Consider the following 111895-nt stretch of genomic DNA (forward strand, 5'->3'; position numbering starts at 1 on the left):
CCCAGCGCCCACATCCTGGAGCTGACCGGCAACAAGGCGCGCGCCGTGACCGCCGCCCGGGAGGCCGGCGTCCCCGTTCTCGGCTCCTCGGCGCCCTCCACCGACGTGGACGAACTGGTCCGGGCCGCCGACGAGGTCGGCTTCCCCGTCTTCGTGAAGGCGGTCGCGGGCGGCGGCGGGCGCGGCATGCGCCGGGTCGAGGCCCCCGCGCAGCTCCGGGAGGCCATCGAGGCGGCGTCGAGGGAGGCGGCCTCCGCCTTCGGCGACCCCACGGTCTTCCTGGAGAAGGCGGTGGTCGAACCCCGCCACATCGAGGTCCAGATCCTCGCCGACGGCCAGGGCGACGTCATCCACCTCTTCGAACGGGACTGCTCGGTGCAGCGCCGGCACCAGAAGGTGATCGAGCTGGCCCCCGCGCCCAACCTGGACCCGGCGCTGCGCGACCGGATCTGCGCCGACGCGGTCCGCTTCGCCCGCCGGATCGGCTACCGCAACGCCGGCACCGTGGAGTTCCTCCTCGACCGCGCGGGCAACCACGTCTTCATCGAGATGAACCCGCGCATCCAGGTCGAGCACACGGTCACCGAGGAGGTCACCGACGTCGACCTGGTGCAGGCGCAGATGCGCATCGCTGCGGGGCAGACGCTGGCCGACCTCGGCCTGTCCCAGGAGACGGTCACCCTGCACGGCGCCGCCCTCCAGTGCCGTATCACCACCGAGGACCCGGCCAACGGCTTCCGCCCGGACACCGGGCAGATCAGCGCCTACCGCTCGCCCGGCGGCTCCGGCATCCGCCTGGACGGCGGCACCACCCACGCCGGTACGGAGATCAGCGCCCACTTCGACTCCATGCTGGTCAAACTGACCTGCCGGGGACGCGACTTCGACACCGCCGTGGGCCGCGCCCGGCGTGCCGTCGCCGAGTTCCGTATCCGCGGTGTCGCCACCAACATCCCGTTCCTCCAGGCGGTGCTGGACGACCCCGACTTCCGGGCCGGACGGGTCACCACCTCGTTCATCGAGCAGCGCCCCCACCTGCTGACCCAGCGGCACTCCGCCGACCGCGGCACGAAGCTGCTGACCTACCTCGCCGACATCACCGTGAACAAGCCGCACGGCGAACGGCCGAATCTGATCGACCCGCTGACCAAACTGCCGCCCGTCCCCGCCGCCGCGCCCCCGGCCGGGTCCCGGCAACTGCTCACCGGCCTCGGCCCCGAGGGCTTCGCCCGCCGGCTGCGCGAGGCACCCACCCTCGGCGTCACCGACACCACCTTCCGCGACGCCCACCAGTCGCTGCTGGCCACCCGGGTACGCACCCGGGACCTCCTCGCGGTCGCCCCGGTGGTGGCGCACACCCTGCCCGGACTGCTCTCCCTGGAGTGCTGGGGCGGGGCCACCTACGACGTCGCCCTGCGCTTCCTCGCCGAGGACCCGTGGGAGCGGCTGGCGGCCCTGCGCGAGGCGGTGCCCAACATCTGTCTGCAGATGCTGCTGCGCGGCCGCAACACCGTGGGCTACACCCCGTACCCGACCGAGGTGACCGACGCGTTCGTGCAGGAGGCGGCGGCCACCGGCGTCGACATCTTCCGCATCTTCGACGCGCTCAACGACGTCGACCAGATGCGGCCCGCGATCGAGGCGGTCCGCGAGACCGGCACGGCCGTCGCGGAGGTCGCCCTCTGCTACACCTCCGACCTGTCCGACCCCGCCGAAAAGCTCTACACCCTCGACTACTACCTGCGGCTCGCCGAGCGGATCGTGGCCGCCGGCGCCCACGTCCTGGCGGTGAAGGACATGGCCGGCCTGCTGCGCGCCCCCGCCGCGGCCACCCTGGTCTCCGCCCTGCGCCGGGAGTTCGACCTGCCGGTGCACCTGCACACCCACGACACCGCGGGCGGTCAGCTCGCCACCTACCTCGCCGCCGTCGGCGCCGGGGCGGACGCGGTGGACGGGGCCGTGGCGTCCATGGCGGGCACCACCTCGCAGCCCTCCCTCTCCGCGATCGTCGCGGCGACCGACCACTCCGAGCGGCCCACCGGCCTGGACCTCAAGGCCGTCGGCGACCTGGAGCCGTACTGGGAGAGCGTCCGCAAGGTCTACGCGCCCTTCGAGGCGGGCCTGGCCTCCCCGACCGGCCGCGTCTACCACCACGAGATCCCCGGCGGCCAGCTCTCCAACCTGCGCACCCAGGCGATCGCCCTCGGCCTCGGCGACCGCTTCGAGGACATCGAGGCGATGTACGCCGCCGCCGACCGGATGCTCGGCCGCCTGGTGAAGGTCACCCCGTCCTCCAAGGTCGTCGGCGACCTGGCCCTGCACCTGGTGGGCGCCGGGGTCGCCCCCGCGGACTTCGAGGCGTCGCCGGACAGGTTCGACATCCCCGACTCCGTCATCGGCTTCCTCCGCGGCGAACTGGGCACCCCGCCGGGCGGCTGGCCCGAGCCGTTCCGCAGCAAGGCGCTGCGGGGCCGCGCCGAACCCCGGCCGGTCGCGGAACTCACCGCCGAGGACCGCGACGGCCTCGCCAAGGACCGCCGGCCCACCCTCAACCGGCTGCTCTTCCCCGGCCCGACCCGTGAGTTCGACACCCACCGGCAGACCTTCGGCGACACCGGGGTGCTGGACAGCAAGGACTTCTTCTACGGTCTGCGCCCCGGCGCGGAGTACACCGTCGACCTCGAACCCGGGGTGCGGCTCCTCATCGAACTGCAGGCCATCGGCGAGGCCGACGAACGCGGCATGCGCACCGTGATGTCGAGCCTCAACGGCCAGCTCCGCCCGATCCAGATCCGCGACCGGTCGGCGGCCAGTGAGATCCCCGTCACCGAGAAGGCCGACCGGTCCGACTCCGGCCATGTCGCGGCCCCCTTCGCCGGGGTGGTGACCCTGGCGGTCGCCGAGGGCGACACGGTGGCGGCGGGCGCCACGGTGGCCACCATCGAGGCGATGAAGATGGAGGCCACGATCACCGCCCCGAAGGCGGGCTCGGTGACCCGGCTCGCCATCACCCGCATCCAGCAGGTCGAGGGCGGGGACCTGTTGGTGGAGATCGGCTGAGCGCCGGCCGGGGCCCGTCGGCGGCGGTGGAGGGAATTCGCCTCGGAGCACACGGAGACGTCGTGCTTGCCGCCGATCGGGCGAAGCTCCCCCGAAAGCGGGCGAAGAGCCTGCCGCAGGGTGCGGCATCGGCGACGTTCCCCTGCGGCACATCCCGGGAGTTGGCTGGAAAGCGCCCGCTTGTTTGCCGACTCGACTTCCTGAAGAAACGATTAATCTTGCCCGACCTGTCGAACACATGGGCGCTCAGGTCGGCGAACAGGCTTGTCATGCCAGGGAAAAGCGTGCCACTCTCCATATCACGGAGTGATCGCGAGGCAACGGCTTCGGGCCGAAATCAGATGCCGGGCAGACTGAGTGCCCAGGCCGATCTCGGGGCCCACCACTGTGACTAGCATGAGCCCGTACCCGGCCCGGAAGATCCACGTCTCCTTGGCGTGCGCTTCCGGACCCGTGACCGTCGTATGCCGGTCGATCGATTCTCCTGCTGCCAAGACCGAGGGACCGCGGAATGTCAGTGCCTGCACCGTCCACTCAGCGCCGGTCGAGGAAGGCCACCAGAGCCGCTTCGGCCGTACCCCTGGCCGTGCTGGTGGTGAGCGCCGCGGCCGCGGGCGCCGCGGCGGCCACCGCACCGGACGGTGCCCGCACCTGGTCGCTGGGCCTGCTGCTGGGCGCCTGGCTCTGCCTCGCCGGCACCGTCCTCGTCAGCGCCCTGCTGGTGCGCCGCGCCCGCCGGTCGAGCACCCGCCAGGGCGGCGACGTCCGGCAGGCCAAGGCCCAGTTGGCGCAGCTCGCCGGGGAGAGCGCGCACCTGGTGACCGTCACCCTCCCCGCCCTGGGCAAGCGGCTGCGCGACGGGACGCCCGCGAACGACGCCCTGAGCCAGGTCACGCCCCCGTCCGACCCGCAACTGCGGCAGGTCGTGCACACCTTCGCCACCGTCGTCGAGGAGTCCGCGCGGTACGCCGCGGCCCTGGAGACCGAACGCGACGAACTGCGCCGGGAACTGCGCGTGACCGCCGCCGAACTCCAGCGGCTCGACGCCGAGACCCTGCCCGCCGCCGTGGCGCGGCTGCGCCAGGGACACTCGGCCGACACCGTCCTCGCCGACCTGGACGGACCGCGCTCCGCCGTGGTGCGGGCGCCCGCCGAATCGTTCGTCCGGGAACTGGCGTACAGCGAGCGGCGGGCCGCCGCCGCCGAGGCCGCCTCGGCGAAGGCGCTCAGCCGGGTGCAGGCCAAGGCCGTCAGCATGCTCGCGGACCTCAGGGACATGCAGGACCGGCACGGTGAGGAGGTCTTCGGCGACCTGCTGAAGCTCGATCACGCCACCTCCCAGCTCGGCCTGATGACCGACCGGCTGGCGCTCCTCATGGGCGGCCGCTCCAGCCGCGCCTGGAACAAGCCCATCGTGATGGAGAGCATCCTGCGCGGCGCGGTCGGCCGGATCGCCGCCTACCAGCGGGTCCGGCTGCACTGCTCCACGAGCGCCGCGATCACCGGGTTCGCGGCCGAGGGCGTGATGCACCTGCTCGCCGAACTGATGGACAACGCGGCCAACTTCTCGCCGCCCATCGACGAGGTCAACGTCTACGTCGAGGAACGCAGCGCCGGGATCGTCGTCACCATCGAGGACAGCGGCCTGAAGATGGCCGCCGCGGCCATGCGCCGCGCCGAGGAGGCGGTGAGCGGACGCATGACGGACCTCGCCTCCCTCCAGGGCACCCGGCTCGGACTCGCCGTCGTCGGCCGGCTGGCCGGGAAGTACGGCATCAGCGTCAACTACCGGCCCTCCTCGCGCGGCGGCACCGGCGTCGTGGTCCTGCTGCCGCGCCAGCTCCTGGCCCAGCAGCGCGAACCGGCACCCGGGCAGACCCCGCGCCGCCCCACCGCCCCGACGCCGCCCCCGCGTCCCGCCGCCCCCGCGCCCACGCCCACGCCCGCGCTCGACCCCGCACCCGTACCCGTACCCGCCCCCGCACCCGTGGAGCCGTTCGGGCGCGCCGCGGCCCCCGAGGAGCTGCCCGCTCCCCGGGCGGAACGGACCGAGCCGCCCCGGCCCGCGGCGGGCGCCACCCCGAACGGACTGCCCGTGCGTACGCCCGGCCACACCATGTCCGAGGCGGAGCGCGAGCGTGAGCAGCGCCGGGCCGCCGACGCCGCCGCCGGACAGAGCGGCGGGCCGGCGCGGCCCGCCGCCGACCGCGACGCCGGTTCCCGCTTCGGCGCCTTCCACCGCGGCCGCCGGTCCGGCCGGGAGACCGGCGGACCGGACGACCGCCCGGAGAGCGGGCCGCCCGCCGCCCCCTAGCCCCGCGCCCCCGGTGCCGCTCGGGGCCCTGGCGCCCCTTTTCCCCGCACGCGTACGTGAGATTGGAGGAACGGGCCGGTGACCGGTCATCCGGGCACCCACCGTCCCATCACCACCATGCAGACCACCGACAACAGCCTCACCTGGCTTCTGCAGAACCTTCTGGAGCGCACTCCCGGAACGCGGCACGCCCTCGTCCTGTCCCGTGACGGTCTGAAGCTCTGCTGGTCCGAGCACCTGACGCTGGACCGCGCGGACCAACTGGCGGCGATCTGCTCGGGCATCCAGGCGCTCGCCCAGGGCGCGTCCATGGAGTTCGGCGACGGCACCGGCGGTGTCCGCCACTCCATGACCGAGTTCCACGGCGGACTGCTCTTCATCGTGGAGGCCGGCGAGGGCGCGCACCTCGCCGTGGTCGCCGAGGAGAACGCCGACCCCGGGGTCGTGGGCCACCAGATGACCGAACTGGTCGAACAGATCGGTGAACACCTGCGGGCCGAGCCCCGGTCCGTCCCCGGAGGTGCCGGCTCGTGACACCCCGCAGGCCCGTGGACACCGGCGCCCCCGACCGGCTCTACACGGTCACCGGCGGCCGCAGCCGCGCCGACGACCACTTCGACCTGGTCACGCTGGTGGTCCGGGAGAGCGAACCGACGGCCGGGATGCAGTCGGAGCACGCCCGGATCCTCACGATGTGCCGGCACCCGACCGCCGTGGTCGAGGTCGCCGCCGAGCTGCGGCTGCCGATCACGGTGGTACGGATCCTGCTCGGCGACCTCCTCGACATGGGCCGTATCACCGCCCGGCACCCGCGTGCGGCGCGCTCCGTCGCCGAACTGCCCGACTCAGCGCTCCTCAAGGAGGTGCTCCATGGTCTCCGCAACCTCTGAACTCCCCGCCCACCGCACTCCGCTGGCCGACGCCGCCGAGACCGGCCTGAAGATAGTGATCGTGGGCGGCTTCGGGGTCGGCAAGACCACCCTGGTCCGCTCGGTGAGCGAGATCCGGCCGCTCAACACCGAGGAGGTGATGACGCAGGCCGGCGTCGGGGTCGACGAGACCAGCGGCGTCGCGGGGAAGACCACCACCACCGTGGCCTTCGACTTCGGCCGCATCAGCCTCAACGAACGCATGGTGCTCTACCTGTTCGGAGCGCCCGGGCAGGAACGATTCTGGTTCCTGTGGGACCGGCTGTTCTCCGGGACCCTGGGCGCGGTCGTCCTGGTGGACACCCGCCGCATGGACGACTCCTGGTACGCCATCGACCGGCTGGAGCACCACCGCACGCCGTTCGTGGTGGCGGTGAACCGGTTCGACAACGACAGCCGCACCTACTCCCTGGACGAGATACGCCAGGCGCTGGCCCTGCCGGAGCACGTGCCGCTCATCGACTGCGACGCACGGGTCAGGCAGTCCGGCAAGGACGTGCTCATCACCCTCGTGGACCACCTCTACACACTGGCCATGGCCCAGGAGACGACACCGTGACCGAGACCGGATTCCCCTCCGCCGACGCGGCCCCCGCGGGCTGCCCCGCCCACCCGGGCGCGGTCCGCCTCGGCGGTCTGGAGTACCAGCAGACCCCCTCGGAGCTGTACCGGGCCCTGCGCCGGGAGCACGGCGCGGTGGCCCCGGTGCTCCTCGACGGGGACGTCCCCGCCTGGCTGGTCCTCGGCTACTCCGAGGTCAGCTATGTGACCAGCCACGACGAGCTGTTCGCCCGGGACTCGCGGCGCTGGAGCCAGTGGTCCCAGATCCCGCCGGACTGGCCGCTGCTGCCGTTCGTCGGCTACCAGCCCTCGGTGCTGTTCACCGAGGGCGCCGAGCACCAGCGGCGGGCCGGGGTGATCACCGAGGCGCTGGAGGGCATCGACCAGTTCGAACTGGCCCGCCAGTGCCGGCAGATCGCCGACGGGCTGATCGCCTCCTTCGCGGGCAGCGGCCGGGCCGAGCTGATGAGCGCCTACGCGCACGCCCTGCCGGCCCGGGCCGTGGTCCAGGTCTGCGGGATGCCGCAGACCGGTGAGGACACCCAGCGGCTCGTGGAGGACCTGCGGATCTCCCTCGACGCGGCGGAGGGCGACGACCCGGTGGCCGCGTACACCCGCGTGGGCGAGCGGATCCACCAGCTCGTGAAGGAGAAGCGGGAGCGGCCCGGGGCGGACGTCACCTCGCGGATGCTGCTGCACCCGGCGGGGCTGACCGACGAGGAGATCGTGCAGGACCTGATCTCGGTCATCGCCGCGGCGCAGCAGCCCACCGCGAACTGGATCTGCAACACCCTCAGGCTGCTGCTGACCGACGAGCGGTTCGCCCTCAACGTCTCCGGCGGCCGGCTCAGCGTCGGCGAGGCCCTCAACGAGGTGCTGTGGCTGGACACCCCGACGCAGAACTTCATCGGCCGCTGGGCGGTGCGCGACACCCAGCTCGGCGGTCGTCTGATCCGGGCCGGCGACTGCCTGGTCCTCGGCCTCGCCGCGGCCAACACCGACCCCCAGATCTGGCCGGAGTCGCACGTCGGCGCCGAGAACTCCGCCCACCTGTCGTTCAGCAACGGCGAACACCGCTGCCCCTACCCGGCCCCGCTGCTCGCCGACGTCATGGCGCGCACCGCGGTGGAGACGCTGCTGGAGCGGCTGCCGGACCTGGTCCTGGCGGTCGAGCCGGAGGAGCTGTCCTGGCGCCCGTCGATCTGGATGCGGGGACTGGACTCCCTGCCGGTCGAGTTCACGCCCGTCGTGCAGTGACGCCCCGCACCGTGGTACGGGCCCCCGCCCGGGGGTCCGTACCACGGGGTCGGGAACCTGATCAGCCCGCGACCGGCGTGAAGCGCACCGGCAGCGACTGCGGTCCCCGGGTGAACACGCCCTGCTCCACCGGGTCGAAGCCGTCCGCGAACCGCAGGTCGGGCATGGCGTCCAGGAGCTGGTTCACACCGATCTCCACCTCGGCCTTGGCCAGCAGGGCGCCCACGCAGAAGTGGCGGCCGAGCGCGAAGGCGAGATGGTCGGCGGCGGCGGAGAACGCGGTCGTCGCCGTCAGGTCCTCGCGGAAGATGTCGAAGCGGTCCGGCTCCGCGTAGCGCCGCGCGTCGCGGTTGGCGGCGCCGATCAGGCAGGTGACGGTGGCGCCCGCCGGGATCGTGCCCGTGCTCAGCTCCACCTCGGTCGCCGACTGCCGCATGATCATGTGGACCGGCGGGGTGTGGCGCAGCGTCTCGGCGAAGGCCCGGGGGATCAGCGAGCGGTCCGCGCGGACGGCCGCGAGCTGCTCGGGGTGGAGCAGCAGGTTGGCGAAGATGCTGGCGATCGCCTTGTCGGTGGTCTCGCCGCCCGCGGCGAGCAGCAGGCTGCAGAACGCCTTGATGTCCTCGTCGCTCATCCGCACCCCGTCGACCTCGGCGGCGCACAGCGCGGAGAGCAGGTCGTCGCCGGGGTGGTCGCGGCGCTCCCGGATGATCGGCAGCATGTACGCGGCGAACTCCTCCCGGGTGCGCTCGCCGGCCGCGGTCACCTCCGCGTCGCCCGACAGGTTGCCGAGGAAGGCGATGACGGCGGTGTACCAGCGGTGGAACCGGGTGTGGTCGGCCTTGTCGAGGCCGAGCATGTCCGCGATCACGTTGACGGGGAAGCGGGTCGCGTAGTCGCTCACCAGGTCCGCGGAGCCGGTGCGCCGGAAGGTGTCGATGAGGTCGCGGGAGTTGCGCTCGATCACGGGCAGGAACTTGTCCTGGAGGTCCGAGCCGCGGAAGGCCGGGGCCACCAGCGCCCGCCGTACCGCGTGCTCCCGGCCGCTGAGCTGGAGGATGGTGCGGCCGTGCACCGGCTCGAGCTGCCAGTCGTAGTTGTCGGTCGTGAACTGACCGGCCTTGTCCTTGAAGACGCGCTCGACATCCTCGTAGCGGGAGACGATCCAGCTCCGCGTGGCCTCGTGCCAGAAGAGCGGAGCGCTCTCGCGCATCGCCGAGTACGCCGGATAGGGGTCCGCGGCGAACTCGGCCGAGAGGATGTCGGGGACCTGCTGCGCGGTGGACATGGGGCTCCCTGCGTGGGTGACGGACGGACCACACAAGGTTATTGATCAACCGTCGGGCAGGACAGAGGGTTCGGGCCACACAACGGCGGCCGACGGTCGTTGGCCGAAAATCGTCCCTGCCGCCGGGCACCGGCGGGCGGGCGCCGGCGGGCGGGCACGGGCCGGGTCAGGAGCGCGCCAGGACGAGGGAGGAGCCGCCGCTCCGGATGCCCTCGGCCGCCGCCCCGGTCAGGTCGGCGTCGGTGACGATGGTGTCGAAGGCGGTCAGCGCGGCCACGCGGTAGCGGCCGAACGTGCCGTACTTCGACGCGCCCGCCACGAGCACGCGGTGCGCCGCCGCGGCCATGGCCGCCTGCTTGACCTCGACCTTCGACTCGGAGGGAGTGGTGACGCCGCGCAGCAGGTCCCAGGAACTGGTGCTGACGAAGGCGATGTCGAGGGCGAGCTGGCGCAGGGTGTCGGCGGCGAGCCGGCCGACGCTGGACCGGTTGGAGACGTCGACGCGGCCCCCGACGTGCACCAGGTCGGGGTGGCCGGCGTCCATCAGCAGCCCGAGGGTGGTGAAGTCGTTGGTGACCACGGTCAGGTTCCGTACCTGGGCCAGCGCGGGCACCATGGCGAGCAGAGTGGTGCCCGCGTCGAGGTAGACGGTCATGCCGTCCCGCACCAGCCGGGCGGCCTCGCCGGCCATCGCCCGCTTCTGGGGCTGTTCCAGTCGCGACTTGTCGAGGAAGCCGGGTTCGCTGCTGAGGGGGCTGGCGATCCGGACACCGCCGGGGACGGAGAAGACCAGTCCCTTGCGCTCCAGTTCGGCGATGTCACGCCGCACCGTCATGTGCGAGACACCGAGCAGCCTGGTGATCTGCTGCACACTCAGCACCCCGTCGCGCCGCAGGTGCTTGAGGAGTTGCTCGCGGCGCTGATCGGGGATCAGCGGCGGGCGCTCGCCCTCCGAGGTCATGGTCCGGCTCTCCCTTCGACCGAGATGACGCGTGATGACGTTAGCCGATGATCATGCCGGTGACGGCCGGGACCGGCACCGGGACCGGAATCGGCCCCGGCGCCGGCCCCCGGGGTCAGCCGTGGACGACCGTACTGAGCAGCAGCACCCCGCCGAGGCTGATCAGGGACTGCAGCGACAGCATCAGCGTCCAGGTGCGGAACGTCTGCGCCACCGAGAGCTGGAAGTACTCCTTGAACAGCCAGAACCCGGAGTCGTTGACATGGGAGAGCATCACCGCGCCCGAGGCGGTGGCCAGCACCATCAGCTCCGGAGAGGTGCCGGGGGAGGCGGCGAGCAGCGGAGCGACGATGGCGGTGGCCGCGGCGGTGGCCACGGTCGCCGACCCGAGGCAGATCCGCAGCAGGGCCGCGACCAGCCAGCCGAGCAGCAGCGGGGGTATCGCCCAGTCCACGGCGTAGTCGGAGATGAGCTGGTCGATGCCGGTGGCCGTCAGCATCGCCTTGAAACCGCCGCCGGCGCCCAGGATGAGGATGATCGCGCCGACCGGGCCGAGCCCCTTGGCCGCCATCTTCTGGAGCTGTCCCAGGCCGAAGCCGGAGCGCACCCCCAGGGCGAAGAAGGCGAAGACGACCGCCGCGAGCAGGGACAGCACGGAGGAGTTGCAGGCGTCGAAGAAGGTGTGGGGCAGCGTGCCCTCGGTGGTCCGGGCGGTGCCGAGCGTGCCGATGAGCATCAGACCCGGCGGGAGCAGCACGGTGATCAGCGCGAGGGTGAAGGAGGCCGGCTTGCGGCGGTGCTCGGGCTCCGCGGTGGCGGACTGCACGGGACCGCGGTCCAGGTCGGGCGCGGGGCCGAACCAGCGGCTGACCAGCCGGGTCAGTACCGGACCGGTGAGCACGGCCATCGGGATGCCGATGACCAGGCCCCACAGAATCGTCAGGCCGGTGTTGGCGCCGTAGGCGGTGACGGCCAGGGTGGGGGAGGGGTGCGGCGGCAGCAGGCCGTGCGAGACGTAGAGACCGGCGGCCATCGGCAGGCCCACCCACAGCAGATGGGTGTTGCTGCGCTTGGCGACCGTGTACACCAGCGGCACCAGCATGACGAAACTGACGTCGAACAGGTGCGGCATGCCGATCAGCAGCGCCGCGGCGGTGATGGCGGCGGGGATCCACTTGACCGGCCGCGACCCGATGAAGACGGTGGCGATGCGGTCGGCGCCGCCGGAGCCGAGCAGGATGCCGCCCAGCAGGGTGCCCAGACCGATGGTGGGGCCGCTGCTGGAGAGCGCGTCGCCGAAGCCGCCCTGGAACGCCTCGACGGCGCGGACCGGGGCGATGCCCGCCGCGACGCCGAGGCCGAGGGCGGCCAGGGCGAGCGCGAGGAACGGGTGCAGTCTGGCCTTGGTGATCAGCAGGACGAGGACGACGACGGCGCCGACCCCGAGGAGGAGGTGCTGGAGGTCGGTGCTCACGAGGCGGCGTTCCCTTCCGCGGCGTTGTCGTCGGCGAGGGTGGCGCTGCCGCGCGCGGCGCGTCCCGACCGCCAGGCCCGCAGCAGGCCGGCGTCGGGGTCGGCGAGGTCCGCCACCCGGATCAGCTCTCCGGCGGCCACCGGCCGGGCCAGCGTCGCGTGGGCGGCGAGGTAGAGCGGCGCGACGTCCTCGGGGGCCTCCTCGCCGCGCAGCAGCACGGCCTGGACGCCGGTGACGTCGTGGTGGTGGCCGCCCATCGCCAGGGAGGTCCCGGCGGGCAGGGCGGTACGGGCCCGCCCGGCGAGCACCGCGTAGGAGCGGGGGTCGGTGCCGCCCGAGGGCCGGTGGTGCAGCACCGCCGACAGCAGGCTCACCGGCGTCTCCACACCCATCAGGTGGTACGGCAGGTAGACGGCCGCGTACCGGCCGTCCGCGCTGAGGACATGGCCCTTCTCGCGCAGCGTCTCCCAGGTCACCGGGTCGTCGGTGCGCACCACCACGAAGACGCCGCCCGCGAAGGACGCCTCGCCCGGCAGCCGCAGGGCGCTGAAGACGTCCACCGCGCCGGTGCGGGCGAGTACGCCGCCCTCCGCACGCGGCCGGTAGACGTCGGCGAGTTCGGCGATGCGGGCCACCGGGTAGTGCAGGCGCTCGGTGTCGGGACGGAAGCCGGTGTTGTTGGCGACGACGGCCATCTCGCAGTAGTCGGCGGTGGCGCCGGTGGGCAGCGCGGCCACCGCGGCGGCGCGGGCGTCCAGGGTGGCGCGCACGTCGTCGCCGAGGCCGAGCAGGCCGGACAGCTCCGGCGCGGGCACGGTGGTGTCGAGCTGCGTCACGGTGCCGGCCTCGGGGTCGTACACGAGGTCGTACTCGGTGGACTTGCCGATCGCCACGATGTCGAGGCCGAGCAGCTCGGCCCAGGTCACCAGGGAGATCAGGTTGGCGGGCTGGTCGCCGTCGGCGGTGGTGTAGACGAGGCCGCGCGCGGCGGCCAGCTCCGCCAGGTGCAGTCCGGCGACCGAGTCGACCTCCTTGCTGACCATCGCCACGTGCCGGCCCTCGGCGAGGGCCCGCTCGGCCATGGCGAGGCCGTCCGCCGGGCTGCCGGTCGCCTCCACCAGGATGTCCCAGGGGCCGGCGGTCAGCAGCGCCGCGTCGGAGACCAGCGCGATCCCGCCCCGGGCCGCGGTCTCGGCCACGGCGGCGGCGTCGGCGCAGTCGGTGAGCAGTTCGTCGGCGTAGGCCAGCTCTCCCAGCACGGCCCGCAGCCGGGGCAGGTCACGGTCGCAGAGCACGGCCGGGACGAGGCCGGGCAGCCGGCGGCTCTGGGCGAGGAGGGTCCGCGCGAATCCGCCTCCGGCGCCGGTCAGTGCGTACCGCACCGTCCGGTCGCCGCTGTCGGCGAACAAGTGATGCAGGTTCATGGGGCCCTCCTGGCTGAGCGCGCAAGGCAGTGACGTGGGGCTTCTCGCGCGGTCGGCGGGGCGACGGTGAGCTGTGGGACGCGCGTTCTAGAAGCAGCAGATGAACAACATGTATCACCAGATCCCATCTGCGTAAAGTCTGTTAACATAATTTCACAGAACCTCACGGTGGGCCGTCGGGCCACGCCGAGAACCGCACCAACGCAGGAGGCTTGATGCCGACCCTCGGGGCCCTCGCAGACGACTTCACCGGCGCGACCGACCTGGCCACCATGCTGGTCGCCCGCGGCTTCCGGACCGTGGTCGCCGTCGGGCCCGACGCGGTCGCGGCCGGCCCCGGGGCGGCCGGCGCCCTTGCCGAGGCGGACGCCGTCGTGGTGGCCCTGAAGTCGAGAACCGCCCCCGTGGCGGAAGCGGTGGAGGTGTCGTCGCGGGCGCTCGACGCCCTGCGCGCCCTCGGCTGCCGGCGCTTCTACTTCAAGTACTGCTCGACCTTCGACTCCACGCCGCGGGGCAACATCGGGCCGGTGGCCGACGCCCTGCTCCAGGCGCTCGGCGAGCGGCGCACGGTGGTGGTCCCGTCCTTCCCGGCGACCGGCCGCACCGTCTACCGGGGCCGGCTCTTCGTCCACGACGACCTGCTCGACGAGAGCCCCATGCGGAACCACCCCCTCACCCCGATGCGGGACTCCCGCGTCGAGCGGCTGCTCGCGCCGCAGACCGCCCACCCGGTCTCCCGCATCGGGCTCGACACCGTCCGCGCCGGCGCGGACGGGGTGCGGGCCGCGCTGGACGACCCCGCGCGGGCCGACGCGCTCACCGTCGTGGACGCCGTCGACGACGAGGACCTGCGGGTCATCGCCGCCGCCACCGAGGACTTCGGCCTGGTCACCGGCGCGGCCGGGCTCGCCGTGGGACTCACCGGCCCGCACCCCGACCAGGCCCGTGCCCGGCCCGCCTCGCGTCCCGGGGACCCGGGCGTCGTCCTCGCGGGCAGTGCCTCGGCGGCCACCCGGGCCCAGGTCGCCCACGCCCTCGGCAGGCTGCCGCACCGGCGGCTCGACCTGGCCGGGCTCCGCGCCGACTTCGACGCCACCGTGGCCGGCCTGACCGCGTTCGTGCGCGCCGAATGGGCCGCGGACCCCACCCGGCCACCCCTGATCTACGCCGTCGCCGCCCCCGAGGACGTGGAGAGCGCCACACCACCCGGCGCCGAACCGCCCGCCACGCTGGTCGAACGGGCCCTGGCCGCCTGCGCGGTCACCCTCGTGGACGCCGGGGCCCGGCGGCTGCAGGTGGCCGGCGGGGAGACCTCCGGCGCCGTCGTCACCGCGCTGCGGGCCCGCACCCTCGGCATCGGGGCACCCATCGCGCCCGGGGTCACCTGGGCCCGCGCCGAGGTGTGCCCGACCGGCACCGCCCACACCGTCGACCTCGCCCTGAAGTCGGGCAACTTCGGCGACCCGGACATCTTCACGCAGGCATGGGAGCAGCTCGTATGACCGCCCTGGGCGACGCACGCCACGAAGTCCGCGGACCCGGCGGGTCCACCGGCGGCGCCGAAGACGCCGGACACCTCGCAGACGCCGGACACACCGGAACCCCGAGCGGCGACGACGGGGGCGCCGAGCGTGCCGAGCGCGACGGGCTGGTCGCCGCGGCGGCCCATCTGGCGGGGCTCGGCCTCAGTCCGGGCTCGTCGGGCAACATCAGCGTCCGGGTGGCGGACCGCGTCCTCATCACCCCGACCGGCACCGACATGGCCGCGCTCGACCCCGCGCGCCTCTCGGTCCTCGACCTCGACGGCAACCACCTCGACGGCCCCGCCCCCTCCAAGGAGTTCCCGCTCCACCTGGCGTTCTACCGACGCGACCCGGCCCACCGCGCCGTCGTCCACCTGCACTCCCGGCACGCCGCCGCGGCCTCCTGCCGCACGCCCTGGTCCGCGCGCAGCGCACTGCCTCCGCTGACCCCCTACTTCGTCATGCGGGTGGGACAGACACCGCTGCTGCCCTACGCCCCGCCCGGCGACCCCGCCCAGGGCGCCGCACTGGAACTGCTCCCCTTCCCCTGCCGCGCCGCGCTCCTGCAGAACCACGGCCCGGTCGTCACCGGCACCTCCCTGCGCGCCGCCACCGAGGCCGCGGTGGAACTGGAGGAGACCTCCGCGCTCTGCCTGCTGCTGGGCGACCACCCGGTCCGGCTCCTCACGACGGACGAGGCGGTCGCCCTGGCGGACCGGTACGGGACGTACTGGACGGAAGACGCCGAGCGGCCCCCGGCGGAAGCCTGAGGCTCCCGCCGGGGGCTCGCGCTCCCGTCAGCCCTCGGCGAGGGCGACCACCTGGTCCAGGGAACCGTTGAACCGGTCGTGGTCGCCGACCGTCGGCCCCGTGGAGGTGTACTGCCACATCGTGTGGTACTCCCAGCCCGCCGGAAGCGGCCCCGGCGTGCTGGCGTACCGGGCGATCCACAGCGGGTTGGCGGCGCCGAACCCGGCGTGGTTGCCGGTGCACTGCGTCCACCAGTTGGTGGAGGTGTAGATCACCGCGTCCCGGCCGGTGCGCTCCCGGTACCGGTCGACGAAGGACCGGATCCAGGAGACCATCGCACTCTGCGACTTCCCGTAGCAGGTGGCCCCGTACGGGTTGTACTCGATGTCCAGCACGCCCGGCAGGGTCCGGCCGTCCTTGGACCAGCCGCCGCCGTTGTCGACGAAGTAGTCGGCCTGCGCGGCACCGCCCGAGCCGTCCGGCGTGGCGAAGTGGTACGCCCCCCGGATCATCCCCACGTCGTGGGCTCCGCCGAACTGCCCGGCGTAGTAGGGGTTCCGGTAGGACGTGCCCTCGGTGGCCTTCACATAGGCCCACTTGACGCCGCTGCGCCACAGGGCCGGCCAGTCGACGTCCTTCTGGTGGCTGGAGACGTCCACGCCCTCCGTCTGGGCCACTCGGACGCCGCTGGGCGCGCCGTCCACGCCGTCGTGGGCGAGGACGCCCATGCCCATGTGGGCGGAGCCGCGTACGGGTATGTCGCCCGGCGGGAGCGTGGCCTTCGTCGGCGGGGTGCCGTCCGCCGGCGGTGAAGTGCCGTCGGCCGGCGGTGAAGTGCCGTCGGCCGGNCGGCGGTGTGTCGCGCACCGCCGGTGTGTCGTCGGCCGCCGCCGGGGCGACGGAGAGCGGGGCCAGCAGGGTCAGCGCGGCGAGCAAACTGCCCGACGCGAACAGGCGGAAACGGCCGTCCGCCACGGCTATGGATCTGCGCACGGAACCCATCCGATCCGCTGCGCGGCCCGGCCGCATCCCACGGGCACCCAGACGGCTTGCACGGCGGACGCGGGCGGACGGGGCGGGTCGCAGCCCGCCCCGACAGACCCTAGTCACCGCTGGCGCCCGCCGTTCTGAACTCCACGGCGACCACCCCGTCGACCCCGCGGCACAGCTCCTCCAACGCGGGGACGGACACATGGTCCGGAAGCCGTCCGCTGAGGATGACATGGCCGTGGGTCACATCCACCTGCATCGCCGAGGGGGCCAGGTCCAGCGTCTTGAGCAGCGCCTCCTCGATGATCTCGGTGCGGATCTCCCGGTCCCCGCGCAGGAAGACCCGCAGCAGGTCGCTGCGGCTGACCACCCCGACCAGCCGCTCCTTGTCGTCCACCACCAGCAGCCGCTTGATGTTCTGACGCGCCATCACCCGGGCGGCGTCCACGACGCTCCAGTCCTCCCGCGCGCAGACGGCCGGTGACGTCATCAGCCCCGCCGCGTCGGTCGCCGACGCCTTGGTCCCCTCGGGGAGCGGAGCGGCGCCGGGCGCCGGGGCGCCGCTCTCCCCGCCCCAGATCTTCTGCAGGAGGTCCGCCTCCGACACCACCCCCACGGGCCGGTCGTCCGCGTCCACGACCGGGACGGCCGTGATGTCGTACTCCTGCAGCAGGTGGGCGATCTCCTTGAACGGCGTCCCGCGCTGGACACGGACGACGGCGTCGCTCATCAGGTCGCACACCTTCTGGTGGTTCATCCCAAAATCTTCTTCCTCTGTGCTGCCGGTCCACAGTGACCGGCATCCGGCCCTACTGCCAGTGGAAACGTCCGACGGGCCGCAGGGGTGCCCCGGTGCCACGCGCAAGAGGAGCAGCGGCCAGCACCCCGGGAACCCTGCCGCCGGTCGACGTGCACCCCTGCGCACCCTGGGACATACTCGGCATTCCGCGCGCCGTGTGCCCCGGAAGGAAATGCCCGTCATGGCAGAGCAGCGCAACATCACCGTGGCCGTCACCGGCGCGGGCGGCACCCGTATGGCCCGGCACGTCCTGGCCGCACTGGAGCGCGACGACCGGGTCGCCCACGTCGACCTGCTCGTCTCCCCGAACGGACGCCGGCTCCTCGCCCACGAGTTCGGCGGCACCGCCGACGCCGATGTCACACGGACCCTGCTGGGCGGCGACTCGGCGAAGGTTTCCGCCTGGGACGCGGACGCCTGGGAGGCCCCGCACACCTCCGGCAGCCACCCCGGTTGGGGCATGATCGTCGTGCCGTGTTCGCTCGGCACCGTCAGCCGGGTCGCCCAGGGGCAGGCCTCCTCGGTGATCGAACGGGCCGCCGACATCTGCCTCAAGGAACGCCGGCCGCTCGTCCTGTGCGTGCGCGAGACCCCGTTCAACCTGATCCACCTGCGCAACATGACCCAGGCCACGGAGGCCGGCGCGGTCGTCTACCCCATGATCCCGACCTACTACAACCTGCCCGGGACCGTGGCGGAGATGTTCGAGGAGTTCACCGCCCGGTTGCTGGGCTTCGTCGGCCTCGACCAGACCGACTACTACGCATGGAAGACGGGCGGCAGCACCGCCGCGCGGGAACGCTCCGCCGCGCGTGCCTCCGGCGCGCCGGACGGGTGAGGCTCCTCCGGCCGGGTCCGCGCCGTCCTCCCTCCGGCCCGTGTCGTCCTCCGCGCGGGCGTCCGTCGAAGAATCCGCTTCTGACCGACCCGGAGACCTGCCATGCCCGATCAGTCCCCGCCCGTCAACGACCTGCGCTCGGCCCTGGCCCTGCTGCGGGAACACCCCGGCCAGTTGCACACCACCGATCACCCCGTCGACCCGTACGGCGAACTGGCGGGCGTGTACAAGCGGGTCGGCGCGGGCGGCACCGTGCAGCGGCCGACCGGGGTGGGGCCCGCCATGCTCTTCGAGAGCGTCAAGGGCTACCCCGGCGCCCGCATTCTCGTGGGGATGCTGGCCAGCCGCGACCGGGTCGGACTCCTGATGGACTGCCCGCCGCGCGAGCTGACCCAGCGGATGACGCGGGCGGTGCGCAACCCCGTCGAGCCGGTGTTCGTCGGACCCGAGGACGCCCCCTGCCAGGAGGTCGTGCACCGGGCCGACGAGGACGGCTTCGACCTGCGCACACTCCTGCCCGCCCCCACCAACACCGACCAGGACGCCGGTCCCTACTTCTGTGAGGCCCTCGTCCTCGGCTCCGACCCGGACAACGGCCACACCGACGTCACGATCCACCGGCTCTGCGTCCAGAGCGAGGACGAGATCTCCATCTTCTTCGCCCCCGGCCGGCACATCGACGCCTTCCGCAAGAAGGCCGAGGCACGCGGGGAGGCGCTGCCCGTCTCCCTCAACATCGGCCTCGACCCGGCCGTCTACCTCGGCACCTCCTTCGAGGCGCCGACCACCCCCCTCGGGTTCGACGAGCTGACCATCGGCGGCGCGCTGCGCGGCGAGGGCGTCCACCTCGTCGACTGCCTCACCGTCGATCAGAAGTCCCTCGCCCGCGCCGAGATCGTCATCGAGGGCGAGATCCTGCCCGAGGTGCGGATCGCCGAGGACGAGCACACCCACAGCGGGCACGCCATGCCCGAGTTCCCGGGCTACGACGGCCCCGCCAACCCCTCCCTGCCGGTGATCAAGGTCAAGGCCGTCACCACCCGCCGGGACCCGATCGTGCAGACCCTGGTGGGCCCCGGCGAGGAGCACGTGTCGCTGGCCGGTATCCCCACGGAGGCGGCCGTGCTGCGGGTGTGCGAGGACGAGTACCCCGGCTTCGTGCGGCAGACGTACGCCCACTCCTCCGGCGGCGGGAAGTTCCTGCAGATCATCCAGGTCGCCAAGACGAACGAGTTCGACGACGGCCGCGCCCGCCAGTGCGGAGTCCTCGCGCTCGGGGTCTACACGGAACTCAAACACGTGGTCCTCGTCGACGAGGACGTCGACCCCTTCGACACCGAGGACGTGCTCTGGGCGATGACCACCCGCTTCCAGGCCGACCGGGACCTGCTGATCCTGCCCGGCGTCGCCGGCCACGTCCTGGACCCCTCCCAGACACCGCAGTACAACCCGTCCCTGGGCACCAAGGGCATCACCGCCAAGATGATCTACGACGCCACCCGCCCGTACGCCCTGCGCGAGATGTTCACCCGCTCCGCCTTCCGCGACGTGGACCCCACCCCGTGGTACCCCGACTACCGGGCCCCTTCCGGGTGATCCCGGTCGTGGTGCCGTTCCCCTGAACTCGGCGTCGTTCCGCGCCCCACGCCCCTCAACCACCACTCCGGAAGCGGGAGTTCCAGATCTTGTACGTGTTCCCGCCCGGGGCCGGGGCACCCGCCTCCGTGAGCGACGGGAAACGACTTGCGACTGGGAAGCGGACGATTCATGGCGGTAGCTGGTAGGGCGTTCCGGATCGGTACGGCCGGTGTGGCCGGTGTCCTCGCGGGCACCCTTCTGACGGCATGCGGGAGCGAGGGCGACGCGAGTGGCGGCAAGGCGGCCGGCGCGTCGGCCGGCGCGTCCTCCTCGGCGGCGTCGTCCTCCTCGGCGTCGTCCTCCTCGCCGAGTGCGCGGGAGGGCGGCCGGGGCGCGAGCGCGGTGCGCGGCGCGTACGAGCGGACCGCCGAGGCCGGAAGCGCCCGGCTGAAGCTGAAGGTGACGTCCGGCGCCGAGGGGCAGTCGTTCACCGCGCAGGGGCAGGGCGCCATCGACCTGGACGGGGGCGCCAGCACCATGACCGTCACCGCCGCGGGGCAGAGGATCGAGCAGCGCGTGGTGGAGCAGATCCTCTACCAGAAGCTCCCCGTGGACAGCGAGCAGAGCGGCGGCAAGCCGTGGATCAAGATCGATCTGAAGAGGGCCGCCGCGCAGGGACTCGGCGGCCAGGGGATCGGCGACCCCGCGCAGTCCGCCGCGTACGCGAAGGCGATCTCCGACAAGGACGTCACCGAAGCCGGCCCGGAGCGGATCGACGGGGTCAACACCACCCGCTACCACGTCACCGTGGACGTCGGCCGGCTGACCGCGGGCAAGGCGCTCGAACAGCAGCTCGGCTCGACCATGCCCATGGACGTGTGGCTGGACGACGAGGGCCGCATCCGGCGCCAGCGGACCGACATGACGGTCGAGGTGCCGGGCCAGGGCGGGCAGCCGAGCGCCAGCGCCTCCGCGCAGCCCCTGAAGGTCAGCACGCTGATGGAGTTCTCCGACTTCGGCACCGAGGTCCGGGCCGAGGCCCCGCCCGCCGGACAGGTGACCGACATGACCGACAAGGTGCTCCGGCAGCAGTAGCAGTAGCCCGGCCGGCAGCACGGCGTGCTCCGGTCAGCCGATCGACCCCGCCCCGCTGACCTCGTCGTCCGCCACGGCCCCCGCGCCCGCCCCCGCGCCCCCCGCGGCGGCGGGCGCGGTGAGGTGGTCCAGGACGTTGGTGAGGCGCAGCATGCGGTCCAGCACCGCGGGGCGGTGGTCCAGGCGGAGGGTGGCGCCGGCCGCGCTGGTGTGCCGGTGGATCATGAGCAGGGCCGACAGGCCCGAGGAGTCGATCCACTCCAGGTCGCGGAAGTCCAGGCGCACCTCTCGCAGCCGCGTCACCCCGGCGATGCGGGCGGTGACGGCGTCGACCAGGTCGTCGCAGGTGTCGTGGTCCAGTTCGCCGGACAGCCGCACGGTCAGCCGGGTCGGCTCGCTGGACAACGTCACGGTGAGTTCGGTGGGCGGTTGCTCGCTCATACGGAGGTGTGGGGTCCTGGGACGTCGGAGGCGGGGCGGCGGTCGAGAACGGCGGCCCCCGCCCGCAGGAGGTCCAGAGTACGGGGGAAGTCGCGCAACTGGTCGGCGAGGACGTCCAGACCGGTGACGACCGAGTGGGCGGGGACGTGCCGGGCGTCGAGAACGTCGGCGGTCCAGCTCAGGAACACGGTGAAGACCTCGGCGTCGTCCAGGTAGAGGGCGGTGGCGAGGAAGTCGACGATATGGGCGATGTCCTCGGCGGTGCGCTCGCGCTGGGCGTCGGTGTAGGCGCGCATGCCGGGGAAGCGGGTCTCCAGGTCCAGCACGGTCTGTTTGACCAGTTGGCCCCGTGACTGGACGACCATCGTGTACTCCTGGTCGGCCAGGTGCGGCAGGTCGTCCACCGGCTGCCGGGCCGCCGCCGGGTCCGGACGGCCGAGCCCGGCGTCGAGCGCGGCGGCGGCGCTCCGGGCGTCGGGAGCCCACTCGTCGGCGCCCAGCGACCGCGCGTACCGGCCGTCGGCGCCGAAGGCCCGGCCACCGGCCAGGACCGGGACCCCGATGGCCTGGCAGGCGGTGATGGCGGCGTGCGCGGCGGGCAGATGGGTGGCGATCGACCCGGACAGCAGCACCGCGTCGGGCACCGTGCGGTGCAGGTGGGCGACGAGGTGCGGGGTCGGGGTCTGTGCGCCGAGGTAGTCGACCCGCCAGCCGCGCAGCGACAGCACCTCCGCGACCAGCCGGGCGGGGAAGGCGTGCCATTCGCCGTCCACACAGCTCACCGTCACCCGCCCCCGGAGCGGGACGTCGTCCCCGTCGCCGGTCCGGCGACCGGGGACCAGGGTGGCGATGACACGTTCGTTGATGGCGGTGGCGGCGTGCTCCTGTGCCACCGTGATGCGGTCGGCGGCCCATTCGACGCCCACCTTCTCCTGCACCGCCGCGATGACGTCCAGCAGCAGCGTCTCCCGGCTCGCGCCGCCGGACAGCCCGCCGTGGACGACGTCCACCGCCCGCTGTTCGTCGCCGTCGGCCACCGCGGCCCACAGCCGGTCGCGCAGCTCGGCTGTCGTGGCGGGCGGACTCACGCGTACCTCCTGCTGTTCCCGCGGTCATGAAGTCCGCCGAGGCCGGTCCGCCCCGCGGTGTCCGAAGGTCCGTCGACGAGCGACAGCGGGCCGTTCCTCGGGGCGCTGACGGCGATGACGGCCATGTCGTCGTGGCGGCCGGCCCGCAGCCACTGCGCGGCCAGCATCTGGATCCGCTCGACCACCGCCTCCGACGGCAGCCCGGCGCACTCGGCCAGGGCCCGCTTCAGGCGGTGCTCCCCGAAGAACTGGTCGCCCATCGGCCCGCCGCGCGCCTCCGTGATGCCGTCGGTGTACAGCACGCACGTCTCGCCCGGCTGGAGGACCGTTTCCACCGTGGCCGCGCTGACCTGCGGCAGGGCACCCACCAGCGTCCCGCGTGTGGGAACCTCCTCGACGCTGCCGTCACGGCGGACGATCAGTGGCGGCAGGTGGCCGGCACTGGTGAGACGCAGGCGGACCCGGCCGGCCCGGCGCCGCACGGAGGCCAGTACCAGGGTGGCGAAGCGGGTGTGATGAGAGGTCAGCAGCGCCCCGTTGAGCAGGTGCAGCACCCGTTCGTGGTCGCCGGACAGCGGCAGCAGCGCGTGCAGCGTGTTCCGGATCTTGCCGGTCAGCACCGCCGCCTCCAGGCCCTTGCCCGCCACGTCCCCGAGGACGACCAGGGTCTCCTGCGTGGGATCGTCACCGGGGTGCACGTCGTAGAAGTCGCCGCCGACCCGCTCGTGGTCCTTCGAGGAGCGGTAGCTGCCGGCGAACTCGACCCCGTGCACGGTGCGCAGGGTGGGCGGCAGCAGCTCCCGCATCAGCGTGGCGGTGATGCCGGCCTGTTCGGTGTAGAGCTGGGCCGCCGAGAGCGCGGCGCCCGCGCGGGCGGCGAAGAGGCGGGCGAAGACCTCCTCGCCCTCGGTGAAGACCCCTTCGGTGCCGGAGCGCAGCAGGATCAGCGCGCCGGCCGGCACGCCGTGTCCCGGCAGCGGGGTGACGAGCACCGAACCGACCGGTCCGGCGAAGTCCTCCGGGATCACCCAGTCGGGGATGTCGGCGGGATTGATCCAGCGGGCCGGTACCGGCGGGAACCCCTGGAGCGCCTCGGTCAGTCCGGGCACGGTCAGGGTGTCGACCTGGCGGATGACCTGGGTGACGGACCCGCCGCGCCGGGCGTGGGTCAGCGGTGTGCGGCGCCCCTGCCCGGGTGCGACGAGCACGGCGGCCTCGGCGAAGTGCTTCGCGGCGAGGGACGCGGCGACCTCCATGCAGCGCCGGATGTTCAGCGTGGAGAGCAGCGCGCTGGAGACCTCGGAGAGGATCTCGGATCGTTCCTGCGCGCCGCGCAGGGCGGCCTCGGCCTGGCGCCGGTCGGTCTCGTCGATCAGCCACCACACCACGTCGCCGCCGGGGGAGGTGGCCGGGTGCGCCTCGTAGAGACGGTCGTTGATGCTCCCGGCGGACGGGCCGCGGGAGGGGCCGGGGGGCGGGGTGGCGGCCGGGTTCGCGGCCGGACCGCCCCGCCGGGCGCCGGGGAGCACCGGGGCCGGACACGAGAGGCGCCGGTGGGCGTCGGACAGCCAGGCCGGTACGGCGTCGTCCAGCGGCGTGCCGCCGGTCACGCCCGGCAGGAGCAGTCTGGCGGCCTCGTTCAGCTCCACGAGGCCGCCGTGCCGGTCGACGACCAGCACGGGGCAGGGGGCGTCACCCCACGTCGCGCCGACGGCCGTGTCGGCGTCGCGCGGGCTTGCAGAAGTAGCGCGAGCAGCACTCACAAGCGGGGGCACGCACGGCGTACCCCACCACCTTCCTGTCCCTGGACAATAGATGTCTTCCGGCAACCGTCCCGCATTCACCGCCCAGGTGCAACCCGCCCCCGGCGCCCCGGCCCGCCCTGGGGTTCCCCCGTCCGGCGCCGGACGGGGGAATGACGGGTCGGCGGGGATCGTGCCGCCCCGAGCGGGGTAGCAGGAGGAGAACCGAGGGAGGAGTGCCATGACGACGTACGTCATCTCGGTGCCGGGGACGTTCACCAAGGGCGCGCAGGAGGGGACGCGGGCAGAGCTGGCCCGTGCCCTGCGCCCGGCGGACCCGCACCACACCCAGTTGGGCGACGAAGAGGACCTGGACGTCCTCACGGTCAACGACGACAGCACGTTCACCGTGCGGCTCACCGTGGACGCGGACAGCGGCCCGCAGGCGGAGCAGAAGGCCCGGGAGCTGGCCGAGTCGGCGCTGGCGGACATCGGCCTCGACGGGGGCAGCGCCCCGCTGGGACCCCCCGTGGTCACCGGCATCGACTCCGACCTCTGACCGGGTCCGACGGGACCCGGCGAAGGCTGCCGGTTCCCCTGCGCCGGGAGGCCTGAACGGGCCGTGCGCGCCGTGCGCGCCTACCGTGGTCAGCACAGGAGGCCCGAAGGGGCCGACGGTCACGAGGAGGCGCCGCATGCCGGTGAAAGCGAGCCCGCTGCGCGGCCGGACGGCCGTGGTGACCGGCGCCGCGCGGGGCCTCGGCGCGGCGCTGGCCCACGAACTGTCCGGGCGGGGCATGAAGGTGGCCCTGCTCGGCCGGGAGGAGGCCACGCTCGCCCGGGTCCGGGACGCCCTGCCGGGGGAGTCCTGCTGCTGGGAGGCGGACATCACGGACGACGCGGGCATGGCCCGGGCCGCCGCCGGGATCCGGGAGCGGTTCGGCGCCCCGTCGGTGGTGGTCGCCAACGCGGGCGTCGCCGAGGGCGGGCCGTTCGCCGAGTCCGACCCCGCCACCTGGCGGCGCGTCGTGGAGGTGAACCTCATCGGCAGCGCCGTCACCGCCCGGACCTTCCTACCGGACCTGTTCGCCACCCGCGGCTACCTGCTCCAGGTCGCCTCGCTCGCCTCCATCGGGGCGGCACCGCTGATGAGCGCCTACTGCGCGTCGAAGGCCGGCGTCGAGTCGTTCGCCCACGCGCTGCGCGCCGAGGTCGCCCACCGGGGCGTGAACGTCGCCCTCGCCTACATCAACTGGACCGACACCGACATGATCCGCGACGCGGACCAGCACGCCGTACTGCGCGAGCTGCGCGGCCACATGCCGCCGCCCGCCCGGAAGGTGTACCCGGTCGCTCATGTGGCCGGCCGGCTGGCCCGGGCGGTCGAGCGGCGCCGCCCGACCGTGTACGTGCCCGGCTGGCTGCGCTCGACCCAGCTCGTGCGCGCGGCCATGCCGCCCGTCGTCACCGCCCTGTCGCGGCGCGAACTGCCCCGCATCGCCGCCGACCGGCGGTTCGAGGCGACGGGGTTGCTGGGCGAGGGCGGCCGCGCCGCCCGCCTGCGCGAAAGCTGACCGGCCGCTCCCGCACACCGGTCACCGCCCCCCTGGGCACGGAGCCCGCCGCTCAGCGTCCCGCCGGGCCGGCGAGCACCTCGCGCGCGGCCCGGGTGCCCGAGGCGAGCGCGCCCTGCACCGAGCCGGTGGCCCGGTGGTCTCCGCAGACGTACCGGCCGGGCGTGTGGCGGGTCGTGCGGATCAGCGGCCACGGCGGTGTCATCGCGGGCAGCGCCCCCTCGACGGTGTACGTGGCGAGGGACCGCCAGCCGCCCGTGTCCGTGCCGTACAGCTCGGCCAGCCGGCCGCGGACGGCCTCCTCGCCGCCGGGGCGGTCGCCGCCGAGCACGGAGGTGGAGACGAGCGCGGTGCCGGGCGGGGCGCAGGTGGGGGAGACCTCGCTGAGCACGACGGTGTTCAGGACGGTGAGAGTGCTGTCCACCACCAGCGTCGGTTCGGCCAGCGGCGACGCGGGCGCGGCGTGGTAGTACGTCGTCACCGTACGGGTCTCCGGCACGCTCAGGCCGGGCAGCAGCCGGGCCGCCGCGGCCGCCTCCGTCGCCACCACGACGGCCTCGGCGCCCAGCTCCCGGCCGTCCGCCAGCACCACGCCCTCGCCGGTCACCCCGGCGACCGGCGACTCCCGGCGCAGCACTCCCTCGGGCAGTTCCCCGGCGAGCTGCTCGGGGACCGCTCCGATCCCCTTGGCGGGCAGACACAGGGTGCCGCGCGCCATGCTCCGCCACACCAGGTGGAAGAAGCGGGCGGACGTCTCCAGCCGGTCCTCCAGGAAGACCCCGGCCAAAAAGGGCCGCAGGACGCGGTCGACGGCGGACGCCGACACCCCGGCCCGGGCCAGCGCGGCCGCCGTGGTGCGGTCCGCGCCACGCCGCAGGGCCGCGGCGGGCAGCAGGGTGTCGCGCGCGCTGAGCGCCCCGAGCGCGGCGAGGTCCCGGGCGGACAGGACCCGCCCGGGCAGCAGCGACCCGGCCGCCCCGGGCCGCCGGGTCGGATCGGCCAGCCGGAGCATCCCGTCCGGCGTGTGCGCGAGCAGCCCGGGCGTGAACGGCCGCAGCCACAGGTCCGGCAGCGCGAGGCGTCGCTTGACCTGCGGGTACGAGGTGTTGAACACCTGGAAGCCGCGGTCCAGCAGAAACCCGTCGAGGCGGTCCGTGCGCATCCGGCCGCCGACCCCGTCCGACGCTTCCAGCAGGGTCACGCGCCGGCCCGCCCGGCACAGGTCCAGCGCGCAGGCGAGGCCCGCGAGCCCGGCACCCACCACGAGGACGTCGGTGGCACGGCGGTGGTCGGCGGTCATGCTGCTCCTCCTCGGAGGCGGGGGCGGGGCGGGGCCGTGACGGGCACGGCCCACCGCCCAGCCGACCACGTTCCGGCCCCCGGCCGCCAGGCGCCGCCACGGCCGCGGGGCCGGGCGGGTGACGCCGGGTCAGGCCCGCCCGAGCAGCTCCAGCGTGTCGATCACGCGGTGCGAGAAGCCCCACTCGTTGTCGTACCAGGCGACCACCTTGACGTGCCGGCCGTCCACACGGGTGAGGGCCGAGTCGAAGATCGACGAGGCGGGGTTGCCCGTGATGTCGGAGGAGACCAGCGCCTCCTCCGAGTACTCCAGGACACCGGCGAGCGGCCCCTCGGCCGCGGTGCGGTACGCCGCCAGCACGTCCTCGCGCGTCACGTCGCGGGCGACGGTCGTGTTGAGTTCGACGATCGAGCCCACCGGCACCGGCACGCGGATCGAGTCGCCGGACAGCTTGCCTTCGAGGTCCGGCAGGACCAGGCCGATCGCCTTGGCGGCGCCCGTGGTGGTCGGCACGATGTTGACGGCGGCGGCGCGGGCCCGGCGGGCGTCGCGGTGCGGGCCGTCCTGGAGGTTCTGCTCCTGGGTGTAGGCGTGCACGGTCGTCATGAAGCCGTGCTCGATGCCGGCCAGCTCGTGCAGGACCGCGGCCAGCGGCGCGAGCGCGTTGGTCGTGCAGGAGGCGTTGGAGACGATCGTGTGCTGCCCGGCGTCGTAGGCGTCGGTGTTGACGCCGTAGGCGAGGGTGACGTCGGCGCCGTCCGAGGGGGCGCTGACGAGGACCTTCCGTGCGCCCGCGTCGAGGTGGGCGCGGGCCGCCTTCGCCGAGGTGAAACGGCCGGTGGCCTCCAGTACGACATCGACGCCCAGCTCGGCCCAGGGCAGCCGGGCCGGCTCCCGCTCGGCGAGCACCTTGATGCGGCGGCCGTCGACGACGAGGGTGTCCCCGTCGACGGTCACGGGGCGGCCGAGCCGGCCGGCCGTCGAGTCGTAGGCGAGCAGCCGGGCGAGGCCCGCGGGCTCGGTGAGGTCGTTGACGGCGACGACCTCCAGGGCACTGCCGCGCTCCAGGAGTGCGCGCAGTACGTTGCGTCCGATGCGGCCGAAGCCGTTGATGGCGATGCGGGTCATGAGTGACGTCCCTTCCGTGTCACCCCCAGGCTCGCGCGCGGCGACGCCCGGTGACAGCGGCGCGAACGCCAGGGTTCGAAAGTATCGCGCCACCTGCCGCCGGCCGTCCGCCACCCGGCTACTCGCCCCGGGAGAACGTGCGCCGGTAGTCGCTGGGCGTGGTGCCGAGGACCCGCTGGAAGTGCAGCCGCAGGTTGGTGCCGGTGCCCAGGCCGACGTCGGCGGCGATCTGTTCCACGCCGCGCTGCGAGCGCTCCAGCAGTTCGCGGGCCATGTCCAGGCGGGCCCGCATGACCCACTGCATCGGCGTGTACCCGGTGTCCTCGACGAAGCGCCGGGAGAACGTGCGCGGCGACACCGCCGCGTGCCGGGCGAGCATCTCCAGCGTCAGCGGCTCGCCGAGCCGGTGCAGCGCCCACTCGCGGGTGGCGGCGAACCGCTCGCCGAGCGGCTCGGGCACGCTGCGCGGCACGTACTGCGCCTGGCCGCCGCTGCGGTAGGGCGCGGCGACCAGGCGACGGGCCGCGTGATGGGAGGCGGCCACCCCGAGGTCGCCGCGGAGGATGTGCAGGCACAGGTCGATGCCGGAGGCGGCGCCCGCCGACGTGAGCAGGCTGCCCTCGTCCACGAAGAGGACGTTCTCGTCCACCCGCACGAGCGGGTGCCGCGCCGCGAGCGCCCGGGTGTAGTGCCAGTGCGTGGTGGCGCGCCTGCCGTCCAGCAGACCGGTGGCGGCGAGGGCGAAGGCGCCGGTGGAGATGGCGGCGAGCCGCGCGCCCCGCCCGTGGGCGGCGACCAGCGCCTCGACGACCGGCCGCGGCGGGTCCTCCCGGTCCGGGAACCGGTAGCCCGGGACGAAGACGATGTCGGCCCGGGCGAGCGCGTCGAGCCCGTCGGCCACGTGGTACGACAGGCCGTCACCGCCGGTCACCAGACCCGGCGCCGCACCGCAGACCCGCACCTCGTACGGCATGCTCGCGCGGGTGCTGAACACCTGGGCGGGAATGCCGACATCGAGCGGTTTGGCGCCCTCCAGGACGAGGACGGCCACGCGACGCGGACGGCTGGCTGACACGGGAACAGGTTAAGCGGCGGGCCCGGCTGGTGCGCCCGGAGGTCGTGGGACGGAAAGGGCCGGTCACGCGGAGTGAGAGCGGTGAGGCGGCCGTGTCCCCCGGTCGTTGTGGTGCTCGCGTTCGTTCTGGAGCTGAAGTGGACCGAATTTGAGCGAGAGGAGACAGAAGGTGGCCGCCGTGCGGGCGAGGAAGCGCCGGTAATCGCAATCATGCCATTTACGCACGGTAGTTGTAGGCATGGGTTTGGGTGAGCGGGTAGCGTCCCCCCACACACGAGTGGACCCCGGCACGGCGGCACACCAGACCGGGGTCCAACTCAACTCAGTTTCCGATCGAGGAGTGGCAATGTCTCCTGACCAGAACTCCGGCTTCGGCCGACGACTTGATCCGTACCGGCCCAAGCGGTTCGACCGTAACATCCCGCAAGTGGGCCCGGTTGAAACCCGCGTTCTGCGTGACAAGGAAGTCAACATGCAGGTAGGGGCGTTCATCGCGGCCCCCGTCCTGGGTGTCGTCCTGGTGTCGCGGCCCGAGGCGTACGAACTCGCCGCGGCGGCGGTCTGCCTCCTGCTGGCCGCCACCCGCCGCTCGTACCTGCGCTACCGGCGGCTCAGCACCACCTGAGGGGCCGTCGGCCGCCGGGCGCGCGAGTCCGTCCCGCCGCCCGGCGGCCGACCGGCCGGCTTCGCCTCCTTGTCACCCGCGCGGAAGCGACGGCTCGCCGGCGGACGGTTTCCGCCGGAATCCTCGATTTTCCGCGACCCGCCTCGCCGGCAGCACCTGCCCGAAAGGGACGCACACAGCCATGACACTCAAAGACCCGGGGCCCGCCCACTGCCTCAACCCCGACTGCGGACGGCCCATCGACCGCCCCGGCGGCTCGGGCCGCCCCCGCCACTACTGCAACGACGTCTGCGGCCGCGCCTACCGCCGGGCCCGCGAGAAGGACCCCACGCCCGACGCGATCGCCCACGACCGCTTCTCCGACGAGGTCGCCGACGACCTGGTCCGCACCGTCGAACGGCTCCGCGGCCTGACCCGCACCCGCACCCCCCTGGCCGCGCTGGCCCTGCTGCGGGTGGTGGAACAGGACCTGGAGGACCTGAAGGCCGGTCTGGTGCAGCAGGCCCGCGACCAGCGGTGGAAGAACGCCGAGATCGCCCGGGCACTCAGCCTGGCCCCCGACCAACTGACCCGGAAGTTCTCCGCGGAGGCCGTGCGCAGGCGCATGGCGAGCCGCCCGCTGCGCCCGCGCACCCGGCCCGTCCCGGCCCGGACGCCGCAGACCGGCGGCGGGCCCGCCGTCGTGCGCATCCCGCGCCAGCGCCGCTCCGACGCCCGCAAGGCGGGCGGCCCACCGTCGCGGGCGAGGGAGCCGGACGGCATACCGGCCGGCCCCGGCGAGGTCCTCGCCCGCGCCCTGACGCAGCTCCAGCGGCTGAGCGGCAAGTCCTACCGCCGGCTCGCCGAGGACACCGCGATCTCCACCTCCTACGTCTCCCGCGTCCTCAGCGGCGAACGCTGCCCGTCCTGGACGGTGGCACGCGCCCTCACCGAGGCGTGCGGGGGCGACCCCGCGGAGATCCAGCCGCTGTGGGCCGGCGCCCGCGGCCGGGTGCCCACGCCCCGCGCCGGACTCCCCGCCGCCCTGCGCGGTCTGCACCTGGCCGCCGCGCGTCCGGCCACCGGCGACCTGGGCGCGCGCACCCGGCTCAGCGCCGGTGTCATCACCGGCATGCTCAGCGGCGTCGCCCTGCCCGCCTGGGAGGACGTCGAGGAACTGGCCCACGCCCTGCACGCCCAAGCCCAGCCGCTGCGCCCGCTGTGGAACGCGGCCCGCGCCGCGGCCGCCGGACCGCCACCGCGGCCGGCCGACCTCACCGTCCACCGTCCGTTTGCCGAGGTTCCGCGATGAGCCCACCCGCCGTCAGGCAGGCCACCTGCGCCCCCACCGCCCGTCCCACCGCCGTCGCCCCGCGCCCCGCCGTCGTCCCGCAGCGCCGCGGCGCGGCCCGTCCGGCGTGGCCCCGGTCCCAGTCCCCGCTCACGCCCGCGCTGCCCCCGGCCTTCGAGGCGTTCTGCGCCCTGCACCGGGACCGCTGGCTGGACTACGCCCGCGCCCACCTCCCCGAGGGCCGGGCCCACCGGCTGGTCCGCGAGATGCTCGGCGAACTCGCCGTGACCTGGGCGCAGATCGTCGGCCATCCCAACCCGGCGGCCCGCGCGTGGTCGCTGCTGAGCACCCGCGTGCACGAGAGCCGCCCGCTGCCGCCGCCGCTGGCCGTCCGGGCCGCCGAGCAGCACGACGCGCTCGTCCTGCACTGCCTGCTCGGCTACAGCAGCGGTGACACCGCCGCGGTCATGGGACGGGACCCCAGCAAGATCCGCTATCTCGTCTGCTCCGCGCCCGCCGACTGCCGGCGCGCGGTCCGGCAGTTGCGGCCCGGCCTCGCGGGCGACGCCGGATGACCGGGACCGGCCGCACGCGCCCCTGGGCGCGTGCGGCCGGTCCGGTGGGCGGAGCCGCTCGGGGACGCGAGGTCAGCGGGGCTCGCGCCCCGCGGCCACCGTCTGGGGCGTACCGCTGACCGTGAACTGCGAGCCGGGTTCGATCAGCACGTCACCCTGCGCGGAGCCGGTGATGGTGACGTTCGTGAGGATGGCGCTGCCCCGGGCGCCGCTCATCGCGAGGATGCCGGAGCCGTTGTTCGACCTGTCGATGCGGACGTCGGTGATCCGCACGCCCGGCAGCGCGCCGCCGCCCGTCTTGAACTGGATGCCGTCGTACGTCGAGTCGAGGATCTCGGTGTCCCGGACGGTCACGCCCGGGATGTCCTGTCCCTGCGCGAACAGGGTGATGGCGCCGAACTCCTGGTCCTCGTTCCAGAACGCGCCGCCGGTGCGGTGCAGGGCGTTGTCGGAGATGAGGGTCTGCCCGGAGAAGGGGAGCGGGTCGTGGTCGGTGGCGAGCATGATGCCGGGGTAGTTCATCGTGTCGGAGACGATGTTGCTCTCGATGGTGTTGCCGTGACCGCCGTACACCGCGATGCCGTTGGCCCGCCAGGGCAGTTGGACGGTGTTGTTGCGGAAGTGGTTGTCGTGGCCGACGTCCACCGAGGGGTCCTTCACGTACTTGCTGGCCCACACCGCGAGCGCGTCGTCGCCGGTGTTGCGGAACGACGAGTTGTGGACGGTGGAGTTGCGGGTGCCGTTGGCGAAGTTGATCCCGTCGGCGTACGTGTCGCGGATGCGGACACCGGTGAACTCCAGGCCGTCGCCGGGGCCCCACAGCTCGGGGATGTTCGAGTAGTCCCGGCCGGCCCAGACGCCGACGTTGGCGTGCTCGATCCACACGTTGCTGATCTTCGTGTTCTTGCCGAAGCGGCCGTTGAGTCCCACGCCGCCCTCCTGGTTGCCGTCGCCGCCGCGCAGGGTGCCCGAGCCGAAGATGGCGATGTCCGAGATCTGGGTGTTGTCGTCGATGTCGAAGCCGAAGTTGCCCTCGTGCGGGTGGTTGATGCCGCCCGCCTCGTGCGGTGGGGTGAGGGTGTAGAGCTGGGAGTGCCACATGCCGGCGCCGCGCAGGGTGACGTCCCGGATGCCGACCTGGTTGAACTGGCCCCGGTTCTGCGGGTCGTCGGTGAGGATCTTCTGCTCCTGGCGCCACTGCCCGGCCGGTATCCACACACAGGAGATCTGGCCGTTCTGGTCGGCGGTGACGGCCCGCTGGATCGCGCCGGTGTCGTCGAGCCCGTCGCCGGGGACGGCCCCGTACTCGGTGATGGAGGTGCAGTTGGCCGGCTTGGCCGCCGGCGGCGCGACCTGCTCCAGGTCGATCAGGTCGATGACGTGGAACGCCGCCGAGTCACCCGCGTCACGCTGGAGCCGGAACCGGGTGCCCTGCGGGAAGGTCTTCGACAGCAGCGCGTGGGACTCGTCGAAGAGCCGGCGGGCGTCACCGCCGGGCCGGTTGGTCAGGCCCTCCGGGTCGTCGGTGCTGCCGTACAGCCAACTGTGCCTGGAGGACAGGGTCAGCTTCTGGACGAAGGCGCCGTCGGCGTAGAGGCTGATCGTGGCGTCCGCCCCGCCGCCGCTCGGGGCGTCGGGGACGGAGGCCCGCACCACGACGGAGTTGGCGGGCGTGGTGGAGGTGAACTCCACGTACTGACCGGTCGAGTCGAGCCGTACCGACTGGCGGCCCGAGGACTCGGTGCCGAAGTTGGTGTGCCCGAAGGTGCGCCGCGCGTCGGCGGAGAGCAGGGTGCCCTGGTAACGGCCGTCCTCCGCCTCGTACTCGGTGTAGGGCACCGCGGCGCCGCGTCCGACCACGACCGGCTTGGCGAGCACGTTGTTGTTCTCGTCGGTCTCGGCGACGGTGCCGGTGGCGTCGGCGGTGGCGGTGAGGGTGACGCCGCCGCTCGTCGCGGTCCAGGTGCCGCTGATCGGCACGTCGACCGTGGCACCGGCGGCGACCTGGCCGGTCGTGCCGTCCAGGGTGGTGGGGCCGGCCTGGACGCGGGTCACCGAACCGGCCGGGACCGCGGTGGTGCCGCCGTTGTGGACGGCGACGGTGAAGGAGACGGGCGCGCCCACCGCCGGGTCGGCGGGGCTGCTGGTGATCGAGCGGACCTCCAGGTCGGGGCCCGGCGCCCGGGTGACGACCAGCCGGTCCGTCGCCGTCCGGCTGTTGTTGGTGTCGTCCAGTTCGGGGACCGTGCCGCGCGGGTCGACCACCGCGGAGACGGAGTAGCTGCCGGCCGGGCGGCTGCCGGTGGCGACCGCGACCTGGGCGGAGGCGCCCGGTTCGAGGGCGGGCACGGCGGCGCTGCCGGCGGCCGTCCCCTCCACGGTGACGTCGGCCGTCGTCGCGGCGGACCGGGCGGTCCCCGAGTTGCGTACGGTGGCGTTCACGGTGACCGCGTCCCGTGCGGTGGGCGCGGCGGGCGACCAGGTCAGGCCGGTGACGGCCAGGTCGGGTGCGGGTGCGGCGGTGCCGACGACCTGGAACTCGGCCACCTGACCGCCGGGCGCGCCGGTGTTGGAGAAGAACCTGAGCCGCAGGTCCGCCCAGCGTCCGGCGACCGGGATCGTCACGGTGTTGCCGGTGGCGGGGGAGAAGGAGTAGTCGGTCCGGTCCCGGACCGAGGTGAAGCCGGTCGCCGAGGAGGCGCGGCCCAGCACCTGGACGGCCTGGGTGCGGGCGCCCCACGCCGGGTCCGGGTCGAGCTTGACCACGACACCGGTGACGTCCGCGTCGGCGCCCAGCTTCACGGTGAGGTCGGCGGGGTGCCCGGCCGCCTCCCAGTAGGTGGAGGTGGAGCCGTCGGTGGCGTGGGCCGCGACGAAGGTGTGCACGGACGAGGTGGCCTCGACCGGTTTGCCGCGGGCCAGGTCGGTGCCGGCGGGCGGCGGTTCCGAGGTGCCCTCCTCGCCGTACACCTCCAGTTCGGAGAGCTGGGCCGCGTTCCAGCCGGTGTTGCCGGTGACGTGGACGCGGACGTGGCGCACCTCGGCGGGGGAGGCCAGGTCCACGGCGACGCGGTTGCCCCCGGCCGGGTCGAAGACACGTCCCGCCGAGGCGTCGAGGGTGCGGAAGGCGGCACCGTCGGTGCTGCCCTGGAGGGACAGCGTCTCGGTGCGGCCCTCCCACGCGGAGGGCAGTTTCAGTACGACGCGTTCGACGTTCCGGGTGGCGCCCAGGTCGGTCTGGACCCACTGGGGGAGCGAGCCGGCGGGGCTCTCCCAGTAGGACGCCTGGGCGCCGTCGGTGACGTTGCGGGCCGGGTACTCGCCGTGCGAGGCGCCGGCCGTGGCCGGCCGGCCGAGCGCCAGGTTGACGTCGGCGGCGGCCTGCTCGGGCGCCGGGGCGGCCCCGGCGGGGGCGGCCAGGGTCAGCGGCACCAGGCCGGCGGTGACGAGCCCTGCGAGGACGGCGCCGATCGTGGACCGGCGGCCGAAGGGTCTCCATCTCATGGGGTCCTCTGTTCTGCCATGCACGCCAATTGAGCGGGACAGTCGAGTTTTTGCGGAAACCGCGTCATCAGGTTTCTAGCGCGTCACACGTTTGTCAACGGCTCGGAATGTACGGCGCCACGGCGCGCAAGTGGCTTGCGCGGCTTGCGAGTTGCTTACGCCGGCCCGGTCCCGGCGGGGATGCCGCCCTGGCCCGGTCGAATGCCGTGGAGCAGGCCGGGGCGCGCACTTTGGCGAGTCCCGGCTGCCGGGCCATGGACGTAACAGATTGACGTGCTCACGCAATTCGTCTGTGTACCGAACGTATCCGTGTACTCCACGTGGAAGACCACGCGGGGCCGGCCGGGACCCGGCCGGGACGCGACCGGGACGCGGCGCCCAGGCACCCGGGACCAGGGGCCGACTAGCTTGGCGGCATCCGGGGGACGGAGGGGGCGGATGGCTTCGGCGCAGACGCGGGTGGCCGTGGTGGGCGGGGGGATCGGCGGCTTGGCCGCCGCCCTCGCACTGAACCGCGCCGGCTGCCGGGTCACGGTCCACGAACAGAGCGCGCGCCCGTGCGAGGTGGGCGTCGGCATGCACCTCGGCCCCAACGGCGCCCGGCTGCTGCACCGACTCGGCCTCGGCGAGCGGCTGCGCGCCGTCGCCGACCGCCCCGACGCCCTCCAGGTGCGGGCCTGGAACACCGGCGCCACCCTGTTCACCCAGCCGATGGGGCGGTCCTGGGCCGCCAGGTTCGGCGCCCCGCACTACACCGTGCACCGCGCCGACCTGCACGACCTCCTGGCCCGCCAACTGCCCGACGGACAACTGCGACGGGGCCGCCGCCTCACCGGCTTCCGCCGCACCGGCCGGAACGGCGACGGCCCCGTACGGCTGGAGTTCGCCCACGGCCGCCCCGAGGAGACCGACATCCTGGTGGGCGCCGACGGCGTGCACTCGGTGGTGCGCCGGGCGCTGACCGGACCGGAGACGACACGCTTCTCCGGACGCGGCGCCTACCGCGGCGTACTGCCCGCCGAACCCTTCGACCGGCTGCCGCCCGGACACATCCTCGTCTGGGCCGGCGAGCGGGCCCGGCTGCTCTGCTACCCCGTCCGCCGGGGCCGGCTGCTGACCTGCGTCGCCGTGGTCCCCAGCCCGCATCCGCCCGACGAGTCGTGGACGGCACCCGGTGACCCGGCCGCGCTGGAGGAGGCGTTCCGCGGCTGGCACCCGGACGCCCGGCGGCTCGTCCACGCCCTCGCCGCGAACGGACCGCGCCGCTGGGCCCTGCACGACCGGGAGCCGCTGGCCCGCTGGGGAACCGGCCGGATCACCCTGCTCGGCGACGCCGCCCACCCCATGCTCCCGCACCACGGGCAGGGCGCCAGCCAGGCTCTGGAGGACGCCGTCGCCCTCGCCCACCACCTGCGGCACGCGCCCGGCACCGACCCGCGGCGGGCCCTGCGCCGGTACGAGGCGCTACGCGCACCCCACACCGCCCGCGTCCTGCTGGCGACCCGCGACGGCGGCACCGAACGGATGGACCCCCGGCGGCCGGACACCGCCTCGTCGCCGGTCGACGACGTGTCCTGGATCCAGAGCTACGACATCAGCGAGGAGTTGACCCGGTGAGCACGATCGGCAGAAGGCATGTGATGCGCGCGGCCCTGGCGGGAGGAGCGGTGGCGGCGGGAGTCGCCCGGGGCGGCGCCGGGGCGGTCGCCGCGGCCGGCCCCGCACTCCCGGACGTACCCGGCATGCTGGGCGACCGCCGGGCCAACGAGTTCTGGTACCGGTTCGACGAGGCCACCTTCTACCGCATCGCACCGGAACTGCGGACCGCCTACGAGGCGATCGCCCGCCACCTCGGGGACGACTACGAGGCGAGCTTCTACGAGACCTGGCGCACCCTGCGCGGGTCCGCCGGCTACCCGGAGAACTTCACCGCCCACGTGGCGCCGATCAGGGCGCCGCTCGCCGTGCTCTCCCGCGCCCAGCTCGACGTGGCCCACCGCTGCTACCGGCACGACACCCGCGGCCTGGCGGACGCCTTCGGCTACTTCGGCCAGGGCGTCCTGTACGACCCGCGCCGCAAGTCGAGGATCCACACCATGGGCGGGGACCCGCCCGGCGGCTACCACACCTGGTACGTCTTCATGCGGGCCATGATGCTGCTGGACATCGACCGCCTCCGCTGGAGCGTGCTCGCCCCGATGAACGCCTTCGCCTGGGCCGCGCAGACCGTGGCCCGGCCCCATCAGCAGGAGGCCAACCCGCCGCTGCCCGCGAGCACGGTACGGCGGCTGGAACGCCGGTGGCTGCCGCGCCCGGTGCGCCGCCTCGACCACGACTTCCGCTCCTTCCCCTACCCGCCCGGCACCGCCCCGCGCCCGGAAGCCGCCCCTGAGGGAACGGCACCGTGACCCGGCCGGTGCTGGTGCTCGAAATGGCCGGGCTGACCCGGCGGTCGGTCGCCCGGGTGCCCCGGCTCGCCGCGCTGCGGGCCACCGGGTTCGAGGCCCGCTGGGAGGCCGAGCCCGGCCCCAGACCCTGGTGGGAGGCGTCCGGGCGGCACGGCGGACGCTCCACCGTGTGGGTGGTCGGCCCCGGCACCACCGCGAGCGCGGCGGACCGCGCCGACCTGTCGGCGCGACACCCGGCCGGGGACGGCGCGGGCACCGGGGACGGCGCGGACACCGGGGAGAGCGCGGACCGCGTCCGCCGTGCCGTGACCGCGGCCCGGCAGCTCCTGCGCACCTGCCGCCCGGGCCTCGCCCTCGTACGGCTGCCGTTCCCCGCCGGCCGGCCCCTGGAGCTGGACCGGCTGATCGCGCCGCTGCTGGACGACGCGCGGGACCTCGCCGCCGCCGTGGTGGTGATCGGCGCGGGCCGGGGCGCCTTCGCGCTGTGCTCGGAGCGCCGGGCCACCCGTGACCTGGTGTCGCCGGCGGACGTACCGGACCTGCTCGCGGAACTGGCGAGGCCGGACCTGGCCCCGGACCGGCACCGCCGCACCCACCCCGAGCGGTACCGCTGCCCGTGGTGCACGGTCCGCCGCACCCCGGCCGACCTGCCGGGCCGCACCCTGCGCTGACCTCCCGCCGCCACCCCGCCGCCGCCTCCGTCCCTCCTTCCGGCGTCCGCTACCGGCTGCGGGCGAAGTGCCGGGCGGCGACGGTCACGGCGGCCAGGCCCAGCAGGGCGATCAGCCCCACCTCCAGCAGCACCGGCGGGGCCCAGCCGAAGGGCTCGGGGCCGGTGACCCTGTCGCCGTAGGTGACCACCCCGTCGCCGGGCATCGCGCGCCGTACCGCGTCGACGCCGTACGTCAGCGGATTGAGCAGCACCGCCGCCCCCAGCCAGCCGGGCAGCCCGCCCGCCGGGAACATGGCCCCGGACAGGAACAGCAGCGGCATCATGGCCAGGCCGATGACGATCTGGAAGGTCTCCGGCCGGCTGATGGTGACCGCCGCGACGACCCCGAAGGCCGTGAAGGCGAAGGCGATCAAAGCCAGTTCCAGCAGGACGAGCAGCAGACCGGGGCCGTAGGGCACGCCCACCACCGGGGCGGTGACCAGCACACAGGCCGCGTAGAGGGTCCCGCTGGTGGCGCCGCCCAGGCAGATGCCGACGAGGATGGAGCCCCGGCTCAGCGGCGCGGCCAGCACCTGCCGCAGGAACCCCGACTGCCGGTCCCAGACGATGGAGGCGCCCACGGCGATGGCCGGGGCCTGGAGGGCCATCAGCAGCACGCCGGGGAAGAGGAAGGCCCGGTACTGGTCGAAGCCGTCGGCGGCCGACTGCAGTCCGGTGCCGAGGATGAGCAGGAACATCAGCGGGGTCAGCAGCCCCATCGCGACGCGCAGCCGGTTGCGGGCGAACCGGATGGTCTCGCGCCGCCACATCAGCCGCACGGTCCGCGCCTCCCGGACCAGCCGGCCACCGCGCCGCCCGGCCGGGTCCGCCTCGGGCGCCCGGCCCGCGGCAGGCACGGCGGGCGAAACCGACGTACCGGTACGGGACATGCCCTCACCTCCTCGTGGCCAGGTCGCCCGGCGACACCGGCCCCCTGTCGGCCTCCCGGATGGAGCGGCCGGTGTAGTGCAGGAACACGTCGTCCAGCGTCGGGGGCGCGACGGTCACGGCGTGCACGGGCACGGTGAGCCGGGCGCAGAGCCGGGGCACGAACGCCGCGCCGTCCGGCACCCGCATCCGCACCCCCGAGGCACCGGCCTCGGCGGCCACCGCGAAGGAGGCCCGCACCGCCGCCGCGGCCGCCGCGTCGTCACCGGTGCGCAGCACCACCAGGTCGTCCCCGACGACCGCCTTCAGCTCCCGGGGAGTGCCCTCGGCGACCAGTTCGCCGTCGTCCATGATGGCGATGCGGTCGCAGTTCTCCGCCTCCTCCAGGTGATGGGTGGTCAGGAACACGGTCAGCTCGCGCTCTCGGCGCAGTCGGTGCAGGTGCTCCCAGATGGCGGCACGGGTCTGCGGGTCGAGCCCCGTGGTGGGTTCGTCCAGGAACAGCACCCGGGGGGCGTGCAGCAGCCCCCGCGCGATCTCCAGCCGGCGCCGCATGCCGCCGGAGAAGGTCCGCACGAGACCGTCCCGGCGCGCGGTGAGGTCCACCAGTTCCAGCAGCGCGGCGATCCGGCGGCGCGCCTCGGCGCGGGCCAGGCCGAACAGCTCGGCCTGGAAGCGCAGGTTCTCGGCCGCCGTCAGCTCCTCGTCCAGCGAGGGCTCCTGGAAGACCAGGCCGATCCTGCTCCGCACGGCGCGCGGGTCGCACAGCACGTCGTGCCCGGCGATCCACGCCCGCCCCAGGGTCGGACGCACCAAGGTCGACAGCATGCCGATCGTGGTCGACTTGCCCGCGCCGTTGGGGCCGAGGAAGCCGAAGATCTCCCCGTCGGCCACGTCCAGGTCCAGTCCCACCACCGCGGCCCGCTCCCCGTACAGCTTGCTCAGGCCCTCGGCCCGCACCGCGCTCACCGGCCGCTCCGGGCGCGCACGCTCAGCACCGTCCGGAACAGCGTGGTGTCCCCGCTCTCGCCCACCGCCCGGCCGTCGACCTCGACCCAGGCGTGGGCGCGGAACGGCTGGACCCGCACACCGGTGCACCAGTCCGGCCACCTCCCGTACAGCCGGCACAGCAGCGCCGTCGCGACCGACCGCTGCAGACAGCCCTGTCCGGCGCAGCGGGCGCTGACCGTGACGACGGCCTGCCGCGCGCGCAGCGCCCGGTCCGCGGAGGCCGGACGGGCACCCCGGCGGGCCAGTTCCAGCGCCCGCCGCAGCCTGCGCGGCGGCAGCCCGCTCAGCGGCCGGGCGAAGGCCACCGCGAGCCGGGCGGTGACCCGCTCGCGGCGGCGCAGCGGAACGGGCGACTCCGCGGCCACAGGCATGGTCATGACGCCCCCACCGGTCCGGGCCGGCGCGGCGCGCCGGCGAGTGCCTGCGCGCCGGCGGGTGCGAGTGCGGGGGCGGGTGCGAACGTCATCGTGGATCTCCTGCCGGCTGCCTGCGTGGCCGGTCCGCGCTCGGGGAGCGCAGCCACGCCTCGCAGGCGAGCGTGTTGATCAACGGGGAGAGGTGCCGGGTCTCGGGTTTCGGCGCGAGCAGGGCGCGGCGCAGGGCGTCCGCGTCGACCAGGCCGAGCCGGGCCAGCCGCAGGTCGTCGCAGAGCTCCAGCAGGGCTCCGCGCCCGCCGTGCAGCCCGGCGTAGATCTCCGCGCTGAACTCGCCCTTGGTGCGGCGGCCCAGCAGTTCGGCGGGCACGTCGGGGCGCATCGCCGCGGTGAGGACCGGTTTGTAGCGGTCGCGGGCGGCCCGGTCCTCGATCCGGACCGCCAGCGCGGCCTCGACCACCCGGTCGTCGAGGAACGGCGCCTCCCAGCTCACGTCGGCGCGCCGCATCGCCGGCCGCATCTGCCGCAGCGCGCCGCCGCTGAGCAGCACGCTCTCCAGCACCTGGTGCTGGAGGCGGTCCGGATGCAGTGGCTCCGCCCCGGCGGCGGCCCGCAGCAGTCGCCCGCGTACGGCGTCCGCCGCCCCCGGGGTGACCCACGCGGGCATCCTGGGGTGCCCGCTCCAGCCCATCGGCGGCTCGTGCGGTCCCGGAGCGGGCGCCTGCAGCCGTGCGGCCATCTGCGTCAGTGTCCTCGCGAACGACCGGCCGTCGGCCAGCGCCCGTACGGTGTCCCGCAGATGCCACCGGTTGAGCGCGCGGGCCCGCGCCGCCGTCGCCACCCCCCGCACCGGACGCCTGCGCACCAGCGACCACAGGTAGGTGGGGGTGGGGGAGAACAGCTCGTCCCCGCCCAGGCCGGTCAGATGCAGCCGGGAGCCCTCGGCGGCGACGCGCCGCGCGGTGTGCTCCATGCGGGAGCGGTTGCGGTGCCAGGGCAGCGGCCCCTCCAGGACGTCCTCGGGTCCGTACTGGCCGGGCAGCGGCTCGAGCCAGGCCGGCCCCTCGTCCGGGGCGAGCCGCAGATGCGCCGCGCCGGGCAGGAGCGCCGCGGCCCGGACCGCCCACCGGTCGTCGTCGTTGGCGGCGTCCAGCGGCAGCCAGTGGTGGGTGACCAGCCGCGTCCCGGTGGCGCCGGCGAGGAAACACAGGGTGGTGGAGTCCATCCCCCCCGACAGGTCGGCGCTGACCGTGTCGCGGCCCCGTGTGCGGGTCTCCACGCAGGCCCGCAGCGCCTGCCGTACCCGGACGGCGGCCTGGTGCGGCGGCAGGTGCGGCTCGGGCGCCCGCCACCAGCGGTGGATCCGGTGCCGCCCGTCCGGCCCGAGGCCGAGCCAGCTCCCGAGCGGCAGCGCGCGCACGCCCGGCCACACGCAGTCCTCGCTCAGCGGCCACGGGGCGAGCGGGGTCAGCAGCCGCGCGGCGAGTACGTCCGCGTCGGGTCCGCGGCCCAGGAGCGCGGCGAGCGGGTGGGGCGCGTCGGCCGCCACCGTCAGGCCGGCGACGTCGGTGTGGAAGACGTGCCGCGCGGTGGACAGCGAGCCCTGCACACGGCAGCGGCCGTCGAAGGAGGCCGCGAGGTGGAAGCAGCCGGGCAGGGAGGCCGCGAACCCGTCCAGGGCGTGCGGTGCGGCCGCCCGGGCCAGGGCGCGTTCGGCGGCGGTCACGTCGACGCGGACGGCGCCGAGCAGCACCAGTCGGCGGGTCCCGGCGGTGACCACCGTGCACTCGTCCGGCGCCCAGTCGCCCACCAGCCAGGGCCGGCCGGAGACATGGTCGACCGTCCGCGCACCGGCCGGCGCGGCGTCACCGAGCAGCGCGCGGGCGCCCTCGCGGTCGGGCAGGACCAGGAACGCCATCGCTCACCGGGTCCCGGTCGGGCGGCGCGCCGGGGCCGGGGCGCCGGGCTCGGTCGTGGCGGTCATCGCACACCCCTCCCAGGGCATCGTGGACGGCGGACGGCCCCCGCCCGCCATCCGGGACCCGCGGGCCCGGCGGGGAGACCGGGGGCGGGAAGGCGGAGACGAGAAGGCGGTGAGCGAAGGGGGACGAGGAAACGGAGAAGAGAAGGCGGGGAGCGAAGGAGGACGAGGAAACGGAGACGAGAAGGCGGGGAGCGAAAGCGGGGACGAGGAGGCGGCACCGGGAAGTCAGGGACGAGAAGGCGGTGACGGGAGGCCGCTCCGGCCTGCCGGGCGCCGAGGCACCGGCGTGCCGGGCTTGCCGCCCGTCACCGCCCAGACGCGTCATCTGTCGGGCGGCACCGGCCTCAGAGGGTCAGCAGGCCCACGGGGTGTTCCAGCCGGGGATGTCGCTCGGGCAGCCCCACGGCACACCCAGCGTCAGCTCCGCGAACTCCCCGACCTCGACCAGCTCCGGCGGTTCGTAGATCTCGTCGTACGTCTCCATGTCAGTCCCCTGTTCTGTTCTCTCTTGAGGAGACGGCGGTCCGCCGACCGGCCGGGTCGCGCCACCGTCTCCGTCGGACCTTCACCGTAGGCAGCCCCCGCGCCTGGGTTCCTGGGCACCATGTCCTGTTCCGGTCCCGGATCGGACGCGGGCACCTGTCCAGCGGCGCGCCCGGCAGGCCAGCATCTGTCCCGGGCGGGGCACCGACCGCCCCGCCCGGTGGGCACGACGAGCCGAAGGAGTGGTCAGGGATGGCCGAGTGGAACAGAAGGCGGGTGCTGCTGTCCGGCGCCGCCGCGGCCGTGGCGGCCGGCGCCGGAGCACAGGGAGCGGCCGCCGCGGCCCGGGAGGGCGGCGGCTACCCGCCGGTGCCCGGCATGCGCGGCGACCGGCGGGCCAACGAGTTCTGGTACGCCTACGAGCAGCGCTTCGCCTATGTGCTCACCCAAGAGGTCAAGGACGCCTACACCGCGCTGGACCAGGTGGCCGGCGGCTCCGACCTGACCGTCCTGGAGCGGTACGAGGAGAGCCGCGCCAACGGCACCTACCCCGGCGCCTACCGCTCCGTCATGGCCCCGGCGCGCGACGCGCTCGCCGTGCTCTCCCGCCTCCAGTTCGAACTCATCGACACCTACTACCGGGTCCGGCCGGCGCTGCTGCCCTGGGCGTTCGTCCGGCTCGGCGACGGCAGCCTGTACGACCCGCGCATGCCGGACCCGAACAAGGTGCACATGATGAACAACGGACCGGGCGGCGAACCCACCCGGTCCTGGCACTTCTGGCACGCCGTGATCCGGGCCGCCACCCTGCTGGACGTGTCCGCCCGCCGCTGGACGGAGCTTGACCCCCTGATCGGGCTGGGCTGGGCCACCCAGTCGCTGATGCGGCCCGCGGCCGACCGGAACAACCCGCCCACGCCCCGGCACGCCGGCGAACGCCTGGTCCGCTCCTGGCAGGCCCGCACCGCGCGCCAGATGGACGCGGCCTTCGACGCCTTCCCCTACCCCGCGCGGCTCCTGTAGGGCTCCGCGCCGCTCGCGCCCCGGCCGGGTCCCTACGCGTCCCGCACGCGCAGCACGGCATAGCCGCCGGCCAGCGCCAGCACCGTCCAGACCGCCAGGACGGCCACCGCGGTGGAGACGCTGTAGGCGGCCATGTCGTCCCGGTCGACGACCCTCATCAGCACGATGCCCGCCCGGTCGGGCAGGAAGCGGGCCACCGACTTCACCTTCGGGACCGCGTTCAGGATCGGCGAGACGATGAAGAACAGCGGGATCAGCACGGACAGCGACAGCGCCGAGCTGCGCAGCATGGCCGTCACCCCCATGGCGAACGCGCACATCGCCGTCATGTAGAACGCCGTCCCCCACACCGCCCGCGCCACCTCGGGGTCGCCCCACCCGGCCCCGTGCGCGCCGAGCGCCGCCTGCGCGGCGAAGAAGGTCACGAAGGAGGTGAGCAGCGCGACCGCGGCGGCCAGCAGCGTCCCCACGGCGATCTTGCCGGCGTAGAAAAGGCCGCGTCTCGGGGTGGCGGTCAGGGAGGGCTGGATGGTGCCGCTGGAGTACTCGCTCGCGACCACCAGCACACCGAAGACCAGCAGCACGATCTGGCTGATCACCATGCCCTGGAAGCCGGTGTACACCGGGTCGAAGGAAGCCCGCTCCTCGGCCGTGCGGCCGTCGAAGCTGTGGGCGACCGCCAGCCCCAGCGCGAGCCCGATACCGGCGGAGACCAGGAACGTCAGCACGAACGTCCACAGCGTGGAGCGCACCGTACGGATCTTGGTGAACTCGGCGGTGACCACCGCCCATGCCCGCGCCGTCATCGGTCGTCCTCCCCGCTCGCGCGCACGGCCGCCCCGGCCCCGCGGTACTCCACCGCCTGCGCGGTCAGCCGCATGAACGCCTGCTCCAGAGAGGCCGACTGGGTGGAGACCTCATGGACCGTCAGCCCGTGCCGCGCGGCCAGGTCGCCGACGGCGGCGGCCGAGGTGTTCTGGGCCTCCAGCGTGCCGTCCGTCGCCGCGACCACCTCGACGCCCTGCCGGGCCAGCACGTCGAGCATCGCCTCGGCCTGCGGAGTACGCACCCGGACGAAGCTGCGGGAGTGGCGTGCCACGAAGTCGGTCATCCCGGTGTCCGCCAGCAGCCGGCCGCGCCCGATCACGACGAGATGGTCGGCGGTGAGCGCCATCTCGCTCATCAGATGGCTGGAGACGAGCACCGTCCGGCCCTCGCGGGCCAGCCGCCGCATCAGCTCCCGGATCCAGACGATGCCTTCGGGATCGAGCCCGTTGACGGGTTCGTCGAACAGCAGGACCGGCGGGTCGCCCAGCATCGCCGCGGCGATGCCCAGCCGCTGGGCCATGCCGAGGGAGAACCCCCCGGCCCGCCGCCGGGCGGCGCCGGTGAGGCCGACCTCGTCCAGCACCTCGTCGACCCGGCGGGCCGGCAGGCGGTTGGTCTGCGCGAGCCACCGCAGGTGGTTGCGGGCCGTCCGGCCGCCGTGCACCGCCTTGGCCTCCAGCAGGGCCCCCACCCGGCGCAGCGGATACCCCAGTCGCGGATAGGCGTCCCCGTCGATCCGGGCCTCACCGCCGTCGGGCCGGTCCAGCCCGAGGATCATGCGCAGCGTGGTCGACTTGCCCGCCCCGTTCGGCCCCAGAAAGCCCGTCACCCGGCCCGGCCGCACGCTGAAGGACAGCCCGTCGACGGCGACGGTCTCCCCGTAACGCTTCGTCAGCTCCCGCAGTTCGATCATGTCTGCCATGGTGGCCCGCGGGCCGCCCCCGGCGCGTCGGCCCACGGGTTGGTTCGTGATCTCGACCCGTGGGTGGAGAACGGGTGGAGACCGGCGGGCGGGCCGAGACCCCGGTCTGACCACCTTCGGGGTGACGCGGGCGCCGCGGCGCCCGGTGTACGGTCGGCGCTGTGCACGCCGTCGGCCCGATTCCCGTGTTCCCCCGCCGAGCGAGCCGGAGCCAACTGGTCCTGCTGGACGCGCTGGCCGCCGTCGGTTACCTCGCGGTCCTCGGCATCGGCAGGGTCGCGCGGACCCCGGCCGCGGTGCCGGAGGCGGTGGTTCTGCCGCCCTGGGGGACCCTCCTCCTCGTCGCCGTGACCGGGCTGCCCCTGGCGGTGCGCCGGCTCGCCCCGGTGCCCGTGCTCGCCGTCGTCCTCACCGGCACGGTGACCTCCGTCCTCCTCGACCAGGTCCGCGACCCCTTCGTCGCCGTCGCCCTCGCCCTGTACACCGTCGCCGTGACCGGCCCCGAGCGCCGCTGGACGCCCTGGTGCGCGGCCGGTGTCCTCGGCCTGTCCGCGCTGGTCGGCACCGAGCTGTCGTCGGCGCCGTACTGGTGGCTCGACGGCCCCGGACTGGTCCTGTTCGGGTGGGCGGCCGTCGGCGGGGCCTGGGCGGTGGGGCGCGGCGTGCGGGAGCGGCGGGCCGCGGCGGCACTCCACGCCGAGCACCTCGCCCGGCACGCGGTGGACGAGGAACGGCTGCACATCGCACGGGAGTTGCACGACGTGGTCGCGCACAGCATGGGGGTGATCGCGGTCAGGGCGGCGGTCGCCAACCATGTGGCCGAGACCCGTCCGCAGGAGGCGCGCGAGGCGCTGCGGGTCATCGAGGGCACCAGCCGCGCGGCGCTCACCGAGATGCGCCGGATGCTGGGCGTGCTGCGCGCGGACACGGACGCGCCCGGCCCGCTGCTGCCGCCGCCGGGACTGACCCGGCTGCCCGAGCTGGCCCAGGCCGCCCGCACCGCCGGTGTCGACGTCGACCTGGAGGTACGCGACGCCGGCGACCTTCCCGAGGGCGTGGAGCTGTCGGTCTACCGCATCGTCCAGGAGGCACTGACCAACGTGATCAAACATGCCGGACCGGCGCGCTGCACGGTCCGTGTCACCACCGACGGACGCGGCACCTGCCGACGGGAGGTGCGGATGGAGGTGACGGACGACGGCGCGGGGTCCCCGCCGCCGGGCGGGGCGCCGGGCCGCGACGGCGGCCACGGACTGATCGGCATGCGTGAACGCGCCGCGCTCTACGGCGGCACCCTCACCGCGGGACCGGGGCCCTCGGGCGGCTACCGCGTGCGCGCCTGCCTCCCTTACCAGCCGGTGGGCGCGCGCCCCGGGGAAGGGGCGTCGTGAGCGGCGCGGTCCGGGTCGTCGTCGCCGACGACCAGGCGCTGCTGCGGGGCAGTTTCCGCGTCCTGGTGGACTCCGAACCCGGTCTTCAGGTGGTGGGGGAGGCGAGCGACGGCGAGGCGGCGGTGGAGGTCGCCCTGCGCACCCGGCCCGACGTGGTGCTGATGGACGTGCGGATGCCCCGGGTGGACGGCATCGAGGCCACCCGGCGGATCTGCGCCGGCGAGGCCACCCGGGACACCCGGGTCCTCATCCTCACCATGTTCGACGTGGACGACTACGTGTACGCGGCGCTGCGTTCCGGCGCCAGCGGCTTCCTGCTCAAGGACACCCCGCCCGGCGACCTGCTCGCCGCCATCCGGGTGGTGGCGGCGGGCGAGGCACTGCTCGCCCCCTCGGTGACCCGGCGGCTCATCGCCGAGTTCGCCCGGCGCCCCGGCCCGGTGCGGCCCGGCCCCACGCTGCTGCCGGAACTGACCGACCGGGAGCGCGAGGTGCTCGCCCTCATCGCCCGGGGCCTGTCCAACACCGAGATCGCGCAGACGCTCCACCTCGGTCTCGCCACGGTCAAGACGCACGTGAGCCACCTGCTGCGCAAGACCGCGGCCCGGGACCGGGCCCAACTGGTCATCGCCGCGTACGAGTCGGGGCTGGTGACCGCCGCCCCGCCCGGCCCGGGGTGAGCGGGCGGGGCGCGGCTTCGCCGGGCGGGCCCTGGGGCCCGGGTCACAGGCCGAGGCCCGCGTCCCGGGCCCGCACCACGGCGTCGTCCCGGTTCCCGACCTGCAGCTTGGCGAAGATGTGCGAGACGTGGTTGCGTACGGTCTTCTCCGAGAGCACCAGGTGACGGGCGATGCGACGGTTGGTCTGCCCGCGGGCGAGCAGGTCGAGGATCTCCCGTTCACGGTTGGTGAGCTGGGGGAAGGCGAGGCGGCCGGGGAAGTCGTGGATGGCCGAGAAGTAGGTGCCCAGCCGTTCGGCGATGGCGGGGCTGAAGACCGCGCCGCCCTCGGCCACCGTCCGTACCGCCCGCAGCAGTTCGTCCCGGAACGCCTCCTTGGCCACATAGCCGTGGGCTCCCGCGCGCAGCGCCGCGACGACCTCGTCGTCGTCCTCGTACATGGAGACCACGAGCACCCTCGGCCGGTGGCCGGCCGGCCCGCCGGGGCCTGTGGTGATGGCCCGGATCGCCTCCACGCCGGACATGCCGGGCATCCGCAGGTCCATGAGGACCACCTGCACGCTGCGGCCGAGTCTGGCGACCGCCGCCACCGCGTCCTTCCCGCTGAGCGCCTCCCCGACCACCGCGAAGTCGTCGCCGGCGCCCAGGGCGGCCCGTAGCCCCTGGAGATACAGGGGATGGTCGTCGACGAGGAAGACACCCACGGTCATGTGCGGCTCCGCGGAGACACGGCGTCCAGGACGGCGAGTACCTCGGCGTCCGGAAGACCATCGGTCACCCCGTGGGAGAGCGGCGCCCGCGTTGCCGCGTGGGACGGGCGCTCGAATAGGTTCGGAATTCTGTTCACCGCAGGCATGGCTTTACAGCCGTGTGTGCCCATCAGTCCCCCTTTTGAGCATGCTTCGAATAAGGTTAGATGTTTTGCCCGCTTATCTGCAGAGCCGTTTCCGGTCAGTCGAATGGCTTTTCCCGGCCCGCTTCGGTGAGTACGGAATTCGGAGGTGAAAGGCCCGAAGGGTGAAGAGGGCCTCCATCGCTATTCCGAACAGCCGTGCGGTATTCGGGGGTTTTCTTCGTGGGGCACGCTGTGATTGATTGCGTACGCGTGTTATTGCATCAGCGGGTATCTTCGAAGTGGTACTGTTGTCCACTACAGGTACCTAGGTGCCGTCCCCCTGGATCGACGGGAGTTTGTCCGTGAGTGCCCTTTTCGAGCCCTACACCCTGCGCTCGGTGACCGTGCCCAACCGGGTGTGGATGCCGCCGATGTGCCAGTACTCGGCGGCCCCCGAGGGCCTGTCCCGAGGCGTGGCCACGGACTGGCACTTCCAGCACTACGGCGCCCGTGCGGCGGGCGGCACCGGACTGATCGTCCTGGAAGCCACCGGCATCTCACCCGAGGGCCGCATCTCCCCCCAGGACCTGGGCCTGTGGAACGAGACGCAGGCCGGGGCGCTGCGCCGCGTCACCGGCTTCCTCAAGAGCCAGGGCACCGTAGCGGGCATCCAGCTCGCCCACGCCGGCCGCAAGGCGTCGACCGGACAGCCCTGGAACGGCGACCGTCCGGTCGGCCCCGAGGAGTACGGCTGGACGCCGGTCGGCCCCAGCGCCGTGCCCTACCCCGGCCTCAAGGCCCCGCACGAGCTGACCGTCGAGGAGATCCACGCGAGCCTCGACCGGTGGCGCGCCTCGGCCCGGCTGGCGCTCGCCGCCGGCTTCCAGGTCATCGAGATACACGGCGCCCACGGGTACCTGATCGGCAACTTCCTCTCCCCGCACAGCAACCGTCGCACCGACGCCTACGGCGGCGGCTTCGAGCACCGCATCCGTTACGCGGTCGAGGTCGTGGACGCCGTACGCGAGGTGTGGCCCGACGACCTCCCGCTGTTCTTCCGTGTCTCCGCCACCGACTGGCTGGACGAGGGCGGCTGGAACGCCGACGACACCGTCGCGCTCGCCCGCGTACTGACCGAGCACGGCGTGGACCTGATGGACGTCTCCACCGGCGGCAACGCGGCCGGCGTGACCATTCCGGTCGGCCCGGGCTACCAGGTGCCGTTCGCCGCCCGGATCCGGCGGGAGACGGAGATGCCGGTGGCCGCCGTCGGCGAGATCGACGACCCCGCCCAGGCGGAGAAGATCCTCGCCGCGGGCGAGGCCGACGCGGTACTGATCGGCCGCCAGCTCCTGCGCGAACCCACCTGGGCCCGGCGCGCGGCCCGCGAACTCGGCGGCGACGTGCGCATCCCCCCGCAGTACGGCTGGCGCCCCTGACCGGCACCCGGCGGCCCCGCGTGTGCGCCGTGAGGGAATGATCAGTCGCTTTATGGTGGCCCGATGCGAATCGTTCCCAGATGGGTGCTGCTCTCCTCGGGGTGCGCGCCCCTGGCGCTCATCGCGGGCTGGACCGTCGGGGGCGCGCTGGAAGGACCCGGCTACGACCCCGTGAGCGACACCATCAGCGTCCTGGGCGCGTACGGGACACCGGGTTACTGGGCGATGACCGGGGCGTTCCTCGTCCTGGGCGGCTGCCATCTGCTGACCGCCTGGGGGCTGCGCACGGCGTCGGCCGCCGGACGCGTGGCGCTGGGCGGCGGCGGGGTGGCGGCGTTCATGGTGGTCATGCTCCCCGCGCCGGCCAGCGGGGGCTCCCTGCGCCACGGCACGGCGGTCGTGATCGGTTTCACGCTCCTCGCGGTGTGGCCGGTGCTGGCCGCACGTGGCGCCGTCGCCGCCGCGCCGTGGGCCCTGCGACCGGCGCCCGCGCTCGCGGCGACCGCCGCGATGACCGTCGGCGGAGCCTGGTTCCTGTTCGAGATGCAGCGCCACGGTGCCGCGGGAGCGGCGGAACGCGTGGTGACCTTCGCCCAGTCCGTGTGGCCGTTCGTCGTGGTCGCCTCCGGCCCGCACGGCCCGGTGAGCGAACCGCTCAGCCGCGAGGACCAGCCGGCGATGCGCCCGTGAGCCACCGGGTGGCCCCAAGGGTCCGGGGACGGGCCGGGCGGGAGCGGCGTCCGGGGCGCCAGGTCGACACCAGAGCCGCGGCGAGCAGCAGTTCGGCGATGTCCCCGCCGTAGTACATGATCTCCGCGCCGCCCCGCACCTGGGCGACACGAGGTCCACTCCGGCGGGGGAAGGGGAAGGGGAAGGGTGCGGGTGCGAGTACGGGTGCGAGTACGGGTGCGGGTGCATCAGGTGTCCCGGGCCGGTCGCCGGGCGGCCGGGGTGTCGGGGCCGGGTCCGGGTCCGGGGTACGGACAGGGGCCGGTGGCGGTGTCGGTGTCGGTGGCGGTGTCGAAGGGTTTTCCGCCGCGCCGGAGCAGCCAGCCCCCGGCCGGCAGCAGGACGCCCAGTGCGAGGAACCCGAGGTCCCACCAGAGCTGGTCGGCGCCGGCGTACACATGGTGGATGCCCAGGACGTGATGGTCGAGCACGCCCTCGACCAGGTTGAAGAGGCCCCAGCCGGCCAGCATCCAGCCCCACAGCACCCGGGAGGTCCACACCGCGCGCCGCCGGCGGGTGACCCGGGAGTAGAGGATCGCCAGACCGAGGAGGACCGCGAGCCAGCACACGGTGTGGAAGATACCGTCCCACACGGTGTTCATCCGCAGACCGGAGACGGTACCGGGGTCGTAGTACCGGACGCCGACGCGGTCGTGGTCGGTACTCGTGAGCATGTGGTGCCACTGGAGGATCTGGTGGAGCAGGATGCCGTCGACGAACCCGCCCAGCCCCACACCCAGGACCACTCCCGGCAGTCGAAGACTCGCCGGTCCCGTCCCGGTGCCGGCCTCGGCCACCGTGGTTGCCATCGCCCTGTCCCTCCCGTCGCCCGTGCCCGTGCCGCTGCGGCCGCCTGGCCGCACGCGCGGGTATCCGGCCCGGCGCGGAGCGGTCCTCCGGCGCGCCTCTCACGGACTACCAGTGCGCGGGCGCGCCCGCCGCCGGGCGTTCGGCCGTTCGCACCCCTCGCCGCCGGTGTTCCCTCCGAGGGTGGGGAGACGCAGGTCACATGAGGGTGTGTCACAGGGGGCGGGGGCTGTCTCGTCTCGGGGGTGTAGACACGGACGACCGCAGAGGAGCACACCATGGACGCGCGACTGAACTACTTCGCCAGCCCCTTCGCCGGCAAGATCCTCAAGCACGTCATGCCGGCGGGCAAGGCGCTCAAGGAGTCGCCGGTGCCGGGCGAGACGCAGGAACTGGTGGCGCTGCGCGTCAGCCAGATCAACGGCTGCGCGTTCTGCGTCGACATGCACACCAAGGACGCCGCCGCCGCGGGTGAGAGCGCGGTACGGCTGAACCTGGTGGCGGCGTGGCGCGAGGCCACGGTCTTCACCGAGGCCGAGCGGGCCGCGCTGGAGCTGGCCGAGCAGGGGACCCGGACCGCGGACGCGGGCGGCGGGGTCTGCGACGAGGTGTGGAGGCGCGCCGCCAAGCACTACGACGAGGAGCAGCTCGCCGCCCTGGTGGTGCTGATCTCCTTCATGAACATGGCCAATCGGCTGAACATCATCACCCGACAGCCGGCCGGTGACTACGTGGCCGGCCAGTTCCACTGAGCGCTGCGGCAAGGACGTAACAGCACAAGCACAAGCAGGGGTACGGGCATGGGTGCGAGCCGGAGAGGACGGGGTCCGCGTGGGCAAGGTCGAGGAGTTCGAGGAGCTGCGGCCGCTGCTGTTCTCGATCGCCTACCGGATCCTGGGCAGCGTCGGCGAGGCCGAGGACGCGGTGCAGGAGACGTGGCTGCGCTACGACGGCTCGCCGGCCCGGCCCACGTCCGTCAAGGCGTTCCTGTCGGCGGTGGTGACCCGGATCTCGATCGACGTGCTGCGTTCGGCGCGGGTACGGCGGGAGGAGTACGTCGGCCCGTGGTTCCCCGAACCGCTGCTGAGCGACCCCTATGAGGATCCGGCCCGGTCGGTGGAGCTGGCCGACTCGGTGTCCATGGCGGCGCTGTTGCTGCTGGAGCGGCTCAGTCCCGCTGAGCGGGCGGTGTTCCTGCTGCGGGAGGTGTTCGCCTTCGGGTTCGACGACGTCGCCGAGGCGGTGGGGCGTTCGCAGGCGGCGTGCCGGCAGTTGCTGGTGCGGGCGCGCCGGCACATGGAGGAGGGTCGGCCCCGGTACGCGGCGGACCGCCGGGAGCGGCAGGAACTGGCGACGCGGTTCTTCGACGCGCTGCGGGACGGCGACATCGACGGGCTGCGCACACTGCTGGCCGCCGACGTCCAGATGATGGGGGACGGCGGGGGCAAGGCCCCGCAACTGGCCAGGGCCGTCGCGGGCGCGGAGAACGTGGCCCGGCTGCTGGGTACGGCGATCCCCTGGCTGCTGGGGATCGAGGTCACCTTCGAGCCGTGCGAGGTCAACGGGCAGAGCGGGGCGGTCTTCCGCGACCGGGACGGCAAGATCCTGCACGTCCTGGTCCTCGATGTGCTCGACGGGCGGATCCAGACCGTCCGTGCGGTCCTCAATCCCGAAAAACTCGGCCACCTGGGCCCGGTGGGCGACGCGTGGGCCGTGGACCGCGAGATCAAGAGGTACCGACGGGGAAAGGGCTGACGGCGCTCGCCGAGTCGCTTTGGAGCGGCCATCGGTAGGCCGGCCGCCGCGCCGCCGGCAGTCACCGTGCCGGTCGTCGCTGTCGGGTGCGCACGAACACCCCCGCGCGTGCCGCCGCCGCCGCGGCCTCGGCCGCTCGGTCGGCGGCGGTCTCGTCCGGCGGGTCGCCGCCGGTCAGCAGGCGGTAGTAGAGCGGCGCGGAGACCGCGCGGATCACCTCGTGGCTGTCGGTGTCCGCGGGCAGTTCGCCCCGGTCGACGGCCTGCTGGACGCAGGGGGCCCACTCCGCGACACGGATCTCGTAGAAGCGGCGCAGCGCCTCGGCCGTCCTCGGCTCGCCGGTGGCGGCCGCGATCACCGCCTTGAACAGCGCCCCCTGCCGGGCGTCGGCCAGGGTGCGCCGCACGAGCCGGGCGTTGGCCTGGAGATCGCCGAGCAGTGAGCCGGTCTCGGTGCGGGGGAGCGACTGTTCGGCCATGTCCGTGAGCAGGTCAGCCACCAGGCCGGTCACCGTGCCCCAGCGACGGTAGACAGTGGTGCGGCCCACTCCGGCACGGCGTGCGATCTCGGCCAGGTCCAGTCCGGCCAAGCCCTGCTCGGCCAGGGTGTCGCCGGCGGCGCGCAGCACCGCGGTGCGCACCCGCGCGGTGCGCCCCCCTGGCCGGACGGTTCCCGGCTCGACGTCCTCCGCGGTCATAACGGGACTCCCGTTCCATTAGATGCTCGGTTCTGTTACCTTGAGGCCACATCCTAACGGGACGGGAGTCCTGTTAGTGGCGCACCCCCCACGCGCGCACCCAAGCACGCGTGGCGTGCAGTGGCAGAGACTGAGGAGTGGTCCGCATGGTCATGGAATACAGGCGACTGGGTGCCTCCGGGCTGAAGGTGCCCGCGCTGAGCTTCGGCGCCGGCACCTTCGGCGGCCGGGGACCGCTGTTCGGGGCCTGGGGCACCACCGACGTCCGGGAGGCCCGCCGCCTGGTGGACATCTGCCTCGACGCCGGGATCACGATGTTCGACACCGCCGACGTGTACTCCGACGGCGCGTCCGAGGAGGTGCTCGGCCGGGCCCTCAAGGGCCGCCGGGACCAGGTGATCGTGTCCACCAAGACCGGCCTGCCGACGGGGGACGGTCCGGCCGACGCCGGCACGTCCAGGTCACGGCTGATCGCCGCGTGCGAGAGCGCGCTGCGCCGGCTCGGCACCGACCACATCGACCTGTTCCAGTTGCACGCCTTCGACGCCGGCACCCCCGTCGAGGAGGTCCTCTCCACCCTCGACGACCTGGTCCGCGCGGGCAAGGTCCGCTACGTCGGCGTCTCCAACTTCTCCGGCTGGCAGACGATGAAGTCCCTCGCGCTCGCCGAGAAGCACGGTCACCCGCGCTATGTCGCCCACCAGGTCTACTACTCCCTCGTCGGCCGCGACTACGAGTGGGAGCTGATGCCCCTGGGGCTCGACCAGGGCCTCGGGGCGGTCGTCTGGAGCCCCCTCGGCTGGGGCCGGCTGACCGGCAGGATACGGCGCGGACACCCCCTGCCGGCCGGCAGCCGCCTGCACGACACGGCCGACTACGGACCGCCGGTCGAGGACGAGCACCTCTACCGCGTGGTCGACGCCCTCGACGAGATCGCCGAGGAGACCGGCCGCGCCGTTCCGCAGATCGCCCTCAACTGGTTGCTCCGGCGGCCCACCGTCGCCTCCGTCCTCATCGGCGCCCGCAACGAGGAACAACTCCGGCAGAACCTCGGCGCGGTGGGCTGGGAGCTGACAACCGACCAGGTGGCCCGCCTCGACGCCGCGAGCAGTCGTACGGCGCCCTACCCGCACTTCCCCTACCAGCGCCAGGAGGGTTTCGCCCGCCTCAACCCGCCACTGGTCGCCCCGGCACCGGCGGTGGCCGCCTGACACCCGGCCGGCGTTCCCGGCGGACCGCCCACCGCCCGCGGCCGGCCACCGCCGGGGACGGACCGTCCGGTCACTGCTCCCACTCGTCGGGGCCGACGCCGCGCCACTCGATCAGCCGCGACCGGACCACATCCATCTCGTCCCAGCCCTGCAGGCCGGCCTCCTGGAGGAACCGGGCGACGTCCCGCACGCTGTGCGCGCGGCCGAGGATCTCGCCGTCCACGCGCACGCGCCGGGCGCCTTCGTCGTCGGGCGGGTAGACGATCACGGGCAGCGTTCCGGCCATGTCACCAGCGTGGGGGCGGGACCGGCGGCGCGCACGCGGAAGGCCCGGCTCTCGGCACGCGCGCCGCCCGGTCACCTCTTCAGGAACTCGATGAGGTCCCGGTTGAAGCGCTCCTTGTCACCGTCGACCATCGCGATGCCGTGCGAGCCGCCCTCGTACACCTTGAGCGTGGCGTCCGGGATGATCTCGGCGCTCTTGCGCGCGGTGGCGTCGATCGGGACGATCTGGTCGTCGTCGCCGTGCACGATCAGCGTCGGCACGTCGAACTTCCGGAGATCCTCGCGGAAGTCGGTGTAGCCGAACGCGTCCACGCAGTCGACGCCGCCCGTGATGGTCTGCTGCATGGCCATGTACCAGAACGCGTCCTTGTTGCCCTGGGTGACCTTGTTGCCCTCGCGGTTGGCGGAGAAGAAGCCGACCGCGGTGTCCTGCCAGAACTGCGACCGCTCCTTGACGATGCCGGCCTTGATGTCGTCGAACACCGGGCCCGGTACACCCTCGGGGTTGTCCGGCCCCTGCGCCATCAGTGGCGTCACGGCGGAGAGGAGGACGGCCGACGCGACCCGCGAGGTGCCGTGCCGTCCGATGTAGCGTGCCAGCTCGCCGCCGCCCATCGAGTGGGCGACCAGGGTGACGTCGTGCAGGTCGAGGTGGACGATGAGGTCGTTCAGGTCGTCCGCGAAGGTGTCGAAGTCGTAGCCGTCGTACACCGGGGTGGAGCGGCCGTGACCGCGACGGTCGTGGGCGATGCCGCGGAAGCCCGCGTCGGCGACCGCCCTGAGCTGGTCCTGCCAGGCGTCCCCGTTGAGCGGCCAGCCGTGGCTGAAGACGACGGGGCGTCCACTGCCCCAGTCCTTGTAGAAGATCTCGACTCCGTCGCGCGTCGTGCACAGGGGCATGGCCTGTTCTCCTCCGGGATGGGTGCGGCCGCGGACGCCGGCGTACCGGACCGGCGCGAGGCGCGGGCCTCCGGTTACCGGAAGCCGCCCTCTCATCAGAGTCCAGCCCGGCGGCTTCCGCAATTCGCACGCCCCCGGTACGCCCCCGCGCGCGTTAGGGTCGGGAGCGGACCAGGTGCGCCGAGGAGGGGGTCGTCAGACATGAGCGGCACAGTGACAGCGGTCAGCAGCAACGGCGTGTACTCGTTCACCAAGCCGAACCGGGAGAGCATCACGCTGCTCGCCGGGCTGGGCGTCGAGGGGGACGTGCACGCCGGCGTGACGGTCAGGCACCGCTCCCGCGTCGCGCAGGACCCCACCCGGCCCAACCTGCGCCAGGTCCACCTCATCGCCGAGGAACTCTTCGCCGAGTTGGGACGGGAGGGCTTCGAGGTGACGCCGGGGGACCTCGGTGAGAACGTCACCACCCGCGGTCTCGACCTGCTCGCTCTGCCGGTCGGCACGCTGCTGCGGCTGGGCGACGCGGCGGTGCTGGAGGTCACCGGCCTGCGCAACCCCTGCCTGCAGATCGACCGCTTCCGCAGCGGGCTGCTCAAGCAGGTCGTGGGCCGTGACGCGGCGGGCAACGTGGTGCGCAAGGCCGGGATCATGACCGTGGTGCAGGAGGGCGGCGTCGTGCGCCCCGGGGACCCGGTCACGCCGGAACTCCCGAGCGGGCCGCACCGCCCCCTCGACCGCGTCTGACAGGCGGGCGCACCCACTCCGCACGCCCGCTCCGCACACCGGTCAGGTCCACTCCGCTCCACTCCGCGCGCAGGTGTGCGCCCGAACGAGTTCCCGGCCATGTCCCCGACCGTGCCCGATTGTGTCCACGAACGCATCCGCATGGCGAGACGGCGTGGATTACGGAGTCGGCCGTTCCGTATATTCGTCCGCATGTCCGCATCCGCCCCACTGCTGTGCCTCGCGCTGTTCGCGAACTCGGCGTGGTGCGTCGACGACGGCCTCTGTCGCCGCTGAGCGCCGTACCGGCCGCGCCACCGTCCGCGCCGCCCGACCGCCCAGCCCTCGCCCGTCGCCCCGTGCACCCCTTTCGGAGACATTCCGTGACCACCGCGCCCCCCGCCGCGCCGGCCGCCCCCACCCGCGCGCCCGCCGGCCTCTTCGCCCCTTCCCCCACCTCCTCCGCCCGCCCCGAGGCGCCGCCCCTGCCCCCGGTGCGGCGGACCCCCCTGATCGTGGCCGGGCTGCTGGCCGTCGCACTGACCGCGTACGTGTGGTCCGCCCACGGCGCCAAGCCCGGCGTGCTCCTCCTGCTGGGACTCGGACTGGGCGTCACCCTCTTCCACTCCCGGTTCGGTTTCACCTCCGCCTGGCGCCAGCTCGTCGCGGTCGGCAACGGCACCGGCCTGCGCGCGCACGCCCTGCTGCTCGGCACCACCGCCACGCTGTTCGCGCTGGTCATCGGCACCAGCACCGGACTGTTCGGCGCGCAGCCGGCGCCGTCCGGCGGCACGATCGGCGTCGGCCTGTTCGCCGGCTCGGTGCTCTTCGCGATCGGCATGCAACTCGGCGGCGCCTGCGCCTCCGGCACGCTCTTCGCGGTCGGCTCGGGCCAGACCTCGGTGGTACTGACGCTCTTCGGCTTCATCGCCGGTGCGACGCTCGCCGCGTGGCAGTTCGACCTGTGGCAGGACCTGCCGGCCTGGGAGCCGGTGGTCCTGTCCGACCACATCGGCTGGTTCGGTTCCTGGGCCGTGACGATCGCCGCGCTGCTGCTCGTCGTCCTGGTCTCGCGGCGGGTCCAGGCCCGCCGCAACCCGCCGCCGCTCGGACCCGTCCCCTCGGCCCGCGGCGCCGCCGTCCGCGCCCTGCGCGGCTCCTGGCCGCTGGTCGCCGGCGCGCTGGTGCTCTCCGTGCTCGGCGCGGGCGTGCTGCTGGTGTCCGGCGGCGCCTGGGGTGTCACCAGCGCGTTCAGCCTCTGGGGCTCGGAACTGGTGGGCGCGCTCGGCGGTCACCCCGAGAACTGGACGTGGTGGCGGCAGCCCGGCAACGCCCAGATGCTCGCCGGGCCCGTGCTGGCGGACAGGACGAGCCTCACCGACATCGGCATCATGATCGGCGCGGCGGTCGCCGCGGCGCTCGGCGGTAGCTGGGCGCTGCACCGCGGCATCCCCTGGCGCACAGCCGTCGCCGCCGTGCTCGGCGGTGTGCTGATGGGCATCGGCGCCCGCCTCGCCGGCGGCTGCAACATCGGCGCCTACCTGGCGGGCATCGCCTCCGGCAGCCTGAGCGGCTGGCTCTGGGGCGCCTTCGCGCTGGCCGGCACCTGGGTGGGCCTCAGACTGCGCCCGCTGTTCGGCCTCGGCAACCCCAAGCCGGGCGACGGCATCTGCTGAGCGGACCGACCCGGCCCCGGACCCGACGACGTACGACCCGATGACGTACAGCCCGCGGTACGACATCACGACGTACGGCACCACGACGTACGACGAGACACAGAGCGCGGCGGGCGATCCGCGCGCTCCCCAGTTCCCGGAGCCCTGCATGACGGCGAATTCCCGCGAAACCGGCACCCGCCCCGGCCCCGGTCCCAGCCCTGGTCCCGGCCCGGTGACCCGCGCCCCGGCCACCCTCGGCCAGGCACGGGACGTCCTCGCCGCGGGCGGGGCGGTGGTCCTGCCCAACCCGGCGCCCCTGACCCACGTCGTCACCGCCACCGGCGCGACCGCCGTGAACCGGGCGAAGGGCCGGCCGGCGGATCAGCCGGTGGCCCTGTGGGCTCATGACCCCGAAACGCTGCGCGTCCTCGAACCCGTGTGGGACCTCGGACCCGACGGCCGCGCGCTCGCCCGGCGCCTGCTGTCCGAGGAGCACCTCACGGTGCTGCTGCCGCTGCGGGCCGGCGCGCGGCGCCCGCACTGGACCGGCCCGGCCGCCAAGGACGGCTGGATGCTGCTGTTCGGCGCCCGCTGGCAGCCGGTGCGCCCGCTGCTGGAGGACCACCCGGTGCTCTACGTCAGCAGCGCCAACCGCACCGGCCGGCCCCCGGCGGCCACCACCGACGAGGCGCTGACCATGTTCCCGGCCGCGGTGCCGGTGCTCGCCGCACCGCACCCGGAGGACGCCCGGGAAGACGCCCGCCCGTCGGTTCCGCGCCGCGCGACCACGACCGTACGGCTGCACCCCGACGGCCGTCCGACCCTGCACCGCCCCGGCGCGCAGGACGCGCCGTACGCCCGTCCCGAGGAGTACCTGGACCGGCTGCGCACCGGCGCCTGAGCGGCGGGCCGGGCGGCGGAGGCGACAAGGCCGGGGACCGCCCGTCTGCCCCACACCACCCTGACCGACAGTTGGGTCGGCTTCCTCCTCTACCGCGTCGTTTTCACCGGACAGGTGCCGGCCGAGGAGGAGATCGCGGCGCTGATGGACGTCCTGCCCTTCGTCCGCGGCTGAACCGCTCGAACACCGGGCCGGACCGGGTCCCTCTGGACCGGCGGCGGACGGGCCACCATGCTGAGAGGTCGTAACCGACCTTCTGCTGAGGTGGCCACCGCATGACTCACGTCGACCTCGCCGCGCTGGGTGAGTCGTTCACCCGGGACCCGTACCCGGTCTACGCCCGCTTACGGTCCCAGGGCCCGGTGCACCGCATCCGGATGCCGGAGGGAAACGCCGAAGCCTGGCTCGTCGTCGGCTACGAGGCCGGGCGCGCCGCACTGGCCGACCCCCGCCTCTCCAAGGACTGGAGCAAGGCATCACCGGATCTGGTGCTCCGCCCGCCCTCCGCCGGCCCGCACATGCTCAGGGTCGACCCGCCCCACCACACCCGGCTGCGCAAACTGGTCGCCCGCGAGTTCACCCCGCGCCGGGTGGCGGAACTCGTGCCGCGCGTCCAGAAGACCACCGACGAGCTGATCGACGCCCTGCTCGACGCCCCGGACGGGCGCGCGGACCTGGTCGAGGCGCTCTCCTTCCCCCTGCCGATCTCCGTCATCTGCGACCTCCTCGGCGTCCCCGACCTGGACCGTACGTCCTTCCGGGGCTGGTCGAACGAGGCGCTGACCGCCACCGACCAGGCCGACCGCACGGCCGCCGCGACGGCCCTGGCCGGCTACCTCGCGGAACTGGTCGACGACAAACGGCACCACCCCGGCGACGACCTCATGAGCGCCCTGATCCACGGTTCGGACGAGGACGGCGACGGACTCGGTCCCGGGGAACTGCTCGGCATGGCCTGGCTGCTCCTCATCGCCGGCCACGAGACCACCGTCAACCTGATCTCCAACGGCGTGCTCGCCCTGCTCACCCATCCGGACCAGCTCGCCGCCCTGCGCGCCGACCTGTCCCGCACGGAACGGGCGGTCGAGGAGATGCTCCGCTACGACGGCCCGGTGGAGACTCCGACGTACCGCTTCACCACCGAACCGCTCACCCTGGCCGGCACCGAGATCCCCGGCGGCGGCGAACTCGTCCTCGTCGCCCTGGCCGACGCCAACCGGGACCCGGCGCGCTTCCCGGCACCCGACCGCTTCGACCTCACCAGGGACGCCCGCGGCCACGTCGCCTTCGGACACGGCATCCACTACTGCCTGGGCGCGCCGCTGGCCCGCCTGGAGGCCCGGATCGCCGTGCGGACGCTGCTGGAACGCTGCGGCGGCCTGGCCCTGGACATCCACCCGGCGGCGATCACCTGGCGCCCCGGCATGCTGATCCGCGGCCCGTACAGCCTGCCCGTCCGGGTCGGACCGTAGGACCGCCGCCGCGCGTGCGCGACGGACCCGGCGCCCCCACGCTGGAAGGGCAGGCGACCGAGAGCGGTCCGGTACGAGGGAGTACGGCATGGGCAGGAACCGGGACGAGGACGAGCGGCTGAAGAAGGGCGACAAGGTCGCCTGGAGCAGCCACGGCAGCGAGACCGAGGGCAAGGTGGAGAAGAAGATCACCGAGCGGACCGAGGCGGCCGGCCGCACGGTGGACGCCTCCTCGGACGAACCGCAGTACGAGGTGCGCAGCGACAAGTCGGGCCGGTCCGCCGTGCACAAGCCGTCCGCGCTCAAGAAGAAGAAGTGAGCCGGGCGTGGCCGGCGAGAAGCACGGCGGGCCGCAGGAGCGGCGCGAGACCTGGCACGACTTCCATGAGCTGGTGAACATGGAACCGGCCGACCTGGAGAAGTGGCTGGGCTCCGAGCGGTCCCGGGACGCCGGGCAGCACAAGGACGGGGGCGAGTCGACCGGGCACGCCGCCGGCCGCCGCATCGTGGAGATCCTGCGGACCGCCGAGAGCGACCTCACCGACGACGACTACGGCCACATGCGCAAGGTCGTCGGATACATGCGCCGGCACCTCGCCCAGCGGCCGTCGGGCGACGTCCGCGACACCAAGTGGCGCCACTCGCTGATGAACTGGGGCCACGACCCGTCGGCGTGACCCCCGTCGGGGCCGGCCTGGCCCCGCCCTCCGGCCCCGGCGCCCGACCGGGGAGCGTGGCCGCGTCCGGTTCACCCGGGCGCGGCCGTCTCCGCCTCGGGCTCCCGCGGCGGGTCGCTGAGCTGCTCGCGCACGTAGTTCCAGACCACCGCGATCAGCGCGGCGACCGGTACGGCCAGCAGGCTGCCCACGATGCCGGCCAGGCTGCCGCCGAGCGTGACCGCGAGCAGGATCACGGCGGCGTGCAGGCCCAGACCCCGGCTCTGCACGATGGGCTGGAAGACGTTGCCCTCCAGTTGCTGCACCACGACGATGATCGCCAGGGTGATCAGCGCGTCGGTGAGGCCGTTGGAGACCAGCGCGATGAGGACCGCGACGAAACCGGCGAAGAGCGCGCCCACGATGGGCACGAACGCGGAGACGAACGTCAGTACTGCCAGGGGCAGCACCAGCGGCACCCCGAGGATCCACAGGCCGAGCCCGATGAAGACGGCGTCGAGCAGTCCCACGAGCGCCTGGGAGCGGACGAAGGACCCGAGGGTGTTCCAGGAACGCGCGACCAGGACCGGGACGTCCTTGGCGAGCCGGCCGGGGAGCTGCCGGGTGAGCCACGGCAGGAACCGCGGTCCGTCCTTCAGGAAGAAGAACATCAGGAAGAGCGCGAGGACCGCCGTGACCAGACCGTTGACGACGGTGCCCACCCCGGTGGCGACGGCGTCCACCACACTGCCCACACTGTTCTGGACGCGGGCCATCCCGGAGTCCACGGCGCCGGTGATCTGATCGTCACCTATGTTCAGCGGCGGCCCCGCCGCCCACTCGCGCAGCTTCTGGATGCCTTCGCCGACCCCGTCGGTCAGCTCGTCGGTCTGCGAGGCCATGGGGACCGCGATCAGCGCCACGATGCCCGCCGCGACCAGCAGGAACACCACCGTCACCAGGGACGCGGCCAGCGCCGCCGGCCACCCGCGCCGCCGCAGGAAGCGGGCCAGGGGCCAGGTCAGTGTGGTGAGGAGCAGACCGACGACCAGCGGCCACACCACGGACCACATCCGGCCCAGCAGCCACAGGGACACTGCGAGCAGCGCGAGGATGAGCAGCAGATCGACGGAGACGCGCGCCGTGGTGCGCAGCGCGGCGCGGGTTCGCGCGGAACTCAACGTGGCAGACATGGGGGTCACCCTATGGGTACCCCCGGCGGGCGCGTCGCGCGTGATCCCTGCTCTCCCTGGCGCCCGGAGAGACGTTGATACATACTTCGGTTGTTTGTATCTAGATCTCGATCTCGGTGGTGGAGGAGAGCGGATGGACATCGACGAGGCGCGGAGCCGGTTCGCGCGGCTGCGAAGCAGGAGCGACCTCGTACCGGCGGACGAACTCGACGCCGTCTGGGCCGCGTTGCCGACCGTCCGGGTCGAGGAGATCCTCGGCGCGTGGCAGGGCAGCGGATTCGACACCGGGCACCCCCTCCACCAGCGGCTTGAGACCTCCGGCTGGTACGGCAAGACCTTCCTCGCGGCCGATGACGCCAAGCCGATGATCATGCGCGCGCAGGACGGCCGGCTGTACTCGGACACCGCACTCGGCAAGGGCGAGGCCAGCCTCTGGATGGTCGAGTTCCGGGGCGAGGTGACCGCCACCATGGTCTACGACGGCCAGCCCGTCCTCGACCACTTCAAGGCGGTCGACGACCGCACCCTCCTGGGCATCATGAACGGCAAGGGCATCCGCGCCGAGGGCCCCTTCTTCTACTTCCTCCTCGACCGCGTCTGACCGAGACCGCGTCTGACCGACACCGCGTCCGAACGAGACCGCGTCCGAGCCGAACCGGGCACGGCACCCGACGGAAGGGAAGGAGCCCGATCGTGAGAGCCGCGGTGGTGGACGCGCCCGGCGGCGGGTTCGTCGTCCAGGACGTCGACCTCGCCCGGCCCGTGGGCCGGGAGGTGCTGGTGGAGGTGCGGGCGTCGGGCCTCTGCCACACCGACCTCACCCTCGCCGCCCGAGCCGCTCCGCCCTTCGAGCCGCCGGTGGTCCTCGGTCACGAGATCGCCGGTGTCGTCGCCGCCGTCGGCCCGTACGCGACCGAGTTCGCGGTAGGCGACCACGTCGTGGGCTGTCTCGTGCAGTGGTGCGGCGCCTGCCCGGACTGCGCCGACGGCCGGACGTACCAGTGCGCCCGCCCCGGCGCCACGCTGCGCGGTGCCGGGCCGGACGGTCCACGGCTCAGCCGGGCGGGCAGCCCCGTCACCCAGGGAATGGGGCTCGGCGGGTTCGCCGCCCGCGCGCTGGTCCACGAGAACCAGTTGACCGGCGTCCCCCGCCGGCTCCCCTTCGCCCCCGCCGCCCTGCTGGGGTGCGGGGTGCTGACCGGCGCGGGCTCGGTGTTCAACGGGGCACGCGTCCGGCCGGGGGAGAGCGTGGCCGTGATCGGCGTCGGAGGCGTCGGACTCAACGCGGTCGGCGCGGCGCGGATCGCCGGGGCGGCCCGGATCGTCGCGGTCGACGTGGCGGACGGCACCCTGCGGCGGGCGCGTGCCTTCGGCGCCACCGACGTGGTCAACTCCGCGCGCACGGACGCCGCCGCGGCCGTCCGCGAGCTGACCGGCGGCGGCGTGCGGCACGCCTTCGACATCGTCGGGGTGGCGGCCACCACGGAACAGGCGCTGCGCATGACCGCCCTCGGCGGCGCCGTGCACGTGGTGGGGCTGGCGGCGAGCGGGGGAGAGCTGAGCCTCTCCCTGCCGCGGCTGCTGCTGCGGCAGCAGCGGATCCAGGGCCTGATCATGGGCTCCGGAAACCCGCGGCGCGACATCCCCCGCTACGCCGGCCTCTACCTACGGGGGGACCTGAACCTCGACGACCTGGTGTCCCGGCGGATCGGCCTGGACGAGATCGACGCCGGATACGCCGCCCTCCGGGACCCCGAGGTCGCCCGGGTCGTCATCACGTCGTTCTGAAGTCTCCGGTCAGCGGGCGGCGGCCCGGACCTCCGCCAGGTCCACGCCCGTCAGTTCGGCGATGCGGTACGCCGGCACACCCGCGGCGAGCGCCCGGGTGAGCAGGCCGTCCCGGCCCTGGGCGGCCGTGCGGTAGGTCATCAGCTCCGCCTCCAGGTCGGCGACGCCACGGGGCGCGGACGCGTTGTGCAGCAGGCTCAGTTCCTCGTCGCCGAGCGGCACGGGCAGGCGCTCGACGTCCTCGGGAATGGCCGCGGTCTCCTCCGGGGTCACCAGACGCAGCTTCGGGGAGGACGCCGCGGCCCCCTGCGCGTCGAGCCAGGCGCGCACCGCCGGCGTGTCCATGCACGCCGGCGTGCCGACGGAGGCGGGCGGCACGCCGAGCGTGCCGGTGGTGTCGTTCAGCAGGATCAGGTAGGCGTCATCGGTCATTCTCGGTTCCTCACACGGCGCCGGCTAAGTGAGAACCCTTCTACCCCGGACGGCCACTCTCATCGCGCATCACGGCGGGTGAAGCGGTGCGCGAAACACCCCACCAGGCGTACGCGCGCACAGTCAGCGCGTACCTGTCCGGTGCGCGCCGCCGGACACGGGCTGGCAGACCCCTGCTGTCGGACACCTGCTGCCGGGCACGCGTTGTCAGGCGCGCACCAGCGGCGTGTCGACCAGGTGCTCGGCGAGGAACCACGCCTGGAGTTCGCCGGTCCTGATCACCTGCGAGACCAGCAGGTCGTTGGTGCCGTCGTCGCCCAGCTCGACGGTGCGGGCGGCGGCGTCATGGGCCTCCACGAGGATGGTCTCGTGCGCCTCCAGCAGGCGGGAGAGCATCGCCGGGACCTCCTCCACACCGTCCGGCGGACGCGGGATCGAGGTGATCTCGGCGACGTGCCGGGGGTCGCCCACCGCGACGCCGCCCAGGGACTGGACCCGCTCGGCGATGGTGTCGACCAGTTCGAGCTGCTCGCCGGCGTGCTTGTCCAGCACCAGGTGGAGCTGGTAGAAGGTCGCGCCGCGCATCAGCCAGTGGTGCTTCTTGTACAGGCCGTAGAGGATCTGCGTGTCCGCCAGGACCTTGTTCAGCCGCTGGCAGGAGTACATCCGCGCCTCGTAGGACAGGCCGAGCGGGAACTGCTTCACCGTCCCGAACTCCTGGATCACCTCGCCCTTCTGGTGCAGCCAGGGCTGGCTGCCGCTCACGTGGTTCGAGCCGCTGGTCATGGTCCGCCTCCTGCGATGCCGGGTGCTGCTTGCCCGGCGACGCTACGCGCGGACCGCGCGGCCCCGTTGCTCCCCAGCGCATACCCTGCTGCCCGACAGCGCACAGGGCCCGGCGGCGGCCCGGCGCCTGGCAGCGCGCAGCCGCGCGGACCGCCCCGAAGGGCGGTCCGCGCGGCTGGGGTCGTGCTTGCCGGGGTACGGACGAGAACGCGGTCGCGTCAGCCGGCGTGCAGGGCGGTGCGCAGGGTGGCGACGGCCTGGTTGATGGCGGCCTCGGCGGCGTGCGTCTCACGCAGGGCGTTGAGCATGACGAAGTCGTGGATGACGCCCTGGTAGCGGACGGCGGTCACGGGGACACCGGCCTCGCGGAGCTTGGCGGCGTACGCCTCGCCCTCGTCGCGCAGGACGTCGGCCTCACCGGTGATGACGAGGGCCGGGGGCAGGCCGGTGAGCTGCTCGGTGGTGGCGCGCAGCGGCGAGGCGGTGATCTGGGCGCGCTCGTCCGCGTCGGTCGTGTACTGGTCCCAGAACCACTGCATGCCGTCGCGGCGCAGGAAGTAGCCGGTGGCGAACTGGTGGTAGGACGCGGTGTCGAAGCTCGCGTCGGTGACCGGGTAGAAGAGGACCTGCTGGACGAGGGAGACGTCGCCGCGCTCCTTGGCCATCAGGGTGAGGGCGGCGCTCATGTTGCCGCCGACGGAGTCACCGGCGACGGCGAGGCGGGTGGCGTCCAGGCCCTTGGCGGCACCTTCCGCGACGATCCACCGGGCGACCGCGTAGTTCTGCTCGATGGCGACCGGGTAACGGGCCTCGGGGGAGAGGTCGTACTCGGGGAAGACGACGGCGGCGTTCACGCCGACGGCGAGTTCGCGCACGAGACGGTCGTGGGTGTGGGCGTTGCCGAAGACCCAGCCGGCGCCGTGGATGTAGAGGACGACCGGGAGGACGCCCTCGGCCCCGGCGGGCTTGACTATCCGGGCGCGCACGGAGCCGGTCGGGCCGCCGGAGACGGTGATCCACTCCTCGTCGACGTCCGGCTTGGCGATCTCGCCGGACTGCACCTCGTCGACGGCCTTGCGGCCCTCGGCCGGGGCGAGGTCGAACAGGTAGGGCGGGTTCGCGGTGGCCTCGGCGAACGCCTTCGCGGCGGGCTCCAGTACCGGCTGGACCGGCTCGAACTTCTCCGACATGGCAAGCTCCTGACATCTCATGGTTAGCCGGTGTCTCCGGCGCAACGGCGGCCGGCGGACCATCGGTCGGCGGCCGCCGTCGACCTCCAGGCTAAAAAACCTGGGGCCGGGCTCTTGACCACCCGTGCACCGGCTCTGCCCCCACGGTGCACGGAACGCCCGAGGCGGTGGCGGAGCCGGGCGCGACGGGTGTGCGGGGCGGTGGTGCCCGCGCTCTCCCGGCGCCCGCCACTCGTGACGACAGGCCCGGCCCGCCCTCACACCTGTGCCGGCACCCGGTCCCCGTCCGGCGCGCCGGACGTCACGGCCGGGCCGCCCGCCTGCCAGTCACGGGGGGAGACACCGTAGGCCGCACGGAAGACGCGACTGAAGTGGCTCGGGCTGACGAAACCCCAGCGCCGGGCGACGGCCGCCACCCCGACCCGCGCGGCGGGCGCCCGGGTCAGATCCCGGCGGCACCGCTCCAGGCGCTGCGACTTGATCCACTCGCCGGCGGTGACCCCTTCCAGCTCGAACAGCTTGTGCACGTAGCGGACCGACAGGAAGTGCGCCGCGGCGATGCCCGACGGGGACAGGCCGGGATCGGAGAGGTTGCGCAGGATGTGGTCCTTGACCCGCGCGAGCATGGCGGCGGCGGCCTCCGGCGCCTGCGGGGCGAGCCGGCCGCACCGCTCGTCGAGCAGCAGGGCCAGCAGGTCCAGCGCGGTCGCGGCGAACTCGCGCCCCACCGTCTCGCCGAGCACCGCCGCCTCGGCCGCCATCCGGGCCAGATACGTCGCGACAAGTGCCCCGCTGCCGCCCTGGCCGCTGAACGTCGTCGCGGTCAGCGCCCGCAGGTCCTCCTCACGTACCCGCAGATCCTCCCGGGGGAAGTGGAAGGAGGTGAAGACGAAGTCCCGCTCCAGCTTCTTGCGGAACGGCCGGGCGGCGTCGGAGAGGGAGAACTCGCCGGGGCTCACCAGGGTGGCGCGGCCGTCCTGCTCCTTCAGCGCGGTGCCGCGCTGCTGGAGGGTGAGGATGAGGTAGCGCCGGTCGTCGCGGGCGATGAGCCGCTTGCTGCGGGTCGTCGTCTGCGGCCCGGCCTGGACCCGGGTCACCTGGAGTGCGCCGAGCCGCCGGCTCGCGATCAGCCCCGGTGACGGCTCCTTCTCCAGGAGCCGCACGTCGAGGGGCACGAAGGTGCGGGACACCACCTCCTGCCAGCGCTCGGTCCGGTCGGGCGCGGGCAGCTCGGCGGTGGAAAGGACGACGGACACGGCTTCCTCCCGGGCATGGTCCCCATGGGTTCCCCGGCACGACCCGGGGCCTGTCCGACAGACCCCGGTGGGCCCCGGGCGCCGGGGGTCGGTCGGCGCGCCGGCGCCTGAACCGGACAGGACGATGTCATCACCGCGGGCCCCGCCGGTCCAGGAAGAATCGGAGGAAGAATACGGGACCTCCCCGCCGGGCCCGACGCGGCCGCGAGCCGGGACCCGCGCTCGACGCTTGCCGGGAGCCCCGCGCTCGACGCGAGCCGTACCCACGGAGGGGGCCCGGCTGCCCACGGGCAGGTGCCCGGCTGCCGGTCATCCGCGATCATCCATGATCATCTGCGCGTGCTCGTCCGCACCGCGAGTTCATATGTGTGGTTACGGTTCAGACTCTTGCCAGTCATGTAACCGTCATCCTATTCTCCGAACGCAGAAAGCGCTTTCTCGCACCAGGCACCTCGGGCACCTCACGATCACGCACATCGGCATGCGAAGAGGAAAAGGCGAGGCGAGGATGAGACGACGAGTCGCAGTGCGACTGTATGCGGCGCTGGCCACCATGGCTGTGGCGACCGCGACCGGCGCGGTGCTGACGGCAGCGCCGCAGGCGTCGGCCGCGAGCACCGGCGCCACCGGTTACGCGACGCAGAACGGCGGAACCACCGGCGGCGCGGGCGGACAGACCGTGCGGGCCACCACCGGAACCGCGATCCACCAGGCCCTGTGCTCCAGGGCGAGCAGCAGCACCCCGATCACCATCGAGGTCGAGGGGACCGTCAACCACGGCAACACCGCCAAGGTGTCCGGCGGTAGCTGCAACACCGCCGCCGGGGTGATCGAGCTGAAGCAGATCAGCAACGTCACCCTCGTCGGCGTGGGCGGCGGCGCCGTCTTCGACCAACTCGGCATTCACATCCGTGAGTCGAGCAACATCATCATCCAGAACGTGACCGTCCGGAACGTGAAGAAGTCGGGCTCGCCCACTTCCAACGGCGGCGACGCCATCGGCATGGAGAGCGACGTCCGCAACGTCTGGGTCGACCACGCCACCCTGGAGGCGTCAGGAGGTGAGTCGGAGGGGTTCGACGGCCTCTTCGACATGAAGGACAACACCCAGTACGTGACCCTGTCCTACAGCACTCTGCGCAATTCCGGCCGCGGCGGCCTCATCGGCTCCAGCGAGAGCGACGTCTCCAACGGCTATGTCACCTTCCACCACAACCTGTACGAGAACATCGACTCCCGCGCCCCGCTGCTGCGCGGCGGTGTGGCCCACATCTACAACAACCACTACGTGAGCCTCAACGAGTCCGGCATCAACTCCCGCGCCGGTGCCCGTGCCAAGGTGGACAACAACTACTTCGAGGACTCCAAGGACGTCCTGGGCACGTTCTACACGGACGCGGCCGGCTCCTGGCAGGTCAGCGGCAACATCTTCGACAACGTCACCTGGTCGAGCCCCGGCGAGGACAACAACCCGGCCGGCCCGGACCCGCGGTCCACCACCACGGTGAGCATCCCCTACCCGTACACCCTCGACCGCGCCGACTGCGTCCCCGACGTCGTCGGCCGGACCGCGGGCGCGGGCACCGGACTGAAGGTGTCGGACGGCAACTGCACACCGCAGACGCCCGACCCCACCGACCCCACGGACCCGACCGATCCCACCGACCCGACCGATCCCACCGACCCGACCGATCCCACGGACCCGACCGAGCCCGGCGGGACCAACCTGAGCCTCGGGGCCGGTGCCGACGGCTCCAGCAAGGCGAGCGGCACCAGCTACGGCAACGTGCGCGACGGTGACCTCAGTACCTACTGGTCGCCCGCCGGGACGACGGGCTCCGTGTCGGTGAAGTGGGGCTCCGCCACCTCCGTCTCCAGCGCCGTCGTCAGGGAGACTCCGGGCGCCGCGGGCCGCATCGGCTCCTGGCGGCTCCTCAACGCCGACACCGGGGCCGTCCTGGCCTCCGGCAGCGGCGCCGGCACCGTCACCTTCGCCCGGACGTCGCTGAAGAAGCTCACCTTCGAGATCACCGGCGCCGCGGGCACCCCGCAGGTGGCCGAGTTCGAGACGTACGCCGGATAGCGGCGCGCGGACCCGAGGCGCCTAGGGCGTGTTTCGAAAGTCCCGTCTGCCGGGCGACGCCTGGCACGCGCCCTCGCCGCGTTGTCGGGGTCGCCCCGATACCACCAGTATCGGGGCGACCCTCCGCCTTGCGAGCGCACGCACCAGACGCCGCCCGGCCTGCCCTTCGGGCGGACGACGCTACTTTCGAAACACGCCCTAGCCGCCCCCGCACGGAGCGCGGCCATGTCCCGACCCGGGACATGGCCGCGCTCCGTGCGGCGCGAACTGGTCGCGGCCGGCCGGAAGTCGAGGCCGCCGCGGCCTGCGGAGGAGTGGATCCGGACGTGTTGTCTATTATCCCTACCGGATTTATAGGAAATCATTGACGTGGGAGTACCGGGATGAGGAGGATGGAACGCATGTCCACTACGCAGCAGCCTCGTGTGCGCCGGCGGCATGCCGTTCCCTGTCGCGCCACCGCCCCCTCCCGTCGCCCGTAGGTCAGCGGTCGACGCAGCGACGCGCGCCCTTCCTCCACCCCTCTCCCGGGTGCGCCCCCGCCCGGCCGCCCGGCATCCCGAGGACACCGACATGACCACCCCCCACCGTCCGGGACCCCGCCGCCCGGCCGCCTCTCCCTCCGGCACGCCCGCCCGGAACCGCCCGACGAGAGGGGAATCGACATGACGCTGACGGACCTGATCCCGGACGAGAAGCTGAGCCGCCCCCGCTGGCCCCGGGTCGCCCGCGAGGTCGCCGACGACCTGGCCACCGACGCCGTCGCCCGCGACCAGGCCGGCAAACCCCCGTTCGACGAGGTCGCCCGGCTGCGCGAGGCGGGACTCCTGACGCTGCTGATCCCCGCCGAGCAGGGCGGCGCGGGCGCCGACTGGTCCACGGCCTACGCCGTCGTCCGGGAGATCGCCGCCGCCGACGGCGCCATCGGCCAACTGCTCGGCAGCCACTACGTCCTGTCCTGGACCGCCCGCTTCTTCGCCGGGGACGACCTCGCCGCCCGGATCGCCCGGCGGTCCGCGGCCGGCCAGTGGTGCTGGGGCGGGGGCTTCGCCGCCCACCAGTCGCCGCTGCGGCTGACCCCGGACCCGGCCGGGGGCTACCTGCTCAACGGGCGCCAGGACAGCGTGCCGGGCGTCCGGACCGCCGACCGGCTGGTGCTGCGCGCCGCCCTGGCCGACACCGGCGAACCGCTGGCCGTCCTCGTCGACCCCGCCCGCCCCGGCGTCGCGGGCGGCGACGACGGGGACGCCTTCGGCCAGCGGCTGTCCGGCGGCGGCAGCGTCGAGTTCGACGCCGTACCCGTCGCCGAGGACGAGGTCCTGGGGTCGCTCTCGCTGGACGAGGGCGCGCTGCCGCCCTTCGCGGGACTGGCCGCCGCCACCGCCCGCCTGGTCTCCGCCCAGCTCTGTCTCGGGATCGCCGAGGGGGCGCTCGCTGAGACCCGCGAGTATGCCAGGGTCCGCGAGTACACCGACCCGCGCGACCACGCCGCCACCCGCGGCCAGAGCGCGGGCGACCTCGCCTGGCGGGGCCCCTGGCCGGACTCCCCGCCCCCGGACCCGTACGTGCTGATCACCTACGGGGAACTCACCGTCGACACCCTCGCGGCGTCCGCCCTCGCCGACCGGGCGGTGGCCGCCCTCGACGCCGGACTGGCCCGCGGCGCCGACCTCACCGACGACGAGTGCGCCGAGGTCTGCGTCCTCGCCACCGCCGCCGAGGCCGCCGCGGCCCGCGCCGCCCACGACGTCACGACCCGCACCCTGGACGTCATCGGCCCCGGCGCCGCCTCCTCGCGCCACGGCTTCGACCGCTTCTGGCGCAACGCGCGCACCCACACACTCCACCACCCCGTCGCCCACCGCCTGCGCGACGTGGGGGACTACTTCCTGAGCGGTGCCCACCCGCCCTTCACCCTGCCGGCCTGAACCGCCGCGCCCACGACGCGCAACCGGTGGGTGACGGCCCCCTTGACGGCGCCCGGAAGCTGATCGACACTCCGGAGAGAACCCTAGTGAAACGGTAGGGAACATGGGGCGCCGACGGCGGGTGGAGCAGTGCGCGAGCGGCACGCCGCGCCCGCCGCTGCTTCTGACGTCCCGTCGCCACATCGACCTGCTGCGTGTCTGCAGCGCGGTGAGCCCTCCGCGCTGAGCCGCCGGCGCCTCCTCCCGGCGCCGCGCCGCCCTCCCGCCCCCCGGTGCGCGCCGACGCCGCCGCGCCCGTCACCCGCGCACCGCCCCGCTCGACGCCGGCCGCCGGATGCCCGCGAGACCGGACATCCGAGGGACCGGACACCCGAGAGACCGGATGACGAAGAGACCGGACACCGAAGAAAATCGATCCGTTCCAGGGAGACACATGTCCGCAACACCGCTGTCAGCCGTGCCCCGCACCCCGTCGCTGCCCCCGTTCCGCGACCGGATCGGCCGCGATGCCCGCAGTGGCCACTACGCCGTCCCCCACCGCTACCGCCTGCACCTCTCCCTGTCCTGCCCCGACTGTCTGGGTATCGCCGTCACCCACAGCCTGCTCGGCCTGGACGACATCCTCCCGCTGACCCTGCTGCCCGCCGTCCCCGACGAGGCCGACGGCGGCCACTCGGCGCTGCGCCCGCTGTACGAGGCCAGTTCCCACCGGTACGCCGGACCGGCGCTCGCCCCCGTGCTCAGCGACACCTGGACCGGACGCGTCGTCAGCACCCACACCCCCGACATCCTGCGCGACCTGGCCCGCCGCTTCGGCGGGGAGTGCGGCCCGGACCTGTACCCGCGCGGCGCGCAGGACGAGATCGAGGCCGTGCACCGCCTGTGCGCCCACGGGATCAACGACGCGGCCCAGACCGCGGGCCGGGCCGACACCGACGCCGCCACCCGCGCGGAGGCGCTCGGCTCGCTGCTGCGCGTGCTGCACTCCCTGGAGTGGCGGCTCGCCGCCCAGCCGTACCTCGTCGGCGACGGACCGACCGCCGCGGACGTACGGCTGTGGGTGACGCTGGTACGGCTGGACACGGTGCACCGCTGGCACCTGGACGCCGACGCCGTGCACCGGATCGCCGCCCATCCGCACCTGTGGGCGTACGCGCGCCGCCTTGGCGCCCACCCCGCCTTCGGACGCCACCTCGACCTCGACGGCATCGCCCGCCGGCACCACGCGCAGTGCCGCGGTCTGGAGGCGGCGGGAGCGGCGGTGCACATCCTGGACTGGTCGGCCCACGCCCCCGGCGAGATCACCGCCCCGGCCGGCTGAGCACCGGCCGCCGCACACACAGCGGCGCCGGCGGCACGGAGGCGGGTGAAGCCTCCGTACCGCCGGCGTCGGCGTCCCGGTGGGTTCCGCGTCCCGGTGGACTCAGCGGGTGACCAGCAGGCCCCGGCCGCGCAGCACCCGCCGCTCCAGCGGAGAGAAGATCAGCAGGTCGATGGCGATGCCCACGACCAGGATCAGCAGGATGGCCAGGAAGACCTGGGACATGCTGGAGTTGTTCCGGCCGTTCTCCAGCAACTGGCCCAGCCCGATGCCCAGATCGGGCGAGGACGCGATGATCTCGGCGGCCATCAGCGACCGCCAGGAGAACGCCCAGCCCTGCTTCAGACCCGCGAGATAGCCGGGCAGCGCGGCCGGCATGACGATGTGCCAGGCCCCGCGCCAGCCGGTCGCCCCCAGCGTCCGGCCCGCGCGCAGGTACAGCGGCGGGATCTGGTCGACGCCGGCCACCAGCCCGTTGGCGATGGACGGCACGGCGCCGAGCAGGATCACCGCGTACATCATGCTGTCGTTCAGGCCCAGCCAGATCACCGCGGGCGGCACCCACGCCACCGACGGCAAGGACTGCAGCCCGGACAGGATCGGCCCGATGGCGGCCCGGACGAACGCCACCCGGGCGACGAGCAGGCCGAGCGGGGTGCCGACGGCCAGCGCCGCCAGGAAGCCCAGCAGACCGCGCGAGACGGAGGTCCAGACGTACTCCAGCAGGGTGCCCCGCAGCCATGCGTCGGCGACCTCGTCCCACACCGAGCCCGGCGAGGGCAGCTTGTAGGCGGGGGCGACCTCCGCCCACACCAGCACCTGCCACACGATCAGGACCAGTGCGACGGCGCTGACCGGCGGCAGCACCTTGTGCACCAGGGTGCGGTGCCAGGGAGTACGGCCCACCTGCACCGTGTCCAGTGCGTCGAGCCCGGCCTCCAGCCCCGCCAGATCCTGCGTGTCGTCGTGCTTGGACGGCGTAGGCCCGGTGTCAGTTGCGGCCATGGCGGCGGATCTCCCCCCGTAGTTCCTCGGTGATCTCGGCGGACAGCACGGCGACCGCGGTGTCCTCGGTCCGGCGCGGCTGCTCGATGCCGACCGTCCAGGTCCGGGCTATCCGCCCCGGCCGGGAGGAGAGCAGCACCACCCGCTGCGCCAGCCGGACCGCCTCGCGCACGTTGTGCGTGACGAACAGCACCGACACACCGGTCTCGTGCCAGATACGGGTCAGTTCCTCGTGCAGCACGTCCCGGGTGATGGCGTCGAGCGCCGCGAACGGCTCGTCCATCAGCAGCAGCCTGCTGTCCTGGGCCAGCGCCCGGGCCAGCGCGACCCGCTGGCGCATACCGCCGGAGAGTTCGTGGACCCGCTTGCCGTACGCCCCCTCCAGCCGGACCAGCGCGAGCAGCCGCTCCGCCTCCGGCCGGCGCTCGGGCCCCGGCACTCCGCGCAGCCTGAGCGCGAGTTCGATGTTCTTGCCCGCCGTCAGCCAGGGGAACAGGGCGTGTTCCTGGAACATCAGGGCGGGCCGGCCGGACGTGCTGATCGAACCGGCCGACGGCGAGTCGAGACCCGCCACCAGGTTGAGCAAGGTGGACTTGCCGCACCCGGAAGCCCCCAGGAGGGTGACGAACTCGCCCGGCGCGACATCGAGAGTGATGTCGTCCAGTACGAGCTGCCGTCCACCCGGGGTCCCCGGGGCGGGGAAGGATTTCGAGACGTGCTCGACACGGGCGGCGTGCGTCACGGCCGTGGCGCCCTCGGCGGCACTGGCGGTCGCGATGGTCATGTGGTCGTCACCTCCTGGGAACCTCGTACGGTGGTGCTGTCGTCACTCGACGCCGAGACCGGCGTCGTCGACCTCTTCCGCACCCTCGGCCTTCAGCACCTCGTTGAGCGGCGCGAGGTCGTAGATGCCCTTCAGGTCGGGCTTCTCCAGCAGACCGGCCTGTACGGCGTGGTCCGCCTGGGAGTCGAGGGTCGAGGCCAGCGGGTCGTCCAGGAACGCGATCGACTTCCACGCCGGGTCGAGGACCTCGGCCGGCAGCGCCTTGCCGGACAGCTCCTCCAGCGCCTTGTTGGCGGACGCCTTGGCCTCGTCCGGGTTGGCGTTGATCCACTTGTTGGTCTTCACCGAGCCGCGCAGCACCGCCTCGACGACGTCCGGGTGCTCCTTCAGGAACGACTGCGACACGATGATGTTGGTGATCACGAACTTCTTGTCCGGCCACAGGTCGGACTCGTCGAGCAGCACCTTGCCGCCCTCGGCGACCAGCTTGGACGCGGTGGGCTCCGGGACCCAGGCGCCGTCGACGGAACCGGACTTGTAGGCGTCGGGGGTGACCTTGTTGTCGGTGCGGACGACGGAGACGTCACCCTTGCCGCTCTGCGCGTCGACCTTCCAGCCCTGCTCCGCGATCCAGTTCAGGAAGGCGACGTCCTGGGTGTTGCCGAGCTGCGGAGTGGCGATCTTCTTGCCCTTGAGGTCCGCCTCGGACTTGATCTTCTCCGGGTTGACGACGAGCTTCACACCGCCGGAGGCCGAACCGCTGATGATCCGCAGGTTCTTCCCGTCCGACTTGGCGTAGCCGTTGATGGCGGGGGAGGGGCCGATCCAGCCGATGTCTATGGAACCGGAGTTGAGCGCCTCGATCTCCGACGGACCCGCGTTGAAGGTCGACGCCTTGATGGTGGTGCCGCCCAGCTCCTTCTGCAGCAGCCCCTCCTGGACGCCCACGAGCGCGGTCGCGTGGGTGAGGTTGGGGAAGTAACCGATCTTCACCTCGTCCGCGGAGAGCTTCTCGGCGCCCGCGGCGACCTTGTCCTGCTTGCCGTCGTCGTCGGACTCGGAGCCGTAGCCGCAGGCCGTCAGCAGGAGGGGAAGGGCCGCGACGGCGGCGAGGGTGCGCAGGGTGAACGGTCTGGCGGCAGACACGGGAGTGTCCTTTCGGAGATATGGGCGATCTGAGCGGTGCGTGGCGTACGGGTTCGCGGAGCCGCGTGCGGCGGACCTCCGGGCGACCGCGCGGACCCGCGCGGCCGCCGGCGGGCGGTCGGTGGTCGGCAGCGGGGCGGCCGGTGGCCGGTGGAGAGCCGCCGTCACGGCGGCGTGCGCGATACGGCGACCCGCGGCGGTACGACGACGTGAGTGGTACGGCGGCGCGTGGGGCGGCGACGGACGCGGGCGCGGCGACGGACCTCGGCGCGGTGTTGGCCGGTGTCAGACCGGCCGACAGACGGCGCTGGCCGTGCGGACGAGATCGATGTGCCGGCGCGAGGTCAGGACGGGCAGCGACCTGCTCGCACTGCTGGACGTGCCCATGGTCCCCCCTCCGCGATCCCTAGCTTTCCCACCGGGTTGCTAGGGATCGTGGCAGAAAGAGACCCCATCCCCAAGGGGTTGTTCACATAGTGGGCGGACGCGTCTCATTTGCCGGGATGCCCGGTGGCTGGGACGGGTCTGTCAGGGGTTGGTCCAGGCGTCCGGCGTATCGGCCAGCGCGACCACCCCGGCGGGCAGCCGGGCGGACGCGACATCGGCGAGGCTGACACCGTCGAGGATCTCGCGGACGTTGGAGCGCAGTGCGATCCACAGCGGGAGGAGCGACCGGGCGGGTCCGTCGTAGGACAGTTCCGGCGGGCGCACCCCGCGCACCGAGACCAGCGGACCGTCCACGATGCGGATGACGTCGGCGACGGAGATGGACTCCGCCGCCCTGGCCAGGCGGTAGCCGCCGTTGCCGCCGCGCTGGCTCACCACCAGTCCGCCCCGGCGCATGTCGTTCAGAATGCCTTCCAGGAACTTGTGGGGGATGTCCTGGGCGGCGGCGATGGCCTCGGCCTTGACCGGACCCTCGTCTCCTGACGCGGCGAGTTGCAACGCGGCGCGTACCGCGTAGTCCGCCCTGGCTGAGATCCGCATACGCGCATTATCCCGTACGTCCGGGGCCGCGTTGCCCCTGGCGGCGGGACCGGCGCGCGGGTGCGCGCGACGGTCCCGGCCGGTGCCGCACACCGGTCCCGGCCGGCGTTTCGCCGGTGATCGTCGGCGGTTCAGGAAGTCCGGTCGCGCACATTGACGTGTGCACGGCATCAGCCGCACATTACTTATCGGTAGAACCGATCGGTAAGGCCCGCATCCGGCACCTCACGGCAGGTGGGGGCGCATGTCGTCACGCTCCCCGCCGCTTCAGAGAAGAGAGAGCACATGGCAAAGCCCCCGCGTCATGTCAGGTCCGCGACCGCCGTCGCCGGCGCGCTGGCCCTCGTCCTCACCGGCGTCACCGCATCCGCCGCCACCACCGCGCACGCCGCCCCGGCCCTCGACTACGTCGCCCTGGGCGACAGCTACAGCGCCGGCTCGGGCGTACTGCCCGTGGACCTCACCAATCTGCTCTGTCTGCGCTCCACGGCGAACTACCCCCACGTCATCGCCTCCCGAACCGGCGCCCGGCTCAAGGACGTGACCTGCGGCGCCGCCCAGACCAAGGACTTCTCCGAGAGCCAGTACCCGGGAGTGGGCCCGCAGTCCGACGCGGTGAGCGCCGGGACCGACCTGGTCACGCTGACGATCGGGGGCAACGACAACAACACCTTCATCGGCGCCCTGCTGGCCTGCGGCTCCGCCGGTCTGCTCAGCGGCGGGAAGGGCAGCCCCTGCAAGGACGCGAACGGCACCTCCTTCGACGACCAGATCGAGGCGAACACCTATCCGGCGCTGAAGAAGGTCCTGGGCGACCTGCGTGCCAAGGCCCCCGGCGCCGAGGTGGCCGCGCTGGGCTACCCCTGGATCACCCCGCCCACCGCCGACCCGTCCTGCTTCGCCAGACTGCCCGTCGCCACGGGCGACGTGCCCTACCTGCGCGCCATCCAGGCGCACCTCAACGCCGTCGTCGAGCGGGCGGCCGAGGAGACCGGCGCGGTCTACGTCGACTTCTCCCAGGTGTCCGAGGGGCATGACGCCTGCAAGGCGGACGGCACCCGGTGGATCGAACCGCTCCTCTTCGGCCGCGGCGTCGTCCCCGTCCACCCCAATGCCTTCGGTGAGCGGCGGATGGCCGAGCACACCATGGACGTCCTCGGAATCGGCTGATCCCGGGGAGCGAATCCGGGCCGCGCGCGGGGGCGCTCAGCCCCACAGCTCCCGCAGCGCGGCGTTGACCTCGTCGGGGCGCTGGGTGTGCGGGTAGTAACCGGCCACCCGCAGCAGCCTCGCGCCGACGGCCTCGGCCACGGCCTCGGCGCAGGCGGCCAACGGCTCGCCCGCGTACCTGCGGTAGAGCTCCGGCGCGCCGTCCCAGGTCCCGCAGATCACCAGGGTCGGCCAGGGCGCGTCCCGCAAGGGTTCCAGGGGCACGCTCGCCTCCCACACGGGACGTTCCCGCATCGAGGTGGCCACCGCGCGAAGGCGCCGCGCGGTGGGCTCGGGCATCGGCATCCCGAGGCCCTCGGTCGACGCACGCAGATACTGCTCGGGGGTGACCGACTCCGGTACCCCCGCACTCTCGCCGACCCGGTCCAGCATGGCCCGCACGACCGGATGGCCGGCGGCGGCGGAGAAGGCGGACGGCTGGATGAGGGCCAGGGACCGCACCAGATCGGGGCGGCGCCCGGCCGCCAGCATGGCCGCGAGTCCACCGTTGCCGTGTCCGACCAGATGCGCGCCCCCGGGCTGCCGAGCGAGCAGCGCCACCAGATCGTCGGCGTCGGTCTCGAAGTCGCCGCGGTCGGTGTCGGGGCTCGCGCCGTAGCCGCGCCGGTCCACCAGCACCAGCGGACGGTGCTCGGCCAACGGCCGCTGGGCGGCGAACCCGTACGCCTCGTCGCTGCCCCAGGTGAAGATGTTGTGAACGAAGACCGCGGGCGTGCGCGTCCGCTCACCGCGGGTCTCGTCCCACACCGTTCGGTGTACGCCGGTCACGGCCACCCCTTCCGCTCGCCCGTGCCCTGCTTGTCCCCCGTCGGGGCGGCGCACTACCTTCTGGGCGTGGCTCTCTTCACCCGCTCCTGGGCGGCGCTGCGCGCGGCGGTCGCCGATCTGCCGGACGCCGACTTCGCTCGGCCCTCCGGCTGCACCGGATGGCTCGTCCGGGATCTGGTGTGCCACCTGGTCGTCGACGCGCAGGACGTCCTGATCACCCTCGTGTCCCCGGCCGAGGCGGAACCGACCCGCGACGCGGTGACGTACTGGGAGGTCGCCGACGCCCCGCCGGCCGGCGACGACCCGCTCGACGCGCTGACCGTCCGGCTGGCCGCCGCCTACCAGGAGCCCTGGCTGCTCAGGTTCCACCTGGACGACGTCGGGTCGGCCGCCGGCCGCGCCGCCGGGTCGGCCGACCGCGATCGACGGGTGACCACCCGCGGCGAGGTCCTCACGGCGGGCGACTACCTCGACGCCTACGTCCTGGAGTGGACGCTGCACCACCTCGACCTGGTGGCCCGCCTCCCGGACGTGGCGGGCCCGCCCGCCGAAGGGCTCGCCCGTTCCCGCGCGATGCTGGAGGAGATCGCCGGGAGCGCGTTCCCCGCCTCGTTCTCCGACGCGGACGCGCTGCTCGTCGGCACCGGGCGACGCGAGCCGACCGGCCCGGAACGGACGGAACTCGGCGGCCTGGCCGGACGTATCCCCTTCGTGCTCGGGTGAGGGCCGAGGCGCGGGCGCCCCCCTGCTCCCGGCCGGCGGCTCAGGCCCCGCGCTCGTCCTCGACCCGGCGGAGCTTGCCGACGGACCGCTCCAGGGTCTCCGGTGCCACGACGGCCACCTCCACGCTGATGCCCACGCCGTCCTTCACGCCCCTGGCGATGGCCGCGGCGGCGCTCTCGCGCTGCTCGGGACCCGCCGTCGGCCGGGCCTCCACCAGCACCGTCATATGGTCCATCCGGCCGCGCCGGGTGAGCCGGATCCGGAAGTGCGGGGCCACCCCGGGGGTGCGGAGCACGACCTCCTCGACCTGGGTCGGGAACACGTTCACCCCGCGCAGGATGATCATGTCGTCGCAGCGTCCGGTGATCCTCTCGACCCGGCGCATGCCGGGCCGGGCCGTTCCGGGCAGCAGGCGGGTCAGGTCGCGGGTGCGGTAACGGACGACGGGCAGCGCCTCCTTGGTGAGCGAGGTGAGCACCAGTTCGCCGCCCGCACCGTCGGGGAGGGTGTCGTCCGTGAGCGGGTCGACGATCTCCGGGAGGAAGTGGTCCTCCCACACGTGCAGACCGTCCTTGGTCTCCACGCACTCCTGGGCGACGCCGGGCCCCATCACCTCGGAGAGCCCGTATATGTCGACGGCGTGGAGATCCATGCGCTCCTCGATCTCGCGGCGCATCTCCTCCGTCCAGGGCTCGGCGCCGAGCACACCTACCTCCAGCGAGGTGGCGCGGGGGTCGACGTCCTGCCGTTCGAACTCGTCGAGCAGGGTCAGCAGATAGGACGGGGTGACCATGATGATCCCGGGCCGGAAGTCCTGGATGATCCGTACCTGGAGTGCCGTCATGCCGCCCGAGGCGGGGATCACCGTACAGCCGGCGCGTTCGGCTCCGTAGTGGGCGCCGAGACCGCCGGTGAACAGGCCGTAGCCGTAGCCGATGTGCACCGACTGGCCCGCGCGCCCGCCCGCCGCCCGGATCGAGCGGGCGACCAGGTCCGCCCAGTTCGACAGGTCCGCCGCCGTGTAGCCGACCACCGTGGGCCGTCCGGTGGTGCCGCTGGAGGCGTGCAGGCGCCGCACGTCGGCCATCGGGACCGCGAACATGCCGAAGGGGTACGTCTCGCGCAGATCGGCCTTGGTGGTGAACGGGAACCGGGACAGGTCCGCCAGGACCCGGCAGTCCTCCGGGCGGACCCCGGCCGCGTCGAACTTCCTGCGGTACAGCTCCACGTTGTCGTAGGCGTGGCGCAGCGTCCACCGCAGGCGGCGCAGTTGCAGGTCCCGCACCTCCTCGCGCGACATCCGTTCGGCGGCGTCCAGCAGGTCCGCCGGAGGAGGCCCGCCGAGGCGGCCCCGGGCGGCGGCCGACGCGGTCCGTTCGCTGGTCATGGCGGCTCCTCGGATTCGGTGTCCGCCGTACCGACCGACCATTCGGTCAGGGTGCGGCACGGTCAACAAACCAAGCCGCGCCACGCCCTGTCAAGAGGGGAACGGCGGACCGGGCGGCACCGTGCGGCGGACGAGGCGGGCGAGGCGGGCGTCGATGTCCGAGACCCGGCCGGGCAGGGGTGCGCGCAGGTCCCACCAGCACAGGGCCTCGATCTCGTCGTTCGCCTCGAACGGGTGACGCCGCGGCGCCCGGCCGGTGAAGAGCGCGCCGTACTCGGCACGGCGGGCCGGACCGAGCAGGAAGCCCGCGAAGCCCACGAACCGCAGCGGGCCGCCGGGCTCCTGCCCGCTCTCCTCGCGCAGTTCGCGCAGCGCCGCCCGGCGCGGGGTCTCCCCGGCCTCTATCCGGCCGCCGGGCAGCTCCCACCGCCCGCGGTACCTGTCCAGGACCATGGCGACCTCCCCGCCGTGCCACAGCGCGGTGAGCGCCAGCGGCAGCGGGGCGTCGCCGGGCGGATCGTCCTCCGCGCCGGGCGTGAAGGAGACCAGCAGGTCGTCGCGGCCGTCGGCGGCGGGCGGTTCGGGCGGGGGAGCGGGCACGCGGGCCTCCTCGGGCGGCTCTGGCTCAGGCGTCCGGACTCCAGCCCGGCCGGCGGCGCGGCGGTCCGGCGAGGATGAGGTGCTCGACGGCGGCGTACCGCTCCCGCTCGCGCCGCGCGCCGCGCCGGCCGCCCAGCATCGTGCCGACCCAGCCGAACGCGAAGCCCAGCGGCACCGACACCAGGGCGGTCGTGGTGAACGGGAACCAGTTGAAGTCGGCCTCGGGAAAGGCGGAGGTCGGGGAACCGGAGACCAGCCGGGTGCCCGACATCAGCACCAGCGTGACGAGCGAGCCGCCGATCAGGGTCGACAGCACCCCGGCCCGGCCGAACCGCCGCCAGAACAGCGAGTACACCAGCGCGGGGGCGATCGCCGAGGCGCCCAGGCAGAACGACAGCGTCGCCAGCGGCTGGAGGCTGCGGTGCTGCGCGAGCGCGGCCAGCAGGACCACCGGCACCCCCACGACCAGCGCCGAGACCCGGGCCAGGGTCATCTCCCGCAGCGGCGTCATCCCCTCGCGCCGGGAGGCGGCGACATCGTGCGCCAGCGAGTTGGCGCAGGCCAGCGTCATGCCGGCGACGGACGCCAGCAGGGTGAGGAAGATCGCCGCGGTGACCGTGCTGAACAGCAGGCTCTCCGTACGGGAGACCCCGGGACCGAACGCGGCGCGCGCGCCCAGCAGATACGCCGTGCTGCCGCGCGGATCGGCGGCGGTGATCCCGGCCCGGCCGACCAGCGCCGTGGCGCCGAGCGCGATGACGGTGATGACCAGCATGAACAGGGCCACCGACGACACGGCCCAGGACATCGTCCGCCGGACCTGCCGGGCGCTGCCCGCGGTGTACATGCGCATGGTGACGTGCGGCAGGCAGGCACCGCCCAGCACGATGGCGACCTGGGTGCTGATCATGTCCGGCCCCGGATGCGGGCCGTCCGCGAACTGCAGGCCGTAGCGGAGGAACGCCTCGCCCGCCCCGCTGTTGCGTGCCGCCGTGTCGACCATCGTCCCGGGATGCCAGTCGAAGGCGCGCAGGACGAGCACCGCGACCACGAGCCCGGAGCCCAGCAGGATCACCGTCTTCAGGATCTGGATGAGCGCGGTGCCCCGCATCCCGCCCAGCGCCGCGTACGCGATCATCAGCAGGCCCGCGCCGACGATGCATCCCGTCTTCATCGGGCCGGCGGAGAAACCCAGGATGAACGAGAGCAACTGCCCCACGCCCGCCAGTTGCACCACCATCATCGGCGCCAGCGAGAGCAGGGTCACCGCGGCGGCGGTGATGCGCACCGAGCGCCCCGGCATCCGCCGGCCCAGCGCGTCGCCCATCGTGAACCGGCCGATGTTGTGCAGGGGCTCGGCGAGCAGGACCATCAGCAGCAGCAGGGACAGCAGGGTGCTGAGCGCCAGGACGACGCCGTCGAAGCCGCAGAGCGCGATGACCCCGCCGATGGTGAGCACGGTCGCGGCGGAGATGTAGTCGCCGGCCACCGCCAGCCCGTTGCGCAGCGGCGACAGCGTCCGGTAACCGGTGTAGAACTCCTCCAGGTCGTCGCGGTCGGGGCCGGTCAGCACGCACAGCAGCAGCGTCACGGTGACGACGCTGCAGAAGGCGACGAGGGACCAGGACTGCGCGGAGCCGCCCATGCCGGTCATTCCCGCGGCCGCCCGTCGCCGTCGGCCGGGCGGGCGTAACCGCTGACCTTCCGGGCGAGCGGATCGACGTACCGGCGCGCGGTGTACTCGAACAGGATGACGGCCAGCCAGGTGACGGGCACCTGCGCGAGGGCGAGCAGCAGACCGGTGGGCAGGCCGCCGGGGGCGGGGCGTGACATGAAGGCGGGCGCCTCGACGGTGAGGGTGAGGAAGACCGCGAAGTAGCCCAGGGCGGCGAACGTGGCCACGCGACGCTGCCACCGGCCGGCGCGGCGCAGGACCCGCAGGGCGCGGTGGTATCCGGACCACGACGCCGGCCGGGCCCCGGCCCCCGGGCCGGCCCCGGCCGGCGGGAGCGGCACCGGCGGGTGCGCGGCGGTGGGGGAGGGGGCCCGTCCGTTGTGCCGTCGGACCGGGTATGACTCCGAGCTGTCGTAGGACATCCCAAACTCCTCACGGCGGCGTGCTCGCACGCTATGCGGGCCCCGGGCGACGCGGAGGGGTTTCCGTAGAACTTCCCGGCAGGGGCCCTCACCCCCGCTGACCTCGCGTGTTGCCCCTGCTGCCGTTGGTACGGGCGGGACGGCGGTGACCCGAGTGCCGCCCGCGACGCGCGTCACCGCGCGAGGCGGATCACCGCGCCGGGCGCACCTCGGGTTCGCGCGTCTGCGTGGCCTCGTGGGTGTCGTCCTTGGCCGGCGGGCCCAGGAGCCGGCCCAGCAGCGGGCCCGCCATCGCGGTCGTCACCACCGCCATGACGACCATCAGGGAGTACAGCTCCCGCTCCAGGATGCCCAGTTGCAGACCGACGTTGAGCACGACCAGTTCGGTCAGGCCCCGGGTGTTCATCAGGGTCGCCAGCGCGGCGGCCTGCCGGGACGGCATCCGGTTCAGGCGCGCGGCGGCGTAGGCGCCGGCGAACTTGCCGCCGACGGCCACCACGAGGATCAGCGCCAGGTCGCCCAGACCGGCCGTGCCGAGACCGGACAGGTCGACCTGGAGACCGGTGATCAGGAAGAACACCGGCAGGAGCAGGGTGCCGCTCATCTGGCCGAGCCGGTTGTGCACCTCGCCGCGGAGCCGCTCGGTGCCGGCCCGCGGGAGGATCACGCCGAAGAGGAAGGCGCCGAAGATGTAGTGCAGGCCGAGCCACTCGGTGGCGGCGGCGGAGAGCAGCAGGCCCGCGAGCATGCAGGCGAACAGGGTCGGGGTGAGGCCCGCTCCGGGCCGGCGGGCCATCAGCGCGCGCACCGCCGGGCGCAGGACGAAGAACATGCCCAGCAGGTAGGGGACGGCGAGCAGGATGCGCCACTGGTCGGGTCCGGCGGCACCGCTGAGGGCGACGACACCGGCCAGCAGCGACCAGGCGAGGACGTCGTCGAGGGAGGCGCAGGCCAGGGCCAGCACGCCGAGCGGCGTACGGGACATGCCGCGGTCGGTGAGGATCCGGGCCAGCACCGGGAACGCCGTGATCGACATGGCGATGCCCATGAACAGCATGAACGCCGTCTCGTCGGCGGTGCCGTGCTCCTCCATCAGGTGCAGGGCGAGGAGCATGCCGAGTCCGAACGGCAGCAGGATGGAGCAGAACGACACGGTCGCGGCGAGGCTGCCGCTGCCGCGGATCAGGGCCGCGTCCCACTCCAGACCGACGAGGAACATGAAGACCGCGATGCCGACCGCGGCCAGCGCGCTGAACAGGGGCCGGGTGGCGTCGGGGAAGAGGGCGTCGGAGACCGTCCCGTGGAACAGGGTCGGTCCCAGCGCGATGCCGGCCAGCACCTCGCCGATCACCGCCGGCTGGCCGAGGCGGCGCGCCACCACCCCCAACAGCCGTGCCAGCAGCACGATGACGGCGAGTCCGACGAGGAGCGACGTGGTCTGATGGGCGGTCATGACATCCGTCTCCGTCTGCTGCGGGAAGGCCCGGGAAGCTCTGAAGAGGCGATCCTTGCCACGCCGCTTCTTCCGTGAACTCCTCTTCGGGCCTGTTCCGAAGCACGCGAAGCGCACGGGGGCGCGCGTACGGGCAGGCGCGCTCCACTACTTGCGAGGGGCTTACGCCGGAGCCCGTCGCCGGGCCCCTCATGCGCCCCCCGAGCGCCCCTGTCGCGAGCCACCGCGCCACCTTGCGTCGGCGGGAGGCCGGGGGACGCCCCCGCCGCCGGACCGGCGGTTCGGGGTCACGGCGTCAGCACGATCCTCCCGAAGACCTCCCCGGCGTCCATCCTCCGGTGCGCCTCCGCGGCCCCGTCCAGCGGCAGGACCGTGTGGACCACCGCGGCCAGTTCGCCGCGACCGACCGCCGCGAGATGCTCCTCGCGCACGGCTCGGGCGGCGGCCGGGGCGACGGTGGCCGCGCTGAAGGCGGCGAAGGACAGCGACTTCTGGAACGCGTCCATCACCTTGGTGCCGAAACCGGCCGGCGGCATGCCCCCCACGGCGCCGACGACGACGAGCCGCCCGTTCGGGGCGAGCCGGTCGATGAAGGCCGGCAGGTCCGTGCCCGCCACCACGTCGATGATGACGTCGTAGTCCGCGGGAGCCTCCGCCGGGCCGTCGCCCCGGCGGTCCAGTACATGGGTCGCGCCCAGGGCGCGCAGCCGCTCGCCACGCTCGGGCGACGACGTGGTCACCGCCACCGCCGCCGCGTCGCCGCGGGCGGCGAGCTGGACCGTCATGATGCCCAGGCTTCCGGAGGCGCCACGCACCAGTACCCTCTCGCCGGGGGCGAAGCGGGCGTGTGCGAGTCCGAAGTGCGCCACGACTCCGGCGCTGCCGAGCGTGACCGCGTCGACGGCGGACACGTCCGCGGGCAGCGGGAGCACGTCCCGGACCGGGACCGCGGCCTGCTCCGCGTAACCGCCGCTGTTCCCGGTGGCGGCCCAGACCCGCCGGCCGGTCCACGACCGCGCGACGCCCTCGCCGACCGCGGTGACGACACCGGCCACCTCACCGCCCGGCACATGCCCCGGCCGGAAGCCGTGGGCGGCCAGCGCACCCCTGCGGATCAAAGTGTCCACACCGCTGACGCCCGCCGCCTCCGTCGCCAGCAGCACCTCTCCGGGCGCGGGCACGGGTGCCGGCCGCTCGACCACCACCAGCCCCTCAGGGTCTCCGAACTCCTTGATCTCGATCGCCTTCATGCCTGCTCCTCGGTCTCACGGGGTGGTCGGGGCCGTGCCCGGCCGCCGTTCCCACAGTCTCCCCCCTCCGGCACCGGCGGGGCGTTGCGTCCTTAGGTAAGCCTTGCTTTACTGGCTGCGGCCGATGCCCTGCCCGGAGGAGGAGCCCCATGCGGGTCGTCATGTTCGGTTACCAGACCTGGGGGCACCGGACCCTGCGCGCGCTGCTGGACTCCGACCACGAGGTGGTGCTGGTGGTGACGCATCCCCGAAGCGACCACGTCTACGAGAAGATCTGGAGCGACTCGGTCGCCGATCTCGCCGAGGAGCACGGCGTTCCCGTACTCCTGCGCAACCGGCCCGACGACGAGGAACTTCTCACCCGTCTGAAGGAAGCCGACCCCGACATCATCGTCGCCAACAACTGGCGGACCTGGATACCCCGGCGCGTCTTCGGCCTGCCGCGGCACGGCACGCTCAACGTCCACGACTCGCTGCTCCCGAAGTACGCGGGTTTCTCCCCGCTGATCTGGGCGCTCATCAACGGCGAGTCCGAGGTGGGCGTCACCGCGCACCTGATGGACGACGACCTCGACGCCGGCGACATCGTGCGCCAGGAGGCGGTGCCGGTCGGGTCCGAGGACACCGCGACCGACCTCTTCCACCGGACCGTCGACCTCATCGCCCCGGTCACCCTCGGCGCCCTCGACCTGATCGCCTCCGGGCAGACGGAGTTCACCAAGCAGGACCGTTCGCGGGCGAGCTTCTTCCACAAGCGGTCGCTGGAGGACAGCCGCATCGACTGGACCTGGCCGGCCGAGGACCTGGAGCGGCTGGTCCGCGCCCAGTCCGAGCCGTACCCCAGCGCCTTCACCTTCCACAAGGGCCGGCGGCTGGAGGTCCTGGCCGCCCGCGTCTCGCGGGAGCGCTACGGCGGTACCCCCGGCCGCGTCTTCTACCGCGAGGGCGACGGCGTGGTGATCGTCACCGGGGCCGACGCCCGCACCGGCCGCCGCCACGGGCTGGCCCTCAGACGGGTACGCACCGACGACGGCCACGAACTGCCCGCCACGGAGTACTTCACCGCCATGGGCGGCTACCTCACCTCGCACCCCTGACCCCGCCCCGCCCGGCCCGCTGATCCCACCCGCTGTCCCCACCCGCTGTCCCCACCCGCTGTTCCCACCTGCTGATCCGACCTGGAGGAGAAGTGACCAACCCGTTCGAGGACGAGGACGGCACCTATCTGGTGCTCGTCAACGACGAGGGCCAGCACTCCCTGTGGCCCTCGTTCGCGGACGTACCCGCCGGCTGGAGCGCGGTCCACGGAGAGGACACCCGCGCCGCCTGCCTGGAGTACGTGGAGCGGAACTGGACCGATCTGCGGCCCAAGAGCCTGATCGGGAGCGTGGCCGCCGCCCCGGAGTGACCCCGGTGCCGGCCGGCGCCCGCTACTTCTCGTACGAGCTGTAGCGGTCGTCGGTGAAGGAGTAAGGGGGCCAGGGGCCCAGGAACCGGATGCGGGCGCTGGGTTCGCGGATCCGCAGCGCGCTCAGCAGGCTGCCGACGGCGTCGATGTCCTCGTCGCGGACCAGCAGGGCGGCGGAGAGGACACCGGTCTCGTCCGGGCCGGTGTGCGCCGAGCCCCGCTCGCGCAGGTCCTCCGCGACGGTGAGCAGGTCGTGCCGGATCTCGGCGTGCAGGGAGTCGGCGAGCAGCCCGGCCGCGTTCTTGGCCTCCTGCTCCTGCCGCTTGGCCAGCAGCCGGCGCATCCCGGGCGAACGGCCGGCCACCTCCGCCGTCAGCTTCGACGAAGCGGCGTGCGCCACGGCCGCCGAGCGGTCCAGGGCGATCTCCACCCTGAGTTCGCACCGGCCGGACAGCTCGTCCAGCCGCTCGGTGATCTCCGGCGCCTGCTCCCGGACCCAGTGCGCCAGCCGCTCCTCGGCGCTCGGACCGCCGTCCGCCGCCGGGCCGTCGGGCGAGTCCGCGTCCGGGGAGGCGTCCGCGACCAGGACGTTGAAGGTCATCGGCAGCAGGCTGCCGGTGCGTTCCCAGACGGTCGTCACCGCCTCGTTCTGCTCGGCCACCCAGCGGCGGACCTGCTCGTCGCCGCCCTGGAAGGGGGTCGGCGCGGCGTCGTGCACCAGCGCGGCGAGCTGCGTGCCGGGTACGTGCAGCAGCCGCAGCGGGCGGCCGTCCAGGCCGGTGACACCGTCGGCGGCGTCCGCGCCGTGCCGGAGGAGCGCATAGACGTACAGCGCCGTGCGATCGGTCATCAGCGCGTCTCCTCGGCCCAGCGCCGCGGGTTGATCAGCTTGTCGACGACGTCGTCGACCACCTGGTCCAGACCCCGGTGCAGATCGGCGACGGAGGAGGTGATGCCGTGGTCGTCCTTGATCTGCTCCAGCGCCTCGTCCAGTTCCAGCAGGGCGTCCGCCAGCCGCTCCATCTCCTCCATGGTGAGGTCGCTGCCGTTCATGCGGCGCATGGCCTGCCGCTCCAGGGCCTCCTGGATGACCTCCACCAAGGTGACCACCAGGGACAGCACCCCGTGCTTCAGGCTCTTCTCGTCAACGGTCAATGCCATGGTGTTCACCCCTGGGCTCGCTGTCTTCGGTCGGTCGTCCGCCGGCCGCCGCGGCACCGGCCGCGGCGAGCCGCTCCCGCCAGGCCGCGGGGTCGTCCGCGGTCAGCCGTACCTCGCCCCGGGACGCTGTCCGCAGCAACAGTACGGTGCCGCCCCCGGCGGGCGAGGACCCGGCCTGCCGCTCCACGGCCGTGATCTCCGCCGTCGGCAGGACGAGGGCGGGCCGGGAGTCCACGGGGGACTTCCAGGTCAGGCGGTCGGCGGTCAACCGCCCCTGGCCGCCGCGCCACAACATCTCACCGCGCCGCGGCTCCTGGTACCACAGATGCCCCTCGGCCAGCGGTTCCTCCTCCTCGTCGGCGGAGGTGAAGGGGAAGGCGAAGGGCTTGACGAGACGCCCGCCGCACGCGTCGGCGAGCAGGTCGCGCAGCTTCCCGGGCTCGCGGGCCGACAGACGTACGTCCTGGCCGTCGGCGAGCGTGACGCGCAGCCGCAGCCGTTCCTCCCCGCCCACCGTGCGCTCGGGCTCCAGCGTCACGCCCGCGACCGAGTCGAGTTCGGCCTGCCAGAGGGTCTCCCGGGGCTCCTCGCGCAGGACGACCAGGCGCCGGTCGGTGAGGCACACCGTGCCGGGCCGCCAACTGGTATAGACGCCCTCCGCCAGCAGGTGACCGCCGCTCATGCGGCAGACGACGGCCTCGCCCTCACGCAGGTCGAGGGCGCGGCGTACCGCGGACCGCTCGGCCCAGGCGCGCGTCGCCTCGTCCCAGTCGCGCATCATGCCGTACTCCAGCATCGTCTCCATGCCGGCGATGGCGGCCCGGATGCTGACGCCGATCAACGGGATGTCGGCCACGGCGACGATGAGGTCCAGGTGCAGGACCGCCCCCTTGTTGAGGAGGACCTCCACCAGGTCGTCCAGCGTCACCCGCGGATCGCGGCTGGGCCGCATCGGGGGCTGTGCCGTCGTCACGCCGGACCGCTCCCGCCGCGTTCCGTCTCCTTCTCGTCGGCGTCGGTACCGGTGTCGGTATCCGTGTCGGCGTCGGCGTTGGTGTCGTCGGCGGCCTCACCGGCGTGTGCGTCGTCGTCGCCGTCGTCGATGCGGTCCGGGTCCGCGTCCCGCTGGAGCACGGCCCGCTCGCCCGTGCCCTCCTGGAGCAGGGAGTGCGCACTGCGCCAGCCGCACCACGGGCACCACTGGTTCAGCAACTGCCCGGTGGGCGCCCGCTTCCCGCACTGCGGGCAGGTCTCCTTCTCCTCGCGCGCCTCCCGCCAGGCGGCGGTCTCGGTGTCGGTGCCCGACGGGAACTCCAGGCCGTAACGCGCGGCCGTCTCGAAGGAAGCCAGTGCCGCCCGCAGGCGGATGCCGAGCAGCTCCACCCCGGCCACGGAGACCATGATGTCGGCGTTCAGGACGAGGCCCTTGTCCAGCAGGGTCTCGATCACGTGCGCCAGGCCGCCGTCGCCGTCCCGGCTGGGGCGCAGCGGCGGCGCTCCCGTCACCGACAACGCGGGCGTCGAGGGGCCGCGCCGCGCCGCGGCGGGCTGCATCGCGCTCCCGCTCGACGGGCTTCTTTCGGGAAAGCTGCTCATGACCTGCGTCTGTCCGCTCTCCCGGCTCTCACACACCCCCCGCGCGGCGCCCGCGTCACACGGGATGTTCCGCCGGCTCGGGGCGGGGCCAGGGCATGCCGTGGATCTGCTCGATGCCCGCGTTGAAGCGCTGGAGGTAGTCGGCGAAGGCGGTGATGTCCCGCTCGGGCCAGTCGGCCATGATGCGGTCCAGGCTGGCGACGATGCCGGTGCGCTCCTCGTCCAGGCGGCGTTCGCCCTCCGCGGTGATACGGAACTTGCGGGCCATGCCGCCGTCCGGGTCCGGGATGCGCTCGACCAGGCCCGCGCGCTTGGCGGCCGCCGTCTGCCGGTTGAGCGTGGAGGCGTCGAGGCCGAAGGCGTCACCGAGCTGCCCGATCGACATCGGGCCCTGCATGCGGATGCGGCTGAGCAGGATGTAGGCGCTGCGGTCCAGGACGCTGCCGGCCCGGGTGCCTTTGCCCTTGTGCAGATGCATATAGCGGCTCAGCAGCATCTGCTCGAACTCGACCCGGTCCGTTCCCCTGTCCGCCCTGTTCACAAGCCCTCTTCTCTGCGGTGCGACTCCTCGTGGCTCACTCCGCTCCATCATATGCATCCGGCACGTCATGTGGTAGATACATGCTATGTGTATGATGCACAAGGCGCTCCTCGGAACCGGCGGAGACGCCGTTACCCGTCGAGGTCTCATGAAGGAGCTCCACCATGGACGGCCCCCAGCCGACAGCCCGTTCGAGCGGTGTCGTCGCCACGCTCGCCCTGGCCGGCACCGTCGCCGCGGTCATGCAGACGCTGGTGACCCCGCTGATCGCGGAGATGCCGCAGATCCTGAACACCAGTGCCTCGAACGCGGCCTGGGTGGTCACCGTCACCCTGCTCGTCGCGGGTGTGTGCGTGCCGGTCTCGGGACGCCTCGGCGACCTGATCGGCAAGCGGCGGATGCTCCTCGTCTGTGCCGTGCCGCTGGTGATCGGCTCGGTGGTCTGCGCGCTCTCCTCGACCGTCGTGCCCATGATCGTCGGACGCGGTCTGCAGGGCATGGGCATGGGCATGGTGCCCCTCGGCATCGCGCTGCTGCGTGACGTCGTCCCGGCGGAGAAGCTCAGCGGCTCGATCGCCCTGGTGAGCGCCTCCATGGGCATCGGCGGCGCCATCGGCCTCCCGCTGGCCGCGGCCGTCGCCCAGTACGCGAACTGGCGGGTGCTCTTCTGGGGCTCGGCCGGGCTCGCCCTGCTGATCGGCGCCCTGATCTGGTTCGTCGTCCCGGACGTGCCGGCCGGCGCCAAGGGCCAGCGCTTCGACGCGCCCGGCGCCATCGGCCTCGCCATCGGTCTCGTCTCCCTGCTGCTCGCCATCTCCAAGGGCGGCGACTGGGGCTGGTCCTCGGGCACCACGCTCGGCCTGCTCGCCCTCGCGGTCGTCGCGCTCGGCGTGTGGGGCTGGTACGAGCTGCGCACCCGCGAGCCGCTGGTCGACCTGCGCACCACCGCCCGCCCCCGCGTGCTCCTGACCAACGCCTCCTCGATCCTCATCGGCGTCGGCATGTACGCCTTCATGCTGATCGCCCCGCAGCTCCTGCAGTTCCCGGAGGCCACCGGCTACGGCCTGGGCCAGTCGATGCTGGCGGCCGGCCTCTACCTGGCGCCCGGCGGCATCATGATGATGATCATCTCCCCGCTCGGCGGGAAGCTCATCAACTCCCGCGGCCCCAAGGTCGCCCTGATCCTCGGCGCGGTGGTGATCGCGGCCGGCTACGCGCTCGCCCTCCCGCTGATGGGGACCGCCTGGGGCCTGATGATCGCCGGTATCGTGATCAACAGCGGTGTCGCCCTCGCCTACGGCGCCATGCCCGCCCTGATCATGAGCGCCGTGCCGCTCTCCGAGACGGCGGCGGCCAACGGCTTCAACGCCCTGATGCGCTCGCTCGGCACGACCATCGGCTCGGCGGTCATCGGTGTCGTCCTGGCGCAGATGACCGTCACCATGGGCGGCTACACCCTCGCCTCCGAGGACGGGTTCCGCACGGGCCTGCTGATCGGCTGCGGCGTGGCGCTGGTCTCGGCCGCCGTCGCCTGCCTGATCCCCGCCCTGCGCACCGGCGCGGAGGAGGAGCCGGCCGACGAGCGGGCACCGGCCGAGCAGGCGCCGACCCGCGCCTGAACCGGCCGACAGCGCCCGGCACCCGGACCCGCCGGGCGCCGGGCGCTGTCGCGTTCCCGGCCGGCGGCCGGCCGGGCCGCCCCATCGGAACCCCGGCCCGCACGCGACCTCAAGCGCGGCCCGCCCCCGCCCCGGACAGGCCGGGGATCTCGGAGATCAGCGCCGACAGGGCGTCGAACTCGTCCGGGGTCAGATCGGTGAGCGGCGGCCGGACCGGGCCCGCGCCGTGGCCGGTGGCGGTCATACCGGCCTTGACGATGCTGACCGCGTAACCGGCCTGGCGGTTGCGGATCTCGGTGTACGGGAGCACGAAGCCCGCCAGCATCCGGGTCACGTCCGCCGGCCGGCGCTCGCGCACGGCCGCGTAGAAGGCGAGGGCGAACTCGGGGGCGAAGTTGAAGATGGCCGAGGAGTAGGTCGTCACGCCGAGCTGGAGATAGGGCAGGGCGTACGTCTCGGCGGTGGGCAGGCCGCCGATGTAGGTGAGGCGCTCGCCGAGGCCGGCGACGATACGGGTCACGGTGTCGATGTCACCGACCCCGTCCTTGTAGCCGATGAGGTTGGGGCAGTTGCCGGCGAGCCGCGCGACGGTGTCGGCGCCGTACACGGCGTTGGCGCGGCTGTAGATGATCACGCCGAGGGAGGTGGCGCGGCAGACCGCCTCGACGTGCTGGGCCAGCCCCTCCTGCCCGGCCTCGGTGAGGTACGGCGGGAAGAGCAGGATGCCGTCCGCGCCGGCCCGTTCGGCGGCGGCCGCCATTTCCACGGCGGTGGCCGTGCCGTAGCCGACCGGGGCCAGGATCGGGGTGCCCTCGGGGGCGCTCTGCGCCGCGGCGGCCACGACGCGCGTGACCTCGGCGGGGGTGAGGGAGAAGAACTCACCGGTGCCGCCGGCCGCGAAGAGACCGCCGACCTCGTACTCGGCGAGGCGGGCGATGTTCTCGCGGTAGGCGTCCTCGTCGAAGGAGAGGTCGGCGCGGAAGTGGGTCACGGGGAAGGAGAGCAGCCCGGAGCCGACACGGCTGCCGAGTTCTGCCGGGGTGAAGGACGTCATGGGAGGGCTCCTGTGAAGGTCGTCGGTGCGGCATGGGCGGTGCGGGCGGTGCGGGCGGCATGGGCGGCATGGGCGGCGCGGGCGGCGCGGCTGTCCGTTGTCGACGCCGCCCGCGCCGGGCTCCGCGGTGCGCGGCGGGCGATCAGGGGCGGGCGCCTGCCTCGTGGGTGGCGGTGGTCCACGCCCGGGCCTGGTCGCTGAGGGTGAAGCCGAGGCCGGGCCGGGCGGAGAGGTGCATCCGGCCGTCGCGGATCTCCAGGCGCTCGTCGAAGAGCGGCTCCAGCCAGTCGAAGTGCTCCACCCAGGGCTCGATGGGATAGGCCGCGGCGAGGTGGAGGTGGATCTCCATCGCGAAGTGCGGTGCCAGTTGGAGCTGGTGGTGCTCGGCGAGCGCGGCGAGCTTGAGGAACTGGGTGATGCCGCCGATCCGGGGCGCGTCGGGCTGGATGACGTCGGCCGCGCCGTGGCGGATCAGCTCGACGTGCTCGGCGACGCTGGCGAGCATCTCGCCGGTGGCCACGGGCGTGTCGAGGGAGGCGGCGAGCGCCGCGTGGCCCGCCGCGTCGTAGGCGTCGAGGGGCTCCTCGATCCAGACGAGGCCGAACTCCTCCAGCGCCCGGCCCATGCGCTGGGCGGTGGGCCGGTCCCACTGCTGGTTGGCGTCGACCATGAGCGGCACACCGTCACCGATGTGCTCGCGTACGGCGCTGAGCCGGGTCAGGTCGTACTTCCCGTCGGGGTGGCCGACCTTGAGCTTGATGCCGCCGATGCCGTTGGCCAGGGAGGCGGTGGCGTTGTCCAGGACCTGTCCGGTCGGGGTGTGCAGGAAGCCGCCCGAGGTGTTGTAGCAGCGCACCGAGTCCCGGTGGGCGCCGAGCAGCTTGGCCAGCGGCAGCCCGGCCCGCTTGGCCTTGAGGTCCCACAGCGCCACGTCGAACGCGGCGATCGCCTGCGTGGCCAGGCCGCTGCGGCCGACGGAGGCGCCGGCCCAGGCGAGCTTGGTCCAGATCCTGCCGATGTCGCTGGGGTCCTCGCCGATCAGGTTGCCGGCGATCTCCTTGGCATGCGCGAACTGGCCGGGACCGCCGGCCCGCTTCGAGTAGCTGAAGCCGACCCCCTCATGGCCCTGTTCGGTGGCGATCTCCACGAACAGGAAGACCACCTCCGTCATCGGCTGCTGCCGGCCGGTGAAGACCTTCGCGTCGCTGACCGGGGTGGCCAGCGGCAGCGTCACCGAGGACAGCCGCAGCCAGGCGATCTTGTCGAGGGTCGCCGCGCCCGCCGTGAGCGCGGGGTGCGGCGTCGTGTTCATCGAGGTCACCAATGCGAGTCCCTTGGTTGAGGCGGTCCCGTCGGCTGACGTTAAGGTTCGCGAATGATTCACGTCCAACATAGTTTTTGGATGTGGCGATACCTGGAGAGCATCAGTGTTCACTCTTGCCCAGTTGACGAGCTTCGTGGCCGTCGCCGAAGAACTGCACTTCACCCGGGCCGCGGAGCGGCTGAACATGACCCAGCCGCCGCTCAGCCGACAGATCCAGCTCCTGGAGAACGAACTGCGGGTGCAGCTCCTGGACCGCACCAACCGCACCGTGCGCCTCACCCCGGCAGGACGCGCCTTCCTGGTCGAGGCCCGGCGCATCCTGCGCCACTCCGAGCACGCGACCCTCGCCGTGCGCCGGGTCTCCACCGGTGAGGCGGGCGCGATCGCCGTCGGGTTCACCGCCGCCAGCGCCTACTCCGCGCTCGGCACCCTCCTGGAGACCGTACGGGCGGCGCTGCCGGGCGTGGAGCTGCTGCTGCAGGAACTCGTCACCCGGGACCAGTTGAAGGCGCTCGGCGAGGGTTCGCTCGACCTCGGGCTGATCCGGCCCTCGGCCACCGGCGCCGACCTCACCTCGCGGCCGGCGGTGCGCGAGGGGCTGCTGGCCGCGCTGCCCGCCGGGCACCCGCTGGCCGCCCCGGCGGGGCCGATGCGGATCGGGGACCTGGCCGGCGAGGACTTCCTGATGTACTCGCCCATCGAGGCCCGCTACTTCCACGAACTGGTGGTCAGCATCTTCCGGGCCGCCGGGGTCCGGCCCGTCGTCACCCAGTACCTCGCCCAGGTGCACAGCATGCTGGCCCTGGTCAACGGCGGCTGGGGAATCGCCCTCGTCCCCGAGGCCGCGGCCCAGATGCGTTACGGCGGCATCGCCTTCCGGCCCGTGGAACTGCCCGACCCCCAGCCCGTCGAACTGAACCTGGTGTGGCGCAGGAACAACGACAACCCCGTGCTGGAGGCGCTGCTGCGCCACCTGTGACACGCGTCCGTAAAGCACCCGCAACGTTCCCGGCACGGTCCGGCGATTCAAGGAAGGTATCGCACGCAACAAAATTCGACCTAGACGTGCATCGGAAGCCTCTCTACGGTCGATCCAGCCGCCGGTTCGAGCACGTCCGCAGTGCCACCTCACTCGGAGCTCCCGGGGTGCGGTTCGTCCGCCCGTCCGACCACAGTTCAAAGGGGAGCTGCCACATGCCGCTTGTCGTCGTCGGGATCAGTGTTCTGGTCCTGCTGCTGCTCATGACCCGGGTGAGACTGAACGGCTTCGCGGCCCTGCTGCTGGTGGCGGTCGCGGTCGCCGTGGTCCAGGGGATACCGGTCATGGACATCCCCGACGTCCTCTCGGAGGGCATCGGCGGCCAGATCGGCGACACGATGCTCACCATCGGGCTCGGCGCCATGGTCGGCCGCGTCATGGGCGACTCCGGCGCCGCGCAGCGCATCGCCGGCAAGATCCTGGACTCCTTCGGCCCACGCTGGGTCCAGGTCGCGATGGTCGTCACCTCGATGCTCATCGGCGTCACGATGTTCTACGAGGTCGCCTTCATCATCATCGTGCCCATCGCGTTCACCCTGGTCAGGGTCACCGGCGCCAACCTGCTCTGGGTCGGCCTGCCGATGTCGATCGCCCTGTCCACCATGCACAGCTTCCTGCCGCCGCACCCCGGCCCCACCGCCGTCGCCGCGACCTTCCACGCCTCCGTAGGACTGACCCTCTTCTACGGCCTGTTCATCGCGATCCCGGCCGGCGCGCTGGTCGCGCTGCTCTGGCCCCGGCTGCCGTTCATCAGGGCCATGCACCCCTCCATACCCAAGGGTCTGGTCAGCGAGCGCGAGTTCACCGACGAGGAGATGCCCGGCCTCGGCTGGTCGCTGTTCGTGGCCCTCTTCCCCGTCGTCCTGATCGCCGGCGCCGCGGTGACCGACATGGCCGTCTCCGGCGACAGCCCGGTCCTGCACACCATCGCCTTCCTCGGCTCGGCCCCCATCGCCCTGCTGCTCACCCTGCTGCTGGCGATCTGGGCGTTCGGGCCGCGCATCGGCCGCAGTCTCACGGAGGTCAGTTCCTCCTGCACCTCGGCCGCCCAGGCGATGGCGATGATCCTGCTGGTGATCGGCGCCGGCGGCGCCTTCAAGAACGTCCTCGTCGAGGGCGGCATCTCCGACTACATCAAGGACGTCACCCACGGCTGGTCCATCTCGCCGATCATCCTCGCCTGGCTCATCGCGGTCATCCTCCGCGTCGCGCTCGGCTCGGCGACGGTCGCCGTCGTCACCGCCTCCGGTGTGGTGCTCCCCCTGCTCGCCGGCAGCGGGACCAGCCCCGAGATGATGGTGCTCGCCGTCTCCTGCGGCTCCATCGCCTTCTCGCACGTCAACGACCCCGGTTTCTGGCTCTTCAAGGAGTACTTCAACCTCTCGGTGATCCAGGCGATCAAGGTCCGCACCTCGTACACCACCGTGCTGTCGGTCCTCGGCCTCGGCGGCGTCCTGGCGGCCGAGTGGGCCGTCGGCGTCCTCGGCCTGTGACCCGCCCCCCTGCCCCCTCCCGCAAGGAACCCGTAGCCACCATGAGCACCAGCCAGCCGACCGTCACCGCGTTCGCCGTCTATCCCGTGGCGGGCCGCGACTGCATGGAACTGAACCTCTCCGGCGCCCACGGGCCCTACTTCACCCGCAACATCGTCGTCCTGACCGACTCCGAGGGACGTACCGGCCTCGGCGAGGTCCCGGGCGGCGAGGGAATCACCCGGACCCTGCGGGACGCCGAGTCCCTCGTGCTCGGCGCGAAGGTCGGCGACCACAAGCGGGTCCTGCGGGAGATCGGCGACCGCTTCGCCGACCGCGACTCGGGCGGACGCGGCGCCCAGACCTTCGACCTGCGCACCACCGTGCACGCCGTCACCGCCGTCGAGTCGGCCCTGCTCGACCTCCTCGGCCAGCACCTCGACGTCCCCGTCGCCGCCCTCCTCGGCGACGGACAGCAGCGCGCCTCCGTCCGGGTGCTCGGTTACCTCTTCTACGTCGGCGACCCCGACCGCACCGACCTGGAGTACGTCCGCGAACCCGGCGCCGCTGTCGACTGGCACCGGGTCCGTCACGAGGAGGCCCTCACCCCCGAGGCGATCGTCCGCCAGGCCGAGGCCGCCTACGACCACTACGGCTTCCGCGACTTCAAGCTGAAGGGCGGGGTCCTGGAGGGCGCCGAGGAGGTCAGGGCCGTCCGCGCCCTCAAGGAGCGGTTCCCCGAGGCCCGGATCACCCTCGACCCCAACGGCGCCTGGTCGCTGCGCGAGGCCGTCGACCTGTGCAAGCCGCTGGTCGGCACCCTCGCCTACGCGGAGGACCCCTGCGGCGCCGAGAGCGGCTACTCCGGCCGGGAGATCCTCGCCGAGTTCCGCCGCGCCACCGGCCTGCCCACCGCGACCAACATGATCGCCACCGACTGGCGGCAGTTGACCCACGCCCTCGCCCTGCAGTCGGTCTCCATCCCGCTGGCCGATCCGCACTTCTGGACCATGCAGGGCTCGGTGCGCGTCGCCCAGTTGTGCCACGCGATGGGCCTGACCTGGGGCTGCCACTCCAACAACCACTTCGACATCTCGCTGGCGATGGTCACCCACTGCGGTGCGGCGGCGCCCGGGGAGTACAACGCCCTGGACACGCACTGGATCTGGCAGGAGGGCCTGGAGCGGCTCACCGTGCGGCCGCCCCGCATCGTCGACGGCGAGATCGCCGTCCCCGACGCGCCCGGTCTCGGCGTACGGCTGGACATGGACCGCCTCCTCGCCGCGCACGAGCTGTACCGGGAGAAGGCGCTCGGCGCCCGGGACGACGCGCGGGGGATGCGGTACCTGGTACCGGGCTGGGAGTTCGACGCCAAGCGGCCCTGCCTGGTCCGGTAGGGCGCCGCGGCTCAGAGCGGGAAGCGGGTGGGCGGCGAGGGCTCACCCGCGTTCAGGGCGTCGAGGTGGGTGCGGGCCTCGGCCAGGACGGCCGCGGGGATGTGCTCCGTCATCGCCAGCAGACCGCGGTACTCGGCGGCCGCCTCCTGGTGGCGGCCGAGGTGGGTGAGGGCGTGGGCGAGGTGGAGGTAGACCTTGCCCGCCTGCCAGTAGGAGCCGCGGGCGTCGAGCTGTCCGCGCAGGGAGGCCAGCAGGTCCGCGGCCTCCCGCCACCGTCCCTCGTCCAGATAGACGTACGACACGTGGTACGAGGCGATCAGGGCGGTGATGTCGCGCTCGTCCCGGGAGACGCGGTCGCGGGTGAGCGGATCGTCGAGCACGTCCATGACTCCCCGGTACGCGGTCAGCGCCTCCTCCGGCCGGCCGGCCTTCCAGGCGACCGGGATGACCCCGCCGGACGCCTGGAGGAAACCGGTGAGGTGATCGGCCTCGGCGAACAGCTCGGTGGCGCGGCGGAATTCGTCGGCCGCGCCCGACCAGTCGTCGTCGACGATCCGCAGCCACCCGAGGTGGTCGTGCGACCAGGCCTGCTGCACCGGGTCCGCCGCGGCGGTGGCGAGGGCGAGCGCGCGGGTGGAGGCGGCGACAGCGTCGGCCTGCCGGCGTTCGCAGGCCCAGTAGGCCCATGACAGATGGTTCAGGTGGGTCGCCTGGAGCGTGGCGTCCCCGAGGGCCGCGCCGGCCGCGGCGGCGCGTTCGTAGATCTCGGGCCAGTGCCCCCAGGACACCCAGTTCTCGGAGAACGTGTTGAGCGCCTCGGCGACCTCGGCCACCTTGGCGTGCTCGCCCACCTCGGCGGCGTCCCGGAACGCCGCCAGCCAGTTGTCGCTCTCCTCCTTGATCCAGCGCAGCGCCCTTTCCCTGCTGTCCAGGGTGAGCAGGCGGTCCGGCGACGGGCCCGGGGCAGCGGCGCCGTCCGGTCCGAACCAGCCGCCGGCCCGGACGGCGCTGTCCAGGAGCCAGGACCGGGCCCGGGCCCGCGCGGCCCGGGAGTCCTCCGCCCCGTCCTCCGCCCGGTTGCGGCTCGCCGCGTACAGGCGGAGCAGGTCGTGCAGGCGGTAGCGGCCGTCGCGGGAGGGCAGCAGCAGCCCGGACTCCACCAGTTCCTCCAGGAGGTCCTCGGCGGCGGTCGGCGAGGTCTGCCGCAGCACGGCGGCCTGCTCCAGGCCGATGTCCGTGCCGTGCGCGAGGGACAGCAGCCGGAACATCAGCGCGGCGCCGGGCGCCAGCTTCGAGTAGGAGAGGGCGAAGGCGGAGTTGACCCGCAGGTCACCGGCGCTGAGCGCGTCGAGCCGGCGCTCCTCGTCGGCGAGCCGGCCGGCCAGCCGGCCGAGGCTCCAGTTGGTGCGGGTGGCGGCCCAGTTCGCGGCCACCCGCAGGGCCAGCGGGAGGCGCCCGCAGGAGTCGATGACCGAGCGCACCGCCTCCGGTTCGGTGTCCACCCGCCGGGCGCCCAGGACGGCCCGCAGCAGGGAGGCCGACTCGGCGTCCGTCAGCATGCCTAGCTCCACCCGGTGCACGCCCTCCAGACCGGCCAGGGTGCGCCGGCTGGTCACCACCACCAGGGAGCGCCCCTCGCGCGGCAGCAGCGGGCGGACCTGCGCCTCGGTGGCGGCGTTGTCCAGCACCACCGCCACCCGCCGCTCGGCGGCCAGCTCGTAGTAGCGCGCCAGGTGTTCCTCGGCGGTGTGCCGGGCCAGCTCGGCGTCCGGCACGCCCCAGGAGGTGAGCAGCCGCAGCGCCGCCTGTTCCGCCGAGAGCGGCTGGGCGTCGAGGCCGCGCAGGTCCAGCAGGAAGCACCCGTCGGGGAAGGACGGCGCGAGCTGCTCGGCCAGCCGGACGGCGAGGGCGGTCTTCCCGCTGCCGGGCGGCCCGGACACCACGGCGGTCGGCAGGGTCGCCGAGCGGGCCGTCCAGGTCCGGGGCGGCGCCTGCTCGGTGGCCTGTGCGGCCAGCGCCCGCAGCGCCTCCAGCTCGTCGGCCCGGCCCACGAAGTCCCTGAGTCCCCTGGGCAGGGTGAACGGTGACGCCACGGCCGGACCCGAGCGGGCCGTCGCCTCGGCGCGGGCCGTGCGTGCCGCGGTCACCAGCAGCGAGTGCGTCGCCTCGTCCAGCCGCAGCCCCTGGGCCAGCGCGGTGAGCGTGCCCCGGTGCGGGCGGCGGCTGCGGCCGCGCTCCATGTCACCGATGGCGCGGCCCGAGACCCCGGAGGCCTCGGCCAGCTCCTCGATGGTCAGCCGACGACTCTGCCGCAACTGGCGCAGCAGCCGGCCCAGTGGCGCTCCGGCCTCGTTCTCCGCATGCATGAAGGGATTGTATGTCCGGTAAGTTCCATCCGGCGGACCACTCACCCCCTTGAGCAGGTCGGCCGGCAGGGCAACCATCGGCCCCCCTCGGGCGTCATCCGCTCGTGACCCGGATACTCGACGGAAGGACGCCATGCCCGCCTACGCCATAGCCCACTTGCAGGACGCCGCCCCGCATCCGGAGATCGCCGAGTACATCGAGCGCATCCCCGCCACGTTCGAGCCGTACGGCGGCCGTTTCCTCGTCCATGTCACGCCGCACGAGGTGAAGGAGGGCACCTGGCCCGGTGCCGTCGTGCTGATCGGCTTCCCCGGCATCGCCGAGGCGCGGGCCTGGTGGGACTCGCCCGGCTACCGGGAGATCGCGCCCCTGCGCACGAGGCACGTCCAGGGCGACATCATCCTGGTCGAGGGCGTCCCCGAGGGCTACGACCCCGCCGCCACCGCCGAGGCCATGCGCAAGGTCCTCGCCGTCGAGCCGTGACGCTGCCCGGGGGCGCCGATCCGGGGGCGGGGAGCGGCCTCAGGCCGGGTTGTCGCCGTGGGTCAGCGTCTCCCAGGCGACGAAGAGGTTGTTGGTGCCCGCCGGGCGGTTGCGTTCGGTCAGGGCCTGGGTGTTGGTCATGGCGAGACCGAGGCGGTTGTGCAGCGCGTTGTAGCCCACCTCGGTGACCGGGCCGAGCCCGAGGTCGAGCGTGCCGCCGCAGAGCCAGTCGGGCACGGCCGCGCCCTGCTCGTATCTGGCCTGGAAGCCGAGCGCCTGCCGCAGCCGCTCGCCCACGTCGGTGCCGTACAGGTCCTGGCCCTGGATCCGGCTGGTCTCGGCGACATGGGAGAGGGACGAGATGCCGTACCCGGTGTGGGTGAGGTCGCGGCAGGTCTCCTGGGTGAGGCCGGTGACGAAAGTGCCCTGCCCCTGCCAGTAGGCGACTATCCGCTCCCGGGTGTTGAGGTTCTGGCTCGGCACGGTCCTGGGCAGGTCGCCGTCGGAGGTGAGGTAGACGTAGGCCGCGGCGCGGGTGCGGAAGAGCGCCATGGCCTTGTCGTAGGACGCCTTGTCCTCCAGGAAGACGGAGATGCCGACGGCGGCCTCCGTCATCGTCAGCTCCCAGTTGCCGTTGGAGTTCGACCCGTTGATGATCTCGGGCAGGTAGACGTCGCGGAGCATGGTCGCGAAGCGGCCGGAGCCGGCCCACGTCCCGGTGTACGTGTACTTGATGATCTCGGCGGCCTTGGGCCAGGAGGAGCCGGCCCAGCCGGTCTGCAGGGGCGCGTTGCTGTTGGTGTGGTCCTTGACCACCGCCGACCACGCGTCCATCAGCTCGATGGACTTGCGGGCGTAGCGTTCGTCGCGGGTGAAGTACCACAGGAGCGCGTCGGTGTAGGCCGCTATGGCGTCCTCGCGCTCGTCCGTGCAGCCGAGGTTGGGATTCGAGTACGAGCCGCACTCCACGACCGCGCGCGCCTTCGGGGTGCGGTTCAGGTCGGCGTACCTGCTCGCCTTCATCTGGTCGAAGGCGGCCTTCCAGGGCTGCGCCCCGGCGTCGACCTTGCCGCGGGCGAAGTCGAGCTGCCCCTTGGAGACGGTCACCCCGGGGTGGGTGAAGGAGGCGGGGGCGGCTTCGGCGGGCACGGTGGCGTCCGGCCGCAGCAGCAGGGTGCCGACCAGTGCGGTGGTGAGGGCGGCGAGCAGGAGGGTGCGGGATCTGCCGCGGGCGCGTGGGGCAGCGGACGCGGATGTGGACGGGGGAGCCGGGGGAGCCGGGGGAGCGGATGGCATGTGGGGGACCGTCCCTTCGTTCGTGTACGTGAACGATGAGTGCCTGTGTGAACACGGGCTGGTCGGTGACGATAGGTAGAGACCAATGGCCCGTCAAGGTCCGGGACGGAAGTCCGCCGGCGCGCTCTCGCGCGGCGCGCCGACGATCTCCGCGTGCACGGACGGACCCCGGGTCTCGGCGAGGTCCACGCAGACGAGTACGGCGGGAACCACCACATTGGGCAGCAGGTGCCGCAGCAGCGCCGTGACCTGACACGGCAGATCCTGATACCCGGTGGTCGCCTCGGACATCGCCTGGACGCCGGCGAAGGCGCCCGTCGCGACGCGGGCCGTCCCGGCGGGATCGACATGCGGCAGCAACTCCCCCTGGCGCTCGGCGAGGCGCAGCAGCCGCTCCCCGGCCTGCTGCCGGCGCAGGAACACCGCCGCGCGGTCCGGGTCCTCCGCGCGCTGGTCCAGGGTGAGCCGTGCGCCGGCCCGCACCATGGGGTCGGTCCGCAGCAGATGGGCGTGGAGCGCCATCGCGTCCACGAACTCCTGGACCTTGACGGCACGCGCGGGCACGGTGAGCTTCCGGTCCTGCTCGCCGCGGACGCCGAGGGCGAGGGCCTCCTTGGACTCGAAGTGGAAGTAGAGGGCGCCCTTGGTCACCCCGGCGGCGGCCAGGATCTCGGAGATGGTCGCGGCACGGTAGCCGCGGCTCTCGAAGACCCTGGCCGCCGCTTCCAGGATCGTCCGGCGTGTGCGGATGGCACGGTCCTGCGTCGGCACTGCGGCCCCCTTCCCCTCTCCGGCGACACCCCCCGGAGACCCTGATGAAAACCGTCCAGTCCGTATCGTAGGGCGGCGGTGACGGGGGGCGGCCGGGGGCCGATGCCGGATGCCCGCACCCCGTGGGCCGGTGGGGCCGGGGGGTCGGTGGAGTGCCGCGGCCGGCACGGCAAACCGGTCGCGCTGTTTCCGCCGCACTACGGCGCGTCTTCCCCGGGCGGGGCTCGGGCACCGTACCGCTCGGCTTCCGCTCGGGCGGGCGGGCGGCGCGGACCGGTGACCGGCCTCTCGCCCCGGGGCGGCGCCGGAAATGCGTTTGCTCTGACCACCGTCTCCGTGACAGCGTCCCGGGGGTACCCCGTTCGTCCACGCAGACCACCGTCAGCGCCGTCATCCGTGTCGGCCCGCCGGGTCCGCCGAGCCCCCACCCACCGCCGAGACCCAGGAGGCAGCACATGACCGACGACAAGAAGCAGGACACCGAGGAAACCACCCAGGCCGAGGCGGCCGGGGAAGCGGCGGCGCCCGAGGAGACGGACGCCAAACGCAAGTTCCGCGAGGCGCTGGAGCGCAAGGCCGGCACCGGCCGGGCCCAGCAGGCGCACCAGGACGGACGCTCCAAGATCAAGGGCCTCAACGGCCCCAAGGGGCAGAGCCGCAACTTCCGCCGCAAATCCGGCTGACGCCGCCCCGACCCGCCGCTTCGGCCGGGCCGTCCCGATCCGCACCACGGATCGGGGCGGCCCGGTCCGCGTTCGCGCCCGTGCGCCGCACCGGGCCGCCGCGACCGGCGGCTGTGACGGCGGCTGTGATCGGCGGCTGCGACCGGCCGTCGTGCCGGGCCGTCTCGTGCCGGGCCGTGCGCGAACTCCTCAATTGGCGTGCGCGATCAGGGGAGAGCGAGGGCGCCCGGGTTCCTAGCGTGGTGGCGACGCCCGGTGAGCGGCAGGTGCGCGGCCGTCGCGTCCGCCCACCGCCCACGAACGAACCCGAGGTGCCGCGATGACCGTCCTCCCCGAATCCGTCACCGGGCCGCACGCATCCGCCGGTGCCTCCCTGCGCGCCGCGCTGGCCGAGGCCGCCCGGGTGGTGGGCGCGGACCGGGTCACCCACCCCGGCGAGGAGACGGCCGGCCCGCCGGTCAGCCCGCTCGGACCGAACGTAAGCCTCTACCGTTCGCGCGCCGTCCACGGCGTCGTACGCCCGCAGACCGCCGAGGAGGTCCGGCGCGTCGTCGCGCTCTTCGCGGACGGCACCACCGGCGCCCGGCTGCACACCTTCAGCACCGGCGGGAACTGGGGGCTCGGCTCCCGCGAACCCGCCGCGGACGGCGCGGTCGTGCTCGACCTCTCCGGCCTCGACCAGATCCGCGACATCGACGTCGCCCAGGGCTGGGCGGTCGTCGAGCCCGGCGTCACCCAGGCCCGGCTGGCCCATCTGCTGGCCGGCACCGAGCGGATGCTCAACGTGACCGTCTCCTCCGCGCACACCAGCGTCGTCGGCAACGCCCTGGACCGCGGGGTGGGCCTGCGCCACCAGCGCGTCGAGGACCTGATGGGCCTCGAAGTGGCCCTGCCGGACGGCGAGACGGTCCGCGTCGGCTGGTGGCCCGAGCCCAGCCGCCCGACCCCCGTCTACCCGCACGGCCTCGGCCCCTCGCTGGTGCAGCTCTTCGTCCAGTCCGACCTCGGCGTGGTCACCGCCGCCACCGTGCGGCTGCTGCCGAGGCCCGAGGCGCTGCGGGTGGTCCGGCTGCACTTCACCCCCGGCCAGGTCGAGGAGGCCACCGCCGAGATACGCCGCTGGGTCGCCCAGGGCCTGGCCAGCGGCGTGGTGAAGATCTACAACGAGGCCGCGGCCAAGGCGTACGGCGGTCCGGCCGGCCAGTACCTGGTCCACGTCTGCGTCGACGGGACGGCCCGGTCGGTGGCCGCGCTCAGCGCCGTCGTCACCGCCGAGGCCGAACGGTCCGGCCTGTTCAGCGCCGTCTCGGCCACCGACGCCGAGGACCCGCAGGCGGCCAATCACGACATCGCCGTCCGGGTGGAGCGCGCCTACGCCGGCGACCCCGACCCGACCGACGTGCTGTTCGAGGCGAAGACGGGCCGCCCGGCCGCCCGACTGGACGAGGAAGGCGGGTTCCTGTTCTTCCTGCCGCTGGTGCCCTTCACCGGAGGGGCCCTGGCCCGCGCCGACGCCCTGATCGAGCAGGTGCGGGTGGAGACCGGCGTGCGCTGCGGAGCCACCTTCAACACGCTCGGCGCCGACGTCGTCGACTGCGTCATCACGATGCGGTTCGCCCGCCGCGGCGACGAGGCCGACGCCGCCCACCTGGCCCTGGACCGGCTCTACGAACTCTTCGCCACCGAAGGGTTCATCCCCTACCGGCTCGACATCGACCACACCGACTGGGCCGACCGGCTCGCCCCCGACGCCGGCGCCCGCGCCTTCGCCCGGCGGCTCAAGGACGCCGTCGACCCGCGGCACGTCATCGCCCCCGGCCGCTACGCCTGAACCCGGCCGGGGAGGACCACCCGCACCACCCCCACCCGCACCACCCGCACCCCTGCCCGCACCCGCCCCTGGACGCTGGGAGAGCGCCGCATGAGCCTGATCGATGCCCTGGACTCCGTCACCGCCCCACCGCAGACCCCGTACACCGCCGAGGAGATCCTGGCGCGGGCCCGCGCCGCCGCGCCCCGGCTGCGCGAACGCGCCGAAGACATCGAGAACGAGCGGCAGTTGCCGCCCGACATCGTGGCCCTGCTGCGCGGTACCGGCGTGTTCCGCATGGCCCGGCCCGCAGTGTGGGGCGGACCCGACCTCGACGCCGTCCAGCAGACCGAGGTGATCGAGGCGCTCGCCGTGGGCGACGCCTCCGCCGCCTGGTGCGCGATGATCGGCATGGACACCCCGGTCTACGCCGGCTTCCTCGGCGAGGACGTCGCCCGGCGGCTGCTCGCCGACCCGGACACCGTCACCGCCGGCGCCATCATGCCCATGGGGCGCGCCGAGCGGGTGCCCGGCGGCTACCGGGTCACCGGCCAGTGGCACTTCGGCAGCGGCATCACCCACAGCACCTGGGTCGTCGGCGGTGTCCTCGTCACCCGCGACGGCGAACTGGAGCCCGGCCCGCCCGGCGCACCCGGCAACTGGCGGGTGGTCGTGGCCCCCGTCGAGGACTTCGAGATCCAGGACACCTGGTACACCACCGGCCTGGCCGGCTCCGGCAGCCGGGACTACCGCACGGAGAACCTGTTCGTGCCCGAGGACCACACCTTCAGCTTCGCCGCGCCCCGGGTCACCGGCGCCGCCGCCACCCCCGACGCGGTCCTGCGCACCATGGCCGGCGTCCCGCTCGGTACGGCCCGGGCCGCGATCGACCACGTCCGCCAGATGGCCACCACCCGCATCGACCGGACCACGGGGACGCCCTGGCCGGAGAACTACCGCGTCCAGACGGCCGTCGCCCAGGCGGAGATGGACCTGTCCGCCGCCCGCTACGCCGTCTACGGCAGCCTGCGCGAGCAGTGGGAGATCCTGGAGGCCGGCGACGTACTCACCCGGGACGAGCAGGTGGCCACCGTACTGGCCAGGGTCAACGCCTTCCGCACCGCCCGCACGGTCGTCGCCGCCCTCTTCGACGTCGTGGCGACCGCGGCCGTCTACCGCCCCTCCGTGCTGGACCGCGCGCTGCGCGACCTCAACACCATGTGCCAGCACGTCATCGCCCAGGACCAGGTCGTCCAGTCCGCCGGCGCCCACCTGCTGGGCGGCGCCCCGCACAACGCGTACAGCGTGGGCGTAGTCCTCCAGTAGCCCTCTCACCCACACCACACCGACGACGAGGACCAGCTCGCATGGCCACTTCCACCGAACCACCCCTGCTCCACGACGACTTCGCGGTCGGCCGGCCGGAGCCCGCCGCGCCGCGGTCCGGCTGGGGCGCGCGCCTGTGGGGCACCCTCATCGTGCTGTGCGGCGCGATGTTCCTCGACGCGCTCGACAACGCGATGGTCGGCATCGCCGTCCCGCCCATCCAGTCGGACCTGGGCATGTCCACCGCCTCCGTGCAGTGGGTGGTCAGCTCCTACGTCCTCGGCTTCGGCGGCTTCCTGCTGCTGGGCGGGCGCATGGCCGACCTGCTCGGCCGCCGCAAGGTCCTGCTGGTCGCCGTCGCGGTGTTCGCCGCCGCCTCCCTGGCCGGCGGCCTCGCCACCGACGGCGCGCCGGTCGTCGCGGCCCGCTTCGTGATGGGCGTCAGCGCCGCCTTCACCGCCCCGGCCGGCCTGGCCATCATCATGACCACCTTCCCGGAGGGCCCGCAGCGCAACAAGGCGGTCGGCATCTACACCGCCTGCGGCGCGGCCGGCTTCTCCATGGGCCTGGTCCTCGGCGGTCTGCTCACCGAGATCGGCTGGCGCTGGACCTTCCTGCTGCCGGTGCCCGTCGCGGCCGGCGTCTTCCTCGGCGCGCTCGCCCTGGTGCCCCGCGACGCGGCACGGGCCCCGGGCCGGCGCCAGTACGACGTGGCGGGCGCCGTCACCGTGACACTGGCGATGCTGCTGCTGGTCTTCACCATCGTCCAGGCCCCCGAGGCGGGCTGGACGAGCGCCGAGACGATCGCCGGATTCGTGGTGGCCGTCGCCCTGGCCGCCCTGTTCGTCGCCGTCGAGAAGCGCACCGCCGAGCCGCTGATCCGCCTCGGCCTGCTCACCAACCGCGCCCTGGTCGGTGCCGCGCTCGCCGCCGCGGCCATCCTCGGCACCTACCTGAGCTTCCAGTTCGTCGGCGCGCTGTACATGCGGTCGCTGCGGGACTGGTCGCCGCTGGAGATGGCGATGGCCTTCCTGCCGTGCGGGCTGCTCATCGCGACCGTCGCGCCGCGCGCCGGCAAACTCGTCGGCCGCTTCGGGGCCGCCTGGATGATCTTCGCCGGGTTCGTCGCCTACACCGCCGCCTACGTGCTGTTCTGGCGGATCGGCGAGACGTCCGGCTACGCCGCCGTCATCCTGCCCACCATGCTGCTGATCGGCATCGCCTTCCCGTTCGCCTTCACCGGTTCCTCCGTGCAGGCGACCACCGGGGTGGACGCGTCCGAGCAGGGCGCCGCCGCCGGTGTGCTCCAGACCGGCTACCAGGTGGGCGCCGCGGTGGTCCTCGCCGTCGTGACCGCCACCATGGCGAGCGGCACGCACCCCTCCACCGCCGAGCAGCTCGACGGTTTCCACTCCGGTATGTACGTCATCACCGGCATCTCCGCTCTCACCATGCTCTTCGCGCTGGTCTCGGCGGTACGCGGCGCCGCCCGCAAGCGCGCCGAGCGGGCGCTCGCCGGCGACACGGCGGGCGTCTGACCCACGGACCCTTCCGGCCCGTCGGCGCCCGCATCGGCCCGGAGTTCCCGGGGACCGCGCCGGCGGAGGCACAGCACCTGCCCGGCGCCGACCACGGCCGGCGCCTGCCGCTGAAGAACGTGTACGACGTGGAACTCATCCGCGACGGAAGGCGCCGGCTGGTGCGGCGCACGACCGTCGACGACCTGCTCGTCAACAGCGAGGTGGCCCGGCAGAAGGTGCGCAACCCGCGCCGCGACCCGGGGGCCACGCTCATGATCGCGCCGCGACGGCAGTACGGGTGGGGCCACTGACCGGGGCCGGCCGACCGCCGGAGAGACGGCCGCGGTACCAGTCGGCGCCGGCCGCGAAGTCGGCGGCGAAGCTCCGGCCGGGCACGGTGCCCAGCAGCCGCCACAACCGAGAGGTGTCGTACCAGTGATCCCGGGCCAGCAGCGACAGCCGCCGCTGCCAGCAGGGGGCGTCCAGCGTGGACCGCCAGGCCCCGGCCTGGGCGTACGTCACCTCCCCGGCGGGCAGCGGCAGGTTCAGGGCACCTGCGGTGGCCGTGATCAGCTCGCGGGCGCGGACCGGGTCGGGGCGGCTCGCGTGCAGCACCTCGCCGCGGGGCACCGACGCCCGCAGGGCGAGGGCGGCGAGCACCCGGGCCAGGTCGTCCACCCCGATCACCGACATCAGCGCCCGGCCGCCGTCCACCCAGTGCGGCAGCTCCGTGAGGAACTCGGCCAGCGCGGGGACCACCCAGACGTCACCGGGGCCGTAGACCAGGTGCGGACGCACCACCAGACCACCCGCCGCCAGCACCCGCCGCTCCCCGGCGAGCCGGCTGACGCTCGTCGCGGAGGTCGGGCCGAGCGGCAACTCGCCCTCCCGGGCCCGCAGATGACGTCCGTCCCGGTACACGGCGGTGGTGCTCAACTGAACGATCCGCCGTACCCCGGCGCGCTCCGCCTCGGCGAGCAGCGCGGCGGTGCCGGCGTCGTTGACCGCACGGCACAGCCCGGCGTCCCCGCCGACCTGCGAGGCCAGATGCAGCACCGTGTCGACCCCGTCGCACACCCCGCGCAGCGACACGGGATCGGTCAGACTGCCCGCACGCACCTCCACCCGGGCCGCGACGAGCGGCTCGGGCCGCGCGCGGTGGGCGAGCAGCCGCAGCTCGGGCGGGTCCGTCCGCGGTCCGTCCGACGCCAGCAGCGCGGCGACGCGGGTCCCGACGAAACCGGTGCCACCAGTGATCAGAATGCGAGGTACTGCCATGTCGCTCATCCCTTTCAGCCATGTGCGGGATCGTTCGAGGACGTCGGTGCGGGCGGGCGGGTCCCCGGGACCGGCCGGGCCCGGCAAGCCGGCGCGCGGGCCGGTGGAGCCGTACGGCCGGGGTGCGGGCGAGCCAGTTGCGCGGGACACGGCAGGGATCAGGCCAACTGCCTGTTCCGGCCATGTCCCGGGGCCCTGCTCAAGTAGTTTGGGATCATGACGTACCAGGGCCTTCTCGCAGGTAAGACTGCCTTCATCAGCGGAGCGAGCAGCGGCATCGGAGCCGCCGCCGCACGCGTGTTCTGCCGTGAGGGCGCGGCCGTCATGCTGGTGGCCCGCCGCGAGGAGAGACTGGCCGCCCTCACCCGCGAACTCCTGGGCGAGGGGTACCAGGCCGACTACACGGCGG

At 73.5% G+C, this 111895-nt stretch carries 105 protein-coding genes and 1 pseudogene (2 of these 106 running past the window's edge); 53 read left to right on the forward strand and 53 right to left on the reverse strand.

The window, feature by feature from the left end; all coding sequences use genetic code 11:
• From ABEB00_RS15065 to ABEB00_RS15090, 6 genes are all read left to right on the forward strand, one after another.
• Positions 1-3060 carry the 3' portion of a pyruvate carboxylase gene (locus ABEB00_RS15065; RefSeq protein ID WP_345620112.1) on the forward strand. Its footprint begins 315 nt before the window's first position, so only the last 3060 of its 3375 coding nucleotides appear in the window; its start codon lies off the left edge, out of view; it ends in the stop codon at positions 3058-3060.
• Between the two features lie 511 nt (positions 3061-3571).
• Positions 3572-5374: an ATP-binding protein gene (locus tag ABEB00_RS15070; protein ID WP_345620113.1), complete on the forward strand. Its 1803-nt coding sequence runs from the start codon at positions 3572-3574 to the stop codon at positions 5372-5374.
• A 117-nt stretch (positions 5375-5491) separates the two neighbouring features.
• Positions 5492-5908: a roadblock/LC7 domain-containing protein gene (locus tag ABEB00_RS15075; protein WP_345620257.1), complete on the forward strand. Its 417-nt coding sequence runs from the start codon at positions 5492-5494 to the stop codon at positions 5906-5908.
• A complete protein-coding gene (locus ABEB00_RS15080; protein ID WP_345620114.1) occupies positions 5905-6264 on the forward strand; it encodes a DUF742 domain-containing protein in 360 nt (119 codons plus the stop codon). The genes ABEB00_RS15075 and ABEB00_RS15080 overlap by 4 nt, the downstream gene beginning before the upstream one ends.
• Positions 6245-6862, forward strand: coding sequence for a GTP-binding protein (locus ABEB00_RS15085; RefSeq protein ID WP_345620115.1), 618 nt, complete (start codon positions 6245-6247; stop codon positions 6860-6862). The genes ABEB00_RS15080 and ABEB00_RS15085 overlap by 20 nt, the downstream gene beginning before the upstream one ends.
• A complete protein-coding gene (locus ABEB00_RS15090) occupies positions 6859-8121 on the forward strand; it encodes a cytochrome P450 (RefSeq protein ID WP_345620116.1) in 1263 nt (420 codons plus the stop codon). Before ABEB00_RS15085 ends, ABEB00_RS15090 begins: the two co-directional genes overlap by 4 nt.
• Before the next feature lie 61 nt (positions 8122-8182).
• On the opposite strand, the gene ABEB00_RS15095 is transcribed toward ABEB00_RS15090, so the two are convergent.
• The 4 genes from ABEB00_RS15095 to ABEB00_RS15110 all read right to left on the reverse strand — a co-directional run bounded on the left by ABEB00_RS15095 (position 8183) and on the right by ABEB00_RS15110 (position 13268).
• Entirely contained in the window at positions 8183-9409 is a 1227-nt protein-coding gene (locus tag ABEB00_RS15095; protein WP_345620117.1) for a cytochrome P450, read from the reverse strand.
• Between the two features lie 166 nt (positions 9410-9575).
• Positions 9576-10370: a DeoR/GlpR family DNA-binding transcription regulator gene (locus ABEB00_RS15100; protein ID WP_345620118.1), complete on the reverse strand. Its 795-nt coding sequence runs from the start codon at positions 10368-10370 to the stop codon at positions 9576-9578.
• Positions 10371-10485: 115 nt separating this feature from the next.
• Positions 10486-11844 (reverse strand): GntT/GntP/DsdX family permease, encoded by a 1359-nt coding sequence (locus ABEB00_RS15105; RefSeq protein ID WP_345620119.1) that lies wholly within the window; start codon positions 11842-11844, stop codon positions 10486-10488.
• Complete coding sequence (locus ABEB00_RS15110; RefSeq protein ID WP_345620120.1) at positions 11841-13268, reverse strand: homoserine dehydrogenase; 1428 nt, start codon at positions 13266-13268, stop codon at positions 11841-11843. The genes ABEB00_RS15105 and ABEB00_RS15110 overlap by 4 nt, the downstream gene beginning before the upstream one ends.
• Before the next feature lie 215 nt (positions 13269-13483).
• Here ABEB00_RS15110 and otnK point away from each other — a divergent pair, with 215 nt between their 5' ends.
• Both otnK and ABEB00_RS15120 read left to right on the forward strand, forming a co-directional pair.
• Positions 13484-14770, forward strand: coding sequence for a 3-oxo-tetronate kinase (gene otnK, locus ABEB00_RS15115; protein ID WP_345620121.1), 1287 nt, complete (start codon positions 13484-13486; stop codon positions 14768-14770).
• Positions 14767-15561, forward strand: a complete 795-nt coding sequence (locus ABEB00_RS15120; RefSeq protein WP_345620122.1) for a class II aldolase/adducin family protein — start codon at positions 14767-14769, stop codon at positions 15559-15561. Before otnK ends, ABEB00_RS15120 begins: the two co-directional genes overlap by 4 nt.
• A 27-nt stretch (positions 15562-15588) precedes the next feature.
• On the opposite strand, the pseudogene ABEB00_RS15125 reads toward ABEB00_RS15120, so the two are convergent.
• Positions 15589-16302: pseudogene (locus tag ABEB00_RS15125) on the reverse strand (lysozyme); the annotation flags it as partial.
• A 341-nt stretch (positions 16303-16643) separates the two neighbouring features.
• Positions 16644-17288: a CBS domain-containing protein gene (locus tag ABEB00_RS15130; RefSeq protein WP_345620123.1), complete on the reverse strand. Its 645-nt coding sequence runs from the start codon at positions 17286-17288 to the stop codon at positions 16644-16646.
• Positions 17289-17511: 223 nt separating this feature from the next.
• On the opposite strand from ABEB00_RS15130, the gene ABEB00_RS15135 reads away from it, so the two are divergent.
• The 3 genes from ABEB00_RS15135 (at position 17512) to ABEB00_RS15145 (ending at position 20841) form a co-directional block, all read left to right on the forward strand.
• Positions 17512-18168, forward strand: coding sequence for a UbiX family flavin prenyltransferase (locus tag ABEB00_RS15135; protein WP_345620124.1), 657 nt, complete (start codon positions 17512-17514; stop codon positions 18166-18168).
• Between the two features lie 102 nt (positions 18169-18270).
• Positions 18271-19764 carry a UbiD family decarboxylase gene (locus ABEB00_RS15140; RefSeq protein WP_345620126.1) on the forward strand — a complete coding sequence of 498 codons (1494 nt, stop codon included), beginning with the start codon at positions 18271-18273 and terminating at the stop codon, positions 19762-19764.
• Positions 19765-19935: 171 nt separating this feature from the next.
• Positions 19936-20841 (forward strand): SCO4651 family lipoprotein, encoded by a 906-nt coding sequence (locus ABEB00_RS15145; protein ID WP_345620127.1) that lies wholly within the window; start codon positions 19936-19938, stop codon positions 20839-20841.
• A 33-nt stretch (positions 20842-20874) separates the two neighbouring features.
• Here the strand turns inward: ABEB00_RS15145 and ABEB00_RS15150 are convergent, their stop codons facing one another.
• Genes ABEB00_RS15150 through ABEB00_RS15160 form a run of 3 tightly spaced genes read right to left on the reverse strand, consistent with a single transcriptional unit; the run spans position 20875 to position 24049 of the window.
• Positions 20875-21282: an STAS domain-containing protein gene (locus ABEB00_RS15150; RefSeq protein WP_345620128.1), complete on the reverse strand. Its 408-nt coding sequence runs from the start codon at positions 21280-21282 to the stop codon at positions 20875-20877.
• Positions 21279-22370 (reverse strand): cobalamin B12-binding domain-containing protein, encoded by a 1092-nt coding sequence (locus tag ABEB00_RS15155; RefSeq protein ID WP_345620129.1) that lies wholly within the window; start codon positions 22368-22370, stop codon positions 21279-21281. Before ABEB00_RS15155 ends, ABEB00_RS15150 begins: the two co-directional genes overlap by 4 nt.
• A complete protein-coding gene (locus tag ABEB00_RS15160; protein WP_345620131.1) occupies positions 22367-24049 on the reverse strand; it encodes a PP2C family protein-serine/threonine phosphatase in 1683 nt (560 codons plus the stop codon). The genes ABEB00_RS15155 and ABEB00_RS15160 overlap by 4 nt, the downstream gene beginning before the upstream one ends.
• Before the next feature lie 304 nt (positions 24050-24353).
• Between ABEB00_RS15160 and ABEB00_RS15165 the strand changes: the two genes are divergently transcribed.
• Entirely contained in the window at positions 24354-24671 is a 318-nt protein-coding gene (locus tag ABEB00_RS15165; protein ID WP_345620132.1) for a hypothetical protein, read from the forward strand.
• Positions 24672-24807: 136 nt separating this feature from the next.
• The gene (locus ABEB00_RS15170) at positions 24808-25686 is read left to right on the forward strand and encodes an SDR family oxidoreductase (RefSeq protein WP_345620133.1); all 879 of its coding nucleotides are present in this window, start codon (positions 24808-24810) and stop codon (positions 25684-25686) included.
• 52 nt (positions 25687-25738) lie between these two features.
• On the opposite strand, the gene ABEB00_RS15175 is transcribed toward ABEB00_RS15170, so the two are convergent.
• From ABEB00_RS15175 to ABEB00_RS15185, 3 genes are all read right to left on the reverse strand, one after another.
• On the reverse strand, positions 25739-26986 hold the full coding sequence (locus ABEB00_RS15175) for an NAD(P)/FAD-dependent oxidoreductase (protein ID WP_345620134.1): 1248 nt from the start codon (positions 26984-26986) through the stop codon (positions 25739-25741).
• A gap of 129 nt (positions 26987-27115) precedes the next feature.
• Positions 27116-28114, reverse strand: coding sequence for a type I glyceraldehyde-3-phosphate dehydrogenase (gene gap, locus ABEB00_RS15180; protein WP_345620136.1), 999 nt, complete (start codon positions 28112-28114; stop codon positions 27116-27118).
• Positions 28115-28232: 118 nt separating this feature from the next.
• Entirely contained in the window at positions 28233-29189 is a 957-nt protein-coding gene (locus ABEB00_RS15185; RefSeq protein WP_345620137.1) for a GlxA family transcriptional regulator, read from the reverse strand.
• 472 nt (positions 29190-29661) lie between these two features.
• Here ABEB00_RS15185 and ABEB00_RS15190 point away from each other — a divergent pair, with 472 nt between their 5' ends.
• The 3 genes from ABEB00_RS15190 to ABEB00_RS15200 all read left to right on the forward strand — a co-directional run bounded on the left by ABEB00_RS15190 (position 29662) and on the right by ABEB00_RS15200 (position 31659).
• The gene (locus tag ABEB00_RS15190) at positions 29662-29814 is read left to right on the forward strand and encodes a hypothetical protein (RefSeq protein WP_345620138.1); all 153 of its coding nucleotides are present in this window, start codon (positions 29662-29664) and stop codon (positions 29812-29814) included.
• Between the two features lie 181 nt (positions 29815-29995).
• Positions 29996-31105, forward strand: coding sequence for a helix-turn-helix domain-containing protein (locus ABEB00_RS15195; protein WP_345620139.1), 1110 nt, complete (start codon positions 29996-29998; stop codon positions 31103-31105).
• Positions 31102-31659 (forward strand): hypothetical protein, encoded by a 558-nt coding sequence (locus tag ABEB00_RS15200; protein WP_345620140.1) that lies wholly within the window; start codon positions 31102-31104, stop codon positions 31657-31659. Before ABEB00_RS15195 ends, ABEB00_RS15200 begins: the two co-directional genes overlap by 4 nt.
• A gap of 72 nt (positions 31660-31731) precedes the next feature.
• On the opposite strand, the gene ABEB00_RS15205 is transcribed toward ABEB00_RS15200, so the two are convergent.
• Entirely contained in the window at positions 31732-35163 is a 3432-nt protein-coding gene (locus ABEB00_RS15205) for a CARDB domain-containing protein (protein ID WP_345620142.1), read from the reverse strand.
• A 438-nt stretch (positions 35164-35601) separates the two neighbouring features.
• On the opposite strand from ABEB00_RS15205, the gene ABEB00_RS15210 reads away from it, so the two are divergent.
• The 3 genes from ABEB00_RS15210 to ABEB00_RS15220 are packed head-to-tail and all read left to right on the forward strand — an operon-like array spanning position 35602 to position 38242.
• Entirely contained in the window at positions 35602-36780 is a 1179-nt protein-coding gene (locus ABEB00_RS15210; protein ID WP_345620144.1) for an FAD-dependent monooxygenase, read from the forward strand.
• Positions 36777-37571 (forward strand): hypothetical protein, encoded by a 795-nt coding sequence (locus tag ABEB00_RS15215; protein WP_345620145.1) that lies wholly within the window; start codon positions 36777-36779, stop codon positions 37569-37571. Before ABEB00_RS15210 ends, ABEB00_RS15215 begins: the two co-directional genes overlap by 4 nt.
• Positions 37568-38242, forward strand: a complete 675-nt coding sequence (locus ABEB00_RS15220; RefSeq protein ID WP_345620146.1) for a hypothetical protein — start codon at positions 37568-37570, stop codon at positions 38240-38242. Before ABEB00_RS15215 ends, ABEB00_RS15220 begins: the two co-directional genes overlap by 4 nt.
• Before the next feature lie 49 nt (positions 38243-38291).
• Here the strand turns inward: ABEB00_RS15220 and ABEB00_RS15225 are convergent, their stop codons facing one another.
• From ABEB00_RS15225 to ABEB00_RS15245, 5 genes are all read right to left on the reverse strand, one after another.
• Positions 38292-39173 (reverse strand): ABC transporter permease, encoded by an 882-nt coding sequence (locus ABEB00_RS15225; RefSeq protein WP_345620147.1) that lies wholly within the window; start codon positions 39171-39173, stop codon positions 38292-38294.
• 4 nt (positions 39174-39177) lie between these two features.
• Positions 39178-40140, reverse strand: coding sequence for an ABC transporter ATP-binding protein (locus ABEB00_RS15230; RefSeq protein WP_345620148.1), 963 nt, complete (start codon positions 40138-40140; stop codon positions 39178-39180).
• On the reverse strand, positions 40137-40559 hold the full coding sequence (locus tag ABEB00_RS15235) for a lasso peptide biosynthesis B2 protein (protein WP_425586496.1): 423 nt from the start codon (positions 40557-40559) through the stop codon (positions 40137-40139). The genes ABEB00_RS15230 and ABEB00_RS15235 overlap by 4 nt, the downstream gene beginning before the upstream one ends.
• Positions 40560-40644: 85 nt before the next feature.
• Entirely contained in the window at positions 40645-42474 is a 1830-nt protein-coding gene (locus ABEB00_RS15240) for an asparagine synthase-related protein (RefSeq protein ID WP_345620149.1), read from the reverse strand.
• Positions 42475-42892: 418 nt separating this feature from the next.
• Positions 42893-43024 (reverse strand): lasso RiPP family leader peptide-containing protein, encoded by a 132-nt coding sequence (locus ABEB00_RS15245; protein ID WP_345620150.1) that lies wholly within the window; start codon positions 43022-43024, stop codon positions 42893-42895.
• A gap of 251 nt (positions 43025-43275) precedes the next feature.
• Here ABEB00_RS15245 and ABEB00_RS15250 point away from each other — a divergent pair, with 251 nt between their 5' ends.
• Positions 43276-44046 (forward strand): hypothetical protein, encoded by a 771-nt coding sequence (locus ABEB00_RS15250; RefSeq protein ID WP_345620151.1) that lies wholly within the window; start codon positions 43276-43278, stop codon positions 44044-44046.
• A 32-nt stretch (positions 44047-44078) separates the two neighbouring features.
• Here the strand turns inward: ABEB00_RS15250 and ABEB00_RS15255 are convergent, their stop codons facing one another.
• Positions 44079-44852 (reverse strand): ABC transporter permease subunit, encoded by a 774-nt coding sequence (locus ABEB00_RS15255; protein ID WP_345620152.1) that lies wholly within the window; start codon positions 44850-44852, stop codon positions 44079-44081.
• Positions 44849-45787 (reverse strand): ABC transporter ATP-binding protein, encoded by a 939-nt coding sequence (locus ABEB00_RS15260; RefSeq protein WP_345620153.1) that lies wholly within the window; start codon positions 45785-45787, stop codon positions 44849-44851. Before ABEB00_RS15260 ends, ABEB00_RS15255 begins: the two co-directional genes overlap by 4 nt.
• Positions 45788-45957: 170 nt before the next feature.
• Here ABEB00_RS15260 and ABEB00_RS15265 point away from each other — a divergent pair, with 170 nt between their 5' ends.
• Both ABEB00_RS15265 and ABEB00_RS15270 read left to right on the forward strand, forming a co-directional pair.
• Positions 45958-47187, forward strand: a complete 1230-nt coding sequence (locus ABEB00_RS15265; protein ID WP_345620154.1) for a sensor histidine kinase — start codon at positions 45958-45960, stop codon at positions 47185-47187.
• The gene (locus ABEB00_RS15270) at positions 47184-47867 is read left to right on the forward strand and encodes a response regulator (protein WP_345620155.1); all 684 of its coding nucleotides are present in this window, start codon (positions 47184-47186) and stop codon (positions 47865-47867) included. Before ABEB00_RS15265 ends, ABEB00_RS15270 begins: the two co-directional genes overlap by 4 nt.
• Before the next feature lie 43 nt (positions 47868-47910).
• On the opposite strand, the gene ABEB00_RS15275 is transcribed toward ABEB00_RS15270, so the two are convergent.
• On the reverse strand, positions 47911-48576 hold the full coding sequence (locus ABEB00_RS15275) for a response regulator (protein WP_345620156.1): 666 nt from the start codon (positions 48574-48576) through the stop codon (positions 47911-47913).
• Between the two features lie 487 nt (positions 48577-49063).
• On the opposite strand from ABEB00_RS15275, the gene ABEB00_RS15280 reads away from it, so the two are divergent.
• Both ABEB00_RS15280 and ABEB00_RS15285 read left to right on the forward strand, forming a co-directional pair.
• Positions 49064-50140, forward strand: a complete 1077-nt coding sequence (locus ABEB00_RS15280; protein WP_345620157.1) for an NADH:flavin oxidoreductase/NADH oxidase — start codon at positions 49064-49066, stop codon at positions 50138-50140.
• Positions 50141-50203: 63 nt separating this feature from the next.
• The gene (locus tag ABEB00_RS15285; protein ID WP_345620158.1) at positions 50204-50830 is read left to right on the forward strand and encodes a DUF998 domain-containing protein; all 627 of its coding nucleotides are present in this window, start codon (positions 50204-50206) and stop codon (positions 50828-50830) included.
• A 227-nt stretch (positions 50831-51057) separates the two neighbouring features.
• Here the strand turns inward: ABEB00_RS15285 and ABEB00_RS15295 are convergent, their stop codons facing one another.
• On the reverse strand, positions 51058-51678 hold the full coding sequence (locus tag ABEB00_RS15295; RefSeq protein WP_345620160.1) for a DUF2243 domain-containing protein: 621 nt from the start codon (positions 51676-51678) through the stop codon (positions 51058-51060).
• Positions 51679-51954: 276 nt separating this feature from the next.
• On the opposite strand from ABEB00_RS15295, the gene ABEB00_RS15300 reads away from it, so the two are divergent.
• Entirely contained in the window at positions 51955-52428 is a 474-nt protein-coding gene (locus tag ABEB00_RS15300) for a carboxymuconolactone decarboxylase family protein (protein WP_345620161.1), read from the forward strand.
• A gap of 79 nt (positions 52429-52507) precedes the next feature.
• Complete coding sequence (locus ABEB00_RS15305) at positions 52508-53431, forward strand: RNA polymerase sigma-70 factor (protein WP_345620259.1); 924 nt, start codon at positions 52508-52510, stop codon at positions 53429-53431.
• Positions 53432-53492: 61 nt separating this feature from the next.
• Here the strand turns inward: ABEB00_RS15305 and ABEB00_RS15310 are convergent, their stop codons facing one another.
• Positions 53493-54128 carry a TetR/AcrR family transcriptional regulator gene (locus ABEB00_RS15310; protein ID WP_345620162.1) on the reverse strand — a complete coding sequence of 212 codons (636 nt, stop codon included), beginning with the start codon at positions 54126-54128 and terminating at the stop codon, positions 53493-53495.
• Between the two features lie 152 nt (positions 54129-54280).
• Here ABEB00_RS15310 and ABEB00_RS15315 point away from each other — a divergent pair, with 152 nt between their 5' ends.
• Positions 54281-55339 carry an aldo/keto reductase gene (locus tag ABEB00_RS15315; protein WP_345620163.1) on the forward strand — a complete coding sequence of 353 codons (1059 nt, stop codon included), beginning with the start codon at positions 54281-54283 and terminating at the stop codon, positions 55337-55339.
• Between the two features lie 70 nt (positions 55340-55409).
• On the opposite strand, the gene ABEB00_RS15320 is transcribed toward ABEB00_RS15315, so the two are convergent.
• Positions 55410-55625, reverse strand: a complete 216-nt coding sequence (locus ABEB00_RS15320) for a hypothetical protein (protein WP_345620165.1) — start codon at positions 55623-55625, stop codon at positions 55410-55412.
• A 71-nt stretch (positions 55626-55696) separates the two neighbouring features.
• Positions 55697-56524, reverse strand: coding sequence for an alpha/beta fold hydrolase (locus tag ABEB00_RS15325; protein ID WP_345620166.1), 828 nt, complete (start codon positions 56522-56524; stop codon positions 55697-55699).
• A gap of 201 nt (positions 56525-56725) precedes the next feature.
• On the opposite strand from ABEB00_RS15325, the gene ABEB00_RS15330 reads away from it, so the two are divergent.
• The 6 genes from ABEB00_RS15330 (at position 56726) to ABEB00_RS15355 (ending at position 61955) form a co-directional block, all read left to right on the forward strand.
• Positions 56726-57268, forward strand: a complete 543-nt coding sequence (locus ABEB00_RS15330) for an MOSC domain-containing protein (protein WP_345620167.1) — start codon at positions 56726-56728, stop codon at positions 57266-57268.
• 362 nt (positions 57269-57630) lie between these two features.
• Positions 57631-58923: a YeeE/YedE family protein gene (locus tag ABEB00_RS15335; protein WP_345620168.1), complete on the forward strand. Its 1293-nt coding sequence runs from the start codon at positions 57631-57633 to the stop codon at positions 58921-58923.
• A 40-nt stretch (positions 58924-58963) separates the two neighbouring features.
• The gene (locus ABEB00_RS15340; RefSeq protein ID WP_345620169.1) at positions 58964-59806 is read left to right on the forward strand and encodes a Sua5/YciO/YrdC/YwlC family protein; all 843 of its coding nucleotides are present in this window, start codon (positions 58964-58966) and stop codon (positions 59804-59806) included.
• Positions 59807-60081: 275 nt separating this feature from the next.
• Positions 60082-61278 (forward strand): cytochrome P450 family protein, encoded by a 1197-nt coding sequence (locus ABEB00_RS15345; RefSeq protein ID WP_345620171.1) that lies wholly within the window; start codon positions 60082-60084, stop codon positions 61276-61278.
• 88 nt (positions 61279-61366) lie between these two features.
• The gene (locus tag ABEB00_RS15350) at positions 61367-61597 is read left to right on the forward strand and encodes a hypervirulence associated TUDOR domain-containing protein (protein WP_345620172.1); all 231 of its coding nucleotides are present in this window, start codon (positions 61367-61369) and stop codon (positions 61595-61597) included.
• 7 nt (positions 61598-61604) lie between these two features.
• Positions 61605-61955 carry a DUF3140 domain-containing protein gene (locus ABEB00_RS15355; RefSeq protein WP_345620173.1) on the forward strand — a complete coding sequence of 117 codons (351 nt, stop codon included), beginning with the start codon at positions 61605-61607 and terminating at the stop codon, positions 61953-61955.
• Between the two features lie 71 nt (positions 61956-62026).
• On the opposite strand, the gene ABEB00_RS15360 is transcribed toward ABEB00_RS15355, so the two are convergent.
• Positions 62027-63127: an AI-2E family transporter gene (locus ABEB00_RS15360; protein ID WP_345620175.1), complete on the reverse strand. Its 1101-nt coding sequence runs from the start codon at positions 63125-63127 to the stop codon at positions 62027-62029.
• A 133-nt stretch (positions 63128-63260) separates the two neighbouring features.
• Between ABEB00_RS15360 and ABEB00_RS15365 the strand changes: the two genes are divergently transcribed.
• Entirely contained in the window at positions 63261-63728 is a 468-nt protein-coding gene (locus ABEB00_RS15365; protein WP_345620176.1) for a DUF4334 domain-containing protein, read from the forward strand.
• 92 nt (positions 63729-63820) lie between these two features.
• On the forward strand, positions 63821-64915 hold the full coding sequence (locus ABEB00_RS15370) for a zinc-binding dehydrogenase (protein WP_345620178.1): 1095 nt from the start codon (positions 63821-63823) through the stop codon (positions 64913-64915).
• 9 nt (positions 64916-64924) lie between these two features.
• Here ABEB00_RS15370 and ABEB00_RS15375 read toward each other — a convergent pair whose 3' ends face one another.
• From ABEB00_RS15375 to ABEB00_RS15390, 4 genes are all read right to left on the reverse strand, one after another.
• The gene (locus ABEB00_RS15375) at positions 64925-65347 is read right to left on the reverse strand and encodes a DUF6003 family protein (RefSeq protein WP_345620179.1); all 423 of its coding nucleotides are present in this window, start codon (positions 65345-65347) and stop codon (positions 64925-64927) included.
• Positions 65348-65554: 207 nt separating this feature from the next.
• Positions 65555-66133 (reverse strand): Dps family protein, encoded by a 579-nt coding sequence (locus ABEB00_RS15380; protein ID WP_345620180.1) that lies wholly within the window; start codon positions 66131-66133, stop codon positions 65555-65557.
• A gap of 218 nt (positions 66134-66351) precedes the next feature.
• Complete coding sequence (locus ABEB00_RS15385) at positions 66352-67323, reverse strand: alpha/beta hydrolase (protein ID WP_345620181.1); 972 nt, start codon at positions 67321-67323, stop codon at positions 66352-66354.
• A gap of 257 nt (positions 67324-67580) precedes the next feature.
• Positions 67581-68579: an AraC-like ligand-binding domain-containing protein gene (locus ABEB00_RS15390; RefSeq protein ID WP_345620182.1), complete on the reverse strand. Its 999-nt coding sequence runs from the start codon at positions 68577-68579 to the stop codon at positions 67581-67583.
• Positions 68580-69087: 508 nt separating this feature from the next.
• On the opposite strand from ABEB00_RS15390, the gene ABEB00_RS15395 reads away from it, so the two are divergent.
• The 3 genes from ABEB00_RS15395 (at position 69088) to ABEB00_RS15405 (ending at position 73911) form a co-directional block, all read left to right on the forward strand.
• Entirely contained in the window at positions 69088-70662 is a 1575-nt protein-coding gene (locus ABEB00_RS15395) for a pectate lyase family protein (RefSeq protein WP_345620183.1), read from the forward strand.
• Between the two features lie 665 nt (positions 70663-71327).
• The gene (locus tag ABEB00_RS15400; protein WP_345620184.1) at positions 71328-72590 is read left to right on the forward strand and encodes an acyl-CoA dehydrogenase family protein; all 1263 of its coding nucleotides are present in this window, start codon (positions 71328-71330) and stop codon (positions 72588-72590) included.
• Between the two features lie 433 nt (positions 72591-73023).
• Complete coding sequence (locus tag ABEB00_RS15405; RefSeq protein ID WP_345620185.1) at positions 73024-73911, forward strand: glutathione S-transferase C-terminal domain-containing protein; 888 nt, start codon at positions 73024-73026, stop codon at positions 73909-73911.
• 102 nt (positions 73912-74013) lie between these two features.
• Here ABEB00_RS15405 and ABEB00_RS15410 read toward each other — a convergent pair whose 3' ends face one another.
• The 5 genes from ABEB00_RS15410 to ABEB00_RS15430 form a co-directional block, all read right to left on the reverse strand.
• Positions 74014-74916 carry an ABC transporter permease gene (locus ABEB00_RS15410; RefSeq protein WP_345620186.1) on the reverse strand — a complete coding sequence of 301 codons (903 nt, stop codon included), beginning with the start codon at positions 74914-74916 and terminating at the stop codon, positions 74014-74016.
• Positions 74903-75700, reverse strand: coding sequence for an ABC transporter ATP-binding protein (locus tag ABEB00_RS15415; RefSeq protein WP_345620187.1), 798 nt, complete (start codon positions 75698-75700; stop codon positions 74903-74905). Before ABEB00_RS15415 ends, ABEB00_RS15410 begins: the two co-directional genes overlap by 14 nt.
• Before the next feature lie 42 nt (positions 75701-75742).
• Entirely contained in the window at positions 75743-76846 is a 1104-nt protein-coding gene (locus ABEB00_RS15420) for an ABC transporter substrate-binding protein (protein ID WP_345620188.1), read from the reverse strand.
• Between the two features lie 285 nt (positions 76847-77131).
• On the reverse strand, positions 77132-77233 hold the full coding sequence (locus ABEB00_RS15425; protein WP_345620190.1) for a putative leader peptide: 102 nt from the start codon (positions 77231-77233) through the stop codon (positions 77132-77134).
• Between the two features lie 141 nt (positions 77234-77374).
• Positions 77375-77833 carry an RrF2 family transcriptional regulator gene (locus ABEB00_RS15430; protein ID WP_345620191.1) on the reverse strand — a complete coding sequence of 153 codons (459 nt, stop codon included), beginning with the start codon at positions 77831-77833 and terminating at the stop codon, positions 77375-77377.
• 285 nt (positions 77834-78118) lie between these two features.
• Here ABEB00_RS15430 and ABEB00_RS15435 point away from each other — a divergent pair, with 285 nt between their 5' ends.
• Positions 78119-79003 carry an SGNH/GDSL hydrolase family protein gene (locus ABEB00_RS15435; protein WP_345620192.1) on the forward strand — a complete coding sequence of 295 codons (885 nt, stop codon included), beginning with the start codon at positions 78119-78121 and terminating at the stop codon, positions 79001-79003.
• Positions 79004-79039: 36 nt separating this feature from the next.
• On the opposite strand, the gene ABEB00_RS15440 is transcribed toward ABEB00_RS15435, so the two are convergent.
• Complete coding sequence (locus ABEB00_RS15440; protein WP_345620193.1) at positions 79040-79831, reverse strand: alpha/beta fold hydrolase; 792 nt, start codon at positions 79829-79831, stop codon at positions 79040-79042.
• A gap of 66 nt (positions 79832-79897) precedes the next feature.
• On the opposite strand from ABEB00_RS15440, the gene ABEB00_RS15445 reads away from it, so the two are divergent.
• The gene (locus ABEB00_RS15445; RefSeq protein ID WP_345620194.1) at positions 79898-80554 is read left to right on the forward strand and encodes a maleylpyruvate isomerase N-terminal domain-containing protein; all 657 of its coding nucleotides are present in this window, start codon (positions 79898-79900) and stop codon (positions 80552-80554) included.
• A gap of 40 nt (positions 80555-80594) precedes the next feature.
• Here the strand turns inward: ABEB00_RS15445 and paaK are convergent, their stop codons facing one another.
• The 6 genes from paaK to ABEB00_RS15475 all read right to left on the reverse strand — a co-directional run bounded on the left by paaK (position 80595) and on the right by ABEB00_RS15475 (position 87341).
• A complete protein-coding gene (gene paaK, locus ABEB00_RS15450) occupies positions 80595-81941 on the reverse strand; it encodes a phenylacetate--CoA ligase PaaK (RefSeq protein ID WP_345620195.1) in 1347 nt (448 codons plus the stop codon).
• Between the two features lie 90 nt (positions 81942-82031).
• Positions 82032-82541 (reverse strand): NUDIX hydrolase, encoded by a 510-nt coding sequence (locus tag ABEB00_RS15455; RefSeq protein WP_345620196.1) that lies wholly within the window; start codon positions 82539-82541, stop codon positions 82032-82034.
• A gap of 25 nt (positions 82542-82566) precedes the next feature.
• Positions 82567-84195 carry a sodium/solute symporter gene (locus ABEB00_RS15460; RefSeq protein ID WP_345620197.1) on the reverse strand — a complete coding sequence of 543 codons (1629 nt, stop codon included), beginning with the start codon at positions 84193-84195 and terminating at the stop codon, positions 82567-82569.
• Positions 84192-84638 (reverse strand): DUF485 domain-containing protein, encoded by a 447-nt coding sequence (locus ABEB00_RS15465; protein ID WP_345620198.1) that lies wholly within the window; start codon positions 84636-84638, stop codon positions 84192-84194. The genes ABEB00_RS15460 and ABEB00_RS15465 overlap by 4 nt, the downstream gene beginning before the upstream one ends.
• A 190-nt stretch (positions 84639-84828) precedes the next feature.
• The gene (locus ABEB00_RS15470; RefSeq protein WP_345620199.1) at positions 84829-86091 is read right to left on the reverse strand and encodes a cation:proton antiporter domain-containing protein; all 1263 of its coding nucleotides are present in this window, start codon (positions 86089-86091) and stop codon (positions 84829-84831) included.
• Positions 86092-86378: 287 nt separating this feature from the next.
• Positions 86379-87341, reverse strand: coding sequence for a zinc-binding dehydrogenase (locus ABEB00_RS15475; RefSeq protein ID WP_345620200.1), 963 nt, complete (start codon positions 87339-87341; stop codon positions 86379-86381).
• A gap of 149 nt (positions 87342-87490) precedes the next feature.
• On the opposite strand from ABEB00_RS15475, the gene ABEB00_RS15480 reads away from it, so the two are divergent.
• Entirely contained in the window at positions 87491-88438 is a 948-nt protein-coding gene (locus tag ABEB00_RS15480; protein ID WP_345620201.1) for a methionyl-tRNA formyltransferase, read from the forward strand.
• A gap of 92 nt (positions 88439-88530) precedes the next feature.
• Complete coding sequence (locus tag ABEB00_RS15485; protein ID WP_345620203.1) at positions 88531-88749, forward strand: MbtH family protein; 219 nt, start codon at positions 88531-88533, stop codon at positions 88747-88749.
• Between the two features lie 22 nt (positions 88750-88771).
• Here the strand turns inward: ABEB00_RS15485 and ABEB00_RS15490 are convergent, their stop codons facing one another.
• The 5 genes from ABEB00_RS15490 to ABEB00_RS15510 all read right to left on the reverse strand — a co-directional run bounded on the left by ABEB00_RS15490 (position 88772) and on the right by ABEB00_RS15510 (position 92002).
• Positions 88772-89599 carry a GvpL/GvpF family gas vesicle protein gene (locus ABEB00_RS15490; protein ID WP_345620204.1) on the reverse strand — a complete coding sequence of 276 codons (828 nt, stop codon included), beginning with the start codon at positions 89597-89599 and terminating at the stop codon, positions 88772-88774.
• On the reverse strand, positions 89599-89910 hold the full coding sequence (locus ABEB00_RS15495) for a gas vesicle protein K (protein WP_345620205.1): 312 nt from the start codon (positions 89908-89910) through the stop codon (positions 89599-89601). The genes ABEB00_RS15490 and ABEB00_RS15495 overlap by 1 nt, the downstream gene beginning before the upstream one ends.
• Positions 89894-90883 carry a gas vesicle protein GvpJ gene (gvpJ, locus tag ABEB00_RS15500; RefSeq protein ID WP_345620206.1) on the reverse strand — a complete coding sequence of 330 codons (990 nt, stop codon included), beginning with the start codon at positions 90881-90883 and terminating at the stop codon, positions 89894-89896. The genes ABEB00_RS15495 and gvpJ overlap by 17 nt, the downstream gene beginning before the upstream one ends.
• Complete coding sequence (locus ABEB00_RS36055) at positions 90880-91464, reverse strand: gas vesicle protein (RefSeq protein ID WP_425586497.1); 585 nt, start codon at positions 91462-91464, stop codon at positions 90880-90882. The genes gvpJ and ABEB00_RS36055 overlap by 4 nt, the downstream gene beginning before the upstream one ends.
• 97 nt (positions 91465-91561) lie before the next feature.
• Complete coding sequence (locus ABEB00_RS15510; RefSeq protein ID WP_345620260.1) at positions 91562-92002, reverse strand: MarR family winged helix-turn-helix transcriptional regulator; 441 nt, start codon at positions 92000-92002, stop codon at positions 91562-91564.
• A 209-nt stretch (positions 92003-92211) separates the two neighbouring features.
• Here ABEB00_RS15510 and ABEB00_RS15515 point away from each other — a divergent pair, with 209 nt between their 5' ends.
• A complete protein-coding gene (locus ABEB00_RS15515; RefSeq protein ID WP_345620207.1) occupies positions 92212-93666 on the forward strand; it encodes an MFS transporter in 1455 nt (484 codons plus the stop codon).
• 109 nt (positions 93667-93775) lie between these two features.
• Here the strand turns inward: ABEB00_RS15515 and kdgD are convergent, their stop codons facing one another.
• Both kdgD and ABEB00_RS15525 read right to left on the reverse strand, forming a co-directional pair.
• Positions 93776-94720 (reverse strand): 5-dehydro-4-deoxyglucarate dehydratase, encoded by a 945-nt coding sequence (kdgD, locus tag ABEB00_RS15520; RefSeq protein ID WP_345620208.1) that lies wholly within the window; start codon positions 94718-94720, stop codon positions 93776-93778.
• A gap of 142 nt (positions 94721-94862) precedes the next feature.
• Positions 94863-96044, reverse strand: coding sequence for an L-talarate/galactarate dehydratase (locus tag ABEB00_RS15525; RefSeq protein WP_345620209.1), 1182 nt, complete (start codon positions 96042-96044; stop codon positions 94863-94865).
• 103 nt (positions 96045-96147) lie between these two features.
• On the opposite strand from ABEB00_RS15525, the gene ABEB00_RS15530 reads away from it, so the two are divergent.
• The 3 genes from ABEB00_RS15530 to ABEB00_RS15540 all read left to right on the forward strand — a co-directional run bounded on the left by ABEB00_RS15530 (position 96148) and on the right by ABEB00_RS15540 (position 99952).
• A complete protein-coding gene (locus ABEB00_RS15530; protein WP_345620210.1) occupies positions 96148-97023 on the forward strand; it encodes a LysR substrate-binding domain-containing protein in 876 nt (291 codons plus the stop codon).
• Positions 97024-97238: 215 nt separating this feature from the next.
• Positions 97239-98576 (forward strand): gluconate:H+ symporter, encoded by a 1338-nt coding sequence (locus tag ABEB00_RS15535; RefSeq protein ID WP_345620211.1) that lies wholly within the window; start codon positions 97239-97241, stop codon positions 98574-98576.
• A 41-nt stretch (positions 98577-98617) separates the two neighbouring features.
• Complete coding sequence (locus ABEB00_RS15540) at positions 98618-99952, forward strand: enolase C-terminal domain-like protein (protein WP_345620213.1); 1335 nt, start codon at positions 98618-98620, stop codon at positions 99950-99952.
• An 11-nt stretch (positions 99953-99963) separates the two neighbouring features.
• Here the strand turns inward: ABEB00_RS15540 and ABEB00_RS15545 are convergent, their stop codons facing one another.
• Complete coding sequence (locus ABEB00_RS15545) at positions 99964-102318, reverse strand: helix-turn-helix domain-containing protein (protein ID WP_345620214.1); 2355 nt, start codon at positions 102316-102318, stop codon at positions 99964-99966.
• Between the two features lie 133 nt (positions 102319-102451).
• Between ABEB00_RS15545 and ABEB00_RS15550 the strand changes: the two genes are divergently transcribed.
• A complete protein-coding gene (locus ABEB00_RS15550; protein WP_345620216.1) occupies positions 102452-102802 on the forward strand; it encodes a DUF1330 domain-containing protein in 351 nt (116 codons plus the stop codon).
• A gap of 39 nt (positions 102803-102841) precedes the next feature.
• Here the strand turns inward: ABEB00_RS15550 and ABEB00_RS15555 are convergent, their stop codons facing one another.
• Positions 102842-104098: an alginate lyase family protein gene (locus tag ABEB00_RS15555; RefSeq protein WP_345620217.1), complete on the reverse strand. Its 1257-nt coding sequence runs from the start codon at positions 104096-104098 to the stop codon at positions 102842-102844.
• Between the two features lie 93 nt (positions 104099-104191).
• On the reverse strand, positions 104192-104869 hold the full coding sequence (locus tag ABEB00_RS15560; protein WP_345620218.1) for a ScbR family autoregulator-binding transcription factor: 678 nt from the start codon (positions 104867-104869) through the stop codon (positions 104192-104194).
• 455 nt (positions 104870-105324) lie between these two features.
• Between ABEB00_RS15560 and ABEB00_RS15565 the strand changes: the two genes are divergently transcribed.
• The 5 genes from ABEB00_RS15565 (at position 105325) to ABEB00_RS15585 (ending at position 110519) form a co-directional block, all read left to right on the forward strand.
• On the forward strand, positions 105325-105552 hold the full coding sequence (locus tag ABEB00_RS15565; protein ID WP_345620219.1) for a DUF5302 domain-containing protein: 228 nt from the start codon (positions 105325-105327) through the stop codon (positions 105550-105552).
• A gap of 319 nt (positions 105553-105871) precedes the next feature.
• Positions 105872-107383 (forward strand): FAD-binding oxidoreductase, encoded by a 1512-nt coding sequence (locus tag ABEB00_RS15570; RefSeq protein WP_345620220.1) that lies wholly within the window; start codon positions 105872-105874, stop codon positions 107381-107383.
• Between the two features lie 90 nt (positions 107384-107473).
• Complete coding sequence (locus ABEB00_RS15575; protein WP_345620221.1) at positions 107474-108688, forward strand: acyl-CoA dehydrogenase family protein; 1215 nt, start codon at positions 107474-107476, stop codon at positions 108686-108688.
• A gap of 41 nt (positions 108689-108729) precedes the next feature.
• Positions 108730-110226, forward strand: coding sequence for an MFS transporter (locus tag ABEB00_RS15580; protein WP_345620222.1), 1497 nt, complete (start codon positions 108730-108732; stop codon positions 110224-110226).
• Between the two features lie 128 nt (positions 110227-110354).
• Positions 110355-110519: a pyridoxamine 5'-phosphate oxidase family protein gene (locus ABEB00_RS15585; protein WP_345620223.1), complete on the forward strand. Its 165-nt coding sequence runs from the start codon at positions 110355-110357 to the stop codon at positions 110517-110519.
• On the opposite strand, the gene ABEB00_RS15590 is transcribed toward ABEB00_RS15585, so the two are convergent.
• Entirely contained in the window at positions 110479-111486 is a 1008-nt protein-coding gene (locus tag ABEB00_RS15590) for an NAD-dependent epimerase/dehydratase family protein (RefSeq protein WP_345620224.1), read from the reverse strand. The two genes, ABEB00_RS15585 and ABEB00_RS15590, sit on opposite strands and share 41 nt — an antisense overlap.
• A 216-nt stretch (positions 111487-111702) precedes the next feature.
• Between ABEB00_RS15590 and ABEB00_RS15595 the strand changes: the two genes are divergently transcribed.
• On the forward strand, positions 111703-111895 hold the beginning of the coding sequence (locus ABEB00_RS15595; protein WP_345620225.1) for a glucose 1-dehydrogenase. 572 nt of this gene lie beyond the right edge of the window; the window shows 193 of its 765 coding nt (coding positions 1-193); the start codon lies at positions 111703-111705; the stop codon falls past the right edge of the window.

Origin of the sequence: Streptomyces ziwulingensis (genome assembly GCF_039542605.1) — a bacterium.
In the GTDB taxonomy this organism is placed as follows: Bacteria; Actinomycetota; Actinomycetes; order Streptomycetales; family Streptomycetaceae; genus Streptomyces; species Streptomyces ziwulingensis.

Bases quoted from the DNA above. Each gene is read 5' to 3' on its own strand.
- ABEB00_RS15495 (WP_345620205.1), bottom strand. From the start codon at position 89,910: ATGGCATTGACCGTTGACGAGAAGAGCCTGAAGCACGGGGTGCTGTCC.
- ABEB00_RS15460 (WP_345620197.1), bottom strand. From the start codon at position 84,195: ATGACCGGCATGGGCGGCTCCGCGCAGTCCTGGTCCCTCGTCGCCTTC.
- ABEB00_RS15330 (WP_345620167.1), top strand. From the start codon at position 56,726: ATGAGCGGCACAGTGACAGCGGTCAGCAGCAACGGCGTGTACTCGTTC.
- ABEB00_RS15195 (WP_345620139.1), top strand. From the start codon at position 29,996: ATGACACTCAAAGACCCGGGGCCCGCCCACTGCCTCAACCCCGACTGC.
- ABEB00_RS15405 (WP_345620185.1), top strand. From the start codon at position 73,024: ATGTCCGCAACACCGCTGTCAGCCGTGCCCCGCACCCCGTCGCTGCCC.
- ABEB00_RS15135 (WP_345620124.1), top strand. From the start codon at position 17,512: ATGGCAGAGCAGCGCAACATCACCGTGGCCGTCACCGGCGCGGGCGGC.
- ABEB00_RS15145 (WP_345620127.1), top strand. From the start codon at position 19,936: ATGGCGGTAGCTGGTAGGGCGTTCCGGATCGGTACGGCCGGTGTGGCC.
- ABEB00_RS15575 (WP_345620221.1), top strand. From the start codon at position 107,474: ATGAGCCTGATCGATGCCCTGGACTCCGTCACCGCCCCACCGCAGACC.
- ABEB00_RS15190 (WP_345620138.1), top strand. From the start codon at position 29,662: ATGCAGGTAGGGGCGTTCATCGCGGCCCCCGTCCTGGGTGTCGTCCTG.
- paaK (WP_345620195.1), bottom strand. From the start codon at position 81,941: ATGACCAGCGAACGGACCGCGTCGGCCGCCGCCCGGGGCCGCCTCGGC.
- ABEB00_RS15175 (WP_345620134.1), bottom strand. From the start codon at position 26,986: ATGACCGCCGACCACCGCCGTGCCACCGACGTCCTCGTGGTGGGTGCC.
- ABEB00_RS15535 (WP_345620211.1), top strand. From the start codon at position 97,239: ATGCCGCTTGTCGTCGTCGGGATCAGTGTTCTGGTCCTGCTGCTGCTC.
- ABEB00_RS15350 (WP_345620172.1), top strand. From the start codon at position 61,367: ATGGGCAGGAACCGGGACGAGGACGAGCGGCTGAAGAAGGGCGACAAG.
- ABEB00_RS15570 (WP_345620220.1), top strand. From the start codon at position 105,872: ATGACCGTCCTCCCCGAATCCGTCACCGGGCCGCACGCATCCGCCGGT.
- ABEB00_RS15260 (WP_345620153.1), bottom strand. From the start codon at position 45,787: ATGATCGAACTGCGGGAGCTGACGAAGCGTTACGGGGAGACCGTCGCC.
- ABEB00_RS36055 (WP_425586497.1), bottom strand. From the start codon at position 91,464: ATGCAGCCCGCCGCGGCGCGGCGCGGCCCCTCGACGCCCGCGTTGTCG.
- ABEB00_RS15110 (WP_345620120.1), bottom strand. From the start codon at position 13,268: ATGAACCTGCATCACTTGTTCGCCGACAGCGGCGACCGGACGGTGCGG.
- ABEB00_RS15550 (WP_345620216.1), top strand. From the start codon at position 102,452: ATGCCCGCCTACGCCATAGCCCACTTGCAGGACGCCGCCCCGCATCCG.
- ABEB00_RS15070 (WP_345620113.1), top strand. From the start codon at position 3,572: ATGTCAGTGCCTGCACCGTCCACTCAGCGCCGGTCGAGGAAGGCCACC.
- ABEB00_RS15565 (WP_345620219.1), top strand. From the start codon at position 105,325: ATGACCGACGACAAGAAGCAGGACACCGAGGAAACCACCCAGGCCGAG.
- ABEB00_RS15545 (WP_345620214.1), bottom strand. From the start codon at position 102,318: ATGCATGCGGAGAACGAGGCCGGAGCGCCACTGGGCCGGCTGCTGCGC.
- ABEB00_RS15240 (WP_345620149.1), bottom strand. From the start codon at position 42,474: ATGGCGTTCCTGGTCCTGCCCGACCGCGAGGGCGCCCGCGCGCTGCTC.
- ABEB00_RS15150 (WP_345620128.1), bottom strand. From the start codon at position 21,282: ATGAGCGAGCAACCGCCCACCGAACTCACCGTGACGTTGTCCAGCGAG.
- ABEB00_RS15360 (WP_345620175.1), bottom strand. From the start codon at position 63,127: ATGTCTGCCACGTTGAGTTCCGCGCGAACCCGCGCCGCGCTGCGCACC.
- ABEB00_RS15200 (WP_345620140.1), top strand. From the start codon at position 31,102: ATGAGCCCACCCGCCGTCAGGCAGGCCACCTGCGCCCCCACCGCCCGT.
- ABEB00_RS15165 (WP_345620132.1), top strand. From the start codon at position 24,354: ATGACGACGTACGTCATCTCGGTGCCGGGGACGTTCACCAAGGGCGCG.
- ABEB00_RS15590 (WP_345620224.1), bottom strand. From the start codon at position 111,486: ATGGCAGTACCTCGCATTCTGATCACTGGTGGCACCGGTTTCGTCGGG.
- ABEB00_RS15510 (WP_345620260.1), bottom strand. From the start codon at position 92,002: ATGCTGCTGAGCCGCTATATGCATCTGCACAAGGGCAAAGGCACCCGG.
- ABEB00_RS15375 (WP_345620179.1), bottom strand. From the start codon at position 65,347: ATGACCGATGACGCCTACCTGATCCTGCTGAACGACACCACCGGCACG.
- ABEB00_RS15395 (WP_345620183.1), top strand. From the start codon at position 69,088: ATGAGACGACGAGTCGCAGTGCGACTGTATGCGGCGCTGGCCACCATG.
- ABEB00_RS15540 (WP_345620213.1), top strand. From the start codon at position 98,618: ATGAGCACCAGCCAGCCGACCGTCACCGCGTTCGCCGTCTATCCCGTG.
- ABEB00_RS15310 (WP_345620162.1), bottom strand. From the start codon at position 54,128: ATGACCGCGGAGGACGTCGAGCCGGGAACCGTCCGGCCAGGGGGGCGC.
- otnK (WP_345620121.1), top strand. From the start codon at position 13,484: ATGCCGACCCTCGGGGCCCTCGCAGACGACTTCACCGGCGCGACCGAC.
- kdgD (WP_345620208.1), bottom strand. From the start codon at position 94,720: ATGACGTCCTTCACCCCGGCAGAACTCGGCAGCCGTGTCGGCTCCGGG.
- ABEB00_RS15435 (WP_345620192.1), top strand. From the start codon at position 78,119: ATGGCAAAGCCCCCGCGTCATGTCAGGTCCGCGACCGCCGTCGCCGGC.
- ABEB00_RS15410 (WP_345620186.1), bottom strand. From the start codon at position 74,916: ATGGCCGCAACTGACACCGGGCCTACGCCGTCCAAGCACGACGACACG.
- ABEB00_RS15320 (WP_345620165.1), bottom strand. From the start codon at position 55,625: ATGGCCGGAACGCTGCCCGTGATCGTCTACCCGCCCGACGACGAAGGC.
- ABEB00_RS15075 (WP_345620257.1), top strand. From the start codon at position 5,492: ATGCAGACCACCGACAACAGCCTCACCTGGCTTCTGCAGAACCTTCTG.
- ABEB00_RS15225 (WP_345620147.1), bottom strand. From the start codon at position 39,173: ATGTCCCGTACCGGTACGTCGGTTTCGCCCGCCGTGCCTGCCGCGGGC.
- ABEB00_RS15275 (WP_345620156.1), bottom strand. From the start codon at position 48,576: ATGACCGTGGGTGTCTTCCTCGTCGACGACCATCCCCTGTATCTCCAG.
- ABEB00_RS15480 (WP_345620201.1), top strand. From the start codon at position 87,491: ATGCGGGTCGTCATGTTCGGTTACCAGACCTGGGGGCACCGGACCCTG.
- ABEB00_RS15415 (WP_345620187.1), bottom strand. From the start codon at position 75,700: ATGACCATCGCGACCGCCAGTGCCGCCGAGGGCGCCACGGCCGTGACG.
- ABEB00_RS15515 (WP_345620207.1), top strand. From the start codon at position 92,212: ATGGACGGCCCCCAGCCGACAGCCCGTTCGAGCGGTGTCGTCGCCACG.
- ABEB00_RS15095 (WP_345620117.1), bottom strand. From the start codon at position 9,409: ATGTCCACCGCGCAGCAGGTCCCCGACATCCTCTCGGCCGAGTTCGCC.
- ABEB00_RS15170 (WP_345620133.1), top strand. From the start codon at position 24,808: ATGCCGGTGAAAGCGAGCCCGCTGCGCGGCCGGACGGCCGTGGTGACC.
- ABEB00_RS15300 (WP_345620161.1), top strand. From the start codon at position 51,955: ATGGACGCGCGACTGAACTACTTCGCCAGCCCCTTCGCCGGCAAGATC.
- ABEB00_RS15295 (WP_345620160.1), bottom strand. From the start codon at position 51,678: ATGGCAACCACGGTGGCCGAGGCCGGCACCGGGACGGGACCGGCGAGT.
- ABEB00_RS15430 (WP_345620191.1), bottom strand. From the start codon at position 77,833: ATGCGGATCTCAGCCAGGGCGGACTACGCGGTACGCGCCGCGTTGCAA.
- ABEB00_RS15315 (WP_345620163.1), top strand. From the start codon at position 54,281: ATGGAATACAGGCGACTGGGTGCCTCCGGGCTGAAGGTGCCCGCGCTG.
- ABEB00_RS15085 (WP_345620115.1), top strand. From the start codon at position 6,245: ATGGTCTCCGCAACCTCTGAACTCCCCGCCCACCGCACTCCGCTGGCC.
- ABEB00_RS15465 (WP_345620198.1), bottom strand. From the start codon at position 84,638: ATGTCCTACGACAGCTCGGAGTCATACCCGGTCCGACGGCACAACGGA.
- ABEB00_RS15130 (WP_345620123.1), bottom strand. From the start codon at position 17,288: ATGAACCACCAGAAGGTGTGCGACCTGATGAGCGACGCCGTCGTCCGT.
- ABEB00_RS15235 (WP_425586496.1), bottom strand. From the start codon at position 40,559: ATGACCATGCCTGTGGCCGCGGAGTCGCCCGTTCCGCTGCGCCGCCGC.
- ABEB00_RS15555 (WP_345620217.1), bottom strand. From the start codon at position 104,098: ATGCCATCCGCTCCCCCGGCTCCCCCGGCTCCCCCGTCCACATCCGCG.
- ABEB00_RS15425 (WP_345620190.1), bottom strand. From the start codon at position 77,233: ATGGGCACGTCCAGCAGTGCGAGCAGGTCGCTGCCCGTCCTGACCTCG.
- ABEB00_RS15385 (WP_345620181.1), bottom strand. From the start codon at position 67,323: ATGTCGGAGAAGTTCGAGCCGGTCCAGCCGGTACTGGAGCCCGCCGCG.
- ABEB00_RS15345 (WP_345620171.1), top strand. From the start codon at position 60,082: ATGACTCACGTCGACCTCGCCGCGCTGGGTGAGTCGTTCACCCGGGAC.
- ABEB00_RS15475 (WP_345620200.1), bottom strand. From the start codon at position 87,341: ATGAAGGCGATCGAGATCAAGGAGTTCGGAGACCCTGAGGGGCTGGTG.
- ABEB00_RS15140 (WP_345620126.1), top strand. From the start codon at position 18,271: ATGCCCGATCAGTCCCCGCCCGTCAACGACCTGCGCTCGGCCCTGGCC.
- gap (WP_345620136.1), bottom strand. From the start codon at position 28,114: ATGACCCGCATCGCCATCAACGGCTTCGGCCGCATCGGACGCAACGTA.
- ABEB00_RS15490 (WP_345620204.1), bottom strand. From the start codon at position 89,599: ATGACCGATCGCACGGCGCTGTACGTCTATGCGCTCCTCCGGCACGGC.
- ABEB00_RS15210 (WP_345620144.1), top strand. From the start codon at position 35,602: ATGGCTTCGGCGCAGACGCGGGTGGCCGTGGTGGGCGGGGGGATCGGC.
- ABEB00_RS15120 (WP_345620122.1), top strand. From the start codon at position 14,767: ATGACCGCCCTGGGCGACGCACGCCACGAAGTCCGCGGACCCGGCGGG.
- ABEB00_RS15400 (WP_345620184.1), top strand. From the start codon at position 71,328: ATGACGCTGACGGACCTGATCCCGGACGAGAAGCTGAGCCGCCCCCGC.
- ABEB00_RS15285 (WP_345620158.1), top strand. From the start codon at position 50,204: ATGCGAATCGTTCCCAGATGGGTGCTGCTCTCCTCGGGGTGCGCGCCC.
- ABEB00_RS15380 (WP_345620180.1), bottom strand. From the start codon at position 66,133: ATGACCAGCGGCTCGAACCACGTGAGCGGCAGCCAGCCCTGGCTGCAC.
- ABEB00_RS15100 (WP_345620118.1), bottom strand. From the start codon at position 10,370: ATGACCTCGGAGGGCGAGCGCCCGCCGCTGATCCCCGATCAGCGCCGC.
- ABEB00_RS15245 (WP_345620150.1), bottom strand. From the start codon at position 43,024: ATGGAGACGTACGACGAGATCTACGAACCGCCGGAGCTGGTCGAGGTC.
- ABEB00_RS15205 (WP_345620142.1), bottom strand. From the start codon at position 35,163: ATGAGATGGAGACCCTTCGGCCGCCGGTCCACGATCGGCGCCGTCCTC.
- ABEB00_RS15580 (WP_345620222.1), top strand. From the start codon at position 108,730: ATGGCCACTTCCACCGAACCACCCCTGCTCCACGACGACTTCGCGGTC.
- ABEB00_RS15340 (WP_345620169.1), top strand. From the start codon at position 58,964: ATGACGTACAGCCCGCGGTACGACATCACGACGTACGGCACCACGACG.
- ABEB00_RS15250 (WP_345620151.1), top strand. From the start codon at position 43,276: ATGGCCGAGTGGAACAGAAGGCGGGTGCTGCTGTCCGGCGCCGCCGCG.
- ABEB00_RS15470 (WP_345620199.1), bottom strand. From the start codon at position 86,091: ATGACCGCCCATCAGACCACGTCGCTCCTCGTCGGACTCGCCGTCATC.
- ABEB00_RS15325 (WP_345620166.1), bottom strand. From the start codon at position 56,524: ATGCCCCTGTGCACGACGCGCGACGGAGTCGAGATCTTCTACAAGGAC.
- ABEB00_RS15365 (WP_345620176.1), top strand. From the start codon at position 63,261: ATGGACATCGACGAGGCGCGGAGCCGGTTCGCGCGGCTGCGAAGCAGG.
- ABEB00_RS15255 (WP_345620152.1), bottom strand. From the start codon at position 44,852: ATGACGGCGCGGGCATGGGCGGTGGTCACCGCCGAGTTCACCAAGATC.